114 protein-coding genes and 2 tRNA genes (2 of these 116 running past the window's edge) are annotated in these 112,090 nt (G+C 60.3%); 82 read left to right on the forward strand and 34 right to left on the reverse strand.

Translation table 11 applies throughout. The annotated features are described in order from the left end of the window. Positions 1-707 carry the 3' portion of an enoyl-CoA hydratase/isomerase family protein gene (locus AB4Z25_RS08360; protein ID WP_112538643.1) on the forward strand. 352 nt of this gene lie to the left of the window's left edge, so the window shows 707 of its 1,059 coding nt (coding positions 353-1,059); its start codon lies beyond the left edge, outside the window; its stop codon occupies positions 705-707. On the opposite strand, the gene AB4Z25_RS08365 is transcribed toward AB4Z25_RS08360, so the two are convergent. From AB4Z25_RS08365 to AB4Z25_RS08375, 3 genes are all read right to left on the reverse strand, one after another. Continuing rightward, positions 704-2,764 carry an ATP-dependent helicase gene (locus AB4Z25_RS08365; RefSeq protein WP_112538598.1) on the reverse strand — a complete coding sequence of 687 codons (2,061 nt, stop codon included), beginning with the start codon at positions 2,762-2,764 and terminating at the stop codon, positions 704-706. The two genes, AB4Z25_RS08360 and AB4Z25_RS08365, sit on opposite strands and share 4 nt — an antisense overlap. Before the next feature lie 93 nt (positions 2,765-2,857). Next, positions 2,858-3,130, reverse strand: coding sequence for a hypothetical protein (locus tag AB4Z25_RS08370; protein WP_112538599.1), 273 nt, complete (start codon positions 3,128-3,130; stop codon positions 2,858-2,860). A 90-nt stretch (positions 3,131-3,220) separates the two neighbouring features. Next, positions 3,221-3,358 carry a hypothetical protein gene (locus AB4Z25_RS08375; protein WP_162698714.1) on the reverse strand — a complete coding sequence of 46 codons (138 nt, stop codon included), beginning with the start codon at positions 3,356-3,358 and terminating at the stop codon, positions 3,221-3,223. Positions 3,359-3,520: 162 nt separating this feature from the next. Here AB4Z25_RS08375 and AB4Z25_RS08380 point away from each other — a divergent pair, with 162 nt between their 5' ends. Then, positions 3,521-3,787: a hypothetical protein gene (locus AB4Z25_RS08380; protein ID WP_112538600.1), complete on the forward strand. Its 267-nt coding sequence runs from the start codon at positions 3,521-3,523 to the stop codon at positions 3,785-3,787. Positions 3,788-4,039: 252 nt separating this feature from the next. On the opposite strand, the gene AB4Z25_RS08385 is transcribed toward AB4Z25_RS08380, so the two are convergent. The 3 genes from AB4Z25_RS08385 to AB4Z25_RS08395 all read right to left on the reverse strand — a co-directional run bounded on the left by AB4Z25_RS08385 (position 4,040) and on the right by AB4Z25_RS08395 (position 4,953). Next, on the reverse strand, positions 4,040-4,282 hold the full coding sequence (locus tag AB4Z25_RS08385) for a DUF982 domain-containing protein (protein ID WP_112387545.1): 243 nt from the start codon (positions 4,280-4,282) through the stop codon (positions 4,040-4,042). A gap of 226 nt (positions 4,283-4,508) precedes the next feature. Further along, positions 4,509-4,676 carry a Thivi_2564 family membrane protein gene (locus AB4Z25_RS08390; RefSeq protein WP_112387546.1) on the reverse strand — a complete coding sequence of 56 codons (168 nt, stop codon included), beginning with the start codon at positions 4,674-4,676 and terminating at the stop codon, positions 4,509-4,511. Between the two features lie 202 nt (positions 4,677-4,878). Beyond that, a tRNA-Thr gene (locus AB4Z25_RS08395) sits at positions 4,879-4,953 on the reverse strand. 154 nt (positions 4,954-5,107) lie between these two features. Here AB4Z25_RS08395 and AB4Z25_RS08400 point away from each other — a divergent pair. From AB4Z25_RS08400 to AB4Z25_RS08450, 11 genes are all read left to right on the forward strand, one after another. Beyond that, the gene (locus tag AB4Z25_RS08400) at positions 5,108-5,302 is read left to right on the forward strand and encodes a hypothetical protein (protein ID WP_112513987.1); all 195 of its coding nucleotides are present in this window, start codon (positions 5,108-5,110) and stop codon (positions 5,300-5,302) included. A 106-nt stretch (positions 5,303-5,408) separates the two neighbouring features. Next, positions 5,409-6,701, forward strand: coding sequence for a UDP-N-acetylglucosamine 1-carboxyvinyltransferase (gene murA / locus AB4Z25_RS08405; RefSeq protein WP_112387548.1), 1,293 nt, complete (start codon positions 5,409-5,411; stop codon positions 6,699-6,701). 144 nt (positions 6,702-6,845) lie between these two features. Continuing rightward, a complete protein-coding gene (locus AB4Z25_RS08410) occupies positions 6,846-7,283 on the forward strand; it encodes a DUF2948 family protein (protein ID WP_112538601.1) in 438 nt (145 codons plus the stop codon). A 53-nt stretch (positions 7,284-7,336) separates the two neighbouring features. Continuing rightward, a complete protein-coding gene (gene hisD, locus AB4Z25_RS08415) occupies positions 7,337-8,635 on the forward strand; it encodes a histidinol dehydrogenase (protein ID WP_112538602.1) in 1,299 nt (432 codons plus the stop codon). Positions 8,636-8,638: 3 nt separating this feature from the next. Then, positions 8,639-9,112, forward strand: a complete 474-nt coding sequence (locus AB4Z25_RS08420; protein WP_112387551.1) for a UPF0262 family protein — start codon at positions 8,639-8,641, stop codon at positions 9,110-9,112. Further along, positions 9,109-9,594 carry an arsenate-mycothiol transferase ArsC gene (locus tag AB4Z25_RS08425; RefSeq protein ID WP_442207933.1) on the forward strand — a complete coding sequence of 162 codons (486 nt, stop codon included), beginning with the start codon at positions 9,109-9,111 and terminating at the stop codon, positions 9,592-9,594. Before AB4Z25_RS08420 ends, AB4Z25_RS08425 begins: the two co-directional genes overlap by 4 nt. Positions 9,595-9,714: 120 nt before the next feature. Beyond that, positions 9,715-9,933: a translation initiation factor IF-1 gene (gene infA, locus AB4Z25_RS08430; RefSeq protein ID WP_003545338.1), complete on the forward strand. Its 219-nt coding sequence runs from the start codon at positions 9,715-9,717 to the stop codon at positions 9,931-9,933. Between the two features lie 45 nt (positions 9,934-9,978). Continuing rightward, on the forward strand, positions 9,979-10,599 hold the full coding sequence (locus AB4Z25_RS08435) for a Maf-like protein (protein ID WP_112387553.1): 621 nt from the start codon (positions 9,979-9,981) through the stop codon (positions 10,597-10,599). 15 nt (positions 10,600-10,614) lie between these two features. Beyond that, complete coding sequence (gene yacG, locus AB4Z25_RS08440; RefSeq protein WP_112387554.1) at positions 10,615-10,827, forward strand: DNA gyrase inhibitor YacG; 213 nt, start codon at positions 10,615-10,617, stop codon at positions 10,825-10,827. A 183-nt stretch (positions 10,828-11,010) separates the two neighbouring features. After that, positions 11,011-11,086 (forward strand) — tRNA-Phe (locus AB4Z25_RS08445). A gap of 125 nt (positions 11,087-11,211) precedes the next feature. Then, positions 11,212-11,568 carry a VanZ family protein gene (locus AB4Z25_RS08450; RefSeq protein WP_310293019.1) on the forward strand — a complete coding sequence of 119 codons (357 nt, stop codon included), beginning with the start codon at positions 11,212-11,214 and terminating at the stop codon, positions 11,566-11,568. Between the two features lie 13 nt (positions 11,569-11,581). Here the strand turns inward: AB4Z25_RS08450 and AB4Z25_RS08455 are convergent, their stop codons facing one another. Next, entirely contained in the window at positions 11,582-12,793 is a 1,212-nt protein-coding gene (locus AB4Z25_RS08455) for a TIGR03862 family flavoprotein (protein ID WP_112538604.1), read from the reverse strand. Positions 12,794-12,909: 116 nt separating this feature from the next. Here AB4Z25_RS08455 and AB4Z25_RS08460 point away from each other — a divergent pair, with 116 nt between their 5' ends. Beyond that, on the forward strand, positions 12,910-13,338 hold the full coding sequence (locus AB4Z25_RS08460; protein ID WP_112538605.1) for an OsmC family protein: 429 nt from the start codon (positions 12,910-12,912) through the stop codon (positions 13,336-13,338). 109 nt (positions 13,339-13,447) lie between these two features. Further along, positions 13,448-14,341 carry a DMT family transporter gene (locus AB4Z25_RS08465; RefSeq protein WP_112387557.1) on the forward strand — a complete coding sequence of 298 codons (894 nt, stop codon included), beginning with the start codon at positions 13,448-13,450 and terminating at the stop codon, positions 14,339-14,341. 3 nt (positions 14,342-14,344) lie between these two features. Here the strand turns inward: AB4Z25_RS08465 and AB4Z25_RS08470 are convergent, their stop codons facing one another. The 7 genes from AB4Z25_RS08470 to AB4Z25_RS08500 form a co-directional block, all read right to left on the reverse strand. Beyond that, the gene (locus tag AB4Z25_RS08470) at positions 14,345-15,370 is read right to left on the reverse strand and encodes a polysaccharide pyruvyl transferase family protein (RefSeq protein ID WP_112538606.1); all 1,026 of its coding nucleotides are present in this window, start codon (positions 15,368-15,370) and stop codon (positions 14,345-14,347) included. A 39-nt stretch (positions 15,371-15,409) separates the two neighbouring features. Continuing rightward, positions 15,410-16,900 carry a lipopolysaccharide biosynthesis protein gene (locus AB4Z25_RS08475; protein ID WP_112387559.1) on the reverse strand — a complete coding sequence of 497 codons (1,491 nt, stop codon included), beginning with the start codon at positions 16,898-16,900 and terminating at the stop codon, positions 15,410-15,412. A 60-nt stretch (positions 16,901-16,960) separates the two neighbouring features. After that, positions 16,961-17,890, reverse strand: coding sequence for a glycosyltransferase family A protein (locus AB4Z25_RS08480; RefSeq protein WP_112538607.1), 930 nt, complete (start codon positions 17,888-17,890; stop codon positions 16,961-16,963). Between the two features lie 514 nt (positions 17,891-18,404). Beyond that, positions 18,405-19,964 (reverse strand): VOC family protein, encoded by a 1,560-nt coding sequence (locus AB4Z25_RS08485; protein ID WP_112538608.1) that lies wholly within the window; start codon positions 19,962-19,964, stop codon positions 18,405-18,407. A 62-nt stretch (positions 19,965-20,026) separates the two neighbouring features. Beyond that, a complete protein-coding gene (locus AB4Z25_RS08490) occupies positions 20,027-21,649 on the reverse strand; it encodes a response regulator (protein ID WP_112538609.1) in 1,623 nt (540 codons plus the stop codon). Between the two features lie 4 nt (positions 21,650-21,653). Next, positions 21,654-22,079 carry a response regulator gene (locus AB4Z25_RS08495; RefSeq protein ID WP_112387563.1) on the reverse strand — a complete coding sequence of 142 codons (426 nt, stop codon included), beginning with the start codon at positions 22,077-22,079 and terminating at the stop codon, positions 21,654-21,656. Beyond that, entirely contained in the window at positions 22,066-24,207 is a 2,142-nt protein-coding gene (locus tag AB4Z25_RS08500) for a PAS domain-containing sensor histidine kinase (RefSeq protein WP_112538610.1), read from the reverse strand. The genes AB4Z25_RS08495 and AB4Z25_RS08500 overlap by 14 nt, the downstream gene beginning before the upstream one ends. Before the next feature lie 188 nt (positions 24,208-24,395). Here AB4Z25_RS08500 and AB4Z25_RS08505 point away from each other — a divergent pair, with 188 nt between their 5' ends. The 3 genes from AB4Z25_RS08505 to AB4Z25_RS08515 all read left to right on the forward strand — a co-directional run bounded on the left by AB4Z25_RS08505 (position 24,396) and on the right by AB4Z25_RS08515 (position 26,389). Further along, positions 24,396-24,773 (forward strand): response regulator, encoded by a 378-nt coding sequence (locus AB4Z25_RS08505; protein ID WP_112538611.1) that lies wholly within the window; start codon positions 24,396-24,398, stop codon positions 24,771-24,773. A 459-nt stretch (positions 24,774-25,232) separates the two neighbouring features. Continuing rightward, a complete protein-coding gene (locus tag AB4Z25_RS08510; RefSeq protein ID WP_112387566.1) occupies positions 25,233-25,937 on the forward strand; it encodes a helix-turn-helix transcriptional regulator in 705 nt (234 codons plus the stop codon). A 14-nt stretch (positions 25,938-25,951) separates the two neighbouring features. Continuing rightward, on the forward strand, positions 25,952-26,389 hold the full coding sequence (locus AB4Z25_RS08515) for a response regulator (RefSeq protein WP_112513976.1): 438 nt from the start codon (positions 25,952-25,954) through the stop codon (positions 26,387-26,389). Between the two features lie 4 nt (positions 26,390-26,393). On the opposite strand, the gene AB4Z25_RS08520 is transcribed toward AB4Z25_RS08515, so the two are convergent. The 4 genes from AB4Z25_RS08520 to ybaL all read right to left on the reverse strand — a co-directional run bounded on the left by AB4Z25_RS08520 (position 26,394) and on the right by ybaL (position 32,063). Then, complete coding sequence (locus AB4Z25_RS08520; RefSeq protein WP_112538612.1) at positions 26,394-27,095, reverse strand: ATP-binding protein; 702 nt, start codon at positions 27,093-27,095, stop codon at positions 26,394-26,396. A gap of 94 nt (positions 27,096-27,189) precedes the next feature. After that, entirely contained in the window at positions 27,190-29,745 is a 2,556-nt protein-coding gene (gene secD / locus AB4Z25_RS08525) for a protein translocase subunit SecD (protein ID WP_112387569.1), read from the reverse strand. 86 nt (positions 29,746-29,831) lie between these two features. Further along, the gene (locus AB4Z25_RS08530) at positions 29,832-30,209 is read right to left on the reverse strand and encodes a hypothetical protein (RefSeq protein ID WP_310292980.1); all 378 of its coding nucleotides are present in this window, start codon (positions 30,207-30,209) and stop codon (positions 29,832-29,834) included. Between the two features lie 57 nt (positions 30,210-30,266). Beyond that, positions 30,267-32,063, reverse strand: coding sequence for a YbaL family putative K(+) efflux transporter (ybaL, locus tag AB4Z25_RS08535; RefSeq protein WP_112538613.1), 1,797 nt, complete (start codon positions 32,061-32,063; stop codon positions 30,267-30,269). Between the two features lie 79 nt (positions 32,064-32,142). Here ybaL and AB4Z25_RS08540 point away from each other — a divergent pair, with 79 nt between their 5' ends. Next, entirely contained in the window at positions 32,143-32,406 is a 264-nt protein-coding gene (locus AB4Z25_RS08540) for a helix-turn-helix transcriptional regulator (RefSeq protein ID WP_112513973.1), read from the forward strand. Positions 32,407-32,414: 8 nt separating this feature from the next. Here the strand turns inward: AB4Z25_RS08540 and AB4Z25_RS08545 are convergent, their stop codons facing one another. Continuing rightward, a complete protein-coding gene (locus tag AB4Z25_RS08545; protein WP_112538614.1) occupies positions 32,415-33,845 on the reverse strand; it encodes a glycosyltransferase family 39 protein in 1,431 nt (476 codons plus the stop codon). A gap of 643 nt (positions 33,846-34,488) precedes the next feature. Between AB4Z25_RS08545 and AB4Z25_RS08550 the strand changes: the two genes are divergently transcribed. From AB4Z25_RS08550 to visR, 13 genes are all read left to right on the forward strand, one after another. After that, positions 34,489-36,120, forward strand: coding sequence for a methyl-accepting chemotaxis protein (locus AB4Z25_RS08550; protein ID WP_442207934.1), 1,632 nt, complete (start codon positions 34,489-34,491; stop codon positions 36,118-36,120). Between the two features lie 63 nt (positions 36,121-36,183). Beyond that, positions 36,184-36,480, forward strand: a complete 297-nt coding sequence (locus AB4Z25_RS08555) for an STAS domain-containing protein (protein WP_112387575.1) — start codon at positions 36,184-36,186, stop codon at positions 36,478-36,480. Beyond that, a complete protein-coding gene (gene cheY1, locus AB4Z25_RS08560; RefSeq protein WP_003570362.1) occupies positions 36,477-36,842 on the forward strand; it encodes a chemotaxis response regulator CheY1 in 366 nt (121 codons plus the stop codon). The genes AB4Z25_RS08555 and cheY1 overlap by 4 nt, the downstream gene beginning before the upstream one ends. Before the next feature lie 17 nt (positions 36,843-36,859). Beyond that, complete coding sequence (locus AB4Z25_RS08565; protein ID WP_112538616.1) at positions 36,860-39,148, forward strand: chemotaxis protein CheA; 2,289 nt, start codon at positions 36,860-36,862, stop codon at positions 39,146-39,148. A 4-nt stretch (positions 39,149-39,152) separates the two neighbouring features. Then, positions 39,153-39,620 (forward strand): chemotaxis protein CheW, encoded by a 468-nt coding sequence (locus AB4Z25_RS08570; RefSeq protein WP_112387577.1) that lies wholly within the window; start codon positions 39,153-39,155, stop codon positions 39,618-39,620. Beyond that, positions 39,617-40,528 carry a protein-glutamate O-methyltransferase CheR gene (gene cheR, locus AB4Z25_RS08575; protein ID WP_112538617.1) on the forward strand — a complete coding sequence of 304 codons (912 nt, stop codon included), beginning with the start codon at positions 39,617-39,619 and terminating at the stop codon, positions 40,526-40,528. The genes AB4Z25_RS08570 and cheR overlap by 4 nt, the downstream gene beginning before the upstream one ends. Beyond that, positions 40,525-41,571 carry a protein-glutamate O-methylesterase CheB gene (gene cheB, locus AB4Z25_RS08580; protein ID WP_112538618.1) on the forward strand — a complete coding sequence of 349 codons (1,047 nt, stop codon included), beginning with the start codon at positions 40,525-40,527 and terminating at the stop codon, positions 41,569-41,571. Before cheR ends, cheB begins: the two co-directional genes overlap by 4 nt. Then, positions 41,571-41,960, forward strand: a complete 390-nt coding sequence (locus AB4Z25_RS08585) for a response regulator (protein WP_112387580.1) — start codon at positions 41,571-41,573, stop codon at positions 41,958-41,960. The genes cheB and AB4Z25_RS08585 overlap by 1 nt, the downstream gene beginning before the upstream one ends. Then, entirely contained in the window at positions 41,957-42,511 is a 555-nt protein-coding gene (gene cheD, locus AB4Z25_RS08590; RefSeq protein WP_112387581.1) for a chemoreceptor glutamine deamidase CheD, read from the forward strand. Before AB4Z25_RS08585 ends, cheD begins: the two co-directional genes overlap by 4 nt. Positions 42,512-42,527: 16 nt before the next feature. Next, complete coding sequence (cheT, locus tag AB4Z25_RS08595) at positions 42,528-42,917, forward strand: chemotaxis protein CheT (protein ID WP_112387582.1); 390 nt, start codon at positions 42,528-42,530, stop codon at positions 42,915-42,917. A gap of 109 nt (positions 42,918-43,026) precedes the next feature. Further along, positions 43,027-44,721: a flagellar basal-body MS-ring/collar protein FliF gene (gene fliF / locus AB4Z25_RS08600; protein WP_112513969.1), complete on the forward strand. Its 1,695-nt coding sequence runs from the start codon at positions 43,027-43,029 to the stop codon at positions 44,719-44,721. Between the two features lie 583 nt (positions 44,722-45,304). Then, complete coding sequence (gene visN, locus AB4Z25_RS08605; protein WP_112387584.1) at positions 45,305-46,051, forward strand: transcriptional regulator VisN; 747 nt, start codon at positions 45,305-45,307, stop codon at positions 46,049-46,051. A 9-nt stretch (positions 46,052-46,060) separates the two neighbouring features. Then, positions 46,061-46,804 (forward strand): transcriptional regulator VisR, encoded by a 744-nt coding sequence (gene visR, locus AB4Z25_RS08610; protein ID WP_112387585.1) that lies wholly within the window; start codon positions 46,061-46,063, stop codon positions 46,802-46,804. Positions 46,805-46,861: 57 nt separating this feature from the next. Here visR and AB4Z25_RS08615 read toward each other — a convergent pair whose 3' ends face one another. From AB4Z25_RS08615 to motA, 6 genes are all read right to left on the reverse strand, one after another. Further along, positions 46,862-47,305: a hypothetical protein gene (locus AB4Z25_RS08615; protein ID WP_442207935.1), complete on the reverse strand. Its 444-nt coding sequence runs from the start codon at positions 47,303-47,305 to the stop codon at positions 46,862-46,864. 5 nt (positions 47,306-47,310) lie between these two features. Further along, a complete protein-coding gene (flhB, locus tag AB4Z25_RS08620) occupies positions 47,311-48,393 on the reverse strand; it encodes a flagellar biosynthesis protein FlhB (RefSeq protein WP_112538619.1) in 1,083 nt (360 codons plus the stop codon). Positions 48,394-48,522: 129 nt separating this feature from the next. Continuing rightward, positions 48,523-49,563, reverse strand: a complete 1,041-nt coding sequence (gene fliG / locus AB4Z25_RS08625; RefSeq protein ID WP_112387588.1) for a flagellar motor switch protein FliG — start codon at positions 49,561-49,563, stop codon at positions 48,523-48,525. A gap of 30 nt (positions 49,564-49,593) precedes the next feature. Next, positions 49,594-50,160 (reverse strand): flagellar motor switch protein FliN, encoded by a 567-nt coding sequence (gene fliN, locus AB4Z25_RS08630; protein ID WP_112538620.1) that lies wholly within the window; start codon positions 50,158-50,160, stop codon positions 49,594-49,596. A gap of 64 nt (positions 50,161-50,224) precedes the next feature. After that, on the reverse strand, positions 50,225-51,166 hold the full coding sequence (locus tag AB4Z25_RS08635; protein ID WP_112387590.1) for a FliM/FliN family flagellar motor switch protein: 942 nt from the start codon (positions 51,164-51,166) through the stop codon (positions 50,225-50,227). A 6-nt stretch (positions 51,167-51,172) separates the two neighbouring features. After that, a complete protein-coding gene (gene motA, locus AB4Z25_RS08640) occupies positions 51,173-52,045 on the reverse strand; it encodes a flagellar motor stator protein MotA (protein WP_112387591.1) in 873 nt (290 codons plus the stop codon). 247 nt (positions 52,046-52,292) lie between these two features. Here motA and flgF point away from each other — a divergent pair, with 247 nt between their 5' ends. The 13 genes from flgF (at position 52,293) to fliP (ending at position 61,248) form a co-directional block, all read left to right on the forward strand. After that, a complete protein-coding gene (gene flgF / locus AB4Z25_RS08645) occupies positions 52,293-53,027 on the forward strand; it encodes a flagellar basal-body rod protein FlgF (RefSeq protein ID WP_112387592.1) in 735 nt (244 codons plus the stop codon). A 16-nt stretch (positions 53,028-53,043) separates the two neighbouring features. Beyond that, positions 53,044-54,441, forward strand: coding sequence for a flagellar protein export ATPase FliI (gene fliI / locus AB4Z25_RS08650; protein WP_112538621.1), 1,398 nt, complete (start codon positions 53,044-53,046; stop codon positions 54,439-54,441). Positions 54,442-54,509: 68 nt separating this feature from the next. Beyond that, the gene (locus AB4Z25_RS08655; RefSeq protein WP_442207998.1) at positions 54,510-54,992 is read left to right on the forward strand and encodes a flagellar protein; all 483 of its coding nucleotides are present in this window, start codon (positions 54,510-54,512) and stop codon (positions 54,990-54,992) included. A 166-nt stretch (positions 54,993-55,158) separates the two neighbouring features. Beyond that, the gene (gene flgB, locus AB4Z25_RS08660) at positions 55,159-55,551 is read left to right on the forward strand and encodes a flagellar basal body rod protein FlgB (RefSeq protein ID WP_112387594.1); all 393 of its coding nucleotides are present in this window, start codon (positions 55,159-55,161) and stop codon (positions 55,549-55,551) included. A gap of 4 nt (positions 55,552-55,555) precedes the next feature. Continuing rightward, the gene (flgC, locus tag AB4Z25_RS08665) at positions 55,556-55,972 is read left to right on the forward strand and encodes a flagellar basal body rod protein FlgC (protein ID WP_112387595.1); all 417 of its coding nucleotides are present in this window, start codon (positions 55,556-55,558) and stop codon (positions 55,970-55,972) included. Continuing rightward, positions 55,972-56,304 (forward strand): flagellar hook-basal body complex protein FliE, encoded by a 333-nt coding sequence (locus AB4Z25_RS08670; RefSeq protein ID WP_112387596.1) that lies wholly within the window; start codon positions 55,972-55,974, stop codon positions 56,302-56,304. Before flgC ends, AB4Z25_RS08670 begins: the two co-directional genes overlap by 1 nt. Before the next feature lie 18 nt (positions 56,305-56,322). Continuing rightward, the gene (gene flgG, locus AB4Z25_RS08675; RefSeq protein WP_112387597.1) at positions 56,323-57,111 is read left to right on the forward strand and encodes a flagellar basal-body rod protein FlgG; all 789 of its coding nucleotides are present in this window, start codon (positions 56,323-56,325) and stop codon (positions 57,109-57,111) included. 18 nt (positions 57,112-57,129) lie between these two features. Beyond that, positions 57,130-57,612, forward strand: a complete 483-nt coding sequence (gene flgA, locus AB4Z25_RS08680; RefSeq protein ID WP_112387598.1) for a flagellar basal body P-ring formation chaperone FlgA — start codon at positions 57,130-57,132, stop codon at positions 57,610-57,612. Next, complete coding sequence (locus tag AB4Z25_RS08685) at positions 57,609-58,730, forward strand: flagellar basal body P-ring protein FlgI (RefSeq protein ID WP_112538622.1); 1,122 nt, start codon at positions 57,609-57,611, stop codon at positions 58,728-58,730. Before flgA ends, AB4Z25_RS08685 begins: the two co-directional genes overlap by 4 nt. Continuing rightward, positions 58,727-59,269, forward strand: coding sequence for a MotE family protein (locus tag AB4Z25_RS08690; RefSeq protein ID WP_112513961.1), 543 nt, complete (start codon positions 58,727-58,729; stop codon positions 59,267-59,269). The genes AB4Z25_RS08685 and AB4Z25_RS08690 overlap by 4 nt, the downstream gene beginning before the upstream one ends. Continuing rightward, the gene (gene flgH / locus AB4Z25_RS08695; RefSeq protein ID WP_112387601.1) at positions 59,266-59,982 is read left to right on the forward strand and encodes a flagellar basal body L-ring protein FlgH; all 717 of its coding nucleotides are present in this window, start codon (positions 59,266-59,268) and stop codon (positions 59,980-59,982) included. Before AB4Z25_RS08690 ends, flgH begins: the two co-directional genes overlap by 4 nt. Positions 59,983-59,992: 10 nt before the next feature. Continuing rightward, entirely contained in the window at positions 59,993-60,514 is a 522-nt protein-coding gene (locus AB4Z25_RS08700; protein ID WP_112538623.1) for a flagellar basal body-associated FliL family protein, read from the forward strand. Further along, positions 60,511-61,248: a flagellar type III secretion system pore protein FliP gene (fliP, locus tag AB4Z25_RS08705; protein WP_112387603.1), complete on the forward strand. Its 738-nt coding sequence runs from the start codon at positions 60,511-60,513 to the stop codon at positions 61,246-61,248. Before AB4Z25_RS08700 ends, fliP begins: the two co-directional genes overlap by 4 nt. A 90-nt stretch (positions 61,249-61,338) precedes the next feature. Here the strand turns inward: fliP and AB4Z25_RS08710 are convergent, their stop codons facing one another. Beyond that, entirely contained in the window at positions 61,339-63,210 is a 1,872-nt protein-coding gene (locus tag AB4Z25_RS08710) for an O-linked N-acetylglucosamine transferase family protein (RefSeq protein ID WP_112538624.1), read from the reverse strand. Between the two features lie 439 nt (positions 63,211-63,649). Here AB4Z25_RS08710 and AB4Z25_RS08715 point away from each other — a divergent pair, with 439 nt between their 5' ends. The 26 genes from AB4Z25_RS08715 to folD all read left to right on the forward strand — a co-directional run bounded on the left by AB4Z25_RS08715 (position 63,650) and on the right by folD (position 89,031). Further along, positions 63,650-64,546, forward strand: coding sequence for a flagellin N-terminal helical domain-containing protein (locus tag AB4Z25_RS08715; RefSeq protein WP_112387606.1), 897 nt, complete (start codon positions 63,650-63,652; stop codon positions 64,544-64,546). Positions 64,547-64,815: 269 nt separating this feature from the next. Beyond that, positions 64,816-65,715: a flagellin N-terminal helical domain-containing protein gene (locus AB4Z25_RS08720; RefSeq protein WP_112387607.1), complete on the forward strand. Its 900-nt coding sequence runs from the start codon at positions 64,816-64,818 to the stop codon at positions 65,713-65,715. A 247-nt stretch (positions 65,716-65,962) separates the two neighbouring features. Beyond that, a complete protein-coding gene (locus tag AB4Z25_RS08725; protein WP_112387608.1) occupies positions 65,963-66,868 on the forward strand; it encodes a flagellin N-terminal helical domain-containing protein in 906 nt (301 codons plus the stop codon). 299 nt (positions 66,869-67,167) lie between these two features. Continuing rightward, positions 67,168-68,115 carry a flagellin N-terminal helical domain-containing protein gene (locus tag AB4Z25_RS08730; RefSeq protein ID WP_112538203.1) on the forward strand — a complete coding sequence of 316 codons (948 nt, stop codon included), beginning with the start codon at positions 67,168-67,170 and terminating at the stop codon, positions 68,113-68,115. A gap of 164 nt (positions 68,116-68,279) precedes the next feature. Beyond that, on the forward strand, positions 68,280-68,918 hold the full coding sequence (locus AB4Z25_RS08735) for a hypothetical protein (protein ID WP_442207936.1): 639 nt from the start codon (positions 68,280-68,282) through the stop codon (positions 68,916-68,918). Then, complete coding sequence (locus AB4Z25_RS08740) at positions 68,915-70,183, forward strand: MotB family protein (RefSeq protein ID WP_112538201.1); 1,269 nt, start codon at positions 68,915-68,917, stop codon at positions 70,181-70,183. Before AB4Z25_RS08735 ends, AB4Z25_RS08740 begins: the two co-directional genes overlap by 4 nt. Before the next feature lie 3 nt (positions 70,184-70,186). Then, the gene (gene motC, locus AB4Z25_RS08745) at positions 70,187-71,497 is read left to right on the forward strand and encodes a chemotaxis protein MotC (RefSeq protein ID WP_112538200.1); all 1,311 of its coding nucleotides are present in this window, start codon (positions 70,187-70,189) and stop codon (positions 71,495-71,497) included. Position 71,498: 1 nt separating this feature from the next. Then, the gene (fliK, locus tag AB4Z25_RS08750) at positions 71,499-72,908 is read left to right on the forward strand and encodes a flagellar hook-length control protein FliK (RefSeq protein ID WP_112538199.1); all 1,410 of its coding nucleotides are present in this window, start codon (positions 71,499-71,501) and stop codon (positions 72,906-72,908) included. Then, the gene (locus AB4Z25_RS08755) at positions 72,829-73,413 is read left to right on the forward strand and encodes a transglycosylase SLT domain-containing protein (RefSeq protein ID WP_112513952.1); all 585 of its coding nucleotides are present in this window, start codon (positions 72,829-72,831) and stop codon (positions 73,411-73,413) included. The genes fliK and AB4Z25_RS08755 overlap by 80 nt, the downstream gene beginning before the upstream one ends. Positions 73,414-73,694: 281 nt before the next feature. Then, the gene (rem, locus tag AB4Z25_RS08760; protein WP_112387615.1) at positions 73,695-74,366 is read left to right on the forward strand and encodes a transcriptional activator Rem; all 672 of its coding nucleotides are present in this window, start codon (positions 73,695-73,697) and stop codon (positions 74,364-74,366) included. A gap of 126 nt (positions 74,367-74,492) precedes the next feature. Next, positions 74,493-75,854 (forward strand): flagellar hook protein FlgE, encoded by a 1,362-nt coding sequence (locus tag AB4Z25_RS08765; protein ID WP_112387616.1) that lies wholly within the window; start codon positions 74,493-74,495, stop codon positions 75,852-75,854. A 21-nt stretch (positions 75,855-75,875) separates the two neighbouring features. Further along, positions 75,876-77,423 carry a flagellar hook-associated protein FlgK gene (gene flgK / locus AB4Z25_RS08770; RefSeq protein WP_112538198.1) on the forward strand — a complete coding sequence of 516 codons (1,548 nt, stop codon included), beginning with the start codon at positions 75,876-75,878 and terminating at the stop codon, positions 77,421-77,423. A gap of 3 nt (positions 77,424-77,426) precedes the next feature. Beyond that, positions 77,427-78,554: a flagellar hook-associated family protein gene (locus tag AB4Z25_RS08775; RefSeq protein ID WP_112538197.1), complete on the forward strand. Its 1,128-nt coding sequence runs from the start codon at positions 77,427-77,429 to the stop codon at positions 78,552-78,554. A gap of 36 nt (positions 78,555-78,590) precedes the next feature. Beyond that, a complete protein-coding gene (gene flaF, locus AB4Z25_RS08780) occupies positions 78,591-78,938 on the forward strand; it encodes a flagellar biosynthesis regulator FlaF (RefSeq protein ID WP_112387619.1) in 348 nt (115 codons plus the stop codon). Beyond that, positions 78,935-79,384 carry a flagellar biosynthesis repressor FlbT gene (flbT, locus tag AB4Z25_RS08785; RefSeq protein ID WP_112387620.1) on the forward strand — a complete coding sequence of 150 codons (450 nt, stop codon included), beginning with the start codon at positions 78,935-78,937 and terminating at the stop codon, positions 79,382-79,384. The genes flaF and flbT overlap by 4 nt, the downstream gene beginning before the upstream one ends. Next, positions 79,375-79,821 (forward strand): flagellar hook assembly protein FlgD, encoded by a 447-nt coding sequence (gene flgD, locus AB4Z25_RS08790; protein WP_112387621.1) that lies wholly within the window; start codon positions 79,375-79,377, stop codon positions 79,819-79,821. Before flbT ends, flgD begins: the two co-directional genes overlap by 10 nt. Positions 79,822-79,899: 78 nt before the next feature. Then, the gene (gene fliQ / locus AB4Z25_RS08795) at positions 79,900-80,166 is read left to right on the forward strand and encodes a flagellar biosynthesis protein FliQ (RefSeq protein ID WP_112387622.1); all 267 of its coding nucleotides are present in this window, start codon (positions 79,900-79,902) and stop codon (positions 80,164-80,166) included. 92 nt (positions 80,167-80,258) lie between these two features. Beyond that, complete coding sequence (gene flhA, locus AB4Z25_RS08800; protein ID WP_112387623.1) at positions 80,259-82,346, forward strand: flagellar biosynthesis protein FlhA; 2,088 nt, start codon at positions 80,259-80,261, stop codon at positions 82,344-82,346. Beyond that, on the forward strand, positions 82,343-83,095 hold the full coding sequence (locus tag AB4Z25_RS08805; protein ID WP_112538196.1) for a flagellar biosynthetic protein FliR: 753 nt from the start codon (positions 82,343-82,345) through the stop codon (positions 83,093-83,095). The genes flhA and AB4Z25_RS08805 overlap by 4 nt, the downstream gene beginning before the upstream one ends. Before the next feature lie 4 nt (positions 83,096-83,099). Next, positions 83,100-83,510, forward strand: coding sequence for a hypothetical protein (locus AB4Z25_RS08810; RefSeq protein ID WP_112387625.1), 411 nt, complete (start codon positions 83,100-83,102; stop codon positions 83,508-83,510). A 35-nt stretch (positions 83,511-83,545) separates the two neighbouring features. Further along, on the forward strand, positions 83,546-84,109 hold the full coding sequence (locus AB4Z25_RS08815; RefSeq protein ID WP_112513947.1) for a rod-binding protein: 564 nt from the start codon (positions 83,546-83,548) through the stop codon (positions 84,107-84,109). 11 nt (positions 84,110-84,120) lie between these two features. Then, positions 84,121-84,486: a hypothetical protein gene (locus AB4Z25_RS08820; protein WP_112387627.1), complete on the forward strand. Its 366-nt coding sequence runs from the start codon at positions 84,121-84,123 to the stop codon at positions 84,484-84,486. After that, on the forward strand, positions 84,486-85,025 hold the full coding sequence (locus AB4Z25_RS08825; protein ID WP_112387628.1) for a hypothetical protein: 540 nt from the start codon (positions 84,486-84,488) through the stop codon (positions 85,023-85,025). Before AB4Z25_RS08820 ends, AB4Z25_RS08825 begins: the two co-directional genes overlap by 1 nt. Before the next feature lie 284 nt (positions 85,026-85,309). Continuing rightward, complete coding sequence (locus AB4Z25_RS08830; protein WP_112538195.1) at positions 85,310-86,149, forward strand: WecB/TagA/CpsF family glycosyltransferase; 840 nt, start codon at positions 85,310-85,312, stop codon at positions 86,147-86,149. Between the two features lie 115 nt (positions 86,150-86,264). Next, the gene (locus tag AB4Z25_RS08835; RefSeq protein ID WP_112538194.1) at positions 86,265-87,995 is read left to right on the forward strand and encodes a succinoglycan biosynthesis protein exop; all 1,731 of its coding nucleotides are present in this window, start codon (positions 86,265-86,267) and stop codon (positions 87,993-87,995) included. Between the two features lie 136 nt (positions 87,996-88,131). Continuing rightward, complete coding sequence (gene folD, locus AB4Z25_RS08840; RefSeq protein ID WP_112538193.1) at positions 88,132-89,031, forward strand: bifunctional methylenetetrahydrofolate dehydrogenase/methenyltetrahydrofolate cyclohydrolase FolD; 900 nt, start codon at positions 88,132-88,134, stop codon at positions 89,029-89,031. Here folD and AB4Z25_RS08845 read toward each other — a convergent pair whose 3' ends face one another. After that, the gene (locus AB4Z25_RS08845; RefSeq protein WP_112538192.1) at positions 89,032-90,057 is read right to left on the reverse strand and encodes a substrate-binding domain-containing protein; all 1,026 of its coding nucleotides are present in this window, start codon (positions 90,055-90,057) and stop codon (positions 89,032-89,034) included. It abuts the gene before it with no gap. A gap of 284 nt (positions 90,058-90,341) precedes the next feature. On the opposite strand from AB4Z25_RS08845, the gene AB4Z25_RS08850 reads away from it, so the two are divergent. The 6 genes from AB4Z25_RS08850 to AB4Z25_RS08875 all read left to right on the forward strand — a co-directional run bounded on the left by AB4Z25_RS08850 (position 90,342) and on the right by AB4Z25_RS08875 (position 97,369). Next, complete coding sequence (locus tag AB4Z25_RS08850) at positions 90,342-91,703, forward strand: ABC transporter substrate-binding protein (protein WP_112513941.1); 1,362 nt, start codon at positions 90,342-90,344, stop codon at positions 91,701-91,703. 164 nt (positions 91,704-91,867) lie between these two features. After that, positions 91,868-92,881, forward strand: a complete 1,014-nt coding sequence (locus AB4Z25_RS08855) for a carbohydrate ABC transporter permease (protein WP_112387634.1) — start codon at positions 91,868-91,870, stop codon at positions 92,879-92,881. A 1-nt stretch (position 92,882) separates the two neighbouring features. After that, positions 92,883-94,049, forward strand: coding sequence for a carbohydrate ABC transporter permease (locus tag AB4Z25_RS08860; protein WP_112387635.1), 1,167 nt, complete (start codon positions 92,883-92,885; stop codon positions 94,047-94,049). 36 nt (positions 94,050-94,085) lie between these two features. After that, the gene (gene bglA / locus AB4Z25_RS08865) at positions 94,086-95,738 is read left to right on the forward strand and encodes a beta-galactosidase BglA (protein ID WP_112538191.1); all 1,653 of its coding nucleotides are present in this window, start codon (positions 94,086-94,088) and stop codon (positions 95,736-95,738) included. Between the two features lie 20 nt (positions 95,739-95,758). Next, positions 95,759-96,847, forward strand: coding sequence for an ABC transporter ATP-binding protein (locus tag AB4Z25_RS08870; RefSeq protein WP_112513939.1), 1,089 nt, complete (start codon positions 95,759-95,761; stop codon positions 96,845-96,847). A gap of 168 nt (positions 96,848-97,015) precedes the next feature. Next, positions 97,016-97,369 carry a hypothetical protein gene (locus AB4Z25_RS08875; protein WP_112514332.1) on the forward strand — a complete coding sequence of 118 codons (354 nt, stop codon included), beginning with the start codon at positions 97,016-97,018 and terminating at the stop codon, positions 97,367-97,369. A gap of 56 nt (positions 97,370-97,425) precedes the next feature. Here AB4Z25_RS08875 and edd read toward each other — a convergent pair whose 3' ends face one another. The 5 genes from edd to AB4Z25_RS08900 form a co-directional block, all read right to left on the reverse strand. Beyond that, a complete protein-coding gene (gene edd / locus AB4Z25_RS08880) occupies positions 97,426-99,246 on the reverse strand; it encodes a phosphogluconate dehydratase (protein WP_112538190.1) in 1,821 nt (606 codons plus the stop codon). Between the two features lie 64 nt (positions 99,247-99,310). Then, positions 99,311-100,009 (reverse strand): 6-phosphogluconolactonase, encoded by a 699-nt coding sequence (gene pgl, locus AB4Z25_RS08885; protein WP_112538189.1) that lies wholly within the window; start codon positions 100,007-100,009, stop codon positions 99,311-99,313. Between the two features lie 11 nt (positions 100,010-100,020). Next, on the reverse strand, positions 100,021-101,496 hold the full coding sequence (zwf, locus tag AB4Z25_RS08890; RefSeq protein WP_112538188.1) for a glucose-6-phosphate dehydrogenase: 1,476 nt from the start codon (positions 101,494-101,496) through the stop codon (positions 100,021-100,023). 135 nt (positions 101,497-101,631) lie between these two features. Continuing rightward, positions 101,632-102,930, reverse strand: a complete 1,299-nt coding sequence (locus AB4Z25_RS08895; RefSeq protein ID WP_112538187.1) for an NAD(P)/FAD-dependent oxidoreductase — start codon at positions 102,928-102,930, stop codon at positions 101,632-101,634. Between the two features lie 13 nt (positions 102,931-102,943). After that, positions 102,944-104,380, reverse strand: coding sequence for a glutamine synthetase family protein (locus AB4Z25_RS08900; protein WP_112387643.1), 1,437 nt, complete (start codon positions 104,378-104,380; stop codon positions 102,944-102,946). A gap of 174 nt (positions 104,381-104,554) precedes the next feature. Between AB4Z25_RS08900 and AB4Z25_RS08905 the strand changes: the two genes are divergently transcribed. The 4 genes from AB4Z25_RS08905 (at position 104,555) to AB4Z25_RS08920 (ending at position 110,902) form a co-directional block, all read left to right on the forward strand. Next, positions 104,555-105,688 carry an NAD(P)/FAD-dependent oxidoreductase gene (locus AB4Z25_RS08905; RefSeq protein WP_442207999.1) on the forward strand — a complete coding sequence of 378 codons (1,134 nt, stop codon included), beginning with the start codon at positions 104,555-104,557 and terminating at the stop codon, positions 105,686-105,688. 152 nt (positions 105,689-105,840) lie between these two features. Further along, a complete protein-coding gene (locus tag AB4Z25_RS08910; protein ID WP_442207937.1) occupies positions 105,841-105,984 on the forward strand; it encodes a hypothetical protein in 144 nt (47 codons plus the stop codon). A gap of 285 nt (positions 105,985-106,269) precedes the next feature. Then, entirely contained in the window at positions 106,270-108,798 is a 2,529-nt protein-coding gene (locus AB4Z25_RS08915) for a methyl-accepting chemotaxis protein (RefSeq protein WP_112513934.1), read from the forward strand. A 259-nt stretch (positions 108,799-109,057) separates the two neighbouring features. Next, positions 109,058-110,902 carry a methyl-accepting chemotaxis protein gene (locus tag AB4Z25_RS08920; protein ID WP_112538185.1) on the forward strand — a complete coding sequence of 615 codons (1,845 nt, stop codon included), beginning with the start codon at positions 109,058-109,060 and terminating at the stop codon, positions 110,900-110,902. Here AB4Z25_RS08920 and AB4Z25_RS08925 read toward each other — a convergent pair. Continuing rightward, complete coding sequence (locus AB4Z25_RS08925) at positions 110,875-111,108, reverse strand: hypothetical protein (protein WP_162698693.1); 234 nt, start codon at positions 111,106-111,108, stop codon at positions 110,875-110,877. The two genes, AB4Z25_RS08920 and AB4Z25_RS08925, sit on opposite strands and share 28 nt — an antisense overlap. A 90-nt stretch (positions 111,109-111,198) precedes the next feature. Here AB4Z25_RS08925 and AB4Z25_RS08930 point away from each other — a divergent pair, with 90 nt between their 5' ends. After that, entirely contained in the window at positions 111,199-112,068 is an 870-nt protein-coding gene (locus AB4Z25_RS08930; RefSeq protein ID WP_112538183.1) for a LysR family transcriptional regulator, read from the forward strand. 2 nt (positions 112,069-112,070) lie between these two features. On the opposite strand, the gene AB4Z25_RS08935 is transcribed toward AB4Z25_RS08930, so the two are convergent. Continuing rightward, a protein-coding gene (locus AB4Z25_RS08935) for a helix-turn-helix transcriptional regulator (protein WP_112538209.1) crosses the window boundary here: on the reverse strand, positions 112,071-112,090 show its final stretch. The gene runs 1,057 nt beyond the window's last position; the window shows 20 of its 1,077 coding nt (coding positions 1,058-1,077); its start codon lies off the right edge, out of view; the stop codon is at positions 112,071-112,073.

Genomic DNA, 112,090 nt, shown 5'->3' on the forward strand with positions numbered 1-112,090 from the left:
GCGTCGGTCTTTCGGCGCATGGCCGCCACCGGGTCGTCACCGAGCGTACGCGGCTTGCGATGCCCGAAACCGGGATCGGCTATTTCCCGGATGTCGGCGCCACATGGCTGCTGCCGCGCATGCCCGGTGAAACCGGCACCTGGGCAGGGCTGACCGGGCTGGAAATGAATGCCACGGACGCGCTCTATGCCGGGCTTGCCGACGTCAAGATTGCCTCCGGCCGCTTGCCCGAGATGATCGATGCGCTGGCCCGCATGCCAGTCGGATCGTCGTCGACCACCGTCGATGCCATGCTGAAACATCTCGCCAATCATCCCCATGCCGGCCATCTGGAGCACAACCGGGCGATCATCGACCGCGCTTTCCGCTTCGACAGTGTCGAGGACATTCTGGTGGCACTGGAGGCGGAGGAGGGAGCCTTCGCCGCCGAGACGCGCACCGTCATCGCCAAACGCTCGCCGACCAGCCTGAAGCTGACGCTGCGGCTGCTGCGGGCGGGCATGGTGAGCGCCAGCCTGGCAGAATGTCTGAACCGGGAACTGGCTGCCTGCATGCAGATCCTGAAGACGCCCGACTTCTATGAGGGCGTCCGCGCCGCCGTCATCGACAAGGATCGCAATCCGAAATGGAATCCCGCGAATGTCGCAGCGGTCGGCCCTGAAGCCCTCGCGCCGTTTTTCGGCCGCGTCGAGCCCTTGACCCTTTAGCGCCACATGCCGCGCATGCGTGCGCCGACATCGATCCGCACCTGGCGCGCCTGCTGGCTGGCCGCCGTTTCGGCCTTCGCTTGCTGCCAGCCGCAGACCTCGAAGAATTGCAGCAGCGTTGCCGGGATGAAGCGGGTGCGGGAGGCATAGACATGTCGGTCGCCCTGCGCATTCTGCCCATGGGTGAAGAAGCGCTGTGGCACGACGAGATCGAGATTGTCCTTGGCCCGCGTCATCGCGACGTAAAGCAGGCGGCGCTCTTCCTCGATCTCCGCGCTGCTGCCGACCGCGAGGTCGGAGGGGATGCAGCCATCCACCACGTTCAGCATGAACACCTTGGTCCATTCCTGCCCCTTGGCCGAATGGATGGTGGAGAGGATCAGGTAATCCTCGTCGAGCAGCGGCACGCCTGCCTGATCGCTGGTAGCATCCGGCGGATCGAGCGTCAGTTCCGTCAGGAAGCGCTCGCGGGAAGGATAACCCGCTGCAATCTGCTCGAGCTGCAGCAGGTCGGCTTGACGCGTCGAGGCATCCTCATGCAGCCGTTCCAGATGCGGCTGATACCATTCGCGCACCAGCCCGATTTCGGCAGGCCATCCGGCCTTGCCGGTCTTCAGCTCCTGCATGACGGACACGAAAGCCGTCCAATCGTCGCCCGAGCGCGGCGGTGCGGCCAGTTCGGCAAGCGCCCGGATCGGGCTCGGATCGGCGGCCATGTGATCAAGCGTCTTTTGCGCCGTCGAGGGGCCGACGCCCGGCAGGATCTGCATCAGCCGGAACCCGGCTACGCGGTCGCGCGGATTGAGCGCAAAGCGCAGCGCCGCCAGCATGTCTTTGACATGCGCGCTGTCCAAAAACTTCAGCCCACCGAACTTGACGAAGGGAATGTTGCGCCGGGTGAGTTCCACTTCCAGCGCGCCGCTGTGATGCGAGGCGCGAAACAGCACCGCCTGGCTCTTCAGCTTGACGCCTTCTTCGCGGTTCTCCAGCACCTTGTCGGCAACGAAGCGCGCCTGATCGGCCTCGTCGCGAACGGTCACCAGACGCGGCCGCTCGGCCGATTGCCGCTCTGTCCAGAGGTTCTTGGTGAAACGCTCGGAGGCAAGGTCGATGACGGCATTGGCGGCCGCCAGGATCGGCTGCGTCGAGCGGTAATTGCGGTCGAGCGTGACGATATTGGCGGCAGGCGTAAACGAGGCCGGGAAGTCGAGAATGTTGCGCACCGTCGCGGCACGGAAGGAATAGATCGACTGCGCATCGTCGCCGACGACGGTCAGTCCCTGTCCGCCCGGCTTCAGCGCCAGCAGAATGGAGGACTGCAGCCGGTTGGTGTCCTGATACTCGTCGACCAGCACATGGTCGAAGCGGCTGCCGATATCCTCGGCAATCATCGGCTCTGCCACCATCTGCGCCCAGTAGAGCAGCAGGTCGTCGTAATCGAGCACGTTCTGCGCCTGCTTGGCCTCGACATAGCCGCCGAAGAGATCGCGCAGCTGGTTCTCCCAGGTGGCGCACCAGGGAAAGGCATCGCGCAGCACCAGCGGCAGCTCACCCTCGGAATTGACCACTCGCGAATAGATCGCCAGGCACGTCCCCTTGGTCGGGAAGCGGTTCTCTGTCTTCGAGAAGCCGAGATCGTGCCGGATGATGTTCATCAGGTCGGCGCTGTCTTCGCGGTCGTGGATGGTGAAAGCCGGATCGACACCGATCTGCTCTGCATAGTCGCGCAACAGCCGCGCGCCGATACCGTGAAACGTGCCGCTCCAGGCAAGCGCATCGGCCATGATGCCGGAATTGGCGCCGAGCACTTCGGCGCAAATGCGCTCGACGCGCCGCGCCATCTCGGAGGCGGCCCGGCGCGAGAAGGTCATCAGCAGGATGCGGCGCGGATCGGCGCCCTTGACGATCAGATGCGCGACACGGTGCGCCAGCGTGTTGGTCTTGCCGGAACCGGCGCCGGCAATGACCAGCAGTGGTCCCGCGACATGGCTGCCCTCGGTGAGGGTTCCATGCTCCACGGCCATGCGCTGTTGCGGGTTGAGCTTCTCGAGATACATCCAGCCGTCCGGTTGGCGCCCGCGCGGCAGAGCGTCGCGAACAAATAAGACGTTCCTTGAATGTTCTTGATAGTGATTCCTGTCAAGCGCGCGTCAGTAGACGAAGTCTGAAACCACTTCCTGGCGCGTCAGCTTGAGCGTCCTGTCCGGCTGCAGAATATAGGTCTCCTGCACCTTCTGACCGCTGGAATTGTAGAAGCTGTTATAGACATAGCTGCCGGGCGGCGATTTCGTCAGCTTGGAGCGGGCAGGGCCGCCATAGGTGAAGCTGCCCGGGATGGGCGTCGGCCCGGCGCCGCTATCGGCAACGCTGCAGGCCACCAGCACGGCGGCGGCGGTGAAAACCGGAACGATGACCTTGAACATGACAGTTGCCCCTTCAGCCCCTTCATTGATATGGCGCCAGAGATCCGCTTCGCCAAGTAGAGAGCGTTGAAATTTGAGCAGGGGTGCCCGCTACTTCGGCTCCGGCTGCTGGATCGTTTTCGGCGGCGTGTCATCGTTGCTGCCGCCCTGCTCGAAGGGCTTGATGACGAGAATACTGAGAACGGATGCCACCATGAGCGCGACGATGATCAGCATCAGTGTTTTCATGATTAATTCTACTTCGTCCGGCCACGTTGTTCTCAAGCCTATTGAACAGTCCGCTTGCCCGAAAAGTTCCGGCAAGTGCGCGTGAAATCGTGCGAAGAAAAGCGGGGAACCAAAGCCGCCCTTCAAGGGTTGATTGGGCGGATTTCAACGCTGGAGAGAGTCATGAGGACGTTTATCCGTATGGGGGTTCCAGCCCTTTTAATTGCCTCCGCCGCATTTGCCATTCCCGCATCCGCCTCTCTGGAAACCGATGTCGATTATTACTCGGCTCTGCCGCAGGATCAGATCGCGCTCAACGAATATACCAGCACCGTCGCCTGCCAGCCGGCCGAGGCGCATTACGTGCCGTCCTTCATCCGCGCGCCTGATGGTACGATCATAGGCGTCGGCTATGTGGAAGTCGAAAGCCAGAGCGATACCGGCTGTTGAAGGCGTGAAATATCCGAAGTATTTCCGCAAATTATCTCTGTTCGAGGCTCGTCTGCATAAGCAGAGGGTGACGAGCCTCTGACCATCATCATGATGGCTGCCGATGTTTTATTGTTGGCCTGCGCCGGCGCGCAACGGCAATACTTGGCCTATCCAGCCCGTCCTTCACCGTTGGTTAAACGAAAATAAACAGCCGTCCCGTTCCGGCACGCAGCCGTCAGGGTCGCTGTTTCGGGCCGAAGCTGTCGCCGGTCAGTGAAGCCTGAGCTTCGCCTCTTCGGCTGCCGCCACAAACTCCAGCCGCGCCTCTTCCGCCGTCTTGCGGCCATCAAGCGCTGCACGGCAGGTGCTGCGGGCTTTCAGATAGCGCAGACCGCGCGCCGCGGGCCAGAGATCGGCAAGGCACTTCAATGCATCGAACGGACCGTTGACGGTACGGGCATCGGTATCCTCGAAGCCGACCTTGACCGGACTATCCCATCTGTCAGTTGCCATAGGCGTATTCCTCCAGTGTTTACGCCAAACGCGCACAACGCCCCTCGTGTTCCTCCCGAAGAGCTCGTGTTGAGGGTATATTAGCGGGTTATTCCTTGGTCGCAATGGGGGATTTGAACTGAACTTGGACAGATCGGCCACCTCACATTGGAGGAGATGCCGAGGGCGAACGTGTGGCCGTGCCCCGTGCGGGAATTGTGGCCCGGCAAAAGCCGGGCCCCAGATCCTAGAAGACAGCTAGGTATTTCAGCAGCGACACGATACCGATGATGATCACGATAATCTGCACGATCTGCCGTGTGCGGCCATCGATCGGCAGGCGTTGAACCAAGTACAATACGAGAATGATGACGAGAAACGTGATCAGAATACCGATCAGTATCGAAGCACCCATTTATCCCCACTCCTATCCCAAAAGCCTTTCGGCGACAGGGAGTTAATTATGGGGCAACAAGTCAAAGAAAAGGGGGAGGTCTGAAACTTGATAAATTGCTCTGTCGGAGCGGTGCCGCCATTCATCTTGAAGTCGGCATATGCCGGGTAACCGCCAAGGATCGGTACAGACCGGAATCCGCGTGGATCATCAGAAGAAAAACTGGTGCTGCCGAGTGGGATTGAACCACCGACCTCACCCTTACCAAGGGTGTGCTCTACCACTGAGCTACGGCAGCAGGACCAAGAACGCTTCGAGCCATCAGGCTGTGTTGCGTGGACGGGGCGCCTATTGCCACAGGTTCCGGACAAGCGCAAGCCGCAATTTCGAACTTCACGTGGATTAACGAGGAAGGCCTTTTGGCGGGAGCGGGAATCCGCTAAGCAGAATGCATGGAAGACAATAGCGAAAAGCCTGTAAATAGCCGCAAGGCGGCAATCGAGGAGCAGGCGCGGCTGAGGCGCGAGCGGGCTGCGGAAAAACTCCGGGAAAATCTTTCGAGGCGCAAGCAGCAGGTCCGGGCGCGCCGTTCCGGGCAGGCAGACGAGACGATTGGCCTGCCTGCCGCAAAAATGGACGAATCGTAATGTTGGCTCCGCGGCGAATTGAAGCGTCGCGGGAATTCGTCTAAAGACCCCCATCCCTTTTAAAGGCAGAACTTTCAGGAAAGGCGGGCGCAGCCCGTAAGCCCCCATGGATCGTATCAGAATTGTCGGCGGGAATGAGCTTAACGGCATCATCCCGATTTCCGGCGCCAAGAATGCCGCACTGCCGCTGATGATCGCGTCTCTGCTGACCAGCGACACGCTGACGCTCGAAAACGTGCCGCATCTGGCCGATGTCGAGCTGCTCATGCGCATCCTTGGCAATCACGGCGTCGACGTTGCCGTCAACGGCCGCCGCGAGCGCCAGGACGACGCCTACTCGCGCACCATCCATTTCACCTGCCGCACCATCGTCGATACGACCGCCCCTTACGAGCTGGTCTCGAAGATGCGCGCCTCCTTCTGGGTCATCGGTCCGCTTCTGGCGCGCGAGGGACAGTGCCGCGTTTCGCTGCCGGGCGGTTGCGCCATCGGCACGCGTCCTGTCGATCTCTTCCTCGAAGGCCTGACGGCGCTCGGCGCCAACCTGGAAATCGACAGCGGCTATATCAACGCGACGGCGCCGAAGGGCGGCCTCATCGGCGCCAAGTACACCTTCCCGAAGGTCTCGGTCGGCGCCACCCACGTGATGATGATGGCGGCAACGCTTGCCCGCGGCACGACGGTGATCGGCAATGCCGCTCGCGAGCCTGAAGTCGTCGATCTCGCCAATTGCCTGATCGCCATGGGCGCCAAGATCACCGGTGCCGGCACGCCGACGATCACCATCGAAGGCGTGCAGTCGCTCTCCGGCGCCCGCCACCGCGTTCTGCCTGATCGTATCGAGACCGGCACCTACGCCATGGCCGTTGCCATGACCGGCGGTGACGTCGTTCTCGAGAACACCGATATGGCGCTGCTCGAAACCGCATTCGAAACGCTCCGCCGCGCCGGTGCCGATGTTTCGGCGACCAACAGCGGCGTGCGCATCAAGCGCAATGGCGCCGGCATCAAGCCCGTCGACGTGGTCACCGATCCCTTCCCGGGCTTCCCGACCGACCTGCAGGCACAGTTCATGGCGCTGATGACCCGTTCGTCCGGCGTCTCGCATGTCACCGAAACCATCTTCGAAAACCGCTTCATGCACGTGCAGGAGCTGGCCCGCCTGGGCGCCAAGATTTCTCTGTCCGGCCAGACGGCGAAAATCGAAGGCGTTCAGCGGCTGAAGGGTGCGCCCGTGATGGCGACCGATCTGCGCGCATCCGTGTCGCTGGTCATCGCCGGTCTTGCCGCTGAAGGCGAGACCATGGTGTCGCGCGTCTATCACCTCGATCGCGGCTTCGAGCGTCTGGAAGAAAAGCTCACCCGCTGCGGCGCCATCGTCGAACGCGTCAGCGAATAAGGGAAGGGCGGTTTTCCGCCCTTTGCTTTCCCCTGCGGGCATTGCCGCATAGCTGTTGCGCATTGCCCTCAGGCGTCCTATTTCCCTTGTCTAACGCATCGCCATACGGGCGGTGCGGCATCATCGACCGGGGGTACAGCCTGCATGACCGATCTGAAGCTTCTTGCACTCGACAGTGAAGACCTCGCCGTGGTCTCCGCGCATCTGCAGGACGCCGTTTTCAAGATCGGCGACATCGCCTGGTCCCCCAAGGATGGCCAGTTCGCCTTCGCGGCAAACCGCTTCGTCTGGGAAGAGGCTGGCGGTAAGCGCAAGGGCTTCGAGCGCCGCCGCGCCGCGCTCGTTTTCAAGCGTGTTCTCGCTGTCCGCTCCACCGGCATCGACCGCAAGCGCCGCGACGAAGTGCTGTCGCTGCTGTCGGTCGTCTTCGAGCCGAAGGACGAGGGCCCCGACGGCACGATCGAAATCACACTGTCGGGTGCGGCCGAGATCGTTCTCGATGTCGAATGCATCGAAGTTCAGCTTGCAGATATCGGCGGAGCATGGGAAACCGCCTCCAAGCCGCGCCATCCGGGCGCTTGACGATCGTCTCTGCGCGGTTTGATGTTTAGCGTTGGTTTGGAAGGAAATTGAGCGTGGCAATCTGGCTGGATCAGGCATCGGATGGTTTCGAGCAGCGTTTCGCCGCTTTTCTGACGACCAAGCGCGAGGTCTCCGAAGACGTCAACATCGCGGTGCGCGCCATCATCGATGACGTGCGCGCCCGCGGCGACGTCGCACTTGCCGAATATTCGAAGAAATTCGATGGCATCGATTATGCCAAGGTGCCGATGCGCGTCACCGAAGCTGAGATCGACGCTGCCGTCGAGGCAGTTCCGGCCGAAGTGCTGGGCGCGCTGAAGGTCGCCGCCGTCCGCATCGAATCCCATCACGCCCGCCAGCTGCCGAAAGACGATATCTACGAAGACGCCATGGGCGTCGGCCTCGGTTCGCGCTGGACGGCGATCGAAGCCGTCGGCCTCTATGTTCCCGGCGGTACCGCGAGCTACCCCAGTTCGGTGCTGATGAACGCCGTTCCGGCCAAGGTCGCCGGCGTCGATCGCATCGTCATCGCCGTTCCGGCAACCGGCGGCGTCGTCAATCCGGCGGTACTGGCAGCTGCGAAGCTCGCAGGCGTCTCCGAAATCTACCGTGTCGGCGGCGCACAGGCGATCGCGGCACTTGCCTATGGCACGGAAACCATCGCCCCAGTTGCCAAGATCACCGGCCCCGGCAATGCCTATGTCGCAGCCGCCAAGCGCCACGTCTTCGGCACTGTCGGCATCGATATGATCGCCGGACCCTCGGAAGTGCTTGTTATTGCCGACAAGGACAATAATCCGGACTGGATCGCTGCCGATCTTCTGGCCCAGGCTGAACATGACGCGAGCTCGCAGGCGATCCTAGCCACCGATGATGCTGACTTCGCCAAGGCTGTCGAAGCCGCCGTCGAGCGCCAGCTGAAGACGCTGAACCGGGCCGAGACCGCTGCCGCCAGCTGGCGCGATTTCGGTGCCGTCATCCTCGTCAAGGATCTGATGGACGCCATCCCGCTCGCAAACCGCATCGCCCCTGAGCATCTGGAGCTGGCGGTCGTCGATCCGGACGCGCTTCTCCCGGGCATTCGCAATGCCGGCGCGATCTTCATGGGCGCGCATACGCCTGAAGTGATCGGCGATTATGTCGGCGGCTCCAACCACGTGCTGCCGACGGCGCGTTCGGCGCGCTTCTCGTCCGGCCTTGGAGTGCTCGATTTCGTCAAGCGCACATCGATCCTGCGCCTCGGCCCGCAGCAGCTGCGCGAGCTTGGCCCGGCGGCGATCGCCTTGGCGGTGTCCGAAGGCCTCGACGCCCATGCGCGATCGGTCGCGATCCGCCTCAATCTCGAAAGGTGAGGCATGGCGAAGGGCGACTTCCGGCTTTCTGATGTCGTCCTTGACGACACGATCGGCCGTTCGACGCCCGATGTCGAGCATGAACGCGCCGTCGCCATCTTCGATCTGATCGAGGAAAATACCTTCGAGCCCGCCGGTCATCCGGGCGGCCCCTACAAGCTCAACATCTCGCTCGTCGACAGCAAGCTGGTCTTCGTCATCAGGACGGAGGAAGGCGGCGATGTTGCCACCCACATCCTGTCGCTGACGCCGTTCCGCCGCATCGTGAAAGACTATTTCATGATCTGCGAAAGCTATTACGAAGCGATCCGCTCGGCCTCGCCAAGTCGCATCGAAGCAATCGACATGGGCCGCCGCGGCATCCACAACGAGGGCTCGCAGACGCTGAAGGACAGGCTGAAGGGCAAGATCGACGTCGATTTCGACACGGCCCGGCGCATCTTCACGCTGGTCTGCGTGCTCTACTGGCGCGGATGAGCGGGATGGAGCCCGCTCCGCTCACCGCAGAAGGCAAGGCGCCGGGCGCGATCCTCTTCATGTGCGGCATGAACGCCATCCGCTCGCCGATGGCCGAGGCAATCGCCAGGAGCATGCTGCCCGCCAATACCTATATACGCTCGGCAGGCGTTCGCGCCGGCGAGCGTGATCCCTTCGTCGATGTCGTGCTTGAGGAGATCGGCCTTTCGCTCGGCCGCCACCTGCCGAAGACGCTCGAGGAGCTCGAGGACGACTATTTCGATCTGATCATCACGCTGTCGCCGCAGGCCCATCACGCAGCGCTGGAACTGACGCGTGCCAACGCCGTTGAAGTGGTGTATTGGCCGACCATGGATCCGACCGGCGAAACCGGCAGCCGCGACCAGATTCTCGATGCCTACAGGGAGGTGCGGGATCACATTGCGGCGCTGATCGAGAGCCGGCTACTCAGACGAAACGGCATTGCCGCGCAATCGGCCTAAAACAAAAGGAAGAAAGCCCGATCAACAAGGTTCACAAATGACCGTTGATTGTGTAGTTTCCGCCCAAATTTTAAGGTGGCGCAAGTCCGCCATCTCAACCGACAGGAAGAAAAGCCTTATATGCCTAAAGAAGAAGTCCTTGAATTTCCGGGTATCGTGACCGAACTTCTGCCGAACGCGACCTTCCGCGTGAAGCTTGAAAACGAGCACGAAATCATCGCCCACACGGCCGGCCGCATGCGCAAGAACCGCATCCGCGTTCTGGCGGGCGACAAGGTTCTTGTGGAAATGACTCCCTACGACCTCACCAAGGGCCGTATCACCTACCGTTTCAAGTAAGCTTGGGCCGCAAGCCCTCGAGGCTTCCTTTCCGGTCGAGGTTCCATGGCGCTCACATACAAGCTCATCCTGGCTTCCGGTTCTCCGCGACGTGTCGACCTGCTCAATCAGGCAGGCATCGAACCGTCGCGCCTGATGCCGATGGATATCGACGAGGCGCCGAAGAAATCGGAGCATCCACGCTCGCTGGCCCGCAGGCTTTCGACCGAGAAGGCCGAGGCCGCGCTGTCGGCGATCAAGGGCGATCTGGCCTGGAAGGGCAGCTACATCCTCGCGGCTGATACGGTCGTCGCCGTCGGCCGCCGCATACTGGGGAAGGCCGAGTTCGCGGATGAGGCTTCCGCCTCGCTCAATCTGCTCTCCGGCCGCAGCCACTGGGTTTATACCGGTGTCTGCCTGGTAACGCCCGATCGCAAGGTCCGCCAGAAGATCGTCGAAACCAAGGTGCGCTTCAAGCGCCTCTCCGGCTTCGAGATCGAGAGCTATCTGGCCTCGGGCCAGTGGCGCGGCAAGGCGGGTGCCTATGGCATCCAGGGTCTTGCCGGCAGCTTCGTCCAGAAAATGGTCGGCTCCTACACCAATGTGGTGGGCCTGCCGCTTTATGAAACTATCCTCCTGCTGACCGGCGAAGGCTTCGATGTGCACAGCCGGTGGCCTGAGGGCTAAGCCGGGGGCATCGTCATGTCCGAAGACGAGAATAGAACCACCGCCAAGGTCGAGCCGCTTCGCAAGACGCGGCCCTGCCCGGAATGCGGCAAGCCATCGCATCGCGAACATTATCCGTTCTGCTCGAACCGTTGCCGTGAGGTCGATCTCTCACGCTGGCTGACGGGCGCTTACGCCATACCCGTTGCCGACGATGAGAAGAAAGCCGAGTACGACGACGAGGAATAGCCTGTAAAACCACCGGCGAAGTCATTCAATTCACTCAGGAATTTGGAAAAATTCCACAAGCCTCAAAAAACTGTCATTTGACGCTTGCCATGTCCCGACAAGATGCTATAACCCCGCTCGCTTCCGGGGCACACCAAACCCTCCGGGTTCTTTCTTCGAAAGAATGCAGGCCGAAGCAGGAATGCCCAGATAGCTCAGTTGGTAGAGCAGCGGATTGAAAATCCGCGTGTCCGTGGTTCAAATCCGCGTCTGGGCACCACTCTTTCTCCTTAAGAAAAGCTCGATCAGTCGCCTTAGGTTTTGTCGCAGTTGCATGTCGCGGATTAGCCCATTTTGTACTTTTGGCTGAATTGCGCCTGCCCGCCATCGGCCTACCCTTCGCCCATGAACAAGATGCTTCTCGTGAGAGTGGCCGCCTGGCTGTCGCTGGCCGCCGTTATCTTTGTGACCGTGTGCCCGATCGAGTACCGGCCGCACGATATCATTGACGTCGATGTCGATCGCGCCATGGCCTTCATGGTGATGGGCATATTGTTCGTCACCGGTTATCCGCGGCGGGTCGTTCTGTGTGCGGTGCTACTGGTCATCGGTGCCTTCGCGCTGGAGACGCTGCAATTCCTGTCTCCGACGCGTCATGCGCATTTCGAGGATGCGGCGACGAAGAGCATGGGCGCGCTATTTGGCGTCTTCCTGGCGGAGGTCGTCAACCGCATTAGGGGTATCCGGCACAAGGCGGGATAAGCGTGGGCCGTGTTCAGTCGCGGTCCAGCCACGCAAGCATGCCCTGCGCCGCTGCCTTGCCCGTCGCCATGCATGCGGTCAGCAGATAGCCGCCGGTCGGCGCTTCCCAGTTGAGCATTTCGCCGGCGGCGAAGATGCCGGGGATGGCCTTCAGCATATAGCCGTCATCAATCGCTTCCAGCGCAATGCCTCCAGCCGAGGATATGGCTTCGGCAATCGGCCGGGTTGCGGTCAGCGGGATCGCCAGCGCCTTGATCCGTGCAGCAAGTTGCTGCGGGTCCTTCAGCACGTCGTCGCCTGCAAGCTCCCGGATCAGCCCTGCCTTGACGGGGTCGAGACCGGCGCCCTTGCGCAGCCGGTTGGAGAGGCTTGCTTTCCGGTCCTGCCTGGCGAGGTCTGCTGCCAGCCGTTCGACCGATCGCCCGGGAGCGAGGTCGACAAGCAGCGAGACAGCGCCATCGCGCTGCAGATCGTCGCGAAGGGCGGCTGCATGGGCATAGACAAGGCTGCCCTCGATCCCATGCTCCGAAATCACGAATTCACCGGGAAATGTCCCGGCCGCCGAAGTGGCCGTCACCGCCTTCAACGGCGCCCCGGCAAAACGCTCGCGAAACACTTCGCTCCAGTTGACATCGAAGCCGCAATTGGCCGGGCGGAAAGGGGCGGTATCGACGCCTCTCTGCCGCAGCCACGGCACCCATGCGGCATCGGAGCCGAGCTTCGGCCAGCTCGCGCCGCCAAGCGCCAGCAATGCCGCATCGGGGTGGATAACCTTCCGGCCTCCCTGGGTTTCAAGCACCAGGCCACCGTCAGTAAAGCCGATCCAGCGGTGGCGTTTTGCGATCACCACGCCTTGCGTCTCCAGCCGGGTAAGCCAGGCGCGGAGCAGCGGCGAGGCCTTCATGGCCGTCGGGAAGACGCGGCCGGATGATCCCACGAATGTCTCGGTGCCGAGTTCGCCCGCCCAGCGGCGGATATCGTCGGGCGTCAGCGCGTCAAGCGCCGGGCGGAGGCGATCGGAAGCGCCGCCGAAGCGGGTGGCGAACCGCTCGTAATCCTCGGAGTGCGTTATGTTCAGCCCGGATTTTCCGGCCAGCAGAAATTTTCGCGCCACCGTCGGCATGGCGTCGTAGACGGTGACCGCATGGCCGGAACAGGCCAGCGTTTCCGCCGCCATCAGGCCCGCCGGGCCGCCGCCGATGATCGCGATCTGTTTTTTCTTCATGGGCTGTCTGATACAGCATTCAAATGCGTCCGTCTCCGGATTCGAGAGAAGCCGTTTCGTTGCGTGTTGCGGCCAAACTCACTATCTCAATCCCATCTCAAATGGAGTGTCGCGGCATGGCCGATCTCAAAGCAAGACCCAGACCTACAGGCGCCAAGGCCGTCCTCGGCCGGACCGGATTTCCGCATGTCACCTCGGCGACGAAGGGCGAGATCGATATCGTCACCAGCCCGTCGCAGCCAGGGTTCAATCCGCTCGATCTTCTCTATTCATCGCTCTCGGCCTGCCTGGTGCTGAGCGCCCGCATCGCCGCCAGCAATCTCGGCGTCCTCGACAAGATCACCGAGATCACCGCTGACGTCACGGGTGAGAAGGCTGCAGAAGGCCTGTCGCGGGTCCAGAAGTTCAACATTGCCTTCTCGATCAAGGGGGATATCGACGAGGAAACGCGGCAGAAGATCGCGCATCTGGCCGAAGACGAGATCTGCACGGTCAGCAACACGATCCGCGGCAACCCGGAATTCTCGACGGTTATTTCCGGTTGAGCTTTTGTGTCGCGGGTGTCGTTCCCGCGCTATCCTCTTTCAGTTCGATCTGATAACTCGCATCCCGGCTGGCGTCTCAATCATGGCTGGCCGGGAAAGCATAGAGATCATGTCGCAGGCCGCCGCCCCCTCCACAGAAGCCGCTCCTTCACAACGTTTCGCGCTGACGGCGCTCATCCTTGGCGGCGCCGCCATCGGTGGTTCGCCGATCTTCGTGCGGCTCTCCGAAGTGGGGCCGATGGCAACGGCCTTCTGGCGCGTCGCGCTGGCGCTGATCCCGATCTTCATCTTCTCGCTGATCAAGAAGGATTCAGGCCCGAAGCCTGAAAAGCTCTCCGATTATGCCATGCTGATCCTGCCGGGCGTCATCCTCGCGGCGGATCTCGCGGCCTGGCACCTGTCGATTACCATGACCTCGGTTGCCAATGCGACGCTGCTCGCCAACCTCGCTCCCGTCTTCGTCACCGTCATCGGTTTCGTCGCCTTCCGCGCGCCCGTCTCCCGCATTTTCGTGCTGGGACTGGCATTGGCGCTGGCGGGCGTGGTGATCCTCAAGGGCGGACCGGCGGCGCTCGGCAACGGCGATCTGCGCGGCGATGGCGTGGCGATCATCGCGGCGATCTTCTATGCAGGCTACATCCTGGCAATTGGCCAGCTGCGCAGCCGTTTCGATACGATCCGCATCATGCTGTGGAGCACGGCATCGGCCGCCATCTGCGTCTTCCCGCTGGGCTTCTTCTTCGAGGCGCATATGCTGCCTCCGACGGCCTATGGCTGGGCGATCGTCTTCGGCCTTGCCTTCATCAGCCACGCAAGCGGCCAGGTGGCGATCGCCTTTGCGCTTGCCTATCTGCCGGCCGCTTTCTCGTCGCTGACGCTGCTGTTGCAACCGGTCGTGGCGGCCATCCTTGCCTGGGTGCTGCTCAACGAGGCGATCGGCCCGATGCAGGCAATCGGTGGGCTGGTGGTGCTCGCCGGGATCATGATCGCCCGGCGAGGCTAAGCGTCAGGCGACAGCCGCCGGCTGCATGCGCCGTGCATCCAGAATGCCGAGCGCTTCGTCGACGGTTGCCGCAATCGCAGCCTTTTCCGCATTGTTGCAGGTGCCCCAGGCTTCGATGAAGCTGCTGGTCTTGCCGTAGCTGTTGTCGAGCACGCAGTGATCGGCACCGATCAGCACGCACATGATGTGGCCGTGCATGCGGTCGGTAATCACCTGCCGGGCAGAACCCAGCAGCGCCACGCCGCGGTCAAAACGCTGCTGCGCCCGCTCGCGGTAGGCAAGCTCGGTCATCCGGGCACGTCCGCCGATTCGGCCGGAAAGCAGCCCCTTCAGGATCGCCGCACGCTTCGTCTGCTTCTGGAAATCGGCAGGCTCATCCGGCCAGTCGGATTTCACCGTGCCCGGGCGGCTGGTCGCCGCCGTCAGGTCCTGCGGCGCGCCCACTTCCTGGTCCTCGCGCAGATTGAGCAGCAGCTCGTGCTGAGGCGCCGGGCGAGTGACCGGGCCGATGCAGAAGGCCATGTCGGGGCAAAGCCTGACATCGCACTGGAACCAGCGCTTGGCGAATTGGAAGCTCTTGTGGTCGCGTACCAGCAGCGTGAAATTGCCGTGCTTCTCGATCGCGCGGGCGGTGCTGTCGATCCCGGCCTGTTCCTTGAAGTGGATGGTCTGCGGCATTTGGACGATCGGCCGGCCCTTGTATTTCGTCAGCATGTCCTCGCGGAACTGCCGGTAGCCCGCCCAGATATCCCCGAAATTGCCGCCACCATGCAGGAATATCCGGCCATCGCCGATCGCTGCCAGCATGCGCTCGTCGTCATAGGTGGGGATTTCGGTCACATAGGCCGGCCGCGTCTTGCGGCGGTCGAAATAGGCAAGCTCCCCGAGCCAGATGGCGCTGTCACCAATATTGTAGTGGTTCGGGAAATCGAGCAGCGCAAAGCGCTCGGCCGGATCGACGAGGTCGGAAAGGCAATTTGCGATCAGTCCCTGAAGGCGGTTGATGATCGTAATGTTGGTTTCCTGCATATAAGGCTCCTGTTGAAGAGTCTGGCCCAGCCCCGGCGGCTAGGCCTCGGCCCGTTTTCCGAACGGCAGCAAAGACTTGCCGAGCGCGATGTAAGGGCGGATGGCGGATCTGCCGAAGACCGGCAGAAAGGCGAGATAGACGACGGCGCCGAGACCGATGCTGAGACCAAGCGACAGCCATCGGCTCTGCAGATGTTCGGCGATGACGGGATGTGCAAACCAGACGCAGACAGCCATGACGGCGCTGCCGCAGAAGGGCAGGGCGACCGACTTGAAGGTGCCGAGCGAATCGATGCCGGCATAGCGATGCAGCACATATTGCTGATAGGGCATGGTCAGCCAGGCGCGCAGCACGTAGCCGGCGGCAACGGCGAGGATGCCGTAGGGTACCAGCAGCCAGGTCAGCAGCAGGGTCGCGGCAAACTGCAGTGCTGCGACCGAGAGGATCGATTCTGCGCGATTGACTGCCGATAGCGCCGACGAGGCAAAGAAGTTGGTCACGAACGGCACCGACATCAGCACCAGCACGGTGGCGATATCGCCGGCATTGCCCCACTTGTCGCCGAAGAGCAGCGCGATCATGTCGTTCGACAGCGCGCCGAAGCCGAAGAGCAGCGGAATGGTGCCGAGTGCGGCGGCGCCGACGATCTTGTTATAGGCGTTGCGGAAGGCGACGCGATCGTTCTGCAGGCGTGACAGGGTGACCAGCGAGACGCTGCCGATCGGCGCCAGAACGGCCTGGCCGATGAGTTCGATCAGCCGCCAGGCGATGCGGTAACGGCCGACTTCGACGGCGCCGTACCAGCGGGAGATGAAAATGTCCTGGACGCGGGCGAGCAGCATCCACATCAGCTGGGTGACGACGAGGCTGACGCTGAACAGGAAGACCGAGCGGAATTTCGCAACATTGAACCGCAGGCGCGGCATCCAGGGATAGGCGACCCAGCCGAGAACAACTGTGACCGCAGCGTTGACGGCGGTCTGCGCGACCAGTGCCCAGATGCCCCATCCGAGATAGGCGCAGACGACGGCAGTGATGCCGGACAGGAGGCTGGCTGCGATGCTCTGCGCCGCAAGGTTCTTGTGGCCGAATTCACGGGCGAGACGCGCATTGTGGATGACAGCCAGCGACGAGACGGGCAGCAGCGGCGCCAGCCAGCGGAGAATGCCAGACACGGATTCGTCGCGCACCAGCTCGCCGTAATAGGGCGCGAACACGAAGACCACGGCGGCAATGATGGCGCTGAACGCAACTGTGGCCCAGAAGCAGGTATCGGCCAGCTCCTCATCGAGATCCAGCTGCCGGGTGATGGCATCGCCAAGCCCTGCATAGGCAAGCACACGGCCGATTTCGACGAACAGGCTGGCGAGCGCAAAAGTGCCGAAGTCGCCGGGCCCGAGAATGCGCGCCAGAATGACGAAGATGACGAAGGTCGCAATCGTGCTCCAGGCTACGCGAACGACCGACCAGAGGACGGATAGTGCCGTCTTCTTCTTCAGATCGGCATGCGCAACTGCATGTTCTGCCATTCATCATCCTATCGATTGCAGCCGAAGCTTGGGTCATCGGCGCAAAGAGTGTGCGGGGTGTCAGGTGCGGACTGCGTTGGGCGACTTGCGGCGGGTGCTCTGCCAGTAGGCGATCATTCCCGTCAGGTTGTCCCGGAGCTGCCGGCGATAGGTCAGTCCCATCTCCTTGCTCATCGGCTGGCCGCCGATCGCTTCGCGGACAGCCTGGCGGATATCCCAGCGCAGCATGCCGCGCATGTTCGAGCGCTTGTCGAACAGATATTTCGCGTAGAGCGCACCGTTGCCGAAGGCATAGCCGGCATGCAGGCGGTGGATGTCCTCGATCTTGCGGCGGCCGTGGAAATGCTTGACCACCAACTCGGGCACATACTCAACCCGGATACCGGCATTGAAGGCGCGGTGAATGTAATCGGTATCCTCGCCGGAGCGGAACGTGGCACCGGCGCCGAAGCGCGGATCGAAATCGCCGACGCGATCGACCAGCGCGCGCGGGAAAACCATGTTGCAGCCATGTATGAAGCCGCCCGCATGCAGCTCGTTGTTCAGCACGGCCGGTTCCAGCTCCGTCTTGATGGTGACAGGGAGGTCGCGGGCATCGCCAAGCTCGACCCGGCCGCCGCGCATGACGATCGCATCGTCGGCAGCAAACAGAGCCGCGATGGTGGTGAAGTAGTCCGCAAACACCTCGCAGTCGTCATCCGTGAAGGCCAGCAGGTGGCCGGTTGCCGCCGCGATGCCGGAATTGCGGGCATTGGCCAGCCCCGGCAGCGTCTCATGGACAAGATTGGTGTGAAGAGGCGCGACAGCCGCCCACCGGCGAAAGACCTCGGACGTATCGTCCGTCGAGCCGTTGTCGACAAACACGAGTTCCAATTGCAAATCGCCCGCCTGCCGGGCGGCATTCGCAATGGCATCCAGGCAGTTCAACAGGCCGCCAGCCCGATTTCTCGATGAGATAATCAGGCTGATATCAACGGGCCGAGGAGGCATGCAATTTCCCCTTCTGCGATCGATGTCCGGGCCAAGATAGGTCTGATATCAGAACTCGGCAAGGACTTTTTGCAATGCAGCAAAATAGAACAGGCGCAGAAGAAACAGAAAGAATGAGGTAATTTATAGGCGAGTGAATTTTAGGTAATTAAATTCACGAATGTATTGTCAGACTATTGTAATAAATCGTGATAAGTATGGTTACAATTGCTGATTTGATATTTTCACTATCATCAGCCATTGAAATTATGGTGTAACTACGCAGGAGTTTTGCTGGAGTATAAATAGAAATATGAGAATTTTACATGATGAGAATGCCGTAAAATATCTCCCTTTCTTTGGTGCCGCTTTGCGCTGCACAATAGAGAGTTGCAGTCCGTGAAGGCCGAAGATTTAGCGCATGGCGCGCAGTGTAAGCCAAGCTTTCCGGCGGTGATCGCACCGGAAAAGCTTCCGCAAGAGTAGGGATGAAAGAACAAATTCCGTCATCGCAAGTCTTTCGCGCCGCGGCTTGCTACTGGCTTTCCTTCAACAGCCACTGCTGAATGATCGGCACGTCGGCATCGCCGAGATCGTGACCGCCGGGGATGACGTCCGAATCGACGGTCGCGCCCGAGGTTTTCAACCGTCCCTCGAGATCGTTGGCATATTTTCCATAGGCGTCGGTCTTGCCGCTGATGACGAGCAGGTCGGTGCCCTTCAGATCGGCATGCGGATAATTCGTCAGAACCGGCATGGAGCGCAGCAGAACGGCCTTATGGATCAGCGACGGGTGCAGGTAGATCAGCGAGTTCAAAAGATTCGCGCCGTTGGAATAGCCGACGAAGACGATCTTCTTCGGATCCAGCCCATAGGATTTGACCGCGCCGTCGATGAAGGCGGCAAAGGCTTCCGCTTCGCTCTTGATGTCGTCCTGGTCGAAGGAGAAGGGCGTGATCCGCTTGTACCAGCGCGGAAAGCCTTCTTCGGTCGCCCGGCCGCGCACCCCAAGCAGTGTTGCCCGCGGCGCCACCTTGTGCAGCAGCGGCATCAGCGTCGTCTCGTTGCCGCCGGAGCCGTGCAACAGCACGAAGACGCTGCCATCCGGATCCGGCGGCGTGTAGAAGCGGTGCACGAAGGGCAGATCGCGGTAGTTGACCCTTGGCTCGCCCGGCATCGAAAATTGAGGCAGCACGACCTTTAGATCCTTCAGATCCTTGATCGAATCCTTCGGGGGCAGGAAAAGCTTGGTGCCGAGCGTCGGCGCCGGCTCATCCACCAGCATGCCCGGCTTGTCGGTCGCAAGCTCGATCAGTGTGCCGCCGGGCTCGCGGACATAGAGCGATTTGAAATATTTCCGGTCATGCATGTTGGTTGCCGAGTCCGTCGACGTGGCAAGCGCATCATGAACAGATGTCAGCTCGGCCTCATCCGCGGCGCGGAAAGCAACGTGATCGATCGTCCCCGTGCCCGGCGCACCGGACCAGAAGCCCTTTGCGTTGCGCACGTCCATGACATCGCCGGAATCGGAGACCAGCCTGTCGATGGCGCCCTTGTTTGCCTGGAAACGATAGCCGAAGTGGCTCTCGATGAAGGCGCGGCTGGCATCGGGCGTTTCGGTCAGCATCGTCGCGCCACGGACCCGTTGTACCGCGTGTTCGATCGGAACCGGTCCGTTTGCCCAGGCTGCGGCGCTTTTGAGCCCCTTGTTGCCGGCAAGCTTCAGGATGATGTTGTCAGGATCCTTGAGGCGCAGCACCGGCTCGCCAAATTCGTCGGACGGGCCTTCCATGCGGATCCCGAAGCTCATGGCCCGCGTCAGCCAGTAGCCGATGCTGGTCGGGTCGATTGCCAGCGCGATCTCGCTGATCTGACCGAAACCAGCGCGACCCTGCGAGCCGTCTTCCCAGGCAAGGAAAGTCAGCAGCGAGCCGGGCGTACCCTCTCCATCGCCATAGAAGAGATGCAGTTGGGTTTCGTCCTCGAAACCGGCGGTCTGCTTGACGAGCCGCATGCCGAGAAAACCGGCATAGAAATCCACATTCGCCTGCACTTTGCGGGTGATGGCGGTGATGTGATGTATGCCAGAAATCATCGAAAGCAGTCCGTATTGCTGGGGAGTGGCGAGAAGCGCCAGAACTAATGCGGATACTAAAGTCATACCAGTGCCGTTGGAGATTGCCTCGATTGTTCTACACAAAGAACTAGGGCATCGCCGCGCGGCTGCAATTCCAAACTGTCGACATCTGCCAGGGCCTGCTCCAGCTGCTGCAGCGTCGGCGGCTTGATCATGTAGGCAAGAGCGCCGAGTTCCTTGGCCCTCTGCATGTCGCTCTCGTCGCTGGATGTGCTGAGGATGCAGACCGGTATCTGCTTCAGCCGGATATCGGCCGAAAGCGCGTTCAGCACCTCAAAGCCGTCCATGATCGGCATGTTGATATCGAGCAGCATCAGGTCCATCGGCGGCTGGCTGAGATCGATGGCTCGCTCCTCCAAAAGCCGCATGGCCTCGCGCCCGTTGGTCGCCACATGCAGGTTGAAGCTCACTTTCTCCCGCCGCATTAGCTTGAGCTTCAGAAGCTGTATGTCGGCAGGGCTGTCTTCGACGAGAAGCACTTCGGCAAGACGGCCCTTGGCCTCCTGAGGCTGTTCGATTGCCCGGACCGCCTGCGGCCCCGTCTGCGCTGCAGCCTCGGCGGACATGCTGTTTGCGAGCGGCAATTCGAGCACAAAGGTCGCGCCGCGTCCCGTCTTCGCCTCGCACCAGATCGCGCCGCCATGCAGCTGCGCAATGCGGCGGCAGATCGCAAGGCCCAGTCCCGTTCCTTCGATGCCGCGTCCGACCAGACGCTTGAAGGGCTGGAAGATCAGCTCCCGGTGGTCGGGATCGATGCCCGGTCCGTTATCGGTGACCAGGAGACGGCAGAGACCGCTACCTGCGGCCTCGGAACTGACATGCACCTGAGGGCGCTGGTCTTCGCAATAGCGGATCGCATTGGAGATCAGGTTTTGCATCAGCTGGATCAGCAGCGTCCCGTCGCCCATCACCTCCGGCAGATCGCCGCTGACGATGGTCGCCTGCCTGCTCTCCATCTGCTGGTGCAGATTGTCCTCGACCTGCCCGAGAACGGCGGCGAGCGACACGGGTTTCAGTTCCAGTTCCCCGGAGACATCAAGCTTGGTGAAGCCCGAGACCTTGACGATCAGGTCTTCCATATGGTCGGCGGCACTCAGGATATAATCGAGAAGCTCGCGGTCCTCGGCCGGCAGCGAAGCCGAGCCGTGCAGGATCTTGCTGAAGGACTTGATGGTGCGTAGCGGCTCCTTGAGGTCGTGCGCCATCGCTCGGGTGAAGATCTCGAGCGATTGCCGCTTCTGCTCCAGCTTCTTCTCCAGCGCGCCATGCATGACGGCATTCTGCACGCAGCGGTGCAGCGTCTCGGGCGAAAGCGCATCCTTGGTCAGGTAGTCGCGTGCCCCGTTCTTCATCACCTCGACGGCGACAGTCTCGTTGCCCTGTCCTGTCAGCATGATCACATTGGCGGCCGGATCGAGCTTCAGGATTTCGGCAAGCACCCCAAGTCCGTCGCGGCCGGGCAGCGAATAGTCGAGCAGGATGCAGCTTGGCCGCTTGCTGCTGGCAAGCTCCAATCCTTGGTCGCCGGTCTCGGCCTCGGCTACCACGTAGTTCGTTCCGGCGACTCGCGACAGCATCCGCCGGTAGACCTCGCGGTCGTCCATGTTGTCGTCGATGATCAGTACTAGGCAGTCTTCCGCCAATCGTTCAATCCTCGTGCGGCAGGATGGCAATCTCGAACCAGTATTCCTTCAGCCGCTGAATCGCGGAGAACAGTCCGTCGAGATCGACAGGTTTCTGCACATAAGTATTGGCGCCGAGTGCATAGCAGCCTTCGATGTCACGCTCGTCGTCTGATGTCGTCAGAATGACCACCGGGATCTTGCGCCACTGCGGGTTGGATTTGATCGCCTCAAGGGTTTTGCGGCCATCGAGGCCCGGCATGTTGAGGTCGAGCAGGATCAGGCCGGGGCGCGGGTTCATGCCGGCAAGCTCATCGAGCGCTTCCTGGCCAGAAGCGGCCCAGCGGATCGGGTTGCGCAGGTTGGTGCGCTTGAAGGCACGCATCGTCGCCTCGAAGTCGTCCTCGCTGTCTTCGACAATCAGGATCGGCTGCATATCACGCGGCTGCATTGTGGCCCTCTCTGTTGCTTCCCAGCGTAAAGTAGAATGTGGTGCCTGCACCCATCTCGGACTCCAGCCATATCTCGCCATTGTGGCGGCCAATGATCTTTCGCACGAAGGTCAGTCCGGCCCCGGTTCCATCATCCGAATCCTGCGATTTTTCAAGCCGTTTGAAAATCCGGAAAATGTCCTCGTAGAATTCCGTCGCGATGCCCTTGCCGTTATCCCTGACGAAAAACACGCCGCGCGCGGCCGCGCCGTCCTTGCCGGTGTAGTGCTCCAGATAGCCGATGGTGACCAGCGGCTCCGGCTTGTCGTTGTATTTGACGGCGTTGGTCACCAGGTTCCGGAATACCTCGGTCAGCCGCGTCGCGTCGCAGACAACTTCTGGAAGCTCTCCATCCACCACGACCCGCGCGTGCCGCTCCTCCAGAAACACTTCCAGCGTCGCCACCACGTCCTTGATGACGAGATTGATGTCGGTGCGCTTGACGGCCAGCTGCTGGCGTCCGATGCGGGAGAAATAGAGAAGATCGTTGACGAGCTTCTCCATCCGCTGACTGAGCCGCACCAGCCGGTTGAGACGGCGAACGCCGTCCTCGTCGAGCTGGTTCTCGTAGTCTTCGAGCAGGAAGCGTGAGTGATTGTGAAGCCCGCGCAGCGGCTCCTTCAGATCGTGCGAGGCGATATAGGCGAATTCGTCGAGGTCCTGGTTGCTGCGTTCCAGATCGGCCGTATAGGCCTCCAGCTGCGCCAGCGTCGTCTTCAGCCGTTCCTGTTGCTGCACCCTGTCGCTGATGTCGCGCACGATGCCGACGAATGTCCGCGCGCCGCTTGTCGGAACCACGCTGACGGACAGATCGAGCGGAAACACCACGCCATTCTTGCGGCGGCCGGACACCATGCGCGTCGTGCCGATGATCCGTTCCTCGCCGGTCTCATGGTAGTGCTGCAGGTAATGGTCATGCTCGGAGTGATAGGGCTCCGGCATCAGCATGTTGATGTTCTTGCCGAGTGTCTCGGATGGCAGGTAGCCGAACATCTGCTCGGCCGCGGGATTGAAGCTGGAGATCACGCCGCGCTGGTCCATGGTGATCACGGCATCCGGCGTGTTGCGCACCAGTGAGCTGAAGCGAATGCGCTCCGTCTCCAGGCTGGCGCTGTTGCGCATGTAATTGTGCACCAGATAGCCGATCAGCCACAGCAGGCCGATGGTGATCGCGCGGTTGGCAGCCTCGGGCCAGACGACCGTGTCGCTATGGTTGACGGCGAAGAAGCCGAGAAGGATGAGGACCGTGCAGACGAACGCCAGGTAGAGCGGTGCGTTGCGATTGCCGAACCAGAGGGCGGTCAAAATCAGCGGCACATAAAGAATGCCGTTCGCCACCCCGAGCGGCGTATAGAGGTCGGCGAGCAGTCCGGTGAAACAGACGACGCCGGGGATCCACAGCGGCACGCTGGCGCTGCCCTGTGGCTGGCGCCACCAGGCAGCGGCCAACAATCCACCGCCGAAGAACGTCACGCCGATCGACGTATGCAGCGCCATCGCCGCATAGGGACCCCAGCGATAACCCTCCTCGGCGCTGGTGACGTAAGCAGCGAAGGCGACCATACCGAGCGTGATGATCACATAGCCCGTCAATTCCTGGAGAAGGGGAGCCCTGTCATCCTTCCAGTTCCGGCCGGCAAGCAGCGCAAGATTGCCGATCAGGAAGCAGAGCGTCGTATTCGGCCCCATGCCGCCGCCAATCAGGTCGGAAAATTCCCGCGAGACGAGGAGGTTGGTCAGCACGCGATCGACCATATGCGAGGTGCGCCCGAGCGAGATGATCTCGGCAAACCGCGTCACAGTGATTGCTGCGACACATAGGGAGATCAGGGACGCCGCCATGTTCAGACGCTGCAGCTTCGATACTGATCCCGCCAATGCCAGACCGGAGAGCACGAAGCAGAGCGCCGTATTGAACGCCATCGCCGGAAATTCCGGCACGACGGAGACGATGACCTCGACTTCCAGCAGCCAGCCGGTGATCGCGCAGATGCCGAGAAGCGTGATGAGCGTTCCGATGGCAATCGCGGCCACGCGGTAGCGGCCCTTCTTCTGCGCTTCGTCCCTCAAGCTGGCGGCATTCCACACGCGGTCGATCCTCCTGAATTCGGGTCATCTTTTCCGAAATGACCGAATACACAATAGGAAACGTAAGGTTGTGTGCGTCTTTCCTCTGCCGATTCAGGGGAGGTTGATAACGATTCTTAGCGAAGTATCTTTATTGTCGCATCGCGAAACAGGCGGGACATCGCCGGTGGCGACTGGGTGAAGTGGCTATGCCTTTGATATTCTACATCGATGATAGCAAGGATGATCTCTTCTATCTCGATTACATGCACCGGAAGGGCGCCTTCACCGCCGAGCTTGTGTCGTTTTCCCAGGCGCAGCCGGTTTGGGAGATGCTGGAGGCGCGTCATACCACGGGCGAGCCGCTTCCCGATCTGCTGATCGCCGATCTCTACATGCCTCTCGACGACGGCCTTGCTTTGGTGCGCAAGGTCAGCCTCGATCCTCGCTTCGCATCGGTGAAGCTTGGCATATGCAGCGGTTCGGATGCCGATGAGGACCGGGAGCGCTCGCTGGAAGCCGGCGCCCATATCTACCTGCAGAAGCCTTTGAATTTGAACGATAGTCTTCTCAATCAACTGGTGTAGGCGCGAGGTGCCCGAACACGCGACAGCGCGCTGAAACGCCAATTGACAAGGCTTGTTCAGCGTCCCAAGATACAACCAAGAGGAAGAGGAGTGATTTGAGCGCTGAGAGAGCCGACTGACCCATATTCGCCGCCACGAACTTCAGCCAACCCCTTAGCTGAATGGATCTATCGGCTCTCTCGCGCTTACTTCCGGCACTTTTCCCGCTACTCATGAGATCATGAACAACGAAAAATGCGATACCTAGGTAAGACTACGATTTCAGTATATCTGCCTTTGCATCACTTGCGGTTGAGAAATTGATGAGCTTGTTTGCCTTGGGATATTGGGAAGTCCCCGTCCCGTTATCCCCATCAACTGTCTCGGTTTTTTTGTAACTGTTCGCGTTTAGGACGTATATCCCAAGATTTCGGGATGGTGTGGAGTGACTTCTGGAAGTTTCGAGGTAAGGTTGCCGGAATGACCAATGCTGCGGCTGTTCCTTTTCATACTGGGCCCGAGCTGAACCGGGCCATCAACCGGACCGATTTCTTCCGCTTGTTTAAGGCGGCGGCACACCACTACCATTTCGACAATTTCGTTCTGGCAAAGATTTCCGAGGCGGCAGCGCCGTTCGGAGAGCGTGAAATCGTCATCACCAACGTGGCGGAGCGGCGTGCGACGCTGTTTATCCGGACGCTGAAGGAGGCGCTGGGGGCGATAAAGGCGAAATCCGCGCAGTTCCTCACGTCACCGGTTTTCGGCAAGAGCGCACAGCTGGAAGGCTATCCCGCCGATCTGGTGTTCAACGAATTCAACGGCAACACGTTTCTGTTGATTCCGCTCTTTACGCCAGAGGGACGGCGATACTGTCTGGTGCTCAGCGGCGTTCGCCAGGAGCCGGACCAGAGCGAGATCGCCGACGTCCTGCTTGACGTCATGCGTATCTTCGACAAGCTGTACGAGGAAATCTTGACCCAGGAAATGTCTGGACGTCTGACGCAGCGCGAAGCCGAGATCGTCAAATGGACGAGCGAAGGCAAGACCTCTGCTGAGATCGCCATCATTCTCGGTTTGTCGGAGCATACGGTGAATTCGCATATTACGGCGGCAGTCAGAAAGCTCGACGCGGTCAACCGCGTACATATGGTAGCCATAGCGCTCCGGAACGGGCTCGTTTCGTGACCGGAGGGGATGGTATGGCAGGCGAGACAAGCGCCGGGCGGACCGTTAAGGTCCTGTTCGTGGACGACGAGTTCATTGAATTCCGTTCACTGAAGAAGAAGATCGGCAGCCTCTCGGAGCCGGCCGTCGATGTTGAATACGCTCAGTCGATCGGTGACGCCCTCGAGAAGATCAAGGCTGCGCGCTATGATCTGATCCTGCTCGACAACCGTCTGCTTCCGAATGCCGATTTCCGCGAGACGGTGCCGGAACTGCGCGGTATCGGCTATACCGGGCCCATCGGCGTGATCTCGACCGATATATCGGACGGGTACTTCCAGCAGTTCCCGGATTACGGCGTCGATTTCCGCATTGGCAAGGATGAGATGGATGCGCGGACGCTGCAATATATCATCCGCGAATACGTGACCTACGACGTCCCGGACTTCTGGAAGGACGACTACACAATCTGACGGCTCAGGCAGGCAGACGGACTTCGAACCGGCTGCCGCTGGCGGATGATGCTGCAAGCGTCACCGTGCCGCCAAGCGCCGCGGCCAGCTCACGGCAAACCGTCAAGCCAAGTCCCGGCCCGGGAACTGTTCCGGCTTTTGGCAGCTTCCAGAACGCCTCGAAAATGCGTGCCTGATGCGCGGGATCGATGCCCCGGCCGTTATCGGCGACGGAAATGACAAGCTCTTCGCCATCGCGCACAGCCCCGACTTCCACCCGAAGGTCCTCTCGCTCGCCATGGGCAATCGCGTTGACGAAGAGCTGCTTCAGCACGGCCGTCAGCAAGGTGGGGTCGGTTCGCAGTTCCGGCAGCCCGTGGTGAGCCAGCACGGCTTTGGTCTCTGGAAACTCCGCGGTGGCTTCAGACCACGCGGTCTCAGAAGCGATGGTCAGATCCACATTCTCGCGTGCGGCCTGTGGGGTGCCCGATGCAAAAGTCATCAGTGCCTTGGTCAGCTTCTGCGCCGTCTGCACCTTTTCGAGAATGGTCGTCAGGCTTTGCTTCTCGTCGGCGCTGATCCGGCCTTCGAGATCCTCCAGCAGGATTTCCGAATACATCGCGATGTGACGGAGCGGCGACTGCAGGTCATGAGAGGCCACGGCCAGGAAGCGGCGGATCCGCTCCTCGGTGTTCCTGGTCTCTTCCGGCGTCGTGCTGGATGACATGGCGGTATCTCCCCTCGACCTCGGGAGCACCATAGAAAGCGGGCGCCGGTTCTGCAACCGGCGCCCGCCTCAAGCTTTTGTTAGCAACCGGTTTTTAGCCGATCGACTTGCGCGGCTCTGCCGGTGCCGGAGGAATGATCTCGGCTTCCGGCTTGGCATCCGCTGCCGGCTTGGCGTGGCGGCGGCGCCAGTCGCCAAGGAACAGCAGGATCGGCGCCGCGATGAAGATCGACGACGCGCCGGCAACGAGAATGCCGAACACCATCGGGATCGCGAAGCTTTCGACGGCACTGCCGCCCCAGATCGCCATCGGCAGCAGCGCAAGGAAGGCCGTCGCGTTGGTGTAGAGGCTTCGGGCCAGCGTCTCGTTGATCGAGCGGTCGATGATCTCGCGCAGCGGCATCGACTTGTAGAGACGCATGTTTTCGCGCATGCGGTCGTAAACGACGACCTTGTCGTTCACCGAGTAGCCGACAAGCGTCAGGATCGCGGCGATGGCGGTCAGGTTGAAGTCCAGGCCCGTCAGCGCAAAGAAGCCGATCGCCTTGGTCACGTCGAGAACGAGCGTGACGATGGCGCCGACCGCAAACGGCCATTCGAAGCGCGCCCAGATATAGGCGAGCATTGCCAGGCTGGCGATGACGACGGACAGGATACCAGCCCATGCGAGTTCGCCGCTGACCTTCGGGCCGATGACGTCGGTGCCGGTTACGGTCGCCGATGGATCGATCTTGACGATCTCGTTCTTCAGCTTCTCGACAGCCACGGTCTGGGCTTCTTCGCCGCCGTCCTGGCGCTGTGCGCGCACGGCCATGGTGTTGTTGTCACCATAGGACTGCAGGGAGACTTCGCCGAGGCCAAGGCTGTTCAGACCTTCGCGGAACTTGCCGAGATCGGCCGCCTCGGTCGTCTTGACCGACATCTGGATACCACCACGGAAGTCGACGCCGTAGTTGAGGCCAGGATGGATGAAGAGGATGACGGATGCGATCGACAGCAGCGCCGAGACGCTGACGCCGAAGAAGCGTGCCTTCATGAACTGGATGTGGCGGCCATAGGGGTTGAACATCATCGGCAGCAGCGGCTTGATGTTCAGAACCTTCAGCTTCTGGCGGCGGGTAATCTCGATCATCGTGACGCGAACGAAGGCGACCGAGGTGAACATCGAGATGATCAGACCGAGTGCCATGGTAACGGCGAAGCCGCGGACCGGGCCGGAGCCGAACCAGAACAGGATGGCGGCGGCAATCAGCGCCGTCATGTTGCCGTCGATAATCGTGGAGTAGGCGCGGCGGAAGCCGGTGTCGATAGCGGCAAAGGCGCTCTTGCCCTTGCGCGTTTCTTCGCGGATGCGCTCGTTGATCAGAACGTTCGCATCAACGGCCAGACCGATGCCGAGCACGATACCGGCAATACCGGGCAGCGTCAGCGTCGCGCCGACCAGCGTCAGGGCTGAGAAGGTCAGGATCGTGTGGATCAGCAGGGCGAAGTTCGCGAGGAAGCCCCACTTGCCGTAGAGGACGAAGATGAAGAGGGCGACGAGGACGAAGCCGACGATACCCGAATAGATGCCCATGCGGATCGCATCGGCGCCGAGGTCGGCACCGACGGTGCGCTCTTCGATGACGGTCAGCTTGGCGGGCAGGGCGCCGGCGCGCAGCATGGCGGCAAGCGTCGTTGCCGTATCCGCCGAGAAGCTGCCGGAAATCTGGCCCGAGCCACCGGTGATCGGTTCGCGGATGACCGGCGCGCTCAGCACCTTGTCGTCGAGAACGATGGCAAAGGGGTTGCCGACATTCTGGCGGGTGATATCGGCAAAGCGGGTTGCGCCGGCGCTGTCGAAGCGGAAGCTGACGATCGGCTCATGCGTGTTCGGGTCGAAGCCGACACGGGCATCCGAGAGGCGGTCGCCGGAGATTTCGACGCGGTCGAGAACCGGATAGCTTTCGCCCTTGTCGTCTTTCAGCATGGTCACGCCAGGACCTGGCTGGTTGTTCGGGGCAAGCATGTGGAACGACATCTTGGCGGTCGAACCGAGGAGCTGGCGCAGACGCGACGGATCCTGCGCGCCCGGAAGCTGCACGAGAACGCGGTTTGCACCGATGCGCTGGATCGTCGGTTCGGCAACGCCAACCTGGTCGACGCGCTGGCGGATGACTTCAAGGCTCTGCTGGACAGCGGAATCGACATGGCTCGCGAGACCGGCCGGCGAGAAGGCGACGATCACGTTGCCGCCGTTGGTCGTGACCGAGAGATCGGACTGACCGGCGCTGAGGCCCGTGCTGATCGGGTTGCCGAGCGTCTGCAGCTGGGTAACGGCTGCGCCGCTCTGCTCCGGATCAACAGGTGTGACGACGATCTGGTTGTTGTTGAGGACGATCGACTTCGTCTGGATGCTCTTCTCGCGCAGAACGCGGCGGGCGTCTTGCAGCAGGGTCTGCAGCCGTTCCTTGGTCAGATCGGCTTCGTCGACTTCGAGAACGAGGTGCGAGCCGCCACGAAGGTCGAGGCCGAGGGAGACCTGGCTATGCGGCAGCCAGGCCGGCAGCTTGCTGAGGGTGCTTTGCGACAGCACGTTCGGCAGCGCGATGATGAGGCCGAGCACGATGATCACCGAATAGGTGAACACCAGCCATGGTGAATTGCGCATTCTATCTGATCCTTGAATAAAAGTAGGCCGGCGCAAGGCGCTGGCTGTGTCTCTGCATGTTCTTGAAGCGCGAGCGGCGCGGAAAATCAGGCGAGCGGCGGTGCGCGAGGCTGATGGGCCGCCGTGGCGGCGGGCCGGGTGGCCGTATCGGTGACGCCCGCAGTCGCAGGTGCCGGCCATTCGGCGAATTCGAGATGCGGAAGAAGCGGCAGCGCGGCTGCATCGGAATCGTGCAGCGTCTGCTTCGGCGCGATCTTGCGGTCGGTAGCAAGCAGTCCGCGAACGGCTTCACGCGCCGTCAGCTGCAGCGGCTGTGTTTCCTTCCCAGGTGCACTCAACGCATTGTTGGTCTGGGAATCGGGTCCGAGAATGAGGTTGCCGCCAAGCAGCAGGCCGAGATAGGCAAAGATTGCAAGCACGAGGGAAACGGCGATGCGAGCGCTCAGGCGGCGCGCATCCGGCATTCCCTCATCATTCCTTGCGATCTCGCTCTCAAACCGGCTCAAAAGCGCAAAAACCCGTCATTCTTTCGCTGGCGGCTCTGTGACCGCTGGCGGAATTGTATCAGTCTCCGGCCCATCTTCATAGGCTGGACTGTCATGATGCACTTGAGCCAGCCGGTCAACCATTCCCATGGCGATTTCTCGTTCGCCCATGATCACGGTATCGGCGCCATATTGCTTCAACGCCTCGACCTCGGCATCCGAATGGGCACGTGCAACGATGAGGATCGACGGGTTGACCGCACGGCCGAGCTCGGCCACGTGGCAGGCCTCGAAGGCGTTCGGAATGGCGATGACGAGGCTACGCGCACCCGTCAGGTTGGCAAGATCGAGCACTTCGCGGGCGGCGGCATTGCCCATCACGGTTTCCACGCCCTGTGCCTTCAGCTCCTCGATCCGCTTTTCCGCATCCTCGATGACAAGGAAAGGCGTGCCCGAGGATTTGAGGTTCTGACCGACGATGCTGCCGACGCGGCCATAACCGACGAGGATAGCGTGGCCGGACAGTGCCGTTGGAAGGACCTCGTCTTCGGGCTCGGCGGGTTCGGCCGGTGCAGCCTCTACAGGTGCTTCCTCGCGTTTCGGCCGCTCCAGCAACGGCTTGATGCGATCGCAGAGATAGAAAAGCGCCGGATTGAGGATGATCGAGATGATCGCACCTGCAAGGATCAGGTCGCGGCCTTCTTCCGGCAGCAGGCCGAGATCGACGCCGAGAGCCGCCAGAATGAAGGAGAATTCGCCGATCTGACCAAGGCTTGCGGAAATCGTCAGCGCGGTGCTCACGGATTTCCGGAACAGCAGCACGATCAACAATGCTGCAACCGATTTTCCGATAACGATGATGAAGACGGTGGCCAGAACCGGCAGAGGCTTTTCGATCAGGATGTTCGGATCGAACAGCATGCCGACGGAAACGAAGAACAGAACCGCGAAAGCGTCGCGCAGTGGCAGGCTTTCCTGGGCGGCGCGGTGGCTGAGCTCGCTTTCGGCGAGAACCATGCCGGCGAAGAAGGCGCCGAGCGCCAGCGAAACGCCGAACATCTTCGAGGCGCCGAAGGCCACGCCGAGCGCGATTGCCAGAACGCCTAGGCGGAAGAGCTCGCGCGAACCGGTATGAGCGATGCGATGCATCGTCCAGGGGATCAGCTTTCGCCCGAAGATCAGCATCAGCGCCACGAACAGCGCTACCTTAACCAGCGTCATGCCGATGATGCCACCAATGCCGAGGTCGAGCCCGAGCAACCGGTTGAGACCAGCAGACAGCGGCTCGACCGTCGCATGCTCACCACCGCCGATGCTGGCGGCGGCCGGGATGAGAACGAGAGCCAGAACCATCGCAAGGTCTTCGACGATCAGCCAGCCGACGGCGATCTTGCCGCGCTCCGTCTCGACCAGCCGCCGCTCCTGCAATGCTTTGAGAAGGACGACGGTAGAGGCGACGGAGAGAGCGAGACCGAAGACCAGACTGCCGCCCGTCGGCCATCCCATCAGCCAGCCCAGACCCCAGCCGAGCAGTGTCGCAAAACCGATCTGCACGATCGCGCCGGGAACCGCGATGCCGCGAACGGAGAGGAGGTCTTTCAGCGAGAAATGCAGACCGACGCCGAACATCAGCAGGATAACGCCGATTTCTGCAAGTTCGGGAGCGAGATTCTGGTCAGCCACATAGCCCGGCGTATGCGGGCCAACGAGGATACCTGCGAGCAGGTAACCTACGAGAGGAGGCAATTTCAGCCTGTTGGCAATGGCGCCGAAGATAAACGCCAGCACGAGACCCCCGACAATTGTCGAAATCAAAGGTGTATCGTGCGGCATCGCAATCTCCCGATCTGGCATTCCCGTTCAAAACATGACATATATGGCTTATGTTGACCAATATGGGTGACTTAAAATCATGGGTCAAGGCGCGAAAGAAACAATTCTGACGCCTGCTTTATGCCGCGCAGCACGTGGCCTGCTCGATTGGACGCAGAGCGACCTTGCAGACAAGGCCGCGGTCTCGCGCAGCACGATACGCGACTACGAGGGACGGCACCACGAAATCCATAGGGCGACCGAGGCACAGCTGCGCCTCGCCTTCGAGGATGGCGGCGTGAAATTCGTCGATGTCGAGGGGGCGGGGACCGGCCTATGCCTGCCCCCCCGAAATGCCGGTTAAGCTATCTGCTACGATTGCTTGTCAAAGCAGGTGCCCGGCGTCTTGTAGGCATAGATAGTCTTGCCGCGATAGTAGCCATTGGCGGGCTGCCAGCTCTTCACGAGCTCAGCGGTGCCGCCATTGGTGCAGGTGAATTCGTAACGGCTGACGAACAGCACCGGCTCCTGAGATCCCGCCGGCAGGGCAAAATTCTGCTCGTAGTAGCTCTTCGGGAAATCGGCCGGCGGCCGGGCGTAGATCTTCACTGGATCGGCGCGCAGCGTGTGGAACATGTCGGCGATGAAATCACGGTTGTCAGTGACGATTGCCGCGGCGCCCGCCTGCTTCGCCAGCTCGGCGGCCTCGCGGCTGATATCGGCACGGCCGAGATAGCGTTTCATGATCTCATTGCCGCCCGGCAGCACCAGTTGATGCGCGAAGATCGTCGCAAGCGGGAAGACGATGCTCGCAAATGCGCCGATGCCGAGCGAGATCTTGAGGCCCTTCGGCCATAGCTGCGCAAGGATGGAGACGGCAAGCACGGTGCCAGCGACATAGGCCGTGACGCCCCAGTTCGCCTCGGCCTTGGCGACGAAAGCCTGCAGCGTGATAAGGAAGACGACCGGCAGCGAAAACCAGACGAGCAGTTTTTCGGTTTCGCTGCTTCTGCCTCTGATCATCCGCCACGCCGCCCAGAGCATCGCGAAGAAGATGATCGGTCCGACGACGCCGAATTGTGCGGCGAAGAACTCGCCGGCTCCGGCGAAGTCGAGCTTCATCTGGTCCCATTTGGCGATGTCTTCGGTGTGGCGTACGGTGGTCGCATCATGCGTGAAGTTCCACCAGAGGTTCGGCGCCGCAAAAACAAGCGCCGTCACCACCGAAATGAAGAAGTCGCGCCAGGCGATACGAGCGGCCGGCACGAAAAGCAAGGCGATGAGTCCACCTGGAACGACGAAAAGGATCGCGTATTTGGATAGGAACGAGCATCCGAACGCCGCCCCCATCAAAAGCGCCAGGCCGATCGACGGCTTTTTCGTCAGGCCTGCATAGGCCCAGAGGCCGATCGTCATGAAGAACAGCAGCACGACGTCGGTGGAGAAGAACACGGAAGACAGCGCCACCGCAGGCATCGTCACATAGATCGCGCCCGTCCAGCCTTCGATCTCGGGGCCGGCGAAGCGCTTGGCGAGCTTCATCAGCAAAACGGCGGTTGCCGCATGCACGATCGGGCCGCCGACACGCACCCAGAATATATCGCTCGACCCGCCGAGAGCAGTGAAGGCGCGGATGAACCAGGCGATCATTGGCGGCTTCGAGTAGTAACCGAAATCGAGATTTTGCGACCAGAACCAGTATTGCGCCTCGTCGACGAAGAAATCCGTCGTGTCGAAATGCAACGTCACAATGCGCCACAAGGTGACGGCAAGAATGATGAAAAGGCCGGTTCTGGCTGACATATGGTACTTCCGCTGGTTAAGGCGCCTGCCATACATCAGCCGGGCAGGGCTGCCAACAAGGGCAGCTCAGAAAGCCGCACTATGCCGCAGCGAAAGGCTTTTCAGAGAACGCGCAGATCGCTTGAGCCGCGGCGTGCTTCGATTTGATCGAGCAGGGCAACGGCGGCCAGCGTAGCGATTGCGATGAGGCAGGATCCCAGTCCGAGAACAATCATTGCTCTATCCTTAACGACATCATGTCATGTCTTAAGGGTGGGATATAACACAAAGCTTGCGCAGGACTTGTAGCATGCCTGCAACTCCTTGGGACTATTTCGTTTGTAGGCTCAGGAATGCTTTCAAAAGCTTGGCTGATTAAAATCCGCATTAACCTTCAAGCAAGGAATTAACCATAAACATTGCGATACACGTCGGAATGGGAAATGTTGCTCGTTCCCACCAGGCATGACGCCGTCCCGCCGTACCGGCTCGATCCGGTATCCATCTCTTTTCCGAAACAGATTTCTGTTGATGGGAGACGCCTGTTCTCCGGCCATATGCCGGTGACAAGGGCCTCCCTGCATTGTGCTCGTCGGATGGAGCAAAACGGTTTTTTCACCGGACAAGGTCCGGATGTTGTTGGGGACAGGCATTGCGGCAGGATATGCCATCAGATCAGGCCAAGGGCGCACAGGCAGGCAGCCTCCGCGACCGCCTGCGCTTTGCCGGCCTCGATGCCGAGCAATGCGAGCTTGTCCGCCGTCACCGCCCGCTGCTCGAAGGCCAGCTGAAGAGCGGCCTGCGCGATCTCTTTCAGCGCTTCCAGGCTTTCCCTGATGCGGCAGAGAATTTTCAGAACGACCGCCAGCTCGACCGGCTGCACGACCTGCAATCATCGCACTGGGATGTGCTGACCGATGCCCGGTTCGACAGTCTGTATGCCGAGCGCGTCAAGGTTCTGTCCGATACCGAAAGCAAGATGGGCCTCGACCCGCGCTGGCACGTCGCCGGTCACGGCGTCATGCTGGAGCATCTGATCTCGGGCCTCGCGGGCGATCTTGCCGGCAAGCCGCTGCTTCCAGGTGCAAAGCGTCGCGCCAGGGAAATCACCGGGATGATGACCGCGATCATCCGCTTGGTCATGGTCGATGTCGAAATCGCCGTGTCGCTTCGCTTCAATGCTTTGCGCGCATCGCAGGCACATCTGCTCTCGGAACAGCGCGCCAAGGACAAGGACGACGTCGCCCGCATTTTCGCCGATGTCATCGACGGTCTCGTCGCCCGCGATCTCACGGTGCGCGCACCTGTCGAGACTGACGGCGCTCATGCCGAAATTGCCGCCGCTCTCAATGGTGCGCTCGACACCCTGCAGACAGAGTTCACGCAGATCTCCGACCGGACACAGAGAGCAGAGCTATCGACGCGCTCGCTCTCCGATGTCTCGAAGGGGTTTGCTGGACGCGCCGCCGGGCAAGCTGACGAGCTGCAGTCGTCGGCCGCTGCACTACAGGCCATCGCCGAAAGCGTCCGTCAGGGTGCAGCGGGAAGCCGCGCTGCCGAACAGGCCGCAGCCTCGACGCGTGTTGCCGCCGAGGAAAGTGGCGCTGTCGTCGGCCGGGCGATATCCGCCATGGCCGATATCGAGCAGTCGGCGGAAAAGATCGGCCAGATCATCGGCACGATCGACGAGATTGCCTTCCAGACAAACCTTCTGGCGCTCAATGCCGGTATCGAAGCGGCGCGCGCCGGTGATTCCGGCCGCGGCTTTGCCGTCGTCGCCCAGGAAGTCCGGGCGTTGGCGCAACGCTCGGCGGAAGCGGCCCGTGAAATCAAGACGCTGGTTTCCACCACCAAGGCGCAGGTCGATGCCGGCGTACAGATGGTCGGCCGCACGCAGGATTCGATCGGCAGCATCGTCCGCCAGGTCACCGGCATCAACGAGGCGATCACCACCATTGCCGCAAATACCGGTGAGCACGCGGCGAGCCTCGATGCGCTGACCGGTGACGTGAAAAACCTTGGCGCCGATGTTGCGGCAAGCGCAGGCGTCGCCCGCAATTCGGCCGATGGCGCCGACCACCTGCATACCGTCATCCTGGAACTCGGCCAGACGATCCGCGAATTCCGCATCGCTCGCGAAAATGCGCAGCCGGTGCGCCAGCAGATCGCCCGTCCGGTGGTCCAGCCGCGTGTCGAGATCGTCGCCCGGCCGGTGACGCTCGACGAGCAATACGACAACGAAGATTTCGGTTTGTCCCGCCAGGTTTCGGGCCTCGGAGGGCGGAATGTTTACTAACCTATCTGAATATGAGGGCCGCTCGCATTCGAGGGCGGGACACAAGGAAACAAGGACAGGCTGATGGCAGCGAAGAAGAGCGGCAAGACGCTTAATCTTGCAGCGATACTCGACCTCAATGAAGCGGCGCCACTGCGCGACAAGCTTCTGGCAATGCGCGGTAGCGACATCGTTATCGATGCGTCCAGCGTCGAGCGGGTCGGCGGTCTGTGCACGCAGGTATTGCTGGCAGCAGAGAAGACCTGGGATCAGGACAAGCTGTCGTTCAGCTTCTCGAAGATGTCTGATGCATTCGAAAAAACCATGCAGCTGGTCGGCGTCGATGTAGACCACCTGCTTGCCAAGGAGATCCGGCAATGAAGAAAAAAGTGCTTACCGTGGATGACTCACGGACGATCCGAAACATGCTTCTCGTGACGCTCAACAATGCGGGCTTCGAGACGATCCAGGCGGAAGACGGCGTCGAGGGCCTCGAAGTCCTCGAAGAATCCAACCCTGACGTCATCGTCACCGACATCAACATGCCGCGTCTCGACGGTTTTGGCTTCATCGAAGGCGTTCGCCGCAACGAAAAGTACCGTGCGATTCCGATCCTGGTGCTGACCACCGAGAGCGACGCTGAAAAGAAGAACCGTGCCCGCCAGGCCGGTGCGACAGGCTGGATCGTCAAGCCTTTCGACCCTGCCAAGTTGATCGATGCCATTGAGCGTGTAACCGCTTAAACCCAGGAACTTCTCCTATGGATATGAACGAAATCAAAGAGATCTTTTTTCAGGAGTGCGAGGAACAGCTCGCCGAACTGGAATCCGGTCTGCTGAAACTGAATGATGGCGATCGCGATCCGGAAACCGTCAACGCGGTGTTCCGTGCCGTCCACTCGATCAAGGGCGGCGCTGGCGCCTTCGGTCTGGACGATCTCGTCGCCTTCGCCCATGTGTTCGAGACTACACTTGATTGCGTTCGTTCCAACAAGCTTGAGCCCAACCAGGACGTCCTGAAGGTCATGCTGAAGTCGGCCGACGTTCTGGCGGATCTGACAAACGCTGCCCGCGACGGCGGCAGCGTCGACGAAACGCGCAGCCGCGGCCTGGTGAAGGAACTTGAAGCGCTGGCGCATGGTGAAATGCCGTCGGCCGCTGCTGCTGCCGAAGCCCCGGCCCCGAAGCCTGCCGCAAAGCCCGTTCCGGCACCGGTTGCTGCAGCGCCCGTACCGACCGACGACAGCGGCTTCCAGCCGATCCCGTTCTCCTTCGGCGATTTCGGCGATGAAGAAGAAACCGGTTCCGATCTTCCGGCCTACGAGATCGTCTTCAAGCCGCGCTCGGATCTCTACTCGAAGGGTAACGACGCTACCCTCCTGCTGCGCGATCTTTCCCGCCTCGGCGAGATGAGCATCTACTGCAACACGGACGCTCTCGTCGGCATCGACGAGATCGACCCGGAAGCGGCCTATTTCTTCTGGAACGTTACGCTCCGCACGGACAAGGGTGAAGACGCCATCCGTACCGTCTTCGAATTTGCCGAGTGGGATTGCGATCTGACGATCACCCCTGTCGAAGACGCCAAGGCCGCCGAAGCTTCCAACGACGAACTGCCGATGGTGCCGGTTCCCTTCGATCTCTCCGTTCTCGACGAAGGCGCTGAAGCACCTGCCGAAACGGCAAAGTCGGATGCCGCTGCTGCTGTTGCCGCCGCCGAGACGGCTTCCAACGTCACGCAAATGGCTGCTGCCGCCTCCCGCGTCGAGAAGAAGGAATCGGCCGCCGCTGCCAGCGCTGCTGCCGCAGCCGCTGCCCAGAACAACGCCGCTGCCGCCAGCGCCGGCCAGACGATCCGCGTCGATCTCGATCGCGTCGACCGCCTGATCAACCTCGTCGGCGAGCTCGTCATCAATCAGGCGATGCTCTCGCAGAGTGTCATCGAAAACGACGCGACCGGTACGTCTGCCGTCAACATGGGCCTCGAGGAGCTGCAGCAGCTCACCCGCGAGATCCAGGACTCGGTCATGGCGATCCGCGCGCAGCCGGTAAAGCCAGTCTTCCAGCGCATGTCGCGTATCGTCCGCGAAATCGCCGACATGACCGGCAAGTCGATCCGCCTGATCACCGAAGGTGAAAACACCGAAGTCGACAAGACGGTCATCGACAAGCTTGCCGAACCGCTGACGCACATGATCCGTAACGCAGTCGACCACGGCGTCGAAAGCCCGGAGAAGCGCACGGCGCTCGGAAAGAATCCGGAAGGCACGGTTCGCCTGACGGCAAAGCATCGTTCGGGCCGCATCCTGATCGAACTCGCCGACGACGGCGCCGGCATCAACCGCGAAAAGGTCAAGCAGAAGGCAATTGCCAACGAGCTGATCCCGGCCGATGCCAACCTGTCGGATGAAGAAATCGACAACCTGATCTTCCTGCCGGGCTTCTCCACGGCCGACAAGATCTCCGATATCTCCGGTCGCGGCGTCGGTATGGACGTCGTCAAGCGCTCGATTCAGGCGCTCGGTGGCCGCATCAACATCACCTCGAAGCCGGGCCACGGCTCGGTCTTCACGATGAGCCTGCCGCTGACGCTCGCCGTCCTCGACGGCATGGTCGTCACGGTCGCCGGCCAGACGCTGGTCGTGCCGCTGACGGCAATCGTCGAGACGCTCCAGCCGGAAGCCGCTGCGATCCACTCCTTCGGTGCGAGCCATCGCCTGATCTCGATCCGCAACTCCTTCTGCCCGCTGGTGGATGTGGGCCGGATCCTCAACTTCCGCGCCACCCAGGCAAATCCTGTCGAAGGTGTCGCCCTGCTGGTGGAATCCGAAGGTGGTGGCCAGCGCGCTCTGATGGTCGATGCCATCCAGGGTCAGCGTCAGGTCGTCATCAAGAGCCTGGAAGCCAACTATACCCACGTTCCGGGTATCGCGGCTGCAACGATCCTGGGAGATGGCCGCGTGGCGCTCATCCTCGACGTCGATGCGGTGGTCGGCGCATCGCGCGGCCAGGCCCTGAAGCAAGAAATCTCCTTGGCGGCGGCAGGTTAAGACAATGTCCTACGGCGTGAAAAATCTGAACCAAGGGGATAGCGAACTCATCGCCTTCCGCATCGGTGACCAGGAATTTTGCGTGAATATCATGTCGGTCCGCGAAATTCGCGGATGGACGCCTGCGACAGAAATGCCGCATGCGCCCGGCTACATGAAGGGTGTCATCAATCTTCGTGGCGCGGTCCTGCCGATCATCGATCTGTCGGCCCGCCTCGGAATGAGGGCGACCGTACCGTCGGCCCGCCACGTCATTATCGTGGCGCAGGTCAAACGGAAGGTCGTCGGTCTGCTGGTCGATGCCGTGTCAGACATTCTGACTGTGACGGATGAAAACATTCAGCCGACGCCTGAAATCTCATCCGATATCCAGCGCCAGTTTGCCCGTGGCATCCTGGCGATCGACAAGCGGATGATCTGCCTTATCGAACTTGAAGCCCTCTTCCCGGAAGCCGAAAGCGAAGCCGCATGACCGTAGTGAGTGCAAAAGATGTGCGGCAGGGAAGTCCTGACCAGGTTCTGGCGAGCGGCGAATATCCGCTGACCCGCCGCGACCTCTCGGAGATAGCCGCCATGATCTACTCGGACGCGGGGATCTTTCTCAACGAAACGAAGGCGTCGCTCGTCTATTCGCGCCTGTCAAAGCATATCCGCAGCCTTGGCCTGTCGGGTTTCCGTGAATACTGTTCTCTGGTGGCTTCGCCTTCGGGTGCTGCGCCGCGCCGTGAAATGCTGTCGCATCTGACGACCAATTTCACGCGTTTCTTCCGCGAGAACCATCACTTCGATCATCTCCGCGACAATGTCCTGCCGGAGCTCCTGCATCGCGCCAAGATGGGCGGTCGCGTCCGCATCTGGTCGGCTGCTTCGTCCGATGGTCAGGAGCCCTATTCGATCGCGCTGACGGTTCTGGCGATGATGCCCAATATCGCCGACTACGACTTCAAGATTCTGGCGACCGATATCGATCCGAAGATCCTGGCGATTGCCCGCCAGGGCGCCTACGACGAGAGCGCGCTGGAAACGGTGTCTCCCGCCATGCGCAAGCAATGGTTCTCGGAAGTCGATATCCAGGGCCGCCGCAAATTCCAGGTCGATGACCGCGTCAAGCGCCTCATCACCTACAATGAATTGAACCTGATGGCGCAGTGGCCCTTCAAGGGCAAGTTTGACGTCATCTTCTGCCGCAACGTGGTGATCTATTTCGATGAGCCGACGCAGATGAAGATCTGGTCCCGTTTCGCCGAGCTTCTGCCGGAGGGTGGCCATCTCTACATCGGCCATTCCGAGCGCGTGTCCGGTGACGCCAAGAATGTCTTCGACAATATCGGTATCACCACCTACCGCTACACCACGAAGGGTGTTGGGAGGAAGGCATGAGTGCTCCTGCAAGGGTCCTCGTCGTCGATGATTCACCGACCATGCGCGGCCTGATTACGGCTGTGCTGAGCGCCGATCCGGATGTCAGCGTCATCGGCCAGGCCGGCGATGCGCTTGAAGCCCGCGAGGCGATCAAGAAGCTTAATCCCGATGTCGTCACGCTCGACATCGAAATGCCGAACATGAACGGCCTCGACTTCCTCGAGAAAATCATGCGCCTGCGGCCGATGCCGGTGATCATGGTATCGACGCTGACGCATCGCGGTGCCGAGGCGAGCCTCACGGCCCTCGAGATCGGTGCGTTCGACTGCATCGGAAAGCCGGCGCCCGGCGATCTGCGCCCGTTCGGCGATCTCGCCGAAAAGGTCAAGGCTGCGGCCCGCACCCAGCGCCAGTTCACCCAGCGCCCGGCCGCGGCTCCCGTCGCGCCGCCCGCAGTTGCCGATTTCCGCGTCGGCCGCAAGATCGTCGCGATCGGCTCATCGACCGGCGGTGTCGAGGCTCTGATCGCGGTTCTGCAGAAGTTCCCTGCCAATTGCCCGCCGACCGTCATCACCCAGCACATGCCGCCGACTTTCACCAAAAGCTTCGCGGAACGGCTGAACCGCCTCTGCGCGCCTGTGGTCGAAGAGGCGACGGACGGCGCCCGTTTGGAAATTGGCAAGATTTATCTGGCACCAGGAGGTGAACGACACCTGCAGGTCGCCAATGTCTCGGCGCCGCACTGCCGGCTCGTCGAACGCGACCCTGTCAATGGCCATCGCCCTTCTGTCGATGTGCTGTTCGATTCCGTCGCAGAACTTGCCGGCCGTAACTCGGTCGGCGTGATCCTGACAGGCATGGGCCGCGATGGCGCGGCTGGCCTGCTGAAAATGCGCCATGCCGGCGCGCGCACCATCGGTCAGAACGAAAAGACCTGCGTGGTCTACGGAATGCCCCGTGTTGCCTATGAGCTTGGCGCCGTTGAGCATCAGCTGCCACTGAATGCGATCGGCGAAGAAATACTGAAAATGACAGCCGCCCGGAAGGAAGGGACAGAATAATGTCGATAGCGGAGAAAATTAAGGTTCTGATCGTTGACGATCAGGTCACCAGCCGCCTGCTGCTCAGCGATGCGCTGACCCAGCTCGGTTTCAAGCAGATCACCTCTGCTGGTGACGGCGAACAGGGCATGAAAATCATGGCCCAGCAGCCGCACCACCTGGTCATCTCGGACTTCAACATGCCGAAGATGGATGGTCTCGGCCTGCTGCAGGCCGTGCGCACCAACCCGGCCACCAAGAAGGCTGCATTCATCATCCTGACGGCGCAGGGCGACCGTGCATTGGTCACGAAGGCCGCAGCCCTCGGAGCCAACAACGTGCTGGCAAAGCCGTTCACCATCGAAAAGATGAAAGCGGCCATTGAAGCCGTGTTCGGAGCACTGAAATGACAGTCGAGGCAGCAGCCCGCCGTGTCCACATTATCCAAGGCGAATGGAAAGTCTTGAATGATCCGAACGCGGTTCTGACGACCATTCTTGGCTCGTGCGTGGCTGCTTGCCTGCGGGATCCAGTGGCAGGAGTGGGCGGTATGAACCATTTCCTTCTGCCGGGGACCGGAAACACGCCGATGACCGGCGGGGATGCGACGCGCTACGGCGTGCATCTGATGGAATTGCTGATCAACGGCCTTCTGAAGCAGGGCGCGCGCCGCGACCGCCTTGAGGCCAAGATCTTTGGAGGGGCGAAGACCATCTCGACCTTCTCCAATGTCGGCGAGCAGAATGCCGCTTTTGCCGCGCAGTTCCTCAGGGACGAAGGAATCCCCGTGGTCGGTTCCAGCACCGGCGGCGACCATGGCCGCAAGCTGGAATTCTGGCCGGTTTCCGGCCGTGCCCGTCAATACCCGCTGACTGGTGCTGAAACGCAAAAGACTGTGGCTCTCGAACAGCGTCCTGCTGCTCCGCCGAAACCGGTTGAAACTAGTATCGAGTTTTTCTGATACCGAGGATTTTTATATGACTTTTAGCGCCCCCATTGAACCGCCCTCGCCATTGGAGGCGTTGCCGGACCTTCTCATGCGCATCGTTTCCGAGCTGCATGATGTTGCCTATCTCATTGAACGTATCGAGCCGCAGCTCCTCGAAATCGGCGGCGCAGACATATTGAACGCTCCTGACAGCATGAAGGTGATGCAGGGCATCGATCTCGCTGTCCAGAAGACCCGCGGCCTTGCCGAATTCATCGACACGATCACCGGAGAAATCCCGCAGAACTGGACCGTCGACGTTGCGACGGCGCTCAGCCTCGTGAAGCTCGCAGAGATGCAGAAGGCGCTCGGTGGCGGCACGCGCCACGGCCATTCTCAGCCTCTCAGCAAGGCAGCAGGCGACTTCGACTTTTTCTAGTCTCTGCCTTCCAAGCATGCCCTGACGAAACGCTCGCACAAGTTTCGGTCTCTATCAAGGAATGAGGCAATAAGCCTGTTTTGTCTTTGACGGATCGTGCGAGAACAGAATGAATCTGTTAAATCAATTAGTTCAGGTCATGAAGAACCTCGGTTCGCTAGGCCGGACCCGCTTGCTGGCGCTTGCGGGTGTAGGTGTTCTTTCAATAGCAATTGTTTTGGCTGCGGCTCTTTTTGTTAACAAGCCTGCCCAGGAAACCCTTTACGTAGGTCTCGACAGCCCCGATCTCAATCAGATCAGCATGGCGCTGGCCGAAAACAACATGTCTTTTGAAGTCGGCACCGACGGCTCGAGCATCACCGTTCCGGCTGGTATGACGGGCAAGGCCCGTCTGCTGCTGGCCGAACGCGGTCTGCCGAACAGCGCCAATGCCGGCTATGAGCTGTTCGACAAGGTCGGCTCGCTCGGCCTGACGTCGTTCATGCAGGAAGTCACCCGCGTTCGCGCGCTTGAAGGTGAAATCGGTCGCACCATCCAGTCGATCTCGGGCATCAATGCTGCCCGCGTCCACATCGTCATGCCCGAGGTTGGAAACTTCCGTAAAGCCGAGCAAAAGCCGACGGCTTCCGTTATGATCCGCGCGAGCGCTACGGCCGGTCGAAGCGCTGCGAGCTCTATCCGTCACCTGGTCGCTTCGGCGGTACCGGGGCTCGACGTCGATGACGTCACTATTCTCGATTCCACCGGACAGCTGCTGGCGTCCGGCGACGAGGCCGGCAACAACTCGCTTAATCGTTCTCTCGGCATCGTTCAGAACGTTCAGCAGGAAGTCGAATCCAACATCGATAAGGCGCTCGCACCCTTCCTCGGCATGGACAACTTCCGCTCCAGCGTCACGGCAAGCCTGAACACCGACGCGCAGCAGATCCAGGAAACGACATACGATCCGGAATCCAAGGTCGAGCGCTCCGTCCGCACCACCAAGGAAGCCAACCAGTCTTCCCAGAAGCAGTCCGACAACGCGACGACGGTCGAGCAGAACGTTCCGCAGGCCGCACCTGAGGCTGGCGGTACCGCAGGTCCGCAGTCGGAAGACAAGTCGGATAAGAAGGAAGAGCAGACCAACTACGAAATCAACAGCAAGACCACGGCCACGACCCGCAACAGCTACAAGATGGAGAAGCTGTCCATCGCTGTTGTCGTCAACAAGGGCCGCATTGCAAAGATGGTCGGCGAGCCCGCTGACCAGGCCAAGATCGACGCCTATCTCGCTGAAATGAAGAGCATTGTCTCGTCGGCAGCTGGTATCGACGCGAACCGCGGCGACGTCGTCACTGTGACGGCAATGGACTTCCTCGAAAACCAGCTTCTGGATGATGGTACCTCCGGCGGTGTCCGCGTCCTCGACATGCTGAGCCGCAACCTCGCGACGATCATCAACTCGCTGGCCTTCCTGGGTGTCGCCTTTATCGTGGTCTGGATGGGCATGCGTCCGCTGGCTCGCACGATCGGTGTCGGTGGGGCAGGGGTCATCGGCGACAGCTCGCCGGAATCGGCCGGTCTCGAACTGCCCGATTTCGCACCGGCCGGTGCAGCCGGCGGCGGAGGCGCCCTCATGGACGGCTTTGGCTCGGACTTCGGCTTCGACAGCACCGAGGATCTTCTCAGCCTCGGCGACGACGACGGCAACTTCAATCGCCGCGTCAAGGAAGGCCCGGAGCGCAAGCTGTCGCGAATGGTCGAGATCAACGAGGAGCGCGCTGCGAAAATCCTCAGAAAATGGGCGGTCGACAACGCCGCGTAAGATCAAAGGCCGGGCAACCGGCCTTTTTCTTTGTCCTCAGGATGCGTTGGTCGTCCCATGCCGGTCCGTCAGCTTGACTGACCTTTTTTGGGGGAATGCGTCCGTGACGCAAGCAGAACACATTTTGTCCGATTGTGGCAAAATGGCCTTAATCCCCAGGCGAAGCATATACTCTTGATTGCGTGATATGCGGAAATACACAAGAATATCGAAAGAGTTAATCTGGAGATATTTCAAGTATGTTTAGAGTTGTTGTTGGAGTTTTTGTTAATGATTATACGTTTCAACGGATATACATTATATATTGGTGCGATCTTTGGTCTTTTCTTCGCTCGCGTAAGGCGCGAATTGTGTTGCGGCAAGGGGAGAATCAATTTAGTTTTACTAGAAATTAATCGAGCGACCACTGCCTGCGAATCAGCGCATGGAATGCGGCAAGAGTAAATCCCCAGAACTCGGAGATGGCGGTTTAGAGCGCTTCGCCTAGGCTTGAGTGATTCGTGTAAGGGTTGCCGTGGGCCGGCGTTGGACCTGCGCAGTTAGTGCATTTGCAGAGATTGGTTTCAGCCGCAGGACGCTGCCTATGGATATGCATATATTGCAGTCGCTTAAGGGCGAAAATCAGACGGCGAATTTCATTGGCCTTCAGGCCTCTAGCCTGTGTTCGCGCGACGAGCTGATCAAACAGCTCGGTGAGATCGCAGAAACCGGCCGGATGCAACCTGCGATGCGCACGCTGACCGATTATGTCGGCGCCTCCCACTATCTGCTTGCCCGCTCTGACCTTGTGCAGGAAGAGGGGTTGGATTTCATTGTCTCCTCCGATTGGCCCTTCGATCTCGTCAAGGATCTGGCCAGCGCCATCGTCGGCGGTTACTCGCGCACGACCGAGCTCGAGAAGTCGATGCAGCTTTTCCAGCCGAGCTTCGCTCTGCTGCCCGACAGTGCCGATGTGCCTGATGGCGCCAGCCGGCAGTATTGCTCGCTCTCCTTCAATGTCGGGCGTTCCCGCCTGTCGCTGATGTTCCTGTTCGACGACGGCTTCATCCTGTCGCCCGAGCGTCTTCGCGACGTTGGTCTGCTGGCCGGATACTTCGCAAGCTTCCTGCGCTGCGGCGGTACCAAGGCCGACCGCGATTTCGAACTGACCGAACGCGAACTCGAATGCCTGTTCTGGATTGCCGAGGGCAAGACCAGCGACGAGATCGCGATGATCCTCGGCATCTCGCGCAACACGATCAACAACTACATCACAAGCGTGATGCGTAAGACCGCCACCAAGACGCGGTCCGAAGCGATTGCATTTGCGGTCAGGAACAGTCTGGTCTGAGAGGGATACATGGGGCAGACGTCAACCAGAACGATGGGAAATGCAGAGCAGATAAGATCGATGCGGATGAGCAGGGTATCCAGCCGTTCGGATCTGTTTCCGCGCCTGGTCGCCATGCAGAAGATGGCCGACGCACAGAATTTCGGCGTCTACCGCGTCAGCGGATCGGGCGTACCGGCGAAGCAGCGGCTCGTCTGCGAGCTTGAGAACTGGGGACCATCCAGCGGGGCCGCGAAGGCCTTCGTCGATGCCTACGGTGACGTCCTGCTCGAACATATCGACAAGTCTCTGTTACCGCTGACATGGGCCGGTGGGCACGACCGCGCCGCTCCGGGCCCCGCAGCCTTTGCGCCGTTCATGACGCGCCTGAAGGACGGCCTGCTGCCGTTCTCGGGCATGGCGTTCCCGGTGCGCCTTGGCGCCAACGGTAACGGCTACGTGGTCTTCGTCGGCGACTACATGGAGCCCGGCAGTGATACGATCATCGAGCTCCACGGCCGCAGCAGCCATATCATGATGGACCTCCTGTCGCTGGACGAGCGGCGCGCGGCAGTCGCCGAAGCGTTGAGCGAACGCGAGATCGCCTGCCTGCAGCTCGCCGGTGACGGCCGCATCAGCGAAGAGATCGCCGACAAGCTTGGTCTGTCGGTTCACACCGTCAACGCCTATCTCGGCTCGGCGACGATCAAGCTGGATTCGGTCAACCGCATCCAGGCGATCGCCAAGGCGATCCGCCTCGGCTACATCAGCTGAGAAAGAAGTGCCCGGCGCGAACATGCCGGCCGGGCTGCGTTTCGATCAGATGAAGGACTAGCCTGCGAGGGCGTGAAGCGCCGGACGCACGTTGTAGCGCGACTCGTTGAGGCTGCGCTCCAGATACGCCGTGTTCTCGTCCGGATCGGCAGACGGATCCTGGAAGGCGATGTGGTTGATCTCGATGCCGGCATGGTCTTCGGCAAGAGTCAGCTGTGCGTAGACAGTGACGCCGCGCGGCTTGATCTCCAGATCGAGCACGACTTCGGGCTTGCCGCCCCATTCCAGAGTGTAATTACCGCCAAGGCCGAACTTCACTGTGCCTGGATGGAAAAACAGCTCGGCAGCAGACGCCACCAGATCGGCGAGATTGCCGTAATACTCGAATCGCAGCAGCGAAATCAGATCGGAGGCGTCAAGAAGCCGAAGCTCCGTTGCAACCGGGCTGATCGCCTCAGCAAGAATTCTTTCACGCTGCGAGGAGTAAGGGCATTTCTTCATTCGACTTATCTGACCCGCTTGTTCTTGGCTTGTGCGGCATACACCCGGTGGATGAGCTCCGCGACGGCCTTGTAGAAGACTGACGGGATGACACTATCTATCGAGACTTGCGCAAACATGGAGCGTGCAAGCGGCGGATCTTCGAAAACCGGGATTCCGTTCTTCTCGGCTATCTCTCTGATTTTCAACGCAATGAGGTCTTGACCCTTGGCAATGACGACAGGCGCGTCGTTTTCTTCGCGCACATAGCGCAGCGCCACGGCAAAGTGGGTCGGGTTGGCGATTACCATCGTCGCACGCTCCACATTGGCGATCATGCGGCGGCGGGCGCGGTCGCGCATCAGGGAGCGCTGGCGTCCCTTGACGAAGGGGTCACCCTGCGACTGCTTGTTTTCTTCCTTCACTTCGTGGCGCGTCATCTTCAATTCGCTGAACCAGTGATGGCGCGTCCAAAAGAAGTCGGCGATGGCAACGAAGGCGGTTGCAAAGAGCACGATCAGCACGATCTTGCGCATGATCGTCATGGCCCGATCGAAGAACGTCTGCGGGTCCGAGAACATCGAGTCGATCGAGCTGAAATATTCGCTCTTCAGGACGAAGAACATGACGATGCCGACGATGACGACCTTGAACAGGGATTTGCCGAATTCGATCAGGCCCGGCAGGCTGAACATGCGCGACAGGCCCTTGGCCGGCGACAGGCGCGAGAATTGCGGACGAATGCGCTCGAGAACCAGGCTCGGAAGGTTCTGGCTGAGCGAGGCGATCAGGCCGAACGACATGAAAAGCAGCATGGCCGGCGTCAACAATACGGCGCTCACCCAGCCAAGATGCACAAAAAGCGATAGCGCATCCGGCCCGGTTTCGATCTTCCACTGGTCCGGTTGCTCGAAAATATCGCGTAACTGCTCGCTGACCGTACTGATGCCGTCCGGCAGGTAGAACGTCAGATAGACATAGGTTGCGAGAACAGTGGCAAAGATCGGCACCTCTCGCGAAAAAGGCGTACTACCTTTTTCGGCAGCGTCCGACAGCTTTTTGCCTGTCGGGGCTTCTGTTTTGCTGTCCTTGTCGTCATCGTCAGCCAAGTCAGCCGCACTCCCTGAACGCAAAAGGCCGCGACAGATCGCGGCCTGATGTTCGAAGGGTAGTCCCCCCGGGCATGACGATCAACCGCGCAGCGCCAGGAGCAGAGATTTGTCAACAGCTCCGATGGCTTAGGCAGCCGCCGAAGCCTCGCCCTCGGTTTCCTTGAGCTGGATCTGGCCGGAATTGGCCAAACGAATCGCTTCCTGGGCAACAGCGCGCCGGGCAATCGCGATTTCGCGCGGATTGATGCCGGCTGTGCCGCTCTGCAGGTCCGATTCGATCATGCGGCGCTGGCGCGGGCTGATCGAAGCGAGAACCGATTCGCGGATCTCCGGAGGAGCGCCGCGCAGAGCCATCGTCAGAATGTCTGCCGAGATGTCGTTGAGCAGCATGACGCGGCTGCGCTGCGGCATGTAAAGCAGATCCTCGAAGAGGAAGATCTTCGGACGAACCTTGTTGACCGCTTCGCGGTTGATCGATTCGAGCGAGGTGAGCAGCGTATCGACCTGCGGCTTGTCCATCTCGTTCATCAGCTCGGCGACCTTGTTGGAGCCGCTCGAATTCTTCTCGGCGTCGATCTCGGCCAGCAGCGTCATGACCTGCTTTTCGATGATCTGCGCCGCCTTGGGGCTGACGGTTTTGAGATTGACGGTACGGTTCATGATGTCGGCGCGGCGGCTGTCGGGAAGCTGCATCAGCACCTTGGCGCCGAACGACGACGGCATCATGGAGAGGATATAGGCGATGGTCTGCGGATGTTCGCGCAGCAGGAACTTGCCGATGAAGGCCGGGTCGCCTTCGCCGAGCCTGTCCCAGATCGACGTCTCATAGGCCTGGAACGCCGTGCGGCGTCCGAGCAGGCTGTCGACTTCGTCAGGGGTGAGGCCTTCTTCAAGAATGCTCTCGATTGCCTTGGCATTGTCCATCAGGCCTGCGCCTTCGGTGAACAAGTCCTCAAATTCGGCAACGAGGCCAAGCAGTTCATCCGGCGGAATCGCGCGAAGCGCCTGCGCCGAAGAGATGATCGTCTGTAACTCAGCCTGCGTAAAATATTTTAACAGCCGGCCAGCGACGCCCTTTCCCATTGCGAGAAGAACAGCCGCCGCCTTTTCAGCCTGGGTCAACGGTTTCCCGGCAATGGCGCCGCTGAAATCGTCAAAGTCCATCATGGTCTAACCTCTCCGTCCCTAAAACCGGGATCAGGCTTTTTTGGTACTTAAAACTTCTATCAGTTTAACGCCGAAACGCGTGTCGTCATTCTCAAGAACGGTGATCTCGCCACGTGCAATCTTGCGGCCATTCACCATGATATCAACCGGCTCGCCGATCCTCTTGTCGAGCGCGATCGTTGCGCCCTCGTTGAGGTTCATCAGGCCGGAAACCTGCATGCGGCTGCTTCCGAGCATGATCTGAACATCGATCGGAATGTCCATGATCAGTTCGAAATTCGAAGACAGCGCGCTGCCAAGTGGAGCAGGTTCGCCGCTCGATGCCGAGAAACCGGTATCACCGAAATCCGAGTCGCCGCCGAAATCACCGCCGCCAAATGCCGGAGCTGCTTCGTCTTCGCCACCGAAGTCGCCGAATGCCGAAAGATCCGTGCCCGTGCTAAATGCGTCGGCGTCGCCGCCGAAATCAGCAAGGCCGCCGTCGGAATCCTGCTTCAGGACCCCGCGAAGATCATCGATCGCCTGATCGAGGTCAGCCTCGTTGCCCGGAAGCTCCAATGACAGATCGTCGTTCTGCTGTGTTTTCTTCGTAGCCATGAAATCACTATTCCAGTTGAAACTTGCCTCAAGCTGCCGTGGCAGCCAAAATGGCGGGAACCGATTAATTCATTAAGTGGCGGATGAGCTCGTCGTCGGAGCTCATCGTATCCTTCACCCGGACGGTATAATTCTCGCCGGAACGCCCGAACTCGCACACATACAATTCCTTGCTGTTGGCGCTGACTTCGACGCGGACATCCTGCTCGTCTCGGAACGGAATGACATCGCCGGCAGCAAGCTTGGAAATCGTGCGCAGCGTCAGATCCTGAAGGCGGATCTTGGCTTCGAGCGTCACATGCGAGCGGCGGACCTGGTGCCCGATCTGCTCCGCCCATTCCGAGGACTTCGACGACTGGCTCTTCGCCTTCGGCGCCGAAATCTGCGTCTTGAGCAGCGCCGACTGCAGCACGATCAGCGAAAATTCCGACGTCATCCCGGCAAGCGTGATCGACATGTTGATCGCCGCCGCAAATTCGTCCGGCTTGTCTTCGGAAGGCTTTGCGCGGTTTTCCAGTGCATGCGGCAGTTCCAGCATCGGCTCGAAGCCGCCAGGCGCGTTGACCGCGGAGCGCAGCACGCTGGCGATCTTGTCGAACACCATGACGCCGAGCTCCAGCTCGATCACCGAAAGCAGACGGTCGGCTGGCTGCTCGATCGTTTCGGGTGCGGCGCCCAGCAGGCTTTCCATCAGCGTGATGATGAAGCCGTTGCCGCAGGAAAGCGTGATATCTTGTGACCAGTTGCGCAGCGTTGCATCGACGAGTGTCGAGTTGGCGCCGAGATCGGCAATCAGGTCGTTCTTGTAACCGGAATCGCAGCCGAGATAGCCGATCGTCACTTCGAGGCCCGTCTCGCTCTTGAAGATGTCGGGCATGAATTCGATGTAGACGTCCGCAAAGGCGGCACAGAGTTTGTCGATGGTCGCCTTGTCGCCGAGACGGCCAGTAAGCTTGGCCAACAGTGCGGCATTCATTGCCGGTTTCTCTAGTGCAACGTTGTTCATGGTCGCTTAGGCCGCCTTGTTCTCGCCACCCGGGTTCATCATTTCCTGCTCGACCGCGTCGATCGACGGACGCTCGTAAGCCGAGATCGTCTTGCGGCCGTATTCGAGAGCAACCTGCGGCACCGAGCCGTTCATGTAGGCGAGCAGCGTCTGCTTCACGATGACGTAGAGACGGTGCTGCTTGGAGCGAACGATCTTGATCTGCGAGCAGATCGGCGAGCAGACGCAGTAAGAGAGAAGAATACCAAGGAAGGTACCGACAAGCGCCGAACCGATCAGGTGACCGAGAACTTCGGGCGAGTCGTTGATGTGCGCCATGGCCTTGATAACGCCGAGAACGGCCGCGACGATACCGATAGCCGGGAACGCGTCACCCATAGTCTGGATCGCGTGATAGGGCTTCAGCTTGTCGTGCAGGATGGTGTTGATTTCTTCGTCCATCAGCGCCTCGATCTCGTGAGAGCGGGCATTGCCGATGATGATCAGGCGGACGTAGTCACAGATGAACGCCGTCAGCTCCTTGTTTTTCAGCACCGTCGGGGCGGTCTGGAAGATCGAGGATTCGGCCGGGTTGTCGATATGCGCTTCGATTTCGTTGCGCGACTTGGTGCGCAGGTCGCGCATCAGCGAGTAGAGCACACCGAGCGTATCGAGATAATTGCGTTCCTTCGGAACCGTATGCTTGAAGGCTTCACCGAGCGCCTTGCCCGAATCCTTCACGACTTTCATGGGATTACCCATGATGAAACTGCCGAGACCGGCGCCGCCGATGATAACAAGCTCGAACGGCTGAAATAGCGCTTCGAGATGGCCACCCATGGCCATGAAGCTGCCGATGATGCAGCCGATCGTAATCACAAATCCGATAATGATATTCATCGTCAGTCACACCTGATCGTTATTTTCAGCTGATGGGATAGGGTTGCTGGCTTGCGTGAGGCTGATGGTTGTCCCCGCTGACAGGATTTTCGCGTGCCAGTTTCGCACAAGGAACTGCTGTCAGATTGGAGATGACGAATGGGCGAACTACGCCCGTTTCTGAGATGCCGCCTCAGCGGAAATCGGGTCGCACACCAGGGAACCCGATCTTCGTACCGTTCATCGCCAATGCCAGGAGCTTACCCCGATGCAATCCGGTCTTTATGTTTCTCTGTCATCACAGATGGCACTCGAAAAGCGTTTGACGACCATCGCGGACAACATGGCAAACGTGAACACGACGGGCTTTCGTGGCACGGAAGTGAAGTTCAACCAGATCCTCAGCAACACCGACAACAAGCTGAATGCCAAGGTTGCCTTCGTCTCGCAGGGTAATGACTATCTCTCTGGCGATACCGGCGAGCTGCAGCACACCGGCAACATGCTGGATTTCGCCATCAAGGGCGACGCCTGGTTCTCACTCGATACGCCGGCCGGTCAGGTTCTGACCAAAGACGGCCGCTTCACGATGAAGGACACCGGCGAGCTGGTTTCGATCCGCGGCTATCCGGTTCTCGATGCCGGCGGCGCGCCGATCATCCTCAACACGGCCGGCGGCGAGCCGAAGGTCGGCGCCGACGGCGGTATCTATCAAGGCAACCGCCAGGTTGGCTCTATCGGTCTGTTTGAGGCCGATATCTCCAAGGGCTACCTGCGCTATGAGAACAGCGGCGTCATGACCACGGAAACGCCGCGCGCCGTTACCGACCGCTTCAACGTCGGCGTCGAGCAAGGTTACCTGGAGAATTCCAACGTCAACGCGATGCGCGAGATCACCCAGTTGATCGAGGTCAACCGCGCCTTCGAAAGCATCGCATCGCTGACGACCGATAGCGAAAACTCGTTCAACGAGGCGATCAAGACGCTTGGTGGCAGCCGCTAAGCGGAAGGTCTGAGACATGAACACCGTGCCGCTGACAAAAGAAGCGCTTTCGCCCAAGCTCGAGCATCTCGCCGCTCTCGCCGCCCGTTATACGAAGCCGGAATTTTCCGTGGCCCATGGCGGCCATGTGCAGACCATCGCGGCAGGCCACTACACGGTTACCGGTCTTTCCAGGCACGTGCGCCTCGGCGAATTCGTGGCGCACAAGTCGGCAACCGGCATTCATCTCGGCGAGGTTGTCCGCGTCGAACCGGATCTCGCTTATGTCTGCCCGATCGAGCCGGGCGAGCCGATTGGCATCCACGATACCGTCATCCGCAAGGGTGCATTCCGCATCGCTCCCTCCGACAGCTGGTGCGGCCGGACCATCAATTCGCTCTGCGAGCCGATCGATGGTCTGGGTCCGATCACCGAAGGGCTCGATCGCCGTTCCATCTCCAACACCGCGCCGCCGTCGATGACCCGAAAGCGCGTCGACAAGGGCTTCAAGACCGGCGTACGCGCCGTCGATATCTTCTCACCGCTTTGCCATGGCCAGCGCCTCGGCATCTTCGCCGGCTCCGGCGTCGGCAAGTCGACACTTCTCTCGATGCTCGCCATGGCCGATGCCTTCGACAAGGTTGTCATCGCGCTGGTCGGCGAACGCGGCCGCGAAGTGCGCGAATTCATCGAGGATACGCTCGGCGAAAACATGAAGAAGTCGATCGCCGTCGTGGCAACCAGCGACGAGAGCCCGATGCTGCGCAAGATGGCGCCGCTGACGGCGGTAACGATCGCCGAGTATTTTCGCGACCAGGGCCAGAACGTTCTTCTGATTGTCGACAGCGTCACCCGTTTCGCCCACGCGATCCGCGAAGTGGCGACCGCATCGGGTGAGCCGCCGATCGCTCGCGGCTATCCGGCCTCGGTTTTCACCGAACTGCCCCGGCTTCTGGAGCGCGCCGGCCCGGGACCTGAAGGAACCGGCACGATCACCGCGATCATCTCGATCCTCGTCGATGGCGACAATCACAACGATCCGATCGCCGACTCGACCCGCGGCATTCTCGATGGCCACCTCGTCCTGCAGCGTAGCCTGGCTGAAGAAGGCCGTTATCCGCCGATCGACCCGCTCGCCTCGATCTCGCGTCTCGCCCGCAAGGCCTGGACGCCGGACCAGGAGAAGCTGGTCTCGCGTCTGAAGTCGCTGATCCACCGTTTCGAAGAGACACGCGACCTGCGTCTGATCGGTGGTTACCGTCCGGGCGCTGACCCGGATTTGGACATGGCGGTCAAGCAAGTACCAATTATTTACGATGTTTTGAAACAGTCGCCGGGCGATTCGGCGTCGCCAGACGCCTTCGCCGATCTGGCCACTGCCCTTAAGGCGGCAGCCGGAATGCCGAACCAGCCAGGGGCTCCGAGAAGAGGTTGAACGTGACCGGGTTTGAAGACGACGACGAGCGCATTGCTCCGCTGAAGTCGAATGAGAAGCGGCAGTCGATGATGCTCGACCGCCTGCTGACCGTGACAGGTCTCGCGCTCGCGGGCGCCGCGGCGATTTTCCCCTGGTACGTCTTCTTCAACGAGGACAAGTTCAGCATCAATGTTGCCCAGGGCGATCGCACGCGGGATCTTCCCGACTGGCCGGCACGCAACGTTTTCAGCGTCTCGCCGCTTGCCATGGTCAACAAGAACGAAGTCCAGAACAAGCCGGAGCCGCTCGACCAGCTGACCACCGCAACGGTCTCCAGCGTCGGCAAGGAAGTCGAAAAGGGCCTGGTGCCGGAAGACCAGCCGTTCCCGGCGAGCTCCGGATTCAAGCTTCTGCATGTGGCAAACGGCAGGGCGCTGATCGAGGACACGACCGGAATGTATGTCGTGCGTGTCGGATCGGTTTTGCCGGACGAAAGCCGCCTCGCGACGATCGAGCAGCGCGACGGCAAATGGGTGATCGTCACCTCCAAGGGCGACATCTACCGCTAATTCCAGACTGCAAAGCTCAGAGCATGAAGAAAAGCCCCGGCCCCACCTGGGGCTTTTTTGTTGATGCCCGAGGCATAACGGACACGCAGGCCTAAAGCCGCGTTCTCCGTAAGTCTGACGCAAGATTACCGCCCTAGGGTCCTCTTAGTAAAAACGGAGAGTTCCCATGCAACCGATTCAACTGTTCGACTTGGCCTCGCGGCAGGCGGAATGGCTGACAGTCCGTCAGGAGGTTGTGGCCGGCAACATCGCGAACGCGAATACCCCGAAGTACCGTGCGAAGGACGTCTCACCCTTCCAGTCGGTCCTCGAAAACGCTGATGTTTCCATGGCGCGCACCAATCCTGCGCATTTCAGCGGCAACGATTTCAGCACCAGCGGCAGCATCGACGTCAAGGAAGCCGCACTCGATCAGGAGATCGGCGTGCAGGAATCCGGAAACACTGTCGGTCTCGCTGAAGAACTCTCCAAGTCAGGCGAAATCAAGCGCCAGTACGAGCTGAACACCTCGCTGGTCGGCTCTTTCAATAGAATGATGTTGATGACTGTAAGGAAGTAAAATCGTGGATCCTTTATCAGCAGCCATGAAGATTGCTGGGTCGGGGCTTGAGGCTCAATCGACTCGTCTGCGCATTGTCTCGGAAAACATCGCCAACTCGCGTTCGACTGGCGATACGCCGGGCGCCGATCCTTACCGCCGCAAGACGGTAACCTTCGGTGAGCAAGTTGATCGTGCCGGGGGCGTCACAACAGTTGGCGTCAAGAAGCTCGGTGTCGACGAGACGGAATTCACCACCGAATACGATCCGAGCAATCCTGCAGCGGATGAGCGTGGCGTGGTGAAGATGCCAAACGTCAACATGCTGGTCGAAATGGCCGACATGCGCGAAGCGAACCGGTCCTATGACGCGAATCTGCAGACCATCAAGCAGACGCGCGATTTGATCTCCTCCACCATCGACCTTCTGAAGAGCCAATAATGATCAGCAACGTACAGAGCATCGGTTCGCTTTCCGGCACACGCGGCCTTGGAAGCATCACGGACGAAAATTCATCGTCGCAGGTCACTTCGGCCGCAGAAAGCGCAAAGGCCGGCCAGAGCTTCTCTTCGATGCTTGGCAACATGGCGACCCAGGCCATGGACTCGGTCAAAGGCGCGGAATCCATGTCTTTCGCAGGCATCAAGGGCACGGCAACGACCCGTGAAGTCGTCGATTCCATGCTGCAGGCCGAGCAGACACTTCAAACGGCAATCGCCATCCGGGACAAGGTTGTATCGGCCTTCCTCGACGTCACCAAGATGCAGATGTAACCGGATAAGGACGAACAGATGAGAGCGCTTGCCATTGCGGCTACGGGCATGGATGCCCAGCAGACCAATCTCGAAGTCATCGCGAACAACATCGCGAACATCAACACGACAGGTTTCAAGCGCGCCCGCGCCGAATTCACCGACCTGCTGTACCAGACCGAACGCGCAAAGGGTGTCGCAAACCGCGCCAACCAGGCAATCGTTCCTGAAGGTGCAAATATCGGTCTCGGCGTTCAGACCGCCGCTGTCCGCAACCTGCATATCCAGGGCGAACTCAGCCAGACCGGTAACGACCTCGACGTCGCGCTCGTCGGCCGCGGGTTCTTCCAGGTCCAGACACCTGACGGCACGACGCTCTATAGCCGCGCCGGCGCCTTCAACAAGAATGAGACCGGCCAGCTGGTCACCACCGACGGCTATACGGTCGTACCCGGGATCACCATTCCCACCGGTTCGACGCAGCTGACGATCAGCCGCTCCGGCGAAGTGTCGGCGGTGCTCGCCGGCCAGACCGATCCGACCACTCTTGGCCAGTTGACGATTGCCGATTTCGTCAACGAGGCCGGCCTGACGCCAATGGGCGACAACCTCTTCCAGCAGACGCCGGCCTCCGGCGAAGCTGTCGTCGGCACCCCCGACGAAGAGGGCTACGGCTACATGAAGCAGGGTTACCTGGAATCGTCGAACGTCGACCCGGTGAAGGAAATCACCGAGCTGATCTCCGCGCAGCGCGCCTATGAAATGAACTCGAAGGTCATCACCACTGCCGACGAAATGGCCTCCATCGTCAGCAAGAACCTGAAGTAATCAAGGAAAGGGCCGAACATGATGTTTCGCCGGGCGAGAAATACCGTCGCTCTGACGGCACTGGCTGCGATCGCATATGGCGGTGTCCTTGTGACATCGCCGGCAAGCGCAGGCATGGGTTACGCGGTCGTCCCGACCGCGACGATCTATCCCGGAGAAACGATCAGCGCCGGCCAGCTTCAGGAAGTCGAAGTCACCAACCCCAACCTCTCGGGCGACTACGCAAAGTCGATCGATGAGGTCCGGGGAATGATCTCGAAGCGCACGCTTCTTCCCGGCCGGACCATCAATGTCTCGGCGCTGCGCGAAGCCTATACGGTGACGCGCGGCTCGCAGATCCGGCTTGTATTCAATCTTGGCCCGATGACCATTTCCGCGGCCGGTTCGCCGCTCGAAGATGGCTCGACCGGCCAGGTCATCCGCGCCCGCAACATGGATTCGGGCGTCATCATCAGCGGCACCGTGCTGGCTGACGGCACCATCCACGTGGCGGCAAAATGAAGATCGTCTCTCGCATGCTCGCCGCGCTCGCGGCTCTCTCCATGTGCATGACCACCGTGACGCCTGCCGTCGCGATGTCGTCGCGCATCAAGGATATCGCTTCGCTGCAGGCTGGCCGCGATAACCAGCTGATCGGCTACGGCTTGATCGTCGGCCTGCAGGGAACGGGCGACGGCTTCCGCGCCTCGCCGTTCACCGAACAGTCGATGCGCGCCATGCTGCAGAATCTCGGCATCTCGACGCAGGGCGGCGAATCCAACGCCAAGAACACCGCAGCGGTGATGGTCACCGCCAATCTTCCGCCGTTCGCCAGCCCCGGCAGCCGCATCGACGTCAATGTCAGCTCGCTGGGCGATGCCTCGTCGCTGCGCGGCGGCACACTGGTCATGACCTCGCTGTCGGGCGCCGATGGCCAAATCTATGCCGTTGCCCAGGGTTCCGTCGTGGTGTCAGGCTTTCAGGCGCAGGGTGCTGCGGCAACCGTTACCGAAGGCGTGACCACTGCCGGCCGCGTTCCCGGCGGTGCGATCATCGAACGCGAACTGCCATCGCGCTTCAAGGATTCCGTCAATCTCGTCCTGCAGCTTCGTAACCCGGACTTCTCGACCGCCGTGCGTATCTCCGATGTCGTCAACGGCTATGCGTCGTCGCGCTTCGGCGGCCCCGTTGCCGAAGCCAAGGACGCCCAGGAAGTCATCGTACAGAAGCCGCGTGAAGCCGACCTGACGCGCCTGATGGCCGATATCGAAAACCTCGTCGTCGAGACCGATACGCCCGCCAAGGTGGTGGTCAACGAGCGAACGGGCACCATCGTCATCGGCGCTGACGTCCGGGTGTCACCGGTTGCTGTCAGCTACGGTACGCTGACGGTCCAGGTCACCGAGACGCCGCAGGTCATCCAGCCCGAACCCTTCTCCAAGGGTCAGACGGCCATACAGCCGCAGACCGACATCGCCGCGCAGAAATCCGGCGGCCGGGTGGCAATGCTTGATGGTCCCGATCTGCGCACGCTCGTTGCCGGTCTCAATAATATTGGCGTGAAACCGGACGGCATCATCGCCATCCTCCAAGGCATCAAATCTGCAGGTGCGCTGCAGGCGGAGCTTGTGCTGCAATGATCAGGCTGAACAAGGACATGACGGTTGCCGAATTGTTGCGGCGCTCGGCGCTGCCGGCGGCAGCCGTGCTGCTGCTTTCCATTCCTGGCGCCTTCGCACAGGAAGCGCAGAAGCCGGAGGGCGACATCACCTCCGAGGACGAAATCAAGCAGTTCTGCACCAACATCGCCGATCCAGCCCGCGACCAGCGTTATCTCCTGCAAAAGCAGGAGCTCGAGAAGCTGCGCGCCGACATCGATACGCGCGTCGCCGAAATGGATAAGCGCAAGGCCGAATACCAGGACTGGCTGAAGCGCCGTGATGTCTTCCTCAAGCAGGCCGAAGCCGGCCTGACGGACATCTACAAGAACATGAAGCCGGATGCTGCTGCACTGCAGCTCGAGAAGGCCAAGACCGAGATTGCGGCCGCCGTGATCATGCGGCTTGGCCCGCGTCAGTCGAGCCTGATCCTCAACGAGATGGACCCTGAGAAGGCCGCCGTCATCGCCAACATCATCGCCAGTGCATCCGATCCCAATACGTCGAAGGATCCCTCATGAACAAGCGTTTCCCGGCTGCCATTGCCGCCGTCGCCCTTCTCGCCGGCTGCCAGTCGCCGCAGTCCGTGAGGGAGATCGGCCGGGCGCCCGCCATGAGCCCGATCGGCAGCGGCCTGGCCTACGGCCAGACGCCGCAGATGGCGCTTTATCCGAAGCAGCCGCGCCAGGTCGCGCAGGGCTACTCGCTCTGGAGCGATAGCCAAGCGGCTCTGTTCAAGGACGCACGCGCATTGAATGTCGGCGACATCCTGACGGTCAATATCCAGATCAACGACAAGGCGAAGTTCGAGAACGACACCAGCCGCAGCCGCACCAATTCCAGCGGCATGAACTGGGACGTCAATGCCAATATTCTCGGCTGGAATCCGGCTTCGAAGACGGACCTGACCTACGGCTCCGACACGAGCACCGACGGCAAGGGCAAGATCGACCGGTCCGAGACGCTGAAGCTCATGGTCGCCGCCGTCGTCACCGGTATTCTCGAGAACGGCAACCTTGTTATCAGCGGTTCACAGGAAGTTCGCGTCAACCAGGAAATCCGCATCCTCAACGTCGCCGGTATCGTGCGGCCGCAGGATGTCAATTCCGACAACCAGATCTCGTATGAGAAGATCGCCGAAGCCCGCATCTCCTACGGTGGCCGTGGCCGCCTGATGGAAATGCAGCAGCCGCCGCGCGGCCAGCAGGCCGTCGATCTCTTCTCACCGCTTTAAGGCCGGAACCATGGCAGACGAAGAAGCAGGCGAAGCCAAACCGAAGAAGAAATCGGCAGCGATGATGACGATCGTCGGCATCGCCATCCTGACACTTCTCGGCGCCGGCGGCGGCTGGGCGGTGGGCACGATGATCGCCCCAAACGTCAAGAGCGCCGAGCAGGCGAATGAGGCAGCTGCCGAACCGAAGCCCGCCGGCGGCGAGAAGAAGGAAGGCGAAGCCGGCCTCCCGCATGTCTCGACAGAGGCGAACAACGTCGTTCAGCTCGAGCCGATCACTTCCAACCTCGCTTACCCCTCCGAAAACTGGGTGAGGCTAGAGGTCGCACTGCTCTTCAACGGGCCGCCCGACGTGAAGGTCGCCGAAGATATCCATCAGGATATAATGGCTTACATCAGAACGGTTTCGCTGCAGCAGATCGAAGGTCCGCGCGGCTTTCAATATCTACGGGATGACATCCAGGAACGTGTTGACCTGCGCTCTCAGGGGCGCGTATCCAAGGTCATGTTCAGGACCTTTGTCATCGAATGATTCGATTCATAATTTTCTTGGCCGCCATGATGGCGGTACCAGAATTGGCGGTGGCTCAGCAGCTGCCGACAAATCTGTTAAATCTTCCTGTCGATGGTTCGGTCGCTGCCTGGATCATCCGCACATTCGGCCTTCTGACCGTTCTTTCGGTCGCGCCGGGCATCCTGATCATGGTGACGAGTTTTCCTCGCTTCATCATTGCCTTCTCGATCCTGCGCACCGGTCTCGGCCTCTCGTCCACGCCATCCAACATGATCCTGCTGTCGCTGTCGCTGTTCATGACCTTCTACGTCATGGCGCCGACCTTCGATAAGGCATGGCAGGACGGCGTTCAGCCGCTTCTCGCCAACCAGATCCAGGAGCAGGAAGCGGTCCAGCGCATTGCCGAGCCTTTTCGCACCTTCATGGCAGCCAATACCCGCGACAAGGATCTGGCGCTCTTCGTCGATCTGGCCCGCGAGCGTGGGCAGAACGTTCAGACAGGCGCGCTCATCGACTACCGCGTCCTGCTCCCGGCCTTCATGATTTCCGAAATCCGCCGCGGTTTCGAAATCGGCTTCCTGGTCGTCCTGCCGTTCCTGGTCATCGACCTGATTGTCGCCACCATCACTATGGCCATGGGTATGATGATGCTGCCGCCGACGTCGATCTCGCTGCCCTTCAAGATCCTGTTCTTCGTGCTGATCGACGGCTGGAATCTTCTGGTTGGCAGCCTGGTCCGCTCCTTCAGCTGATACGCTCACGATCTTTCATTCGCCCGCATAAAGAAAACCCGCCGGGAGCAACTCCGGCGGGTTTTGCATGTCTCCGGTCTCGGGCCGCTATTATGCGGACGGGAACGGTTCGGTCCGTGCCGGCAGGGCAGGGACGTCGAAGTGATCGGGTGCTTCGCCTTGCTTGGCGCGTTCGGCCATCGTCTCGTAAGCCTGTTCCAGATGGCGGCAGAAGCGCTCGGCGTCGAAGAGCGGGGCGATGTAGCGCTGTTCGGCAAGATGCGCCTTGTAACCGGCGATCTTTTCCGGCTGCGCCGCCAGTTCGACTGCGAGATCTTCGTAGCCCTGCAGGTCCGCACCGACGAGTTCGGGCAGGCCAATGGCATTCAGCAGGCTTTCGCTGACGCGTGAGGCGAAGTTGGTGCCCTTCATGGTGAGAACCGGCAGACCGCCCCAGAGCTGCTCCGACGTCGTCGTATGGCCGTTGACGGGGAAGGTGTCGATGCCGATATCGGCAGCCTGCAGACGGCTGATATGTTCCTCATAGGCGCTGCGCTTGCAGAAGACGATCCTGTCGGTGGGCACGCTCTCTGCCTGGAAGGCCTTCCGCAGGTTGCCCTCGTTGCGCGGCGAGGTCGTCATCAGCCACAGCACGCTGTTTGGCGCACGCTTCAGGATGCGGGCCCAGCTCGCAATCGCTTCCGGGGTGATCTTGCGATTGCCGTTGAAGGAGGCAAATACGAAAGCGTCTTCCGGAAGGCCGAACTGGTCGCGGGTGACCGGACGCGGCTGCGGACGGTTCGCAGGGTCGTTCGGCTGGTAGCTCTCCGGCATCCGGCAGAACTTCTCGTGATAGAAGGGCTTGGCGACGTCAGGCAGCACGAAGTGGTCGCCGATGACATAGTCGAGATCGATGCCGAGGGTGCTTCCCGGGAAGCCGAGCCAGGCGACATGTACCGGCGCCAGCGGCATGTTGAACGTGTGGGCGCGGCTGTCGGCCGTGTGTCCCTTGAGGTCAACCATGATGTCGATGTTGTGGTCGCGAACGACCTGCAGCACGTCCTTGTCGGCGATGCTGTGAATATCGACGACGGTACCCCATTTGCTGCGATCGGTCTTGTTGGTCTGCAGCGCCAGCGGTCCGCTATGGTCGAACAGCACGATCTCGAACTTGTCGCGGTCGTGGAGTTCGAGAACGCGCTGCATCAGCTTCATGGTCGCGTGGTTGTCCCAGAAGTCCGAGGACATGTAGCCGACGCGGATCTTGCCGGCCCACGCATGCGGCAGACCGCGGCGAAGTGCGATCTTTTCAGGATCGAGTTTCGGCACGCCGACCGTCGGGTAGCGATTGTGGTCTTCGTTGCCACACCAGTGAAGGTGATAGAAGGGGTGATCCTTCTGCAGGACCTCCGGCCGTCCGCCGGCAACCAAGTCGTCGACGACCTTCTGGTGCTTCTGCGCCTCTTCGTAATCGTTGAATTCGCGCAGGAAGATCAGATAGAGGAAGCGTGCCGAATAATCCTTCGGGAAGCGCTTGAAGATATTGCGGGCGAGAAGCTCGTTGGAAGCGTCGCTGAGATCGTTGGAAACCAGCTTGGCAGCGGCTGCAAGGTGCTCGCGGTTGCTGCTCTCGGAAAGGACGTTCTTCAGCGGCTGGATCAGATCGCGCTGTTGGCGGCCGAGGAATACGGAGACGAGAATGAATGCGAGATCGGGGTCGCGCTGCGCCTTTTCGAAGTTGCGCATGCAGATCACCAGAGCCTCGTCCTCCTCGCCGCATTCGAAATGCAGCCGCGCGGCGAGCTTGTGATACTCGTAGGAGTTCGGGCCTTCGGATTTGGCCGCAAGAGAATAGGATTTCGCCGCGTCCGACTTGAAACCAAGCTGAAGCAGGTTCTTGGCCAGCAGCGCGTAGGTCTTCGCATCTTTCTGGACGTCGATCAGCTGGTTCAGGGTTGCGAGAGACTTTGTGTAGCGCCCCATCTGGTATTCACGGGATGCCACCGAAAACGAGACTTTGCTGTTCAAAACCGAACTCCGTTTGGAAATGCTCTGATCAAAACGCCGATGCAGCCGCGGCACAGAAGACCGTCACCTCGAAATGGAACGAGTTCACCTGCTTCCCGGCTTTGCCATATTCGCACGCGAAGCCTGCTCGAAGCTGGTGGCGCAGGCGCCGGACGGGCTCGGTGAGTGCAACCGAAAATATCTTGCGGAAGATTTAACTATACTTGGCATGGGTCCTGTCGGCCCCCGCACATTTAAGGAGTTGGCAAGCATTGGCTGCGAGATTGCCCTGGACATGACGGGTTTGGGGCCACACAGAAAAGGCGCCCAGTAGCATGAAGCGCATCCGCCATCGCCGGTAATCACAGTCCGGTATGTCCTCGTTTTTGTATCTAGTTTTCTAGGGGACAGACTTATGACAAGCATTAATACCAACACTTCCGCAATGGCAGCACTCCAGACGCTGCGTAACGTCAACCAGAACCTCGGCAAGACCCAGGATCACGTTTCGTCGGGTCTGCGCGTTGGCAAGGCTGCCGACAACGCAGCTTACTGGTCGATCGCAACGACGATGAAGTCGGACACGAAGGCCCTCGGCGCCGTATCTGACGCTCTCGGCATGGGCGCTGCCAAGGTTGACACGGCTTACACCGCTGTCGAAAGCTCCATCGACGTCGTTTCCGAAATCAAGTCGAAGCTCGTTGCTGCGACTGAAGACGGTGTCGACAAGTCGAAGGTTCAGGACGAAATCACCCAGCTCCAGGCGCAGCTGAAGAGCATTTCTTCTTCCGCTTCGTTCAACGGCGAGAACTGGGTTGCCAACTCGACCGGCGAAACGATGAGCGTTGTCTCCTCCTTCGTTCGCAGCAGCTCTGGTTCGGTATCGGTCACCACGTCCGAATACACGGCCGGTGCAACCGATCTGCTCTACACCGATGCGACTGCCGGTACCGGCGGTATTCTCGGCACGGCCGGTGCGTCTTCGGGCAAGTCGATCACCGAGTTCACGATCGACTCCTCCACGACCAAGGGCGGTATCGACAACCTGCTGAGCGACGTTGAAACCGCTCTGAAGGACATGACCTCGCTCGGTTCGAAGTTCGGTTCGATCTCCTCGCGTATCGACATGCAGTCGAACTTCGTTTCGTCGCTCAGCGACTCGATCGAATCGGGTGTTGGCCGCCTCGTCGACGCCGACATGGAAGAAGAGTCCTCGAAGCTGACCGCTCTGCAGACGCAGCAGCAGCTGGCCATCCAGTCGCTCTCGATTGCAAACTCCTCGTCGCAGAACATCCTGTCGCTCTTCCGTTAAGAGCTGGCAGCAAGTACCGAAAACTCGAAATGGCCGGTGTCTCACCGGCCATTTTTGTTATTAAAAATGGATTAACGGGATTTAACCTAAGTTACCGATTTTTAACGATTTTTTTTAACCGTGTTTAGCTTCTTTTAACGATGATGCTGTTTTCTAAGCACATCGAAACGGCGGTCGGTCAACAGACGATCGGCAGGCATGACGCTGAGCGCCGTTCCCGGTGAGACCGGAATGCCCTTCATCACGTAGCCAATTAGGGGCACATTTAAATGACCAGCATTCTTACCAACAATTCCGCAATGTCCGCTCTGCAGACCCTGCGTAACGTCAACCAGAACCTCGCCGACACCCAGAACCACGTTTCGTCGGGTCTGCGCGTTGGCAAGGCTGCCGACAACGCAGCTTACTGGTCGATCGCAACGACGATGAAGTCGGACAACAAGGCCCTCGGCGCCGTTTCTGACGCTCTCGGCATGGGTGCTGCCAAGGTTGACACGGCTTACACCGCTGTCGAAAGCTCCATCGACGTCGTTTCCGAAATCAAGTCGAAGCTCGTTGCTGCAACCGAAGACGGCGTTGACAAGTCGAAGGTTCAGGACGAAATCACCCAGCTCCAGGCGCAGCTGAAGAGCATTTCTTCTTCCGCTTCGTTCAACGGCGAAAACTGGGTTGCCAACAACGCCGGCGAAACGATGAGCGTTGTCTCCTCCTTCGTCCGCAGCAACACCGGCGCTGTATCTGTTACGGTCACCGAATACACCGCTTCCGACACCGATCTGCTCTACACCGATGCGACTGCCGGTACCGGCGGTATTCTCGGCACGGCCGGTGCGTCTTCGGGCAAGTCGATCACCGAGTTCACGATCGACTCCTCCACGACCAAGGGCGACATCGACGGCCTGCTGACCGACGTTGAAACCGCTCTGAAGGACATGACCTCGCTCGGTTCGAAATTCGGGTCGATCTCCTCGCGTATCGACATGCAGTCGAACTTCGTTTCGTCGCTCAGCGACGCAATCGAATCGGGTGTTGGCCGCCTCGTCGACGCCGACATGGAAGAAGAGTCCTCGAAGCTGACCGCTCTGCAGACGCAGCAGCAGCTGGCCATCCAGTCGCTCTCGATTGCAAACTCCTCTTCGCAGAACATCCTGTCGCTCTTCCGCGGCTAATAGGATTAGCGATACAGGCCCTCCGGCATTGTCCGGTCGGCCCAGGAAAACGGAACCGCGCCTTAACGGGCGCGGTTTTTTGCTGTCCGCGTTAACGTTTTGTTAACCATTTTGTCGTCTTCTGCGCTCAACGTAACGGTGAGTTAACCAAGTTTAATCCCAGGTTAACAGGCATGAGCGCTGGTTCCCGTTCCCGGTAGGCCGGAATGTCCCTTCTCGACGTATTGCCAATAAGGGGCACTTTTTCATGACGAGCATTTTGACGAACGTCGCAGCCATGGCTGCGCTTCAGACACTTCGTACGATTAACAACAGTCTCGAAACCACCCAGAATCACGTATCCTCCGGTTACCGTGTCGCCAAGGCTGCCGATAACGCCGCCTACTGGTCGATTGCGACGACCATGCGCTCCGACAACAAGGCGCTTTCCGCCGTGTCCGACGCGTTGGGTCTTGGCGCAGCAAAGGTCGACACCGCCTATTCGGCGATGGACAGCGCCATCGACGTCGTCACCGAGATCAAGTCCAAGCTTGTCGCCGCAACCGAAAAGGGCGTCGACCGCACGAAGATCCAGGAAGAAGTGAAGCAGCTTCAGTCTCAGCTTCTGAGCATCGCGCAGTCCGCATCGTTCTCCGGCGAAAACTGGGTGGCGGGCAACGAAACCAAGAGTGTGGTCTCGTCTTTCGTTCGCGACGGCAACGGCAACACTTCGGTCACCACCACCGAATATGTGCTGAACTCCGCTTCGACCGGCAACGTGCTGTTCGGCACCAGCAACGGATCGATCGATACCTCGACTGGCATCATCGGTAGCTCCAACGGCACGATCGGCTCGATCTTCTCGTTCGACATCTCCAACCTGTCGACGGATGACATCGGCCTCGCCCTGAATGCTGTGGAGGCAGGTCTTGAATCAATGACGAAGGCGGCTTCGCAGCTCGGTTCGATTTCGACACGCATTCAGTTGCAGGAGAATTTCGTCTCGTCTCTGAGCGACTCCATCGACTCGGGTGTCGGCCGTCTCGTCGATGCCAACATGGAAGAGGAATCGTCCAAACTGACCGCGCTTCAGACACAGCAGCAGCTGGCGATCCAGTCGCTGTCGATTGCGAATTCTAGCGCGCAGAACGTTCTGACGCTGTTCCGCAGCTAAGCCGGAAATTGAAGCTGGACCGAATCTTGCGGCGCTGTTTTCAATCCGTCAAAAACACTCAGAAATCGCGCTCGAAAGGCGCGATTTTCGTTTTAAAAACATGTACTTAAATGAGTTTTCAAGTTTCGGCGTCCCGAGGGGCCTCAACCCTTGAAACTATGCTTAAAGTTGGGTTAATTTCACCAACGAGTTGATTTGTTACTGCGACGCACCGGCCGCTTTGCCGGGGGCATGAAGCCATAATCTGTCGCTACCGGTTACCGGTCTGTCCCTTTCCCATTCATTCAAGAGATCGACAGATGGCCTATACCATTCAAGACCCGGCTGCCCTGACCGCACTGAACATCATGCGGGGCCTTGGCAAGGACTCCGATAAAATTCAGCAGCAGATCTCATCGGAACTGCGGATCCAGACTGCTGCGGACGATGCCACATACTGGTCCTACGCGCAGACCCTGCGTACAGACGGCAGCTCGCTGAAGACAATCGATGATGCGCTTGGCCTGGGTGCGGCCAAGGTCGATACGACTTATACGACCATGGACTCGCTGATCGACTTGGTCAGCAATATCAAGGCTACGCTCGTTTCCGCCGCCGACCCGGCGAATGACCGTGACAAGCTGAACACCACACTGCAGCAGTATCTGTCGCAGCTTCAGTCGGGCGTTACCGGCACCAGCTTTTCAGGCGAGAACTGGCTCTACAACAACAACTCGGTCATTCCCGATACCCGCTCGGTGATCGGCGGCTATATCCGTGGCGCCAACGGTCAGTTCTACCCGCAGAACATCAGCTTTCCGTCATCGAGTCTGGTCATGATCGATACGCGCGATGCGTCAAAGGGTCTGTTGACCAAGGACATCGATCCGGGCACCGGCAGCGGCAACCAGTATTTCCTTCTGAACGCGAACTCGACGAACCCCGCGACCGGCAGCCAGATATCGCTTTCTGACAGCACGACACCGCAGAATCTGGCGGACATGCAGGCTGTCGTTGAAAAGGTCCTCTCCGGTCTGAATACCACAGCGGCCGGTCTCGGCATCATGAAGAACCAGGTCGATGCCCGGTCGGACTATGTGAACAAGATGATGGACTCGCTCGACACCACGGTGGGTGCGCTTGTCGATACCGATATGGATGAGGCATCGACTCGTCAGACGGCAATCCAGGCACAGTTGAACATCGCGACCGAGGCGATGAACATTCTCAACAATTCCGCCGGCAACATCCTGATCCTGCTCGAATAGTAATCTGGCTCAGCTGGCGGGCAAGTGCCCGCCATTCATCCTCGCGCAAGTTTGACTTTCTAGGTTCAAGGCAAGGCTGCCTCAGTTCTGTGAAGCGGCGGTCAGAATTGGTTTGAACGGGGCGCAGGCATGCCGCAGCTTTTTGCAGATACCGGGTGTGGTCGATGAGCGCGATGCTATCCCGCTATCTCAAGGATTTCAGTGATATCAAGCCGGTCGCCCCGGCGCCCGAAGCCTCCGACTTTGCTGAAGAGGCGTTTGGGGGCTTCGCAGATTTCGCGGAAGAACCTGCAATCGATCTCGAAGCTGAACGCCGCTCTGCCTATGCCGAGGGCCACGCCGCGGCAACGTCTGGTCTCTCCAAGACCCATGCGGACCAGCTGCAGGCTGCCGAGCTTGGCTATCAGCGGCAGCTCGATGAGCTGAAAGAGAAGTATGAGCAGGAACTCGCAGTCCTTCTCGCTGCCAGATTGTCGGGCATCGCCTTCGAAGTGGCGGAACTTGTCAGCGCCGCCGCAGCCAAGGCGATCGCGCCCGTTGTGACGGAGGCTGTCGCGGAGCAGGCTGTCGCAGATCTTGCGGTGCTTCTGAAAGAGGCAATTCTCGATGGCGCGGCCGGCGTGGTGATCGTCAAGGGTCCCGCCAATCTTTTCGCATCGCTGGAGAAGGCGCTCGGAGAAAAGTCCGGCCTTCTGCGGCACATTGAGACGGATGACGTCGACCTCATTGTCGAGGTTGATGGCTCCGTTCTCGTCACACGTATTTCTGCCTGGTCTGCCAGCTTGAAGAAAGTTCTGGAATGAGTGAGAGCGAAAATCACCACCACGGCAAAAATGAAGTCATCATCATCAAGAAACATGGTGGTGGCGATCATGATGGCGCGCATGGCGGCGCCTGGAAGATCGCTTACGCCGACTTCATGACCGCCCTGATGGCGTTCTTCCTCGTCATGTGGCTGGTCAATGCTGCAAACGAGGAGACGAAAGCCTCCGTTGCGACCTATTTCAACCCGATCAAGCTTGCCGACGAAAAGCCCACCGAAAAGGGGTTGAAGAAGCCTGTCGATACGGCTGAGGGCGAGGAGACGAAGGACAAGTCGAAGCAGAAGGAAGAGCAGCAGACGCAGGGCGCCTCTGCCGCCAGCGGCGACGACCAGACCTCGACGTCAGGTGACCAGACGAACTATTCCGAAGCCGACTTCTTCGAAAATCCCTATTCCGTTCTGGCCGAAATCGCCCAGGAAGTCGGACAGCAGGCTAACGTCAGCGCCAAGGGCGAGGGCGGTGCGGCCGATTCCGGCCCTGCGACCGGCGCCGATGGTGGCGAGGCCTATCGCGATCCCTTCGATCCGGATTTCTGGACCAAGCAGGTCGAGGTGACGCGCGCCGACAATCCTGGCAAGACGCCGGCGACCAAGGACGCCAAGGAGCAGCCGGATGCTGCAGAGCTTGCTAAGCTCGAGGAGCAGAAGCCTGAAGACGAATCTGCCGATGCCAAGCCTGCTGATCAGACTCACGAGAAGGCGGCTGACAAGCACTCCGATCAAAAGCCGGCAGATACCGCAGCCGACAAGCAGCAGGATGCGCAAAAGCAGGCCGAAGAGCAGAAGCAGGCCGATGAGCTAAAGCAGGAAATTGCCAAGCAGATCAGCGGCGTAGGCGGCAAGCTCGCAGAAGGCCTGACGGTAACCCCGTCCGAAGGCGGATTGCTCGTCAGCCTCTCCGACCAGGGCAATGACTCGATGTTCAATGTCGGCTCGGCCGTTCCCCGCAAGGAAATGGTGCAGGTCATGGAAAAGCTGGGCGAGATCCTGAAGGCGCGCCAGGGTGCGGTTGTGATCCGTGGCCATACCGATGGCCGTCAGTATAAGGGCGCAGACAACGAAAACTGGCGCCTGTCGATGGATCGCGCTCAGGCCGCCTATTACATGCTCGTTCGTGGTGGCTTGGGCGAGCAGCGCGTCTCGCAGGTGTCCGGCTTTGCCGATCGTAAGCTCAAGCTTCCGGATGATCCGTTGAACGCCGCAAACCGCCGTATCGAAATCCTCGTTCAGGCGGACCAGGGATAAACCATGGCGCGCAGCAAGCCCCATCATCTTCTCTCCCTCATGCTCGGACTGGCGCTTGCAGCGCCGGCCGTAGCCGTTGCGGATGAGCAGGAGGATCTGGCGCCCTACAAGATGCTGCGCTCGCTGCAATTCGTGCAGGATTCCGTCGTTCTTGGCGATCACTCCGCTGCCGAAATGCAGCGCTTCATGCTGGGCACGATCGATCAGCGTCTGCGCTCGGTCGACGCGTCGGTCTATGACGATGATCGCAACGTTGATGCGGCGCTCGTCTACGCGATGAGCGGCGGCAATCCGGCGACGCTGGAATACCTGGTGTCCCGCGACGTCAACGGCTATTTCGACAATCGTGTTACCGACGTGTTGCGGAAATATCTGAGCGGCAAGGGACTGCTGGTTGCCAAGACGCTGGTCGAAACGGCCAACGAATACCGCGACAAGAAAATCGGTCCCTATCTGTCGCTGGTTGGCGGCAATGTCATGGTGGCGCGCAGCCCGCTCGAGGCATTGAAGCTCTACGATCAGGCGCGGCTGTCTGCACCCGGCACCATTGTCGAGGAGGCGGCCTTGCGCCGCTCGGTGGCGATCAGCGTCGAGGCCGGCTTGGTCGACAAGGGCATGGCCTATTCGCAGCGCTATGTTCGCCGCTTCCTGCATTCTCCCTATGCGAGCCAGTTTGCCGACCTGTTCGTCAAGCTGATCGTCGATCACGAGCATGACGTGAAGCCGGAGGACGTCGTCAGCATTCTCGGTTTCATGGATGATGCGCGTCAGCGCGAGGTTTATCTGCGTATCGCCCGTGCGGCCGGTATCGCCGGCAAGGTGGAACTCGCCAAGACCGCGGCCGAGCACGCACAGACTCTGTCTGGGGGCGACACCGATCCGCTTGGCGCCCTGGCAAGCTTCTACGGCAACATGGCGTCGGTCTCGACGCCGGATGTCGATTCGGCCGCCCAGCATATCGGCAAGGTCGCAGACGGCGATCTCTCGGATCGCGACAAGGCTCTGCGAGCTGCAGCCCGCTCGGTAGCCGAACAAGTATTGAAAGCGCCTGACCCTGCAAGCTTGACGCAAGCCAAGGATTCTACTTCTTCTAATGAAGAGAATACTTCAGAACAGGCAGCTGTTACTACGGACGCCGAATCGCAGTCGCCGACCGCCCCTTCGGAGGTGGTGGACGATGGCGCGGCGCAGGCACTCCCGGCAGACAGCAGCCAGGGTCAGCAGAATGCCGATCCTGCCTACAAATCCTTTATGGCTGCGAGCCGGTCCAAACTTGACGATATCGACAAGTTGTTGAGCCAAGAAAGCAATTGAGATGATGGATATCAGCGTTTCGGGGGGAGCGGCACCGGTTGAGGCGCCGTCAGCGAAATCCAATCGCCCGGTTGGGAAAGACGACGACGGCCGCAAGGGCGGCGGCTTTTCCGACGTGCTTTCGAAGGCCGGCGACAACGGGCAGAATCCGAATGATGCCAACGCTGCGTCGAATGCAGGTGGGCCCAGTGAGGCCGATGCTGCCGCACTTGCCCGCTCTCGGCCCCATGCCAAGCCTGTTATCGATCTCAGCGACGCGTCGCTGAAGGAGCAGGCGGCGGTGAAACCGGAAACGGTCGCGATGGGCAAGTCGCTGAAGGATCAGGTCAAGGACGCGATCGAACAGGCTAAGGACGCCATCAAGAAGGATGCGCCGGAGACGCTCGCCGACGACGCGCTGCCGCATGCGACGAAGAGCGCCAAGCCTGCAAAGGGCGACGAGACAAAGAAGGCGGATAAGGGTGACGGCGAGGACGCCGCAAGCGATGCGCTCGATCTCCTGCAGAAAGACGGCCCGCAGGTGCCCATCGTTATCGCTGCGGCCGCGCAGGGATCATCCGTGAAGACCAAGGATGACGGCGCCGTCGCCAAGGACAAGAAGGCCGATGCCATCGATGCTGGCGGCAAGGCCGCATCGCATGTCAGCGACGCGCTGGCTGCGGTGGGTGTTTCCAAGGCAGCCGACGATGCCGTTCCGGGTACCGAGGGTGCCGAGGCCTCTGATGGCAAGACATTCCGCCTGAGCCGCGCCGATGGCCGCGGGCAGTCGATGGATATCCACATCGGCACCGAAGATCATGGCGAGCAGGGCGTGAAGAGCAAGGGCGATGTCGAGAACGTCACCGTGCTTGAATCGCGCCGCTATATCGGGTTGGCGCAGAATTCCGCTTCCGTCACCGCGGCAATCAGCGGCGACAAGGAGTGGGCGCAGGCCATGCAGCCGGGTTCGGCGCTGTCAAATGCAGCCGAATGGACCAGCACGGGCAAGGTCGTCAACACGCTGAAAATCCAGATGACGCCGATTGACCTCGGCCTGGTAACGGCGACGATGCGCCTATCGGGCGATGCGTTGAATGTCGATCTCAAGGTCGAATCGGGTGCTGCTTACCGCCAACTCAAGGAGGATCACAGCAAGATCCTCGAGTCGCTGCGCAGCCAGGGCTATACGGTCGACAACGTGACGATCAGCATGGCGCCAGTCGAAAAGGCCGATACCGGCACTCAGGCAAACGCACAGAGCCAGTCGGGTCAGCAGTCCCTGCAGCACGGCCAGGGCGGCGAGGCGCGTGAGCGCCAGTCGCAGACAGCACAGCGAGGGAATGGAGGCTTCGATGGCGCAACTGAGACCGGTGTGGAAGACGTTGCTTCTGGCGCCGCTGGCAGCGGCAGCTCTGGCAGCGTTTACCTCTGAGGCGGCCGCCTATAACGGCGCCTGCGAGAAGGAAATCCAGTCGGCCGCGGCCAAGTACGGTATCCCCGAAGGCATTCTCTATTCGGTGGGTCTGACGGAGACGGGACGCAAGGGATCGTTGTATCCCTTCGCTCTCAATATCGAGGGCAAGGCGGTGTTTCCGCCTTCCGAAGAAGACGCCATGCGGCAGTATTATTCGGCCACCAAAGCGGGCGCCAAACTCATCGATATCGGCTGCATGCAGATCAACCATTACTTTCATGGTGAGAACTTCCGCTCCGCTGAAGAGATGTTCGACCCGCACACCAATGTCGAATACGCAGCGAAGTTCCTCCGCAACCTTCACGATCGTCATGAGACCTGGACGATGGCGGTAGCCAGATACCACGCCGGACCGAACAATGACCCCGCGCAGAAGCAGTATGTGTGCCGGGTCATCGCCAATCTGGTCGCCACCGGCTACGGCAAGTGGACTCCTAATGCGAGCAACTTCTGCCAGAATTGATGCAATCAAAAATAGCAAAAAGAGAACAAAGCGGAATCGTGTCAAAATGTGGCAGGAATCCGCCAGAATCTGGCCACGCAAGACCTAATTTACCGGTCGTTAACTTTTCCACGAAATTTTTGTGTGCATAACTGAGGTGGCCTACTACATGTAGAGCAAATCGGGACACAAAAGTTAATCAACTATTAATTCCCGCCATTAACTTCCAACACCTTGTTCCAGATTCACGCGATTCGTACCCATAGGTCATTGAAGTGCCACACTGATTCGGAGGCGGACGAATGATCGTCGTGGTTGATGAGCGAGAGCTCGTTAAAGATGGATATACATCTCTATTTGGCCGGGAAGGCATCCCTTCGACCGGTTTTGATCCAAGCGAATTTGGTGAGTGGGTACAGACGGCGGCGGATTCGGATATCCAGGCCGTCGAGGCGTTTCTGATTGGCCAGGGCCAGCAGACCTTCGAGTTGCCGCGGGCCATCCGCGACCGTTCGCAGGCGCCGGTGATTGCAGTCAGCGATCAGCCTTCGCTTGAAACGACGCTTGCACTTTTTGATTGTGGCGTCGATGACGTGGTGCGCAAGCCCGTCCATCCCCGTGAAATTCTCGCTAGGGCCGCGGCCATCCGCCGCCGCCTGAAAGCGATTGCAAGCCACACCGATATCGGCGGCATTCGCGTCTTCTCGGACGGCCGCGATCCCGAGATCCACGGTGAGGTCTTTGCGTTGCCGCGCCGCGAGCGCCGCATCCTCGAGTATTTGATCGCAAACCGCGGCCGCCGCGTTACGAAGACCCAGATCTTCAACGCCATCTACGGCATCTTCGACGAGGAAGTCGAAGAGAACGTCGTCGAAAGCCACATCTCGAAGCTGCGCAAGAAGCTGCGCAAGAAGCTCGGTGTCGATCCCGTCGATTCCAAGCGCTTCCTCGGTTACTGCATCGACTGGAACTGATTTCAGCGACGGGCCTCGCCGCGCGGCAGCGGTGCTTAAGATTTCCAAAGCACCGCCCGCACCAGACAGCTTCACGCAAGGCCCGCCAAATACTCTCCGGACTATCAAGGAAAACGAGGTTTTCAGATGAGCATTTTTGGCAGCATGAAGACGGCAGTGTCCGGCATGAACGCCCAGGCGAACCGCCTGAGCACCGTCGCCGACAACATCGCGAACGCAAACACCACGGGCTACAAGTCGGTATCGACGGCATTTTCGTCGCTCGTCCTGCCCTCCACGGCCGGCAACTACAATTCCGGTGGTGTTCAGACGTCCGTCCGCCAGTCCGTGACTGCCCAGGGTGACCTCTCCTACACGACTTCAGGCACCGACCTCGCCATTTCGGGCGACGGCTTCTTCATCGTCCAGAGCCCGGACGGAACCTCGGTTCTGACCCGCGCCGGCGATTTCACCAAGGACAAGAACGGCAACCTGGTCAACGCCGCCGGCTTCACGCTGATGGGCTACCCCTACACGGCCGGCCCGCCGGCAGTCGTCGTCAACGGCTTCGATGGTCTGGTTCCTGTTAACGTCAACCAGACAGGTCTGACCGCGATCGAATCCACGTTGGCAACGTTCTCGGGCAATCTGAATTCTGACATGCCCGTCGTTGCTGCAACCGATCTGCCAAGCGCCAACCAAGATCCGGGCGCTACGGCAGCCGGCGTGTCCAACACCTTCAAGACCTCGATGGTTGTGTTCGACAAGCTTGGCGGCAAGGTTCAATACGACTTCTACTTCACGAAGTCCGCCGCAGCGACGGCTGCCGACAATACGACGACTCCGCCGACATCGGCGACTTCTGGCACTTGGGACGTTGCCATTTATCGTAAGGATGGCGCAGCGGCATCGGGCACGAGTTCGTTCCCCTATTCGCCGATGCCCGATTCGCTGGTCGCTTCTGGCACGATGGCCTTCAACGCCACCGGCGGGCTGATCACCGACGCGGCGGATCCTGCTGCCGGTACGATCACCGGCAATCTCGCAATCGCCGATACAAAGAGCGATCTCAACATCGATCTCGATCTCTCGAAGTATACACAGAAGGCTTCGGCCAGCAGCGGCACCGGTTCGCCGAATGGCCAGGCCGCCAGCGAAGTGACCGGTGTCACCATCGACAAGGACGGTACGGTCTACGCGAACTACAAGGAAGGCGACCCGAAGCCGGTTTTCCGTATTCCTCTTGCAACCGTTGCAAGCCCGGACGAGCTGACGCTGCTTAGCGGCAACGTCTATCAGGCGAACGGCCGCTCCGGCGTCACCGTCACCGGCTTCCCGCAGACCAACGGTCTCGGCACCCTCCAGGCCGGCGCGCTCGAAGGCTCGAACGTCGACCTCGCAGGCGAGCTGACCGAAATGATTGAGTCGCAGCGCAGCTATACGGCCAATTCCAAGGTCTTCCAGACGGGTTCGGACATCATGGACGTCCTCGTCAACCTCAAGCGATAAAATCAGGGTAACCGGTAAGCCATGTCGCTCACGTCAGCACTTAATACGGCACAAAGCATCTTCAACAACACGGGCACGCAGAGCGCGACCGTGTCGGGGAACATCGCCAATGCCGGCAACAAGGACTATGTGCGCCGGCAGGCGATGATCACCACGTCGTTGAACGGCGCATCGGTGGTCAAGATTGATCGGGCGCAGGAGGATGCTCTCCTAAAGCAGTACCTCGCCAGCAATTCGCAGGACAGCGCCCAGCAGACTCTGCTAAATGGCTTGGAGGATGTGAAAAGCGTCCTCGGCGGCAACGACTACGAGACCTCTCCGTCCGAATATCTCAGCGCCTTCCAGAAGAAGCTGGCCGCATTTCAGACGTCGCCGAACAATGTCGTCGCCGCGCAGGGTGCGATCAATTCGGCGCAGGATCTCGCCAACTCGCTGAATAACGCAACGGCTTCCGTCCAGAACACCCGGGCCGCTGCCGACAAGTCGATTGCGACCCAGGTCGACACGCTGAACTCGTTGCTATCGCAGTTCGAGACGGCCAATAACGCCGTCAAGAACGCGGTCAACACCAATTCCGATCCGTCGGATGCGCTCGATCAGCGCGACAAGCTGCTGAAGCAGATCTCCAGCATCGTCAGCGTCAAGCCGGTATCGCGCAATGGCAGCGATATGGCGCTCTACACCTCCGATGGTGTGGTCCTTTTCGATACCATTCCTCGCGAGGTAAAATTCACGGCGACCCCGACCTATCAGGCGAGCGACAAGGGCAACGGCGTCTATATTGACGGCGTGGCGCTGGCTATGGGGCAGGGCGGCACGACTTCCGGCCAGGGAAGCCTCCAGGCGCTGCTTCAAATCCGTGACGATGTCGCGCCGAAATTCCAGAGTCAGCTTGACGAGATCGCCAAGGGACTCGTCAACATGTTCGCCGAAACGAAGACCGACGGCAGCTCGACGACGCCAGGACTATTCGTCTGGACGCAGTCTCCAAGCGGTGCTGCGGGCGGAATGCCGACCGTCGATCCGGTCACGGGACAGTACGCTATCATCAATGGGATGGCGGGATCGATCAAGGTGAACTCGGCAGTCATCACCTCTCAGGGTGGCGATCCGATGAAGCTGCGCGACGGTTCGATCAACGATCCGGACCCGATGCCGGCTATTCCTCCTTACGTCCCCTACAGCACCAATCTTTCGGGCAACGGCGGTTACACGGATCAGCTCGACAAGTACTACAACGCCATGGGCGCCAAGATAGATTTCGATCCCGGCACTGGTGTCTCCGGCTTCAACACGGGCTCGGGTCTAGATTCTAACGTCAGCATTATGGATTTCGCCGCCAACTCCATCGGTTGGCTCGAGCAGTACCGCAGCAGTGCCAGCGATGCGTCCGAAAACACTTCTGCTGCCCTGGCGCGCTCCGATCAGGCCTATTCCAACGAGACGGGCGTCAACCTCGACGAAGAGCTGACTCTGATGCTCGACATCGAGCAGTCCTACAAGGCGGCAACGAAGATTTTGAATGCCGTCGACGAAATGCTGAAGTCATTGCTGGATATTGCGAGTTAAAAAATGAAAAGCTCTTTTATTTCTAGTTCAGCCATTCAAAACGCCATGCGGCTGACGATCCGTCAGTCGCAGAACCAGATGGTGCAGTCGGCGGTTGAGGCCAGCACGAAGATGTACGCCGATGTCGGTGTTGCGCTCGGCGTGAATACGGCCAAGAGCGTCGATTTCAACCGCGAGATCGACCGCATCAAGTCGATCAAGGATAGCAATTCGGTCGTCAACCTTCGTCTGGAGATGTCGCAGAACGGTCTCGACGCGATGAACGGCGCCGCCGATGACCTTGTTGCCAAACTGACGGCCCTGAAGGGAAGCCAGAGCGCCGACACGATCACCGTCACGCTGCAGCAGGCATCCAGCGCGTTCTCGCAGCTGATGGATACCGGCAACTCGCTGACGAACGGCGAATATTTGTTCTCGGGCATCAACACCGATGTCGCGCCGCTGACCGACCAGAGTGCTGCGGCAATGTCGGCGATGCAAACCAATCTGAAGGCCTATGCCAGCGCGCTGACCGATCCGGTAACCGGCAATCCCAAGACCGTTGCCGACCTCGATGCCACGGACATGAAGAACTTCACCACCATGTTCGTCGAGCCGATGTTCATGCAGGATACTTTGCCTACAGGATATCCCGTCGGTGCTCCGGCTCCGACAGGTGGCCTGACCTACGACACGACGCCACCGGCTTGGGGCAACTGGTCGTCGGCATCCAACCAGAACATGACGAGCCGCATCAGCAACTCGGAAGTCGTCACGTCTTCGACCAATGCCAATTCGGACGGTATGCGCTATTTCGCCATGGCGACGGTCATGACCAAGGCGCTGACCAATCAGGGATTGGGTACGGCAGGCATGTCGGGTCTCTCCGACGCCGCCATCGACTACGCCGGCCGCGCGACCACCGGTATCACCGGCCAGCAGAGCCAGCTCGGCCTGTCGCAGGAGCGCGTGACCAAGTCGAACGCCGCACTCGACGCACAGTCCAGCATTCTGCAGGGCAAGCTTATCGATCTGACAGGCGTCGACCCGGTTGAAGCCACCACGATCGTCAAGAACATGGAGACGCAGCTTCAGACCTCTTACACGATCATCTCGAAGATCCAGCAGTTGAGCCTTGTAAATTACCTTTGATGATCAAAGGCGCGCATTACAAAGAAGGATGCATGAATGTATCAGTTCTCTTATGCCGAGGTCATGCAAGACTCGGTGACCGATGCGAAAGAGAGAGAGCGGCAAGTTCTCGATCGGTCTATCGAAATGCTTGCTGCGGCGCGCGAGAAAACAAAATACGGCCGGGAAGCCATTGAGGCTCTGTTTTATACCCGCCGCGTTTGGGTGAGCTTTATCGAGGACCTGAAGCACCCCGACAATCAGCTTGAAGTCGAACTGCGTGCCAACCTCATCTCCATCGCGATCTGGATTCTAAAGGAATGCGACAGGATCAGACGGCGTCAGTCCGATAACTACCAGGGCATTATCGACATTACCATCATCATCAGGGATGGACTTAAATGAAAAGTACACTTCGCATTTCGCTTAAAGCCGGAGAGAGAATCTTCATCAACGGCGCGGTCTTGCGCGTTGACCGCAAGGTCGCGCTGGAATTCCTGAATGATGTGACATTCCTTCTCGAAAACCACGTCCTGCAGCCTGAAGACGCGACGACGCCTCTGCGCCAGCTCTACTTCATTGCCCAGATGATTCTGATCAATCCTGAGGGCAAAGAGCAGTCGACGGTGATGTTCCGCAAGTCGATCACCATGTTGCTGAGCTGCTTCCGCAATGAAGAGATCCTTGCTGAGCTGAAGCGCATCGACGGTCTGGTCTCGACAGGCCGCGCGTTCGACGCTCTGAAGGCCATCCGCTCGATGTACACGCTTGAGGACAGCATCCTCAACAACCAGGAAATGGCGCCGGCGATGGTCGAACAGATTCGCAAGGAGATTGCACCATGGCGGTAGACGCACTCTCGGGCGTAGGCTCTTCCGCGTCGGGCAACACGTCTTCCGCGCAGCAGAAGGCGACGTTGAACTACGACAACTTTCTGCAGTTGCTCATCGCGCAGATGAAGAACCAGGATCCGACGGATCCCGTCGATGCGAGCCAGCAGATGGCGCAGCTTGCCAGCTTCTCGCAGGTCGAGCAGACGATCCAGACGAACACCAAGCTTGACACGTTGCTATCCAGCTCCAGCCTCACCCAGGCCGGCAGCTATATTGGCAAATACATGGAAAGCGCCGACGGCAGCGTCAAAGGTGTCGTATCGTCGGTCAAGGTTTATTCCGACGGCATCATTGCAACGACGAAGGATGGCGGTAAGATTCTGGTACAAACCGGTGTCACCATCTCTGATTCGGCACCAACGACGCCGAGCACTGATACCGGCAGCTCCACCTAGTCGAGCTCGCTTGAACAATGAAGACCTACAGTCCGGTTTGTGTCGGGCTGTTTCTCCAAGGCGATATGAGGTTGCCTGATGAATGAAGCTGACGCACTCGATCTGTTCCAGGCAGCCATCTGGACCGTGCTGGTTGCGGCTGGCCCGGCAGTTGCCGCTGCCATGGTCGTCGGTCTCGTCATCGCTCTTTTTCAGGCACTCACGCAGATCCAGGAAGCGACACTGACCTTCGTCCCGAAGATTGTCGCCGTCCTGATTACCGTCGGCATCTCCGCGCCCTTCGTCGGCGCGCAGATTTCGATCTTTACCGACATGGTATTTTCGCGCATCCAGTCCGGCTTCTGAGCCACCCTCGCGCAAGCTTCGCCATTTAACTGTCGATCCGAATAGGGCGGGTCCCGGTATCCGCCTCCTCTCATGAAGAGACGGAACCAGTTATGGCGCAACCACCTGCACTACCCCTTCCGAAAGTCGCACCGAGTTTGCGCGATGTCGGTTTTGCCTTCGGCATCATCGTCATCATCTGCATACTCTTCCTGCCGATACCGCCATTTCTGATCGACCTCGGCCTGGCATTCTCGATCGCCTTCTCGGTGCTGATCCTCATGGTCGCGCTTTGGATCAAGAAGCCGCTGGAATTCTCGTCCTTCCCGACCATCCTGCTGATCGCGACGATGACGCGACTGGCGCTGAACATCGCGACGACGCGCGTCATTCTCTCGCACGGCAACGAAGGCCACGATGCAGCCGGTGGCGTCATCGCTGGCTTTGCCAGCCTCGTCATGTCCGGCGACTTCGTCATCGGTCTGATCGTCTTCCTGATTCTGATCACCATCAACTTCATCGTCATCACCAAAGGCGCGACGCGTATCGCGGAAGTCGGCGCGCGTTTCACCTTGGACGCCATCCCCGGCAAGCAGATGTCGATCGATGCCGATCTTTCGGCCGGCATCATCGACGAGCGCGAAGCGCAGCGTCGCCGTAAGGAGCTGGAAGAGGAGAGCTCTTTCTTCGGCGCGATGGACGGTGCGTCGAAATTCGTACGCGGTGACGCGGTCGCTGGTCTTCTGATCACCGGCATCAACGTCTTCGGCGGCATCATCATCGGCTATTTCCGCCACGGCATGCCGATCGGCGAAGCAGCCGATGTCTTCGTGAAGCTGTCGGTCGGCGACGGTCTGGTCTCGCAGATGCCGGCGCTTATCGTCTCGCTGGCCGCCGGCCTTCTGGTCTCCCGCGGCGGCAATGTCGGCTCCACCGACGAAGCGGTTATCGGTCAGCTGTCCGGATATCCCCGCGCTCTCTCAGTCTCGGCGGCACTGATGTTCATTCTGGCCCTGATGCCCGGTCTGCCGACTATGCCCTTCACGCTGCTCGGCGGCCTGATGGCCTTCGGCGCCTGGTTCATCCCGCGCCAGATCGAGGCGGAGAACAAGGTTCGCCGCGACCAAGAAGAAAAGAAGGTCGTCGCCAACAAGGAACTGGAGAAGGACTCGGTCAAGTCGGTCCTTCGCACCTCCGAGATCGAGCTCGCGCTCGGCAAGATGGTCTCGACCCGTCTACTCGGTGCCCACCAGGAACTGGCTTTCCGCGTCGGCAAGATGCGCAAGAAGTTCGCGACGCAATACGGTTTCGTCGTCCCCGAAATCAAGGTCACCGACGACATCGCCATCGCCGAGAAGTCTTATCAGATCCGCATTCACGGAACGACGATCGCCGCCAACCAGCTGCGTGTGGGCGAAGTTCTTGTTGTCACCGGCTCTGGCCGCAAGCCGCGCATCCCAGGCGATGAAATCCGCGAACCCGCTTTCGGCATGCCGGCTGTTTCCGTTCTCGAGGCCTTTACCGAGGATTTGAAGCGCGAGGGCTTCCAGCCGATCGACAACGTCTCCGTCGTCTTGACGCATATGAGCGAAGTCATTCGCAACAACCTGCCGCAGCTTCTGTCCTACAAGGACGTCAAGGTGCTGATCGACCGGCTCGACCCGGAATACAAGAAGCTGGCGGACGAAATCTGCACCTCGCACATGTCCTATTCGGGTCTGCAGGCGGTCCTCAAGCTGCTGCTTGCCGAGCGCGTCTCGATCCGCAACCTGCACCTCATTCTCGAAGCCGTCGCCGAACTGGCGCCGCATGTCCGCAAGACCGAACAGATCGTCGAACACGTCCGCATCCGCATGGCGCAGCAGATCTGCGGCGACCTTGCCGACAACGGCGTGCTGCGCGTGCTGCGGCTCGGCAGCAAGTGGGATCTGGCCTTCCACCAGGCTCTGAAACGCGACAACAAGGGCGAAGTCGTCGAGTTCGACATCGATCCGCGCGCGCTTGAAGAGTTCAGCGAGCAGGCGACGAAGGTTATCCGTGAATTCATGGACCGCGGTCTGCCTTTCTGCCTTGTCACATCGCCGGAAACGCGCTCCTATGTGCGCATGATCATCGAACGTCTGTTCGCGACGCTTCCGGTTCTGTCCCACGTCGAGTTGGCGAAGGGCATCGAGATAAAGATTTTGGGCTCGGTTTCATGATAACAGACCCGCAGGGCACCATCCTTGCGCTCTTTCTGATTTTTTGCCGGATGGGTGGCTGCGTCCTGGCAATGCCGGGTTTTTCCTCGGCGCGCGTGCCTGAAATCCTGCGGGTCTTTGTTGCTGCCGGTCTGTCGCTTGCCGTTCTGCCGCTGCTCTGGGATACGGTTTATCCTGCCGTCAGCGGTACCAGCGCCAGCTATATCGGGTTGATTTTCAGCGAATCGCTGATCGGCGTCATGTACGGTCTCTTGGCGCGGCTCTATACGATGGGCTTCCAGTTTGCCGCCACCATCATTGCCATGATGGTCGGCTATACCTCGCCGGGCGGCCAGGATGTCGTGGAAGATACGCCGGAAACCAGCCTGTCCGGCTTTATCACTTTCGCCGGCATCATGATCTTGTTCCTGATGGACTTTCACCACATCGTCTTCAAGGCCCTGATCGATTCCTACACGACAATGCCTTTCGGCGGCTTGACCGATGTGCGCGCCAACCTCATCTCGCTGACGGACACGCTGGTCTCGACGACCTCCATCATGCTCAGGCTTTCCAGCCCGTTTCTGCTCTACAGCATGATGTTCAACGTCTCGATCGGCTTCATCAACAAGCTGGCGCCGCAGATCCCCGTTTACTTCATCTCGACGCCATATCTGATACTTGGCGGGTTGTTCCTGTTCTATTTCTCCGTGGCCGCGCTGATCAGTCAGTTCGCGGAATCCTTCCCGTCCGTCTTCATAGGCATTTAGCGAAATGGCGGAAAAATCCCGTTCGCAGAAACTCAAGCGCCTCGTGGCCGTTCAGCGCCACCTCGAGCAGATGGCCGAATACGACCTTGCCGAAACCACACGGCAGCGCGCCGAAGTGAACGAATCGATGGATACGGTCATCACAGCACTTGGCTCGGTCGATCCGATCCACCGGGTATTCTCGCAGAATTACGCCGACCGTTTCGAGCGCCTCAGCACCAAGGACAAGCAGCTGACGGGTATCCAGCAGCTCCATGAGATGCGTCTGCAGCATGAGCGGGCTAAGGGAGACCGGCTGGAGGAGGGCATGAAAGAGGCCCAGGAATCCGAACGCCGCGAGGCGGATGACAATGCCGTCTACGATATCATCGATCAGAAGTTTGCAACGCCAGCCTCCAGCAAGCTTCAAAAATAATAATCGCCGCAACCTTACATTAGAGGATTGTGACGTTGGCTATTTCGCCCCCTAGTGATCTCGTCCTGGACGTTGTCAAAGCTGCGGACCCGACCGAGGTTCAGGCTGCCCAGGAAAAACTCATGGCGACGCGCGCCGCCTTCAGGGCAAACAGCCTTGCTGACGCCGGCAACGGCTTTTCATCCAAGGTCGATGTTCTCGAAAGCGCTGCCGCCAAGACCGGTCTCAACGACGTCAAGAATCGCACCAAGACCGAAGAGATCCCCGAGACCTATCGGAAGTTCGAATCGATGGTTCTGCAGAACTTCGTCAAGAACATGCTGCCGAGCGATAGCGAACAGGTCTACGGCAAGGGCGCCACGGGCGATATCTGGAAGGGCATGATGGCCGAGCAGCTCGGCAACGTCATGTCCAAGGGCGATGGCATCGGTATCGCCAAGGAACTTTATCACGACGCTCTTCGCAAGAAGGAAGGCGCCATCGTCAACGCTAGCGCCGATCAGAACGACCGCAAGGTCGCCTTCAGCATGGTCGACGAGTTCCAGCGCAAGACATTTGGCACCCCGACTGCGGATGCCAAGACCAATAATGAAGCATAACCGAGGATAAAATGGAAATAATCTCAAACGAATATCGCATCAAGTCGGTCCTCGGCCGCCTGGAGATGATCATCGACAACGAGAACACGCGGATCGGCAACGACCCGCAGTTCGATCTCAAGGTCTCCAACGCGCACAAGAGCCGTTGCCTCTATGAGCTTTCGATGCTGTTCAGCGATACCGATCCGGCAGAGCTTGCCGCTTCGCATCTCGAGCAGTTGCATGGTCTGAAGAAGAAGCTGACGCTGAACGCGCGCCGTGTCGAGGCTCACCTCGAAGCCGTTCGTGCTGTCGCCGATATTCTGAAGAACGCCGTGCAGGATGCAGATGCCGACGGCACTTATTCCCAGGAACAATTCGTCGCGCGTGATGCCTGATGCTTAAACTCGTCTTCACAGGCGTCTGGGTCTGCGCGATCACGCTGGCTTCGGTCTATTTCTCGGTGAAAATGGCCACCGCGCCGGCACCGCCGCCGGATGATTCCAAGCAGGCGCAGCTTGAGCTTGTCAAAGGCGAGACTGTCACCATCCCGATCATCGGCGATGGCGCCGTCACCGGATACTTCATCGGCCAGCTCTCCTTCATGATGAACAAGGATGTCGTCAAGGGAGCCACCCTGCCGCTGACGGAGATGACCACCGATCAGCTCTTCACGCTGCTCGTCGGCAACAAGATGGTGGATATCAGCAAGGTCAAGTCTTTCGATCCGCAGGCGTTCCGCGATGCGATCAAGAAGGGCATGAACGAACGGCTGGGCGGCGAATACATTGCCGACGTTATGCTGCAGCAGCTCGACTATCTGTCCAAGGAAGATCAGAAGGCGGCGACATCGGGCCAGCAGCCGAAGATGGGCAAGCCGGTCAAGATCGTCGAAGCGGCACCTGCCGCCGATGCGGCGGCCGCGCCGGCGCACTGATCACATTGACAGTCAGGATCAAAATGGCGCCCTCGGGCGCCATTTGCGTTTGGGAGCTGATGGTTAACCAATGCTTTCTCCGGTTCCCGCAATGCAACGGATTTTCCTAAAGGTTGTTTGAAGTCAAGCTGATATACCCTCGGTTAGGCCAGTCTTGGTCGGGTGCCCGGGATAGCGGGTATCGTCATGACAGCCACACGCCGGCGGGCAGCTGCCGGTTCGGATATTTGTCGCTCGTTTTCCGGGATGCTGGGCGCATGAAGCACCCCTTGCAGGAGGTTGGGATGAATTTGATCGCGAACTTCGCGGTTATGGCCTCGCGCCGCACGATTTTCGACGTGCCGGTCTGCGATCTCGGATGGGACGATGCCCTCGTCTTCATCAACGAGCTGGCGTCAATGCCGGTTGGCCAGACGGTCATCTCCTTCGTCAACGCACACAACATGCTGATGACGCTGCGCGACCCCGAATATCGCGAGATCCTCGAACACAACCTCGTCCTGCCTGACGGTATCGGGCTCAACATCGCTTCGCAGGTCTCGCATGGCGGTCCGTTCCCGGCCAATCTCAATGGCACCGATTTCGTGCCAGCGCTGCTGACGTTCATGGAAACGCCCCGGCGTGTCGGCCTGATCGGCGGCAAGCGCGATGTCGTCGAGCGGGCGGCTGAGAACTTTGCCAGACACGCGCCTTGGCACGAGTTCATTGTCATTTCGGATGGCTATTTCGACAAGGATAATCCGGTCGATGTCATCAGCGAACTCGATGCCCAGCAAGTCGACATGCTGATCGTCGGCATGGGCACGCCGCTTCAGGAGAAGTGGGCGCATCGCCATATACGTCCGGAGCATGCACGTCTGGTGCTGACGGTCGGTGCTCTCTTCGACTTCGTCTCGGGCGAGATACCGCGAGCGCCTGATACCATCCGCATGATGCGCCTCGAATGGGCCTACCGGCTTGTTCAGGAGCCGTCGCGCCTTTGGCGCCGCTACGTTATCGGTATCCCGGTCTTCCTGTTTCATGTGCTGCAATACCGATTCAGCCGCCGCGAGCGGATCATGAAGCTGGAAGGCGACCGCAGCAGTCAGCTGCCGCTTCAGAAGCGCAGCGGCTCACAGCGCTGACCGCGACCTCGGTCTTCTGTTAACCATTTCTTTGCCATGAATCTTTAGGCTGGATTAATACTCGCGCGAGTGCGGGCAACCAGCCGGATCATCACGTGCATGAGAAATGGCATCCATGTATGACAACAAGGCATTGAACGGCAGACGCGTTAGCGCGACGGATCACCGTGCGGCACCGTATGCGCCAAATTCGGGCGCCGCTGTCCTTCCTTCGGAAGCCGAGCTTCTTCGTGTCATCGAAAAGGCGCTTGACGAGCAGCGCCGCGCGCGGGCGGCGGCTGCAGCGCCGCTGACAAGCCGCATCGAAGCCATTCTCTCCCCCCGTTTCGAAGCCGCCAACGATATCCAGACGCCGCCGCCAGCCGCGCCGGCCGTGATGCAGCCGGCATCGGTGCCGCACGAACCGGCCTTCATTCCCGCCAATACCAACGATATCGCCGCCCTTGAGATCGGCGATGCGCCGCGCCGCCTTCCGGTCAAGCCGGTTGCGTTCGCGATGCTCGGCCTGATGCTGGGCACCGCCTTTCCGCTGATGCTGCCGCAGGCGCCGGTACGCTATGTGGCCGAAACGGCATTGCGTGTTGCAGCTGATACCGCCACACGCCCGGCGCTGACATCGGCTGCAGCTAAGAAGCTCGTCTCGGCGCCGGCCATTGCCGCCACGGTCGCCGCCCTGAAACTTGACCGGGATCCCGAATTTGCAGGCGGCCAGCCAAATGCGGTTGGCATCGCTGTCGATCTGCTCTCTGGCAGCGGTGCTGCGGCAGACGCGGCATCCCGCGCAGAAACGGCCGTCGCCGCTGCGATCGACGCCGTGCCGGATGGCAGCACTGGTCTTGTGACGCTCAGGATCGCCACCTCGGGCGCCGAAAAATCCGGGCAGATCGCCAACCGGCTCTCGGCAATCTTGACCGGTGCACCGGCAGGCAATGCCATTGAGGCCAATGGCACACTTCGCAACGCCTACGATCAGGCGCGCGCCGAACTTGATGCCTTCACGGCCAAGGCCGGGGAGGGCAATGTCAAAGTCGCCGCCGATCTTCAGCAGCGCATCAATCAGCGCGATGCCGATCTCAAGATCGCCGAGCAGCGTATCACCATCTCGAAGGAGCGTGCCGATCGTCTTAAGACTGCAAAGGCAAACGACGTGATCAATGGCGTCTTGCCTGCGGAGATGATGTCACCGGTCCTGCTGGATGCACGCGACAGATATGCGGTCGAAAAGGCGTCGCTGTCACAGCTCTCCATCGATCTCGGCCCCCGCCATCCGAAGCTGCTTGCGCAGCAGGCGATCGTCGATGGTCTACGCGACAAGCTCACCCAGGAACTGTCGCTGCAAGCCAAGGATGCTACTGCGGATGCCAAGGCCGCCGTCGATGCGCGTCGCAAGCTCAGCGACGAGCGCAACGGCATGATCGCCCAGAGCCGTGACACCGGTGTCGATCTGGCCAGGCTGACGGAACTGCGTGATAAGGCCAGCGCCGCCAAAGCCCGCCTCGACAATGCCTTGCCATCCGCGACAACGCCGTCTGCATCGGTTACGGTCCAGACCCCCCCAAAGGTGACTGCGGCGCAGGCTGGCTACCCAACGCCGGTACGTTCGGCAGTCGGCGGCGGAATCGGTCTGCTTGTCGGGCTTGCCATCTCGCTGGCATTGTCGCTCGTGCGCAGGCGCGACGAGGATGCATTCGATATTCCGGTTCTGCCAGAGACGGTAGAGCCTGTGGTGCTCCAGGAGCCCCAGGTCGAGGAAGCGGCGGCTGAGCCGGATGAGCTCGACCGCCTGCGTGCGGAGCTTGCAGAACTGCGCAGCAAGTTCCAGACCTATGCGGCAAGTGGCCGCTAACCTTCAGCTTCTTGGCAACTGGCGGCATCATTGCCCTTGCATTTGCCGCTTTTAAACAGGATAGGGCGTTCTGAGGCAAACGGCGCTGCTGGCAAAGTCCTAGCTTTGCGCACGAACGCACAGGCGGGAGAGACGCGTGACGACAGTGATCGATGGCAAGCAGGTAGCCGCTTCGGTAATCGAAACCGTGAAGATGGCGGCGGGATCGCTTGAAAAGCAGAGTGGCGTGAAAACCGGTCTTGCCGTGGTGATCGTCGGCGACGATCCGGCGAGCCATGCCTATGTCAATTCCAAGAGCAAGATGGCCAAGGAATGCGGCTTCAAGTCGGTGCAGTACACGCTGCCTGCCGAAACGAAGCAGGAAGAACTCGCAGCCCTCGTCGCATCGCTCAATGCCGATCCATCGATTCACGGCATCCTGGTGCAGCTGCCCCTGCCGAAGCCGCTGAACAGCGAGCCGATCATCCAGTCGATCCTGCCGGAAAAGGATGTCGACGGCCTTCACGTCGTCAACGCCGGCAAGCTCGCCACCGGCGATCTCGAAACCGGTCTGGTTTCCTGCACGCCGGCCGGTGCCATGGTCTTCGTGCGCCGCACCCATGGCGAGGACCTGTCCGGTCTCAACGCGGTCGTCATCGGCCGCTCCAACCTCTTCGGCAAGCCGATGGCGCAGCTGCTGCTGAATGCCAACGCGACGGTGACCATCGCTCATTCGCGCACCAAGGATTTGCCCGCCGTCTGCCGCAACGCCGACATTCTCGTCGCCGCAGTCGGCCGTCCCGAGATGGTCAAAGCTGACTGGGTCAAGCCCGGCGCCACGGTGATCGATGTCGGTATCAATCGCATTGCCGCACCCGAGAAGGGCGAAGGCAAGACCCGTCTTGTCGGCGATGTCGCATTCGCTGAGGCAGAACAGGTCGCTGCGGTGATTACGCCCGTCCCGGGTGGCGTTGGTCCGATGACCATTGCCATGCTGATGGCGAATACCGTGATCGCAGCGCACCGCACCGCCGGCCAGACGCCGCCGAAGTTCTGATCAGGGCTTCGGGGCAGGGCCTGTCGAGCCCCTGACGATCAGCTCGGTCTTCCAGAGTTCCTGCTCCGGGAAACTCCCGGTCTGCTTGACCGTTCCGATCAGCCGCTGCGCAATGCGCGCGCCGGCGGATCGTAGCGACGAACGCGTCGTCGTCAGCGGCACCGAGAAATTCTCGGGCTTCAAGAGCGGCAGCACGTCGTCATGGGCGATCAGCGAAATATCCTCGCCGAGCTTCAGTCCAGCCTGATTGACGGCGCGGATGGCGCCGAGCGCGAGAACCGTACTGGAACACAGGATCGCGGTCGGGCGGTCCGGCAGCTGCAGGAACTGCTCCATCGCCACCAGTCCCTGCTCATCGGTCATCAGCGTATGGCTGATACAGTCCTCGTTCAGATGCAGGCCGCGCTCGGCAAGCGCCGATACCAGGCCCTGTTTCCGGCGGATCGCGAAATCCAGATGCTCCGGGCCGTTCATCAGCGCAAAGCGTTTGTGGCCGAGCTGGAGCATCAGCTTGGCGGCATCGTAGAACGCCGCTTCATTGTCGATATCGAGATAGGGATAATCTGGCTCCGTCCCATGCGAGCGGCCATGGACGACGAAGGGCGTCGACAGTGATTTCAGCATAGGCAAGCGCGGATCGTGTCCACGCATGTAGGCAACGAACAGCGCGTCGACATTGCCGCTGATCGCCAGGCGCCTGAGTGCGGCAACCTCGTCGTCGGGATCGGCAGGCATGATCACGAAATGGAAATCGTGGCGTACAGCCTCTTCGCCGAGACCGGCGAGAAACTCGCCGAAATGCACGTCGGACTGATGCCCCGGAGCGGTCGGCATCACCAGGCCGAGCGAGCCGGCCTTGCCGGTGGCCAGACGCTGCGCCGCCTTGTTCGGTCGGTAGCCGGTTTCCCGCACAGCTTGCAGCACGCGCTCACGCGTCGCCTCGTTGACTTCGGGATAGCCATTGAGGGCGCGGCTCACAGTCGTCTGTGAAAGACCAAGCAATTCCGATAGCTGTTTGAGATTCACGTGTTATGCTTCCTCCCGGGATCAGCGCACGCTGCGGTTTCTCCCAGACCGCCCAAAGCGCTTTCAAACTATGTAGCACCTGGCGTGCTTGACTCAAGAAAAATCGCTCCATATTCCCGTTTAAGCGTTGCTGCACTGCGATATTTGCGTCTCTTTTAGCGGTATTCGCGAAATGGCTTGACTCCTTTCACGCGAGAGTGAGATGAGTTGTTTGTCAAAGCGCTTTGAAGTCCTCCGGTGAGAGGTTGAAAGTGCCGTTGGGATTGTGATGGGAGGTTGATCACATGAAAAAGACTTTCTTGATGAGCGTCGCCGCGGCGGCGCTTTTTGCAGGTGGTGTTTCTGCCGCTGATTTGAAATTTGCTCCGGGCGAAGACGCCAAGTTCAATTGGAAGAGCTACGACGAATTCAAGGCATCGCATGCCGACCTCAAGGGTCAGCCGCTGACCATTTTCGGACCGTGGCGCGGTGAGGACGAAGCCTTCTTCCGCAGTATTCTTGCCTACTTCACCGAAGCGACCGGCATCGAAGCCACCTATTCGTCTTCGGAAAACTACGAACAGCAGATCGTCATCGACACCCAGGCCGGTTCGCCGCCGAATGTCGCGATCCTGCCGCAGCCGGGCCTCTTCGCCGATCTGGCCAGCAAGGGCTTTCTGACGCCGCTCGGCGACGACACGGCCAAGTGGGTCAAGGACAATTACGGCGCCGGCGACAGCTGGGTCGGCTACGGCACCTACAAGGGCAAGGACGGCAAGGAAGGCTTCTACGCTTTCCCCTACAAGGCCGACGTGAAGTCGCTGGTCTGGTATGTGCCTGAAAACTTCAAGGAAGCCGGTTACAAGGTGCCGACCACCATGGAAGAACTCCATGCGCTGACGGATCAGATCGTCAAGGACGGCGGCGTACCGTGGTGCATCGGTCTCGGTTCCGGCGGTGCGACCGGCTGGCCGGCAACCGACTGGATCGAAGACATCATGCTGCGCACGCAGAAGCCTGACGTCTACGACAAGTGGACCACCAACGAAGTGAAGTTCACCGATCCGGCCGTCGTTGCTGCGATCGACGAATTCGGCAAGTTCGCCAAGAACGAGAAGTATGTCGATGGCGGTGTCGCAGCCGTGGCTTCGACCGACTTCCGCGATAGCCCGAAGGGTCTCTTCGCCGTTCCGCCGAAGTGCTACCTGCACCACCAGGCTTCGTTCATCCCGTCCTTCTTCCCTGAAGGCACGAAGCTCGGCACCGATGCCGACTTCTTCTACATGCCGACCTATGCTGCGCATGCCGATCTCGGCAAGCCGGTTCTGGGTGCCGGCACGCTGGTGTCGATCACCAAGGACTCGAAGACGGCTCGTGCCTTCGTCGACTTCCTGAAGACGCCGATCGCACATGAAGTCTGGATGGCCCAGTCGAGCTTCCTGACGCCTTACAAGGGTGTCAGCACCGCGGCTTACGCCAACGATCAGATGAAGCGCGAAGGCGAAATCCTGACGACGGCCACGACCTTCCGCTTCGACGGTTCGGACCTGATGCCCGGCAAGATCGGCGCTGGCGCCTTCTGGACCGGCATGGTCGATTTCGTCGGCGGCAAGTCTGCCGAAGACACCGGCAAGGAAATCCAGGCTGCCTGGGACGCCATCAAGTAATCATCCTTGAACGCTGCTGCGGGTTTCCCGCGGCAGCCCGGAATGCAGGGCCGGATTCGCAAAAGGATCCGGCCGGCACCGGAACTGTGGTCAAACGCCTTGAAGAAGTTGACGCAGGCCGGTGTAAGCCCTTCAGATAGACTAGGGTAGCAGGGGAGGGACGAATGCTATCGCAGATAGTTTCCGCTTTGGGCGTGGTGGTCGTGGCGGTTTTCGCCTGCTCGGCCTATTTCTATTTCTCGAACAAGATTTTGGATCTGGCGCTGCCGGTCAGGGATGGTGATATCCATTCCGCCGCGCGCAATCTCAATCTTCGCGGCATGATCCGCCCCTGGCTGTTTCTCGGCCCGGCGCTTTTCCTGTTGATCGTCTATCTCGTCTATCCCGTGATCGCGACGTTCATTCTATCCTTCTACGACAGATCAGGGTCGAATTTCGTCGGTTTCGCCAATTACACCTGGGCGCTCAGCGACCGCGAATTCCGCCAGTCGATCTTCAACAACATTCTCTGGCTCGCCGTCGTGCCGGCCGCCTGCACCTTCTTCGGTCTCGTCATCGCCGTGATGACCGACCGTATCTGGTGGGGCAATATCGCCAAAAGCATCGTCTTCATGCCGATGGCGATCTCCTTTGTCGGCGCCTCGGTCATCTGGAAATTCATCTACGAATACCGCGGCGGCAACGACGTGCAGATCGGCCTTCTGAACGCCATCGTCCAGATGTTCGGCGGCACGCCCGAGGTCTGGATCTCGGTACCCTTCTGGAACAATTTCTTCCTGATGGTCATCCTCATCTGGATCCAGACCGGCTTCGCCATGGTCATCCTGTCGGCCGCTCTTCGCGGCATTCCGGAAGAAACGATCGAAGCCGCTGTCATCGATGGCGCCAATGGCTGGCAGATCTTCTGGCGCATCATGGTGCCGCAGGTCTGGGGCACAATCGCCGTCGTCTGGACCACCATTACCATCCTCGTCCTCAAGGTCTTCGACATCGTGCTGACGATGACCAACGGCCAGTGGCAGACCATGGTGCTGGCGAACCTGATGTTCGACTGGATGTTCCGCGGAGGCGGGGATTCCGGCCGAAGTGCGGTTATCGCGCTGATCATCATGCTGGCCGTGACGCCGATCATGGTCTGGAACGTCCGCCGCGCCAACCGCGAACTCGGAGGGCACTGAGATGACCTTGTCAGGAAGCTTCTTCAAGATCGGTCCGGCCCGTCTCTTCGTTCACGCCTGCGTTCTCCTGATCGTCATCATCTGGCTGATCCCGACCCTCGGCATCTTCGTCAGCGCGCTGCGCGACAAGGATCAGATCGTCGTGTCGGGCTGGTGGACGTCCTTCGTTGGCTCCACCCGCACGGTGGCCGCCCGCGTCGGCGCTGCTGCCGATCAGAAGCAGGAAGGCCCGCTCTACGTCATCGCCGGCAATGTGCTGCAAGGGGATCTCGCCGGCCGCGCGATCAGCGCCTTCGGAACGCGCATCCAGCAGCCTTCTGCTTACAAGGTTGGCGAGAATGCCGATCTCGGCGACGGTCTCAACCTGCAAGTCAACACCGACGGCACCTATCGCTATACCAAGACCGCAGCCTTCACCGACGACGATGCCGGCCGCCGTGTTTACGTTGCAATCTCGACGCCGCCGGAATTCACGCTTGATAACTACAAGACGGTTCTGACGGGCGAGGGCATCGGCCAGTCCTTTATCAATTCGCTGACGGTGACGATCCCGGCGACGATCATCCCGATCCTCATCGCGGCCTTTGCGGCCTACGCGCTGAGCTGGATGGAGTTTCCGGGCCGCGCGCTGATCATCGCGCTGGTGGTGGGCCTCATCGTCGTGCCGCTGCAGATGTCGCTGATCCCGCTGCTCCGGCTCTACAATATCGTCGGTGCCGCACTCGATGCGCCATCGAAGACTTATCCCGGCATCTGGCTGGCGCATACCGCCTTCGGCATGCCGCTCGCCATTTATCTGCTCCGCGCCTATATCGCGGGGCTGCCCAAGGAGATCATCGAATCCGCCCGCGTCGATGGCGCGACCGATTTCGAGATTTTCGTCAAAATCGTTCTTCCCTTGTCCTTCCCGGCACTCGCGTCCTTCGCGATCTTCCAGTTCCTGTGGGTGTGGAACGACCTGCTCGTCGCCATGGTCTTCCTCGGCACCGACAGGCAGCATCTCGTGCTCACCGGCAGCCTCAATGCGCTGCTCGGTTCGCGCGGCGGCAACTGGGAAATCCTGACGGCGTCGGCCTTTGTCACCATCATCGTTCCGCTGCTCGTGTTCTTCGGGCTGCAGCGCTATCTGGTGCGCGGCCTGTTGGCGGGTTCGGTCAAGGGCGGCTGATCCAATCCCAAGACCTGACTTCGCATAGGAAAAGACATGAGCGTGGCATCTCAACCCAATCTGGCTGACGACAAGGACTGGTGGCGTGGCGCGGTGATCTATCAGATCTATCCGCGCTCCTACCAGGACTCCAACGGCGACGGCATCGGCGACCTGAAGGGCATCACCGCCCGGTTGCCGCATGTCGCTGCTCTCGGCGCCGACGCCATCTGGATCTCGCCGTTCTTCACCTCGCCGATGCGCGACTTCGGCTATGACGTATCGGACTACGAAAACGTCGATACGATCTTCGGCACGCTCGTGGATTTCGACACCCTGATCGCCGAGGCTCATCGCCTCGGTATCAAGGTGATGATCGATCTGGTCATCTCGCATTCGTCGGACCAGCATCCCTGGTTTGTCGAAAGCCGGTCGAGCAAGACCAACGCTAAGGCCGACTGGTATGTCTGGGCCGATGCCAAGCCCGACGGCACGCCGCCGAACAACTGGCTGTCGATCTTCGGCGGTTCCGCGTGGGCGTGGGATCCGACGCGCATGCAGTATTACATGCACAACTTCCTGACGTCGCAGCCGGATATGAACCTCCACAACCCGGAGGTTCAGGACCGCCTGCTCGATGTCGTCCGTTTCTGGCTGAAGCGCGGCGTCGATGGCTTCCGTCTGGATACGATCAACTTCTATTTCCACGACAAGCAACTGCGCGATAACCCGGCGCTGGCGCCCGAGCGCCGCAATGCGTCCACGGCACCGGCCGTGAACCCCTATAATTTCCAGGAACACCTCTACGACAAGAACCGCCCTGAGAATATCGACTTCCTGAAGCGCTTCCGCGCCGTGCTCGAAGAGTTTCCGGCAATCGCCGCCGTCGGCGAAGTTGGCGACAGCCAGCGCGGCCTTGAGATCGTCGGCGAATACACGTCCGGCAATGACAAGATGCACATGTGCTACGCCTTCGAGTTCCTGGCGCCCGATCCGCTCTCGCCTGAGCGCGTCGAAGAGGTGATGAAGGATTTCGGCGCTGCGGCGCCCGATGGCTGGGCCTGCTGGGCGTTTTCGAACCACGACGTCATGCGCCATGTCAGCCGCTGGGGCTCGCTGGTGTCGGACCACGACGCTTTCGCCAAACAATACGCATCCTTGCTGATGACGCTGCGCGGTTCTGTCTGCCTCTATCAGGGCGAAGAGCTGGGGCTCACCGAGGCTGACCTTGCCTATCAGGATCTGCAGGATCCCTACGGCATCCAGTTCTGGCCGGAGTTCAAGGGCCGCGACGGTTGCCGCACCCCGATGGTCTGGGACAGCCAGGTCGCGCAGGGCGGTTTCTCCACTGTCAAGCCATGGCTGCCGGTGCCGGTCGAGCACATCCTGCGCGCCGTCAGCGTCCAGCAGGGCGATGAGAACTCGGTGCTCGAGCACTACCGGCGCTTTCTCGCCTTCCGCAAGCAGTTCCCGGCTTTCGCCAAGGGCGAGATCGCCTTTGAGGAGCCGCAGGGTGACGGCCTGATTTTCACGCGCGAATACGGCAACGAAAAATTGCTCTGCGTGTTCAACATGGGTGCCGCCGAAACGCTCGTCACTCTGCCTGAGGGCGACTGGCAGGCGTTGACGGGTCACGGCTTCGCCAGCAATAACTATGGTGGGAAGATCGATATTCCGGCGTGGGGCGCTTATTTCGCCCGGCTCGCCTAAGAAATCAGAGGGAGGCACTGATGACAGGACTGTCGCTTAAGGAAATTCGCAAGTCATACGGTTCCGTGGACGTGCTCCACGGCATCGACCTGGAGATCAAGCAGGGCGAATTCATCGTCTTCGTCGGTCCCTCCGGCTGCGGCAAGTCCACGCTGCTGCGCATGATCGCTGGCCTCGAGAACATCACCGGCGGCGACATGTATATCGATGGCCAGCTGGTCAACGATGTGCCGCCGTCGAAGCGCGGTATCGCCATGGTGTTCCAGTCCTATGCGCTCTATCCGCATATGACCGTTTACGACAACATGGCCTTCGGCATGAAGATCGCCGGTGAGAACAAGCAGGAGATCGATCGCCGCGTTCGCGCTGCCGCCGACAGCCTGCAGCTCGGCAAGTATCTCGACCGTCTTCCGAAGGCTCTGTCCGGTGGCCAGCGCCAGCGCGTTGCCATCGGCCGTGCCATCTGCCGCAATCCGAAAGTCTTCCTCTTCGACGAGCCGCTGTCCAACCTCGACGCCGCGCTGCGCGTTGCAACGCGCATCGAGATCGCCCGGCTCAACGAGCAGATGGCCGATACGACGATGATCTACGTCACCCACGATCAGGTCGAGGCGATGACGCTGGCGGACCGCATCGTCGTGCTCTCGGCCGGCCATATCGAGCAGGTCGGCGCACCGCTGGAACTCTACGAGCGTCCGGCAAACCTCTTCGTCGCCAAGTTCATCGGCTCTCCGGCCATGAACATCATCCCGGCAACGATTGCCGAAGCGGGCAGTACGACCACGGTCACGCTCACCGGCGGCAAGTCGGTCACGCTCGACATCCCGACCGCTGCTTCCGAAAAGGGCAAATCCGCCAGCTTCGGCGTCCGCCCCGAGGATCTTGAGATCGCCAGCGGTGATGCCTACCTCTTCGAAGGCGAAGTCTCGATCGTCGAAGCGCTCGGCGAAGTGACGCTGCTTTACATCGAAGGCTTGGTTCCGGGCGAGCCGATCATCGTCAAGCTGCCCGGCACGATCGACATCAAGAAGGGCCAGAAAATGCGCTTCTCGGCCGATCGCCAGAAGCTGCATCTTTTCGATGCCGAAGGCCGCACCTACCGTCGCTGACAGCCAAAATTGGGGGCTTTTTCACGAAGCCCCCGAAGCCCTCCGTTCGACACTTTCTGTTAAGTCGGCGCTGCTAGCATTTCCCCATTGTATCGAGTGGGGAATAAGGTCGTGGGTGTATCAAATCCATCGCCATCAGGGCATTTTTTGAACAAGGAAGAATCCTTCATGTATGACCGCGAACAGCGGTTCAAAATGGAGGACACGATGAACGCGGCGCGTCTCGAATATACCGAGAAAGGCGTCATGCACATGGCCTCGCGCCGCTGCGATATCGTTCGCATCTCGATGAGCTCGGCGGTCCTCGCCATCCTGACGCAGTTCAATCTGCCCAAGCAGTTCTATCTGGACATCCCGGATGCACGCATCACCAAAGTCGGCTGCATGCTGATGCGGGTGAATGCCAACAATACTGTGGAAGTCCGCTTCCTGCGTCTGCTGACGCAGAAGGAACTCAACAAGATCTTCGTCTACAGCACGCATCCGGCGCATCGCGACTACGTCCTCGACGTTCGCGGCTGATCGAGCTGCAGGACCTGAAAAGAGAAAAGCCCGCGAGTTGATCGCGGGCTTTTCGTTTAGTGGAAGAGGACGCTCGCTCCGTGATCGGAGGCGCCGACCGCGCGGCGGAACGGCGCGAAGAGCTCGCGGCCCATACCCCATTCGTTTTCCGAGAGATCGGCCGTCACCGGCTCGCGTTCGGCCATGGTCGCGGCATCGACGAGTACTTCGAGCGTGCCTCGAATGGCGTCGAGACGAATGATATCGCCATCCTGGATACGGGCGATCGGACCGCCTTCGACAGCCTCTGGCGTCACATGGATTGCTGCTGGAACCTTGCCCGATGCGCCGGACATGCGCCCGTCAGTCAACAGTGCGACGCGGAAGCCGCGGTCCTGCAGCACGCCGAGCGGCGGCGTCAGCTTGTGCAGCTCCGGCATGCCGTTGGCCTTCGGACCCTGGAAGCGCACGACGGCGACGAAATCGCGGTTGAGCTTGCCTTCCTTGAAGGCGTCCTGCAGCTCCTGCTGGCTGTGGAAGACGATTGCAGGGGCCTCAATGATATGACGGTCCGGTTTTACGGCCGAGATCTTGATGACCGCCTTGCCGAGATTGCCGCGTAGCATCTTCAAGCCGCCATTCGCCTGGAAGGGCGTCTCGATGCTCGCAAGCACCTTCGGGTCGTGACTCTTTTCGGGGGAGGGCTCGCGGACGACCGTGTTGTTGTCGCCGAGGCGGGCATCGATCGTATAGGCTTCAAGGCCCTGACCGGCGACGGTGCGCACGTCACCATGCAACATGCCCTGCTTCAGGAGTTCCTTGATCAGGAAGCCCATGCCGCCGGCAGCGTGGAAGTGGTTCACGTCGGCGAGGCCGTTCGGATAGACGCGGGCAAGCAGCGGGATTTCTTCCGAGAGCTCGGCGATATCCTGCCACGTCAGCTGGATACCGGCGGCACGCGCCATGGCGACGAGATGCAGCGTGTGGTTCGTCGAACCACCCGTCGCATGCAGGCCGACAACGCCGTTGACCACCGACCGCTCATCGATCATCTCGCCTGCCGGTGTGAATTCGTTGCCGAGCGCAGTGATGGCGAGTGCCCGCTTGGCGGCTTCGCGTGTGAGCGCTTCACGCAGCGGCGTGCCCGGATTGATGAAGGAGGAGCCGGGCATATGGAAGCCCATGATCTCCATCAGCATCTGGTTGGAATTGGCAGTGCCGTAGAAAGTGCAGGTGCCCGGCCCGTGATAGGACTTGGATTCGGCTTCCAGCAGCTCTGCGCGGCCGACCTTGCCTTCGGCATAGAGCTGGCGGACACGCGACTTCTCGTCGTTCGGCAGTCCCGTCGTCATCGGCCCCGCGGGCACGAAGATCGACGGCAGATGGCCGAAGGAGAGGGCGGCGATGACAAGGCCAGGAACGATCTTGTCGCAGACGCCGAGGAATAGTGCCGCATCGAACATGTTGTGCGACAGGCCGACGCCTGCCGACATGGCGATCAAATCGCGGGAGAAGAGTGAAAGCTCCATGCCCGGCTGGCCCTGGGTAACGCCGTCGCACATGGCAGGCACGCCGCCTGCGACCTGCGCAATGCCGCCAGCCTCGGCAGCCGCCGCGCGGATGATCGCCGGGTAGGTCTCGAACGGCTGATGGGCCGAAAGCATGTCGTTATAGGCGGTGATGATACCGAGGTTCGGAACGCGGTCGCCGGCGAGCGCATCCTTCTCGGCGGGGGAACAGACCGCAAAGCCGTGCGCAAGGTTTGCGCAGCCGAGGATAGACCGGACGGCACCCTTCGATGCCGCGCCGCGCAGGCGCTCCAGATATCGCTCGCGTGTCGGCTTCGATCGCTCGACGATGCGGGAGGTAATCGCAGAAATGCGTGCGTTAGCGGACATGGGAGTTATCCTGCCTTGGTTGCTGTTCAAATTGTCTGTTCGCGGCTCGCCCGAAGGCTTGGTCTTACGGAGCCCAGTAGATATCGACCGGCGTTGCCGCCCGCCGCAGCACGGCCCGGATCGGCATCTCTGCCTCGTCTCCGGCGCCTTCAGCCTTCGTCAGCACGTCCTTCTTGCCCTGGCCTTCGATATGAAGCACCAGGAGCTTCGCGTCCTGAAGGCTGGAGAAGGTGAAGGTCAGGCGCGGCTCGCCGGCATCCTGCGCTTCCATGGTGATGATACCGCGCGGCGTCTTCGGATCGAGCGCGACCGCAAGATTGTTGCCGCCCGGGAAGAACGAAGCCGTATGGCCATCGCCCCCCATGCCGAGGATGACGATATCGAACGGATTGCCGACCGATGCCGTCTCCGTGGTGGCAAGCTTCGCGGCTGTTTCCGCGGAGCCCGTGTCGTGGAAGAGCGGCAGGAACCGCGCTGCCTTTGCCTTGTTCTGCAGCAGGTTGCTGGCAACCAGCAGATGGTTCGAGCGGTCGCTGGTCTCAGGCACGAAGCGCTCGTCGACGAGCGTGATCGTTACCTTCGGCCAGTCGAGGTCGCGCGTCGAAAGCGCCTGGAAGAAGGCTTTCGGCGTGGAACCGCCGGAAACGGCGATCGTAGCCGTTCCCTTCGCTGCGATCGCCTTGGAAAGCGTGTCCGCAACCTTGTCTGCAAGGTTGGCGGCCAGTTCCGCGGCATTGGCAAAAGCATGCATGGTCGCTGCCATCGCTATCAATCCTAGATGTTGTCGTGCCAGGTGCGGCCGTCGCGCTCGATCAGCGCGATAGCCTGGCTCGGGCCCCAGGTGCCTGCGGTGTAACCCTGAACCAGCTGGCCGGTGGATTCCCAGCCCTTCAGGATCGGGTCGACCCAGTGCCATGCCGCCTCGACTTCGTCGCGGCGCATGAACAGCGTCTGGTTGGAACGGATGACGTCCATCAGCAGACGTTCGTAGGCATCCGGGTTACGGACATGGAACGCTTCGGCGAAGCTCATGTCGAGCGAAACGTTGCGCAGGCGCATGCCGCCCGGACCCGGATCCTTGATCATCAGTGACTGCTTGACGCCTTCGTCAGGCTGCAGGCGGATGATCAGCTGGTTCTGGCTGATACGGCCGGCCGACTGGTCGAAGACCGAATGCGGGATCGGCTTGAAGGTGATGACGATTTCCGACATGCGGCCGGCAAGACGCTTGCCGGTGCGGATGAAGAAGGGAACGCCGGCCCAGCGCCAATTGTTGATCTCGGCCTTGATGGCGACGAAGGTTTCCGTGTTGGAAACGCCGCCTTCGAGCTCTTCGAGATAGCCCTTGACCGGGCCGGTGCCGGAGGCGCCGGCACGGTACTGGCCGCGAACGGTCATCTGCTCGACATTCGAAGCGTTGATCGGCTTCAGTGCGCGCAGCACCTTCAGCTTCTCGTCGCGCACGGCTTCGGAATCCATCGAGGAGGGAACTTCCATCGCGGTCAGGCAAAGCAGCTGCAGGATATGGTTCTGCACCATGTCGCGCAGCGCGCCCGCCGTGTCGTAGTAACCGGCGCGGCCTTCGAGGCCGACGGCTTCGGCAACCGTGATCTGCACGTGGTCGATGTAGTTGGCGTTCCACAGCGGCTCGTAGAGGGCATTGGCAAAGCGCAGCGCCATCAGGTTCTGAACCGTTTCCTTGCCGAGATAGTGGTCGATGCGGAAGATCTGCTCTTCCTTGAAGGCCTTGCCGATGCTGTCGTTCAACGACAGCGCCGATGCGAGGTCGCGGCCGATCGGCTTTTCAACGACGATGCGGGTCGACTTGGTGATCAGCTTGTGTTCGTGGATCTTCTGCGAGATGTCGCCGAAGATGCCAGGCGCAACCGCGAGGTAGAAGGCGCGGACGCGATCCTTGCCATCGTCCAGCAGCTTCTTCAGCTTGTCCCAGCCGGCGTCCGAACGGGCGTCGACCGATACGTAATGCAGACGCTTGCAGAACTTTTCGACTTCCGCTTCGTCATATTCGCCCTTCTTAAGGTGCTCCTTGAGGGCGTCCTGGGCGAACTTGCGGTATTCTTCGTCGGTCAGCGGGCTGCGCGAAGCGCCGATGATGCGCGTCGGTTCGGTGAACTGTCCCTCGATCTGGCGGTGGTAGAGGGCAGGCAGGAGCTTGCGCTCGGCAAGGTCGCCGCTGCCGCCGAAGACGACATAATCAAAGGGTTCAACGGGAATGATCTGGCTGCTCATGAGCTTTTCTCTCAATCAGTCTGGTTGGCGGCCGTTTTAATCTAATCGATTTAAAAAAGCCAGTGTGCGATGCAATGAATCTCTCGGGTCCCGGTTTTAAAGCGAATTGACCCGAGAGGAAATCCCGCAATCGCCCTAAAACTTGTCGCGCAGCGCGAACCAGGACAAGGCTAGGAAAAGCAGCGGTGCCCGCATGGCTGGTCCGCCGGGAAAGGCCGGGATATCGAGCGCCTTGAAGCGGTCGAGTTCCCCGGATTTTCCAAGAACCGTTTCTGCATAAAGTTTGCCGCAGTAGTTTGACAGCATCACGCCGTGGCCGGAATAGCCGCCGATCGAGGTCACATTCGGCATCACTTCGCGCACGAAAGGCTGCCGCGGCAGGGTGATGCCGACTGAACCACCCCAGGCATGGGTGATCTCGACGTCCTTCAGCACTGGGTAAATCTCGGCGATCTGGCGGCGGATATGCTCCGTGATGTCGCGCGGGTTGTCGGATGTATAGGCCTCGCGTCCGCCAAACAGCAGCCGCCCGTCCTTCGACTTGCGGAAATAGCGCACCACGAAGCGCGAGTCGGCGACCGCCTCGCCGCCCGGCAGCACCGACGGGAAGTTCTCCAGCGGCGCGGTGGCGCCGATGAAGGAGCGGATCGGCATGACGTGGCTGGCCGTCACCGGCTCCAGATTGCCGATGTAACCGTTGCAGGCAATCAGCGCCTTGTCGGCGGTGATCATCCCCTTCGGTGTATCGATCTTTACCTTGCCGCCGTCATTGCGGACGGCGGTTGCCGGCGTCATCTCGAAGATTTGAGCGTCGGCATTGGCGGCGACGCGGGCAAGTCCGACAAGCAGTTTCAGCGGGTGGATATGCCCGGTGCCGGTGTCGTGCACGCCACAATGATAGCGCTTCGACCCCAACCGCTCCTGCGTCTCTTCCCTGTCCATGAAACGCACATGCGGATAATCGTAACGCGAGGCTGCGATTTCGGCATTTTCGGCATAGGAGCGTTTGTAGCTCTCCTTGTGCGCCACGTTCATCTGCCCGGGCATGAACTCGATGTCGATCTGATGTTCGTTGGCAAAATCGAGCAGGTGCTTCTTTGCGCCTTCCGCCAGGTCGAACAGCGCCTTGGAACGCTCGTAGCCGATCTTCTCTTCGAGTTCCTCCGGCCACCAGCGCTGGCCGGTGCCGAGCTGGCCGCCGTTGCGGCCGGATGCACCGTCGCCGAAGCGGTTGGCATCGATGAGCACGACCGATACCCCCGCCTTGGCGAGATTGTAGGCCGCCTGCAGCCCGGTATAGCCGCCGCCGACAATGGCGACGTCACAGGTTCTGGATCCGTCTAGCTCCGGATAGGTCGGTCGCTCCCCCGCCGTTGCCTGATACCAGGAAACGCCGGGCGCGATCGGGCTCTGCCAGTCTTGCTTCACCGCCATGAGGAATGCCTCCTCACACGTTGAGCAGCAGGAACTCGCGCTCCCAGGGGCTGATCACTTCCATGAAGGTCTCGAACTCGCCGCGCTTGACGCCGGCATAGAGCCCGATGAACTCCGCGCCGAACACCTCTTCGAAGGCCGGCTCGTCTTCCATCAGCGCCACGGCTTCCAGCAATCCGCGCGGCAGGTCGATCGAGCCTTCGTTGGCGGCATCTTCCGTCGGTGCCGTCGGCTCGATTTCCTTCATGATCCCCAGCAGACCCGAAGCCAGCGAAGCCGCCAGCGCCAGATAGGGATTGGCATCCGAGCTCGGCAGCCGGTTCTCGACGCGGCGCGCCTGCGGATCGGAAACCGGAACGCGGAAGGCCGTCGTGCGGTTGTCGTAGCCCCAGGCGTTGTTCACAGGACAGGACATGTTCGGCGCCAGGCGGCGGTAGGAGTTGACGTAGGGTGCCAGCATCGCCAGCGCGCTCGGCACGTATTTCTGCATGCCGCCGATAAAGTGGAAGAATTCCTTCGAGGGTGAGCCATCCGGATTGGAGAAGACATTCTTCCCCGTCTCCTCGTTGACCACCGACTGGTGGATATGCATCGCCGAACCCGGCTGCCCCTGCATCGGCTTGGCCATGAAGGTCGCGAAGATGCCATGCTTCAGCGCCGCTTCGCGAATCGTGCGCTTGAACATGAACACTTGGTCGGCAAGCTCGATCGGATTGCCGTGGCGTAGGTTGATTTCGAGCTGCGCCGGACCTTCTTCGTGGATCAGCGTATCGATCTCGAGACCCTGCTTCTCCGAGAAATGGTAGATATCGTCGATCAGTTCGTCGAACTCGTTGATCCCGGCGATCGAATAGCCCTGTCCCCCGAGGATCGAACGGCCCGAGCGGCCCTTCGGCGGATGCAGCGGGTAGTCGGGGTCATCGTTGGTGGCGACCAGATAGAACTCGATTTCAGGTGCGACAACCGGCTTCCACCCGCGGGCGCTGTAAAGGCCCATGATGCGCTTGAGCACATTGCGCGGCGTGTAGGACACTTCGCCGCCATCGGAATTGACGATATCGCAGATCACCTGCGCCGTCGGGTCTGTTTCCCAGGGCACGACGGAGAGCGTCGAAAGGTCGGGGACCAGCTTGAGGTCGCTGTCGCGCGGCTCATAGCGGAAGCTTTCCGTCTCCTCGGGATAGGCGCCCGAGATCGTGTGGCGGTAGATCGCCGAAGGCAGGGCAAGCGAGGTGTTGGAGGTGAATTTCGATGTCGGCATCATCTTGCCGCGCGGAACGCCAGCGAGGTCGGGGGTGATGCATTCTATGTCTTCGATGCCGCGTGCCCGTAGCCACTGTGCCGCTTCCTTCCAGTTCGCTACGCCGCGCGACGACCCAGGGTCAGGGGGAGTCTTGATCGTGGGGCTAACGTTCTTGGCAGGCTTAAGCGTTGTCTTTTTTGGAGACATGACACACCGGTTACGTTGATCGGAAGGCCATAATAGCCAGAGTTTGGCAATTGGCGAGGGGGGTAGAGGCGTTGACTTTCGCCATTTGATAGAAAAAGAAGGCACACTTTACGGAAGGAAACCGGCTTGAGACGGAAGAGCGATGTGATCGTCATCGGCGCGGGCGCCGCCGGCATGATGTGTGCCATCCGCGCCGGCCAGCGCGGCCGCTCCGTTCTGGTTCTCGACCATGCCAAGACCCCCGGCGAGAAGATCCGTATCTCTGGCGGCGGCCGCTGCAATTTCACCAATATCCATGCCGGGCCGAAGAACTTTCTCTCCGCCAACCCGCATTTCTGCAAGTCGGCGCTCGCCCGCTTCACGCCTGCCGATTTCGTCGCCATGGTCGATAGGCACAAGATCGCCTGGCACGAAAAGACGCTCGGCCAGCTGTTCTGCGACGACAGCGCCAAGGACATCATCCATATGCTGCTCGACGAGATGCGGGCGGCCGGTGCCGAGTGGCAGTTGCGCACGGAAATCCTCGGTGTCGAGAAGACCGACGAAGGTTTTCGCGTCGATACCTCGGAAGGCGCCTACGAGTGCGCCTCGCTGGTAATCGCCACCGGCGGCAAGTCGATCCCGAAAATGGGCGCCACCGGCTTTGCCTATCGGATCGCCGAGCAGTTCGGGCTTGCGATGACCGAGACCCGCCCAGGCCTGGTGCCGCTGACGCTTGATCCGCTGCTGCTGGAAGCGATTGCACCGCTCTCGGGCATCGCCGCCCCGGCAGAAATCCGCCACGGCAAGACGGCGTTCCGGGAGGCGCTGCTTTTCACCCACCGTGGCCTCAGCGGCCCGGCGATCCTGCAGATCTCGTCCTACTGGCGCGAAGGCGAGGGGATCACCGTCGATATCGAACCCGATGTCGATCTGCTCCAGCATCTGAAGAAAGCCAAGCAGGCGAATGGCCGCCAGTCGGCTCAGACGGCGCTGGCGGAAATCCTGCCGAAGCGTCTTGCCCAATATCTGACCGAGCGCGAAGGCATTTCCGGCAACATGGCCGACCTCTCCGACAAGGCGCTGGCGAGGCTTGCCGATGCCGCCCAGAACTGGACGGTCAAGCCGTCCGGCTCCGAAGGATACCGCACGGCGGAAGTGACACTTGGCGGCATCGACACATCAACGCTGGATTCGAAGACGATGGAAGCCAAGACGGTTCCGGGCCTCTATTTCATCGGCGAATGCGTCGATGTCACGGGCTGGCTTGGCGGCTATAACTTCCAGTGGGCCTGGGCCTCGGGTTTTGCTGCAGGTGAATCCTTATAGGCTCGAATCCGGGCAAATAGATTCAAGACTTCTTAAGCCGGGTGCGCCATCGTGTCTCAATGGCAACGATGGAACAAGCTTCCCATTTAAAGCTTTACCGTACAGCCATTTTGATGGATTGTTACACTATTGAGAAAAGTGAGGTCCTTTAGATGAATAGGAACACACGCCGCGCCCGCGCCATCGCAATCGCCCAGGCAAAGCCTGACACGAAACTCGCGATGCTCCGCTTTCTCATGCTCGCCACCGGCGCAACCGCTGCGATTATCGCATTGGTGATCGCGCACGCCGTCTGACCTTTCCGAATTATCATATAATTTGCGGTCTGCCCTTGGCGTGCAGCCGCATGGCCTTGATCGGAAAGGCCATTTCAAACGATTTGGCTTATCCGAAAATTAATATCTCTTCTGTCACACTTGCTGAAACTATGGGCATCCCGTTTCGCGCGGCGATGACTTGGCAATGATTGCCGCCTGAGCCCTCGGGTTTCCCATTATTCCAAAAAAGTCAGCTCGATGCACTCGACCGGCGCCGCAACAGCAGCCGGTGGGAGGAGTGGTGTATGGAAGGCCGGTATAGCCATGTTCATTGATAAGATCCTGTCGCGCTTCAAGATCAAGACGAAGGTCCTGATCTTCGTTCTGCCTTTCGTCGTCGCCATCTCGGCGGTCGGCCTCACCGGCCTTTATGCCTCCGGCATGCTGCAAGGGCGCATGGAGATCTCGAACAGCATCCTTCAGTCGCTGAGCGGCTTCAAGGATCTCTATGGCTCCATGGATGACTTCCTGCAGAACACCAACGAGCAGGCTCGCGACAAGCTCTACGCGGATATCAAGACACAGGGCGAAACTTTGAACGCCACCCTGTCTCAGATCGGCGAGAATGCCGGCCGCGACAATCTGCAGGCTGCGATGGACGGCACCAGCGCCATTTCGGGCACCGTTGGCAAGCTCTGGACGCTGCACGACCAGGAAGTCGCGCTGCGCAAGCAGATCGACGACGCCCAGAAGGTGATGATCACCAACCGCTTCAACGTCAGCTACGACGCGCGTCAGCTCGAAGAGAGCGTACGCACGGACGAAGGCAACGCGACCGCAACGCTTCGCGCCGCCGACCGTCTGCTGAAGGGCGGCGATACGCTGGCAACCGCCATGAACGACTTCAACAAGGCGCAGCTTCCTGCCGACAAGCTGAAGGTCGTGACGACGGCGCTGCCGACGATCATCAAGGCTCAGCGGATGATCGAAATCTCGGTTCCGCAGAACCAGAAGAGCATGACGCAGTCGATGGCCCAGACCATCAGCGATCTGAAGACGCAGGCCGCCGCGCCCGATGCCGGCTCCGATGACGGCGTTGCCAATCTCGGCCGTCTCGTTTCCCGCTTCCGCCAGATGTCCACTTACACGCAGCTGACCGCCACGCAGATGATGCGCGAAGCGACGACCACCTTCGTTCAGCTCGACAGCCGTATCGCCCAGACCAACTCGGTTCTGGAAGACACCCGCCGTCTGGAAACGTCGATCTATTCGCTACAGCTGGTGCTCGCCGATTTCAGCGCCAAGCCGACCAAGGAGAACCGGGTTCGCCTGAACCAGGAAATCTCGACCCTCAACACCATGCTGAACACCCTGCAGGCCAGCGCCAAGGGCATGGACTTTGCCGGTGACATCATCTCGGCGATTACCCCTGCGCTCGTCTCGATGGACAAGGACGCGCAGAGCCTCGTCGATGTCATCAATCAGCGCATCAGCGATTACGCCGCTGCCCGCCAGGAGCTCGACAGTGTCTGGGGTCAGCTGACCAGCTTCGCCGAACTGCAGAAGCAGACGGCCGGCGCTGAGCGCGAGCAGGCGAACAGCATCTCCGTTGGCACCACAGGCCTCGGCATTCTGGTCTCGATCATCGGCGGCATCGCCCTGGTTCTCACCCTGCAGCGTCCAATCGGCCAGATCACCGCCGCCATGCGCCGCATCGCCGATGGTGCGCTCGACACCAACATCTCCGGTGAACAGCGCTACGACGAAATCGGCGACATCGCCCGCGCCCTCGGTATCTTCAAGGAGAATGCGATCTCCAAGATCCGCATCGAGGAGCAGAGCGACGAGGAGCGGCAGGCAGCCGAGCACGAGCGTCAGCGCAACGATGCCGAAAAGCGCGAGATGGACCGCCAAATCGAATACGCGGTCAACGAGCTTGCCGCCGGTCTGCAGCGCATGTCGCAGGGCGATATCTCCACGACGATCGACACGCCGTTCATCGGCCGTCTCGAGCAGCTGCGTGAAGACTTCAACGGCTCGATGTTCCGCCTCCAGGAGACCATGAGCCAGATCCGCGATAATGTGCAGATGATCCAGGGCAACGGCAACCAAATGGCCCAGTCGGCCGAGGATCTCGCCAAGCGTACGGAGCAGCAGGCTGCCTCGCTCGAAGAGACCGCTGCTGCCGTCGACGAGATCACCGTTACCGTCCGCTCGTCTGCCGAGCGCGCCAAGGATGCCGACCAGATCGTCCGTCAGGCCAAGCGCAGCGCCGATGACTCGGCAACCGTCGTCGGCAAGGCGATCGATGCCATGGGCCGTATCGAAGATGCGTCGCGACAGATCGAGCAGATCATCGGTGTCATCGATGAGATCGCCTTCCAGACCAACCTGCTGGCGCTGAACGCCGGTATCGAAGCTGCGCGCGCTGGTGAGGCGGGCAAGGGCTTTGCCGTCGTCGCGATGGAAGTTCGCGAGCTTGCCCAGCGCTCCGCCGCTGCCGCGCAGGAGATCAAGGGCCTGATCAACAAGTCGACGACGGAAGTCAGCTCCGGTTCGCAGTCGGTGCAGGAAACCGGCACAGTGCTGGCGAAGATCAGCGCGCAGATCGTCACCATCAGCCAGCATGTCGAAATGATCGCCCGCGCCAGCCACGATCAGTCGGGCGCACTGCAGGAAGTCAACGCCACCGTCAACTCGATGGACCAGATGACCCAGCAGAACGCCGCCATGGTGGAAGAGACGACGGCAGCAAGCCGCGAACTCGCTTCCCAGGCAGACAGCCTGCTTACTCTCGTGCAGCAGTTCAAGATCGAAGGCGAATCGCACACGGCCTATTACCGCGCTGCCTGATCCCAGCCGAAAACCAGATGAAGAAAACGGCGCCGCGTGGCGCCGTTTTCTGTTTGTCGAACAACGTCAATGACTTGGAAAATATCCGCCATGGTTGTGTTCTTGCTGCGGCAGGCCATATTTTCTACCGATGTGGGAAAAGACATAGGTAAATTATCATACTTATGAAATTTATTGCATTTTTTCAGGTAATTAGAGGAAAATTTTCTTTAACGTTTAACGCATAGAGTATCTGCAATTCATCTTGCAGAGGGCCCTCATGCTGCGCTTTTTCTCGACATCCATCGTCCGCCAGGCGGTCGCGATCACACTCGGTCTGCTTGTGGTCAGCACCGGCGCGATCGTTGCCGTGACCTATTACGACCTCAGCCGCTATGTGATGGACAACGCCGTCTCCGATGCCAGGGACGCAAACCGCACCATGGCCATCCTCTATGGCGCAGGCGACCAGAGCGCCACGATCACGGTCACGGATTCGCAGCTCGCCACCGTCACCGAAGAAAAGATACCCGCATTCACCGACCACTCGCTGGTCGATCGTACCGCTCAGTCGATCGCCGGCGTCGCCACGATCTTCGACAAGCAGGGCAGCGACTATGTGCGCGTCTCGACCAATGTGAAGAAGGAAGACGGCAGCCGCGCCGTCGGCACCAAACTTGCCGCCGATCATCCGGCGCAGACGGTGCTTGCCAAGGGCGACGCCTATTATGGCCCGGCTGTCCTGTTCGGCAAGAACTACATGACCGGCTATTTCCCGGTGAAGAATGCCGCCGGCGCCAATACCGGTATCCTCTTCATCGGCATTCCGATGGAGGTTTATTTCGCCCGCCTGCAGCATCTGCAGGTCCTCGTCATCGGCGCAGGTGCCGCCGTCATGCTGGCCGTCAGCCTGCTGGCCTTCTTCGCCATCCGCCGCACGGTCAGCCCGCTCCAGGCGCTGACGAAGACGGTGCATGCGATCTCCTCGGGCAATCTCTCCGGTGCCATTCCCTGCGTCGACAAGCGCAACGAATTCGGCGAGATCGGCCGCGCGCTGGAAGCCTTCCGCGACAGCGCCAAGGCACGCCAGGATCTGGAAACCCAGGCCGCCGAACAGCGCGCGCTGACGGAAGCCGAGCGCACCCGCAACGACGCCGACAAGCGCACGCTCGACGGCCAGATCGACTTCGCCGTCAACCAGCTCGCCGCCGGTCTCGGCCGTCTGGCGCAGGGCGATGTTTCGGAAACCATCGAAACGCCGTTCGTCGGCCGTCTTGAGCAGCTGCGCGTTGACTTCAACAGCTCGCTGCTGCGTTTGCAGGACACGCTGTCGAGCATTCGCGACAATGCCAACGCCATCCAGCGCAACAGCGGCGCGATGCTGGCCTCTGCCGGTGAGCTCTCGAAGCGCACCGAGGCGCAGGCCGCCAATCTTGAAGAGACGGCTGCAGCCGTCGAGGAAATCACCGTTACCGTCCGCTCTTCCGCGGAACGGGCCCGCGAGGCCAACAACACTGTGGCGCTGACCAAGAAGACCGCCGACAGCTCCGGCGCCGTGGTCGGCGATGCCGTGGCTGCCATGGGCCGTATCGAGGAAGCGTCGCAGAAGATCGAACAGATCATCGAGGTCATCGACGACATCGCCTTCCAGACCAATCTTCTGGCGCTGAATGCCGGTATCGAGGCCGCCCGTGCGGGGGAAGCGGGCAAGGGCTTCGCCGTTGTCGCGCAGGAAGTCCGCGAACTGGCCCAGCGCTCGGCCGACGCCGCCCGCGAGATCAAGGGCCTGATCGAAAAATCGACCCGCGAAGTCACGGCAGGTTCGGAGCTGGTGCAGAAGACCGGCAACGTTCTCGCCTCGATCAGCCAGGAAATCATTGTCATCAGCAAGCATGTCGAGACGATCGCCACCGCCAGCCATGACCAGTCGGCCGCCCTTCAGGAGGTCAATGGTTCGGTCAACGCCATGGACCAGATGACCCAGAAGAATGCCTCGATGGTCGAGGAGACGACGCAGGCAAGCCGCCAGCTCGCCGACGAGGCCGACGCGCTGATGGGCCTGCTCCAGCAGTTCCGCATCGGCAACGGTGCCGCAGCTCACCGTCCGGTAAGACGGGCCGCCTGATCGGCATGCATTGAATGAATGTTTCCGGGCCGCGCCTCACCAGCGCGGCCTTTGTTTTTGAGGCCAATATCCGTCAGCCACGTGATGGCCCGCACAATCCGCGAGTTGCCATATTGCTCGTAGAATTCGTCTTCCGACGTCTGGCGGCAAATACGCCCGCCCTGCGACAGCCCGATCATGTTGGCGATGGCGATCTGGTCGATCATGGTGATGTCCTCCGTTTCAAGAGACATCACTTCAGATACACATCAAAAATCGCTTCTTAAACACGCGAAATCGGCATACGATTTTCACTGATGAAAAATACGACCTGGGATTCCTATCAGCTTTTCCTGCAGGTGGCGCGCCTCGGCGGGCTGACGGGCGCGAGCGGTACCAGCGGCCTCAGCCCGGCTACCGTCGGCCGCCGCATGCTCGAACTCGAACAGGACACCGGCCGGACGCTGTTTGTCCGCAGCCAGACCGGTTATCGCCTGACCCCGGACGGACAGGCATTGCTCGACCATCTGCAGGAAATGGAAGCCGCTGCCCGCAAGATCGATGCCTGGCGGCAATCGGGCGAGGGTGCGGCAACGGTCAGGGTGGCTGCCGGAACCTGGGTGGCCTGGCTGCTGACTGAGAACTTTTCAGCGATCCGCATGCCCGGCGATGCGTTCTCCGTTTCGCTTACAATCGGCGAAACGCGGGCCAATCTCTCTTACCGCGAAAGCGATATCGGCATTCGCGCCTTCGAGCCCGAAGAGGCGAACCTTGCCGCCCGGCTGCTCGGCGAGGTCGCCTATGCCGTCTATGTCAGGCGCAATGCCGCCGAGGCCGCCGAGCAATGGGTGGCCGTTGCCGAAGACGAAGCGATCTCCGGCTATCTGCGCTGGCCCTATCGAAACGCATCCGGCCCGATCGCCGCCACCGTCAACCGGCCGCGATCGCTGCCGGATCTGGTGCGGGCGGGTGCGGGCAGGGCGGTCCTGCCCTGTTTCGTCGGCGATCTCGATCCCGAGCTACAGCGTCTCGGCGCCGAAATCCTGGAATTGCGGCATCGCCAGTGGATCGTCATGAACAACGAAGACCGCCACCGGCCGGAAATCCGCGCGGTTGCCGATCGCATGACGAAGCTGTTGAAGAGCTATTCCGACCTCTTCGCCGGAAAGCGCGCCAGCCGCAGCTAGCGTTAAGGGATCAGCCGCCGCA

It is taken from the genome of Rhizobium sp. RAF36 (assembly GCF_052114105.1).
In the GTDB taxonomy this organism is placed as follows: domain Bacteria; phylum Pseudomonadota; class Alphaproteobacteria; order Rhizobiales; family Rhizobiaceae; genus Rhizobium.

Bases quoted from the DNA above. Each gene is read 5' to 3' on its own strand.
- AB4Z25_RS08365 (WP_112538598.1), bottom strand. From the start codon at position 2,764: ATGTATCTCGAGAAGCTCAACCCGCAACAGCGCATGGCCGTGGAGCAT.
- AB4Z25_RS08370 (WP_112538599.1), bottom strand. From the start codon at position 3,130: ATGTTCAAGGTCATCGTTCCGGTTTTCACCGCCGCCGCCGTGCTGGTG.
- AB4Z25_RS08375 (WP_162698714.1), bottom strand. From the start codon at position 3,358: ATGAAAACACTGATGCTGATCATCGTCGCGCTCATGGTGGCATCCGTT.
- AB4Z25_RS08380 (WP_112538600.1), top strand. From the start codon at position 3,521: ATGAGGACGTTTATCCGTATGGGGGTTCCAGCCCTTTTAATTGCCTCC.
- AB4Z25_RS08385 (WP_112387545.1), bottom strand. From the start codon at position 4,282: ATGGCAACTGACAGATGGGATAGTCCGGTCAAGGTCGGCTTCGAGGAT.
- AB4Z25_RS08390 (WP_112387546.1), bottom strand. From the start codon at position 4,676: ATGGGTGCTTCGATACTGATCGGTATTCTGATCACGTTTCTCGTCATC.
- AB4Z25_RS08400 (WP_112513987.1), top strand. From the start codon at position 5,108: ATGGAAGACAATAGCGAAAAGCCTGTAAATAGCCGCAAGGCGGCAATC.
- murA (WP_112387548.1), top strand. From the start codon at position 5,409: ATGGATCGTATCAGAATTGTCGGCGGGAATGAGCTTAACGGCATCATC.
- AB4Z25_RS08410 (WP_112538601.1), top strand. From the start codon at position 6,846: ATGACCGATCTGAAGCTTCTTGCACTCGACAGTGAAGACCTCGCCGTG.
- AB4Z25_RS08420 (WP_112387551.1), top strand. From the start codon at position 8,639: ATGGCGAAGGGCGACTTCCGGCTTTCTGATGTCGTCCTTGACGACACG.
- AB4Z25_RS08425 (WP_442207933.1), top strand. From the start codon at position 9,109: ATGAGCGGGATGGAGCCCGCTCCGCTCACCGCAGAAGGCAAGGCGCCG.
- infA (WP_003545338.1), top strand. From the start codon at position 9,715: ATGCCTAAAGAAGAAGTCCTTGAATTTCCGGGTATCGTGACCGAACTT.
- AB4Z25_RS08435 (WP_112387553.1), top strand. From the start codon at position 9,979: ATGGCGCTCACATACAAGCTCATCCTGGCTTCCGGTTCTCCGCGACGT.
- yacG (WP_112387554.1), top strand. From the start codon at position 10,615: ATGTCCGAAGACGAGAATAGAACCACCGCCAAGGTCGAGCCGCTTCGC.
- AB4Z25_RS08450 (WP_310293019.1), top strand. From the start codon at position 11,212: ATGAACAAGATGCTTCTCGTGAGAGTGGCCGCCTGGCTGTCGCTGGCC.
- AB4Z25_RS08455 (WP_112538604.1), bottom strand. From the start codon at position 12,793: ATGAAGAAAAAACAGATCGCGATCATCGGCGGCGGCCCGGCGGGCCTG.
- AB4Z25_RS08460 (WP_112538605.1), top strand. From the start codon at position 12,910: ATGGCCGATCTCAAAGCAAGACCCAGACCTACAGGCGCCAAGGCCGTC.
- AB4Z25_RS08465 (WP_112387557.1), top strand. From the start codon at position 13,448: ATGTCGCAGGCCGCCGCCCCCTCCACAGAAGCCGCTCCTTCACAACGT.
- AB4Z25_RS08470 (WP_112538606.1), bottom strand. From the start codon at position 15,370: ATGCAGGAAACCAACATTACGATCATCAACCGCCTTCAGGGACTGATC.
- AB4Z25_RS08475 (WP_112387559.1), bottom strand. From the start codon at position 16,900: ATGGCAGAACATGCAGTTGCGCATGCCGATCTGAAGAAGAAGACGGCA.
- AB4Z25_RS08480 (WP_112538607.1), bottom strand. From the start codon at position 17,890: ATGCCTCCTCGGCCCGTTGATATCAGCCTGATTATCTCATCGAGAAAT.
- AB4Z25_RS08485 (WP_112538608.1), bottom strand. From the start codon at position 19,964: ATGATTTCTGGCATACATCACATCACCGCCATCACCCGCAAAGTGCAG.
- AB4Z25_RS08495 (WP_112387563.1), bottom strand. From the start codon at position 22,079: ATGCAGCCGCGTGATATGCAGCCGATCCTGATTGTCGAAGACAGCGAG.
- AB4Z25_RS08505 (WP_112538611.1), top strand. From the start codon at position 24,396: ATGCCTTTGATATTCTACATCGATGATAGCAAGGATGATCTCTTCTAT.
- AB4Z25_RS08510 (WP_112387566.1), top strand. From the start codon at position 25,233: ATGACCAATGCTGCGGCTGTTCCTTTTCATACTGGGCCCGAGCTGAAC.
- AB4Z25_RS08515 (WP_112513976.1), top strand. From the start codon at position 25,952: ATGGCAGGCGAGACAAGCGCCGGGCGGACCGTTAAGGTCCTGTTCGTG.
- AB4Z25_RS08520 (WP_112538612.1), bottom strand. From the start codon at position 27,095: ATGTCATCCAGCACGACGCCGGAAGAGACCAGGAACACCGAGGAGCGG.
- secD (WP_112387569.1), bottom strand. From the start codon at position 29,745: ATGCGCAATTCACCATGGCTGGTGTTCACCTATTCGGTGATCATCGTG.
- AB4Z25_RS08530 (WP_310292980.1), bottom strand. From the start codon at position 30,209: ATGCCGGATGCGCGCCGCCTGAGCGCTCGCATCGCCGTTTCCCTCGTG.
- ybaL (WP_112538613.1), bottom strand. From the start codon at position 32,063: ATGCCGCACGATACACCTTTGATTTCGACAATTGTCGGGGGTCTCGTG.
- AB4Z25_RS08540 (WP_112513973.1), top strand. From the start codon at position 32,143: ATGGGTCAAGGCGCGAAAGAAACAATTCTGACGCCTGCTTTATGCCGC.
- AB4Z25_RS08545 (WP_112538614.1), bottom strand. From the start codon at position 33,845: ATGTCAGCCAGAACCGGCCTTTTCATCATTCTTGCCGTCACCTTGTGG.
- AB4Z25_RS08550 (WP_442207934.1), top strand. From the start codon at position 34,489: ATGCCATCAGATCAGGCCAAGGGCGCACAGGCAGGCAGCCTCCGCGAC.
- AB4Z25_RS08555 (WP_112387575.1), top strand. From the start codon at position 36,184: ATGGCAGCGAAGAAGAGCGGCAAGACGCTTAATCTTGCAGCGATACTC.
- cheY1 (WP_003570362.1), top strand. From the start codon at position 36,477: ATGAAGAAAAAAGTGCTTACCGTGGATGACTCACGGACGATCCGAAAC.
- AB4Z25_RS08565 (WP_112538616.1), top strand. From the start codon at position 36,860: ATGGATATGAACGAAATCAAAGAGATCTTTTTTCAGGAGTGCGAGGAA.
- AB4Z25_RS08570 (WP_112387577.1), top strand. From the start codon at position 39,153: ATGTCCTACGGCGTGAAAAATCTGAACCAAGGGGATAGCGAACTCATC.
- cheR (WP_112538617.1), top strand. From the start codon at position 39,617: ATGACCGTAGTGAGTGCAAAAGATGTGCGGCAGGGAAGTCCTGACCAG.
- cheB (WP_112538618.1), top strand. From the start codon at position 40,525: ATGAGTGCTCCTGCAAGGGTCCTCGTCGTCGATGATTCACCGACCATG.
- AB4Z25_RS08585 (WP_112387580.1), top strand. From the start codon at position 41,571: ATGTCGATAGCGGAGAAAATTAAGGTTCTGATCGTTGACGATCAGGTC.
- cheD (WP_112387581.1), top strand. From the start codon at position 41,957: ATGACAGTCGAGGCAGCAGCCCGCCGTGTCCACATTATCCAAGGCGAA.
- cheT (WP_112387582.1), top strand. From the start codon at position 42,528: ATGACTTTTAGCGCCCCCATTGAACCGCCCTCGCCATTGGAGGCGTTG.
- fliF (WP_112513969.1), top strand. From the start codon at position 43,027: ATGAATCTGTTAAATCAATTAGTTCAGGTCATGAAGAACCTCGGTTCG.
- visN (WP_112387584.1), top strand. From the start codon at position 45,305: ATGGATATGCATATATTGCAGTCGCTTAAGGGCGAAAATCAGACGGCG.
- visR (WP_112387585.1), top strand. From the start codon at position 46,061: ATGGGGCAGACGTCAACCAGAACGATGGGAAATGCAGAGCAGATAAGA.
- AB4Z25_RS08615 (WP_442207935.1), bottom strand. From the start codon at position 47,305: ATGAAGAAATGCCCTTACTCCTCGCAGCGTGAAAGAATTCTTGCTGAG.
- fliG (WP_112387588.1), bottom strand. From the start codon at position 49,563: ATGATGGACTTTGACGATTTCAGCGGCGCCATTGCCGGGAAACCGTTG.
- fliN (WP_112538620.1), bottom strand. From the start codon at position 50,160: ATGGCTACGAAGAAAACACAGCAGAACGACGATCTGTCATTGGAGCTT.
- AB4Z25_RS08635 (WP_112387590.1), bottom strand. From the start codon at position 51,166: ATGAACAACGTTGCACTAGAGAAACCGGCAATGAATGCCGCACTGTTG.
- motA (WP_112387591.1), bottom strand. From the start codon at position 52,045: ATGAATATCATTATCGGATTTGTGATTACGATCGGCTGCATCATCGGC.
- flgF (WP_112387592.1), top strand. From the start codon at position 52,293: ATGCAATCCGGTCTTTATGTTTCTCTGTCATCACAGATGGCACTCGAA.
- fliI (WP_112538621.1), top strand. From the start codon at position 53,044: ATGAACACCGTGCCGCTGACAAAAGAAGCGCTTTCGCCCAAGCTCGAG.
- AB4Z25_RS08655 (WP_442207998.1), top strand. From the start codon at position 54,510: ATGATGCTCGACCGCCTGCTGACCGTGACAGGTCTCGCGCTCGCGGGC.
- flgB (WP_112387594.1), top strand. From the start codon at position 55,159: ATGCAACCGATTCAACTGTTCGACTTGGCCTCGCGGCAGGCGGAATGG.
- AB4Z25_RS08670 (WP_112387596.1), top strand. From the start codon at position 55,972: ATGATCAGCAACGTACAGAGCATCGGTTCGCTTTCCGGCACACGCGGC.
- flgG (WP_112387597.1), top strand. From the start codon at position 56,323: ATGAGAGCGCTTGCCATTGCGGCTACGGGCATGGATGCCCAGCAGACC.
- flgA (WP_112387598.1), top strand. From the start codon at position 57,130: ATGATGTTTCGCCGGGCGAGAAATACCGTCGCTCTGACGGCACTGGCT.
- AB4Z25_RS08685 (WP_112538622.1), top strand. From the start codon at position 57,609: ATGAAGATCGTCTCTCGCATGCTCGCCGCGCTCGCGGCTCTCTCCATG.
- AB4Z25_RS08690 (WP_112513961.1), top strand. From the start codon at position 58,727: ATGATCAGGCTGAACAAGGACATGACGGTTGCCGAATTGTTGCGGCGC.
- flgH (WP_112387601.1), top strand. From the start codon at position 59,266: ATGAACAAGCGTTTCCCGGCTGCCATTGCCGCCGTCGCCCTTCTCGCC.
- AB4Z25_RS08700 (WP_112538623.1), top strand. From the start codon at position 59,993: ATGGCAGACGAAGAAGCAGGCGAAGCCAAACCGAAGAAGAAATCGGCA.
- fliP (WP_112387603.1), top strand. From the start codon at position 60,511: ATGATTCGATTCATAATTTTCTTGGCCGCCATGATGGCGGTACCAGAA.
- AB4Z25_RS08710 (WP_112538624.1), bottom strand. From the start codon at position 63,210: ATGGGGCGCTACACAAAGTCTCTCGCAACCCTGAACCAGCTGATCGAC.
- AB4Z25_RS08715 (WP_112387606.1), top strand. From the start codon at position 63,650: ATGACAAGCATTAATACCAACACTTCCGCAATGGCAGCACTCCAGACG.
- AB4Z25_RS08720 (WP_112387607.1), top strand. From the start codon at position 64,816: ATGACCAGCATTCTTACCAACAATTCCGCAATGTCCGCTCTGCAGACC.
- AB4Z25_RS08725 (WP_112387608.1), top strand. From the start codon at position 65,963: ATGACGAGCATTTTGACGAACGTCGCAGCCATGGCTGCGCTTCAGACA.
- AB4Z25_RS08730 (WP_112538203.1), top strand. From the start codon at position 67,168: ATGGCCTATACCATTCAAGACCCGGCTGCCCTGACCGCACTGAACATC.
- AB4Z25_RS08735 (WP_442207936.1), top strand. From the start codon at position 68,280: ATGAGCGCGATGCTATCCCGCTATCTCAAGGATTTCAGTGATATCAAG.
- AB4Z25_RS08740 (WP_112538201.1), top strand. From the start codon at position 68,915: ATGAGTGAGAGCGAAAATCACCACCACGGCAAAAATGAAGTCATCATC.
- motC (WP_112538200.1), top strand. From the start codon at position 70,187: ATGGCGCGCAGCAAGCCCCATCATCTTCTCTCCCTCATGCTCGGACTG.
- fliK (WP_112538199.1), top strand. From the start codon at position 71,499: ATGATGGATATCAGCGTTTCGGGGGGAGCGGCACCGGTTGAGGCGCCG.
- AB4Z25_RS08755 (WP_112513952.1), top strand. From the start codon at position 72,829: ATGGCGCAACTGAGACCGGTGTGGAAGACGTTGCTTCTGGCGCCGCTG.
- rem (WP_112387615.1), top strand. From the start codon at position 73,695: ATGATCGTCGTGGTTGATGAGCGAGAGCTCGTTAAAGATGGATATACA.
- AB4Z25_RS08765 (WP_112387616.1), top strand. From the start codon at position 74,493: ATGAGCATTTTTGGCAGCATGAAGACGGCAGTGTCCGGCATGAACGCC.
- flgK (WP_112538198.1), top strand. From the start codon at position 75,876: ATGTCGCTCACGTCAGCACTTAATACGGCACAAAGCATCTTCAACAAC.
- AB4Z25_RS08775 (WP_112538197.1), top strand. From the start codon at position 77,427: ATGAAAAGCTCTTTTATTTCTAGTTCAGCCATTCAAAACGCCATGCGG.
- flaF (WP_112387619.1), top strand. From the start codon at position 78,591: ATGTATCAGTTCTCTTATGCCGAGGTCATGCAAGACTCGGTGACCGAT.
- flbT (WP_112387620.1), top strand. From the start codon at position 78,935: ATGAAAAGTACACTTCGCATTTCGCTTAAAGCCGGAGAGAGAATCTTC.
- flgD (WP_112387621.1), top strand. From the start codon at position 79,375: ATGGCGGTAGACGCACTCTCGGGCGTAGGCTCTTCCGCGTCGGGCAAC.
- fliQ (WP_112387622.1), top strand. From the start codon at position 79,900: ATGAATGAAGCTGACGCACTCGATCTGTTCCAGGCAGCCATCTGGACC.
- flhA (WP_112387623.1), top strand. From the start codon at position 80,259: ATGGCGCAACCACCTGCACTACCCCTTCCGAAAGTCGCACCGAGTTTG.
- AB4Z25_RS08805 (WP_112538196.1), top strand. From the start codon at position 82,343: ATGATAACAGACCCGCAGGGCACCATCCTTGCGCTCTTTCTGATTTTT.
- AB4Z25_RS08810 (WP_112387625.1), top strand. From the start codon at position 83,100: ATGGCGGAAAAATCCCGTTCGCAGAAACTCAAGCGCCTCGTGGCCGTT.
- AB4Z25_RS08820 (WP_112387627.1), top strand. From the start codon at position 84,121: ATGGAAATAATCTCAAACGAATATCGCATCAAGTCGGTCCTCGGCCGC.
- AB4Z25_RS08825 (WP_112387628.1), top strand. From the start codon at position 84,486: ATGCTTAAACTCGTCTTCACAGGCGTCTGGGTCTGCGCGATCACGCTG.
- AB4Z25_RS08830 (WP_112538195.1), top strand. From the start codon at position 85,310: ATGAATTTGATCGCGAACTTCGCGGTTATGGCCTCGCGCCGCACGATT.
- AB4Z25_RS08835 (WP_112538194.1), top strand. From the start codon at position 86,265: ATGTATGACAACAAGGCATTGAACGGCAGACGCGTTAGCGCGACGGAT.
- AB4Z25_RS08850 (WP_112513941.1), top strand. From the start codon at position 90,342: ATGAAAAAGACTTTCTTGATGAGCGTCGCCGCGGCGGCGCTTTTTGCA.
- AB4Z25_RS08855 (WP_112387634.1), top strand. From the start codon at position 91,868: ATGCTATCGCAGATAGTTTCCGCTTTGGGCGTGGTGGTCGTGGCGGTT.
- AB4Z25_RS08860 (WP_112387635.1), top strand. From the start codon at position 92,883: ATGACCTTGTCAGGAAGCTTCTTCAAGATCGGTCCGGCCCGTCTCTTC.
- bglA (WP_112538191.1), top strand. From the start codon at position 94,086: ATGAGCGTGGCATCTCAACCCAATCTGGCTGACGACAAGGACTGGTGG.
- AB4Z25_RS08870 (WP_112513939.1), top strand. From the start codon at position 95,759: ATGACAGGACTGTCGCTTAAGGAAATTCGCAAGTCATACGGTTCCGTG.
- AB4Z25_RS08875 (WP_112514332.1), top strand. From the start codon at position 97,016: ATGTATGACCGCGAACAGCGGTTCAAAATGGAGGACACGATGAACGCG.
- edd (WP_112538190.1), bottom strand. From the start codon at position 99,246: ATGTCCGCTAACGCACGCATTTCTGCGATTACCTCCCGCATCGTCGAG.
- pgl (WP_112538189.1), bottom strand. From the start codon at position 100,009: ATGGCAGCGACCATGCATGCTTTTGCCAATGCCGCGGAACTGGCCGCC.
- zwf (WP_112538188.1), bottom strand. From the start codon at position 101,496: ATGAGCAGCCAGATCATTCCCGTTGAACCCTTTGATTATGTCGTCTTC.
- AB4Z25_RS08895 (WP_112538187.1), bottom strand. From the start codon at position 102,930: ATGGCGGTGAAGCAAGACTGGCAGAGCCCGATCGCGCCCGGCGTTTCC.
- AB4Z25_RS08900 (WP_112387643.1), bottom strand. From the start codon at position 104,380: ATGTCTCCAAAAAAGACAACGCTTAAGCCTGCCAAGAACGTTAGCCCC.
- AB4Z25_RS08905 (WP_442207999.1), top strand. From the start codon at position 104,555: ATGATGTGTGCCATCCGCGCCGGCCAGCGCGGCCGCTCCGTTCTGGTT.
- AB4Z25_RS08910 (WP_442207937.1), top strand. From the start codon at position 105,841: ATGAATAGGAACACACGCCGCGCCCGCGCCATCGCAATCGCCCAGGCA.
- AB4Z25_RS08915 (WP_112513934.1), top strand. From the start codon at position 106,270: ATGTTCATTGATAAGATCCTGTCGCGCTTCAAGATCAAGACGAAGGTC.
- AB4Z25_RS08920 (WP_112538185.1), top strand. From the start codon at position 109,058: ATGCTGCGCTTTTTCTCGACATCCATCGTCCGCCAGGCGGTCGCGATC.
- AB4Z25_RS08925 (WP_162698693.1), bottom strand. From the start codon at position 111,108: ATGATCGACCAGATCGCCATCGCCAACATGATCGGGCTGTCGCAGGGC.
- AB4Z25_RS08930 (WP_112538183.1), top strand. From the start codon at position 111,199: ATGAAAAATACGACCTGGGATTCCTATCAGCTTTTCCTGCAGGTGGCG.